Origin of the sequence: Polaribacter sp. BAL334, from assembly GCF_015767435.1 — a bacterium.
Classification (GTDB): domain Bacteria; phylum Bacteroidota; class Bacteroidia; order Flavobacteriales; family Flavobacteriaceae; genus Polaribacter.
Window position 1 is genome coordinate 115343 of sequence record NZ_JADWOV010000271.1, and the last position, 115343, is coordinate 230685.

At 30.9% G+C, this 115343-nt stretch carries 118 protein-coding genes and 1 tRNA gene (2 of these 119 running past the window's edge); 62 read left to right on the plus strand and 57 right to left on the minus strand.

The genetic code is table 11. From position 1 onward, the window contains the following. From IU405_RS06955 to IU405_RS07005, 11 genes are all read left to right on the plus strand, one after another. Nucleotides 1-748, plus strand: partial view of an NAD(P)/FAD-dependent oxidoreductase gene (locus IU405_RS06955; RefSeq protein ID WP_197437886.1) — the 3' portion only. Its footprint begins 380 nt before the window's first position; only the last 748 of its 1128 coding nucleotides appear in the window; its start codon lies beyond the left edge, outside the window; it ends in the stop codon at nt 746-748. Beyond that, nucleotides 745-1878: an NAD(P)/FAD-dependent oxidoreductase gene (locus tag IU405_RS06960; protein ID WP_197437887.1), complete on the plus strand. Its 1134-nt coding sequence runs from the start codon at nt 745-747 to the stop codon at nt 1876-1878. The genes IU405_RS06955 and IU405_RS06960 overlap by 4 nt, the downstream gene beginning before the upstream one ends. A 2-nt stretch (nt 1879-1880) precedes the next feature. Next, nucleotides 1881-2591: a methyltransferase domain-containing protein gene (locus IU405_RS06965; RefSeq protein ID WP_197437888.1), complete on the plus strand. Its 711-nt coding sequence runs from the start codon at nt 1881-1883 to the stop codon at nt 2589-2591. A gap of 1 nt (nt 2592) precedes the next feature. After that, a complete protein-coding gene (locus IU405_RS06970) occupies nt 2593-3645 on the plus strand; it encodes a type III polyketide synthase (protein WP_197437889.1) in 1053 nt (350 codons plus the stop codon). A 53-nt stretch (nt 3646-3698) separates the two neighbouring features. After that, nucleotides 3699-4496, plus strand: coding sequence for an SDR family oxidoreductase (locus IU405_RS06975; RefSeq protein ID WP_197437890.1), 798 nt, complete (start codon nt 3699-3701; stop codon nt 4494-4496). An 83-nt stretch (nt 4497-4579) separates the two neighbouring features. Beyond that, complete coding sequence (locus IU405_RS06980; RefSeq protein ID WP_197437891.1) at nt 4580-5146, plus strand: transposase; 567 nt, start codon at nt 4580-4582, stop codon at nt 5144-5146. Nucleotides 5147-5199: 53 nt separating this feature from the next. Then, a complete protein-coding gene (locus tag IU405_RS06985; RefSeq protein WP_197437892.1) occupies nt 5200-5661 on the plus strand; it encodes a 3-hydroxyacyl-ACP dehydratase FabZ family protein in 462 nt (153 codons plus the stop codon). A 17-nt stretch (nt 5662-5678) separates the two neighbouring features. Then, nucleotides 5679-6959 carry a beta-ketoacyl-[acyl-carrier-protein] synthase family protein gene (locus IU405_RS06990; protein WP_197437893.1) on the plus strand — a complete coding sequence of 427 codons (1281 nt, stop codon included), beginning with the start codon at nt 5679-5681 and terminating at the stop codon, nt 6957-6959. Beyond that, the gene (locus IU405_RS06995; protein WP_197437894.1) at nt 6956-7210 is read left to right on the plus strand and encodes an acyl carrier protein; all 255 of its coding nucleotides are present in this window, start codon (nt 6956-6958) and stop codon (nt 7208-7210) included. The genes IU405_RS06990 and IU405_RS06995 overlap by 4 nt, the downstream gene beginning before the upstream one ends. Then, on the plus strand, nt 7207-7755 hold the full coding sequence (locus tag IU405_RS07000; RefSeq protein ID WP_197437895.1) for a 4'-phosphopantetheinyl transferase superfamily protein: 549 nt from the start codon (nt 7207-7209) through the stop codon (nt 7753-7755). The genes IU405_RS06995 and IU405_RS07000 overlap by 4 nt, the downstream gene beginning before the upstream one ends. Nucleotide 7756: 1 nt before the next feature. Further along, the gene (locus tag IU405_RS07005; RefSeq protein WP_197437896.1) at nt 7757-8209 is read left to right on the plus strand and encodes a 3-oxoacyl-ACP synthase; all 453 of its coding nucleotides are present in this window, start codon (nt 7757-7759) and stop codon (nt 8207-8209) included. On the opposite strand, the gene IU405_RS07010 is transcribed toward IU405_RS07005, so the two are convergent. From IU405_RS07010 to IU405_RS07025, 4 genes are all read right to left on the minus strand, one after another. Further along, the gene (locus tag IU405_RS07010; protein ID WP_197437897.1) at nt 8187-9113 is read right to left on the minus strand and encodes an ABC transporter ATP-binding protein; all 927 of its coding nucleotides are present in this window, start codon (nt 9111-9113) and stop codon (nt 8187-8189) included. The two genes, IU405_RS07005 and IU405_RS07010, sit on opposite strands and share 23 nt — an antisense overlap. Before the next feature lie 4 nt (nt 9114-9117). Next, nucleotides 9118-9600 (minus strand): ABC transporter ATPase, encoded by a 483-nt coding sequence (locus IU405_RS07015; RefSeq protein ID WP_197437898.1) that lies wholly within the window; start codon nt 9598-9600, stop codon nt 9118-9120. Nucleotides 9601-9692: 92 nt separating this feature from the next. Next, entirely contained in the window at nt 9693-10298 is a 606-nt protein-coding gene (locus IU405_RS07020) for a thioredoxin family protein (protein ID WP_197437899.1), read from the minus strand. A gap of 124 nt (nt 10299-10422) precedes the next feature. Then, a complete protein-coding gene (locus IU405_RS07025; protein ID WP_197437900.1) occupies nt 10423-11367 on the minus strand; it encodes an NAD-dependent epimerase/dehydratase family protein in 945 nt (314 codons plus the stop codon). Nucleotides 11368-11498: 131 nt separating this feature from the next. Between IU405_RS07025 and IU405_RS07030 the strand changes: the two genes are divergently transcribed. Then, entirely contained in the window at nt 11499-12149 is a 651-nt protein-coding gene (locus IU405_RS07030; protein ID WP_197437901.1) for a hypothetical protein, read from the plus strand. Then, the gene (locus IU405_RS07035) at nt 12146-12664 is read left to right on the plus strand and encodes a nuclear transport factor 2 family protein (RefSeq protein WP_197437902.1); all 519 of its coding nucleotides are present in this window, start codon (nt 12146-12148) and stop codon (nt 12662-12664) included. The genes IU405_RS07030 and IU405_RS07035 overlap by 4 nt, the downstream gene beginning before the upstream one ends. A 1-nt stretch (nt 12665) precedes the next feature. On the opposite strand, the gene IU405_RS07040 is transcribed toward IU405_RS07035, so the two are convergent. The 5 genes from IU405_RS07040 to IU405_RS07060 all read right to left on the minus strand — a co-directional run bounded on the left by IU405_RS07040 (nt 12666) and on the right by IU405_RS07060 (nt 19957). Then, a complete protein-coding gene (locus IU405_RS07040; protein WP_197437903.1) occupies nt 12666-13139 on the minus strand; it encodes a regulatory protein RecX in 474 nt (157 codons plus the stop codon). 76 nt (nt 13140-13215) lie between these two features. Further along, nucleotides 13216-16707, minus strand: coding sequence for an efflux RND transporter permease subunit (locus IU405_RS07045; RefSeq protein ID WP_197437904.1), 3492 nt, complete (start codon nt 16705-16707; stop codon nt 13216-13218). 68 nt (nt 16708-16775) lie between these two features. Beyond that, nucleotides 16776-17942 carry an efflux RND transporter periplasmic adaptor subunit gene (locus IU405_RS07050; protein ID WP_197437905.1) on the minus strand — a complete coding sequence of 389 codons (1167 nt, stop codon included), beginning with the start codon at nt 17940-17942 and terminating at the stop codon, nt 16776-16778. 10 nt (nt 17943-17952) lie between these two features. Then, nucleotides 17953-19356 (minus strand): TolC family protein, encoded by a 1404-nt coding sequence (locus IU405_RS07055; RefSeq protein WP_197437906.1) that lies wholly within the window; start codon nt 19354-19356, stop codon nt 17953-17955. 1 nt (nt 19357) lies between these two features. Further along, a complete protein-coding gene (locus IU405_RS07060; protein WP_197437907.1) occupies nt 19358-19957 on the minus strand; it encodes a TetR/AcrR family transcriptional regulator in 600 nt (199 codons plus the stop codon). A gap of 127 nt (nt 19958-20084) precedes the next feature. Here IU405_RS07060 and IU405_RS07065 point away from each other — a divergent pair, with 127 nt between their 5' ends. Beyond that, a complete protein-coding gene (locus tag IU405_RS07065) occupies nt 20085-21056 on the plus strand; it encodes a polyprenyl synthetase family protein (protein ID WP_197437908.1) in 972 nt (323 codons plus the stop codon). Nucleotides 21057-21118: 62 nt separating this feature from the next. Continuing rightward, nucleotides 21119-21192, plus strand: a tRNA-Ile gene (locus tag IU405_RS07070). A 766-nt stretch (nt 21193-21958) separates the two neighbouring features. On the opposite strand, the gene IU405_RS07075 is transcribed toward IU405_RS07070, so the two are convergent. The 3 genes from IU405_RS07075 to IU405_RS07085 all read right to left on the minus strand — a co-directional run bounded on the left by IU405_RS07075 (nt 21959) and on the right by IU405_RS07085 (nt 26022). Continuing rightward, a complete protein-coding gene (locus tag IU405_RS07075) occupies nt 21959-22402 on the minus strand; it encodes a GNAT family N-acetyltransferase (RefSeq protein ID WP_197437909.1) in 444 nt (147 codons plus the stop codon). An 8-nt stretch (nt 22403-22410) separates the two neighbouring features. After that, nucleotides 22411-23706: a phosphoribosylamine--glycine ligase gene (locus IU405_RS07080; protein WP_197437910.1), complete on the minus strand. Its 1296-nt coding sequence runs from the start codon at nt 23704-23706 to the stop codon at nt 22411-22413. Nucleotides 23707-23862: 156 nt separating this feature from the next. Further along, complete coding sequence (locus tag IU405_RS07085) at nt 23863-26022, minus strand: prolyl oligopeptidase family serine peptidase (RefSeq protein ID WP_197437911.1); 2160 nt, start codon at nt 26020-26022, stop codon at nt 23863-23865. Between the two features lie 153 nt (nt 26023-26175). Between IU405_RS07085 and trxA the strand changes: the two genes are divergently transcribed. The 19 genes from trxA (at nt 26176) to IU405_RS07175 (ending at nt 42329) form a co-directional block, all read left to right on the plus strand. Then, nucleotides 26176-26541, plus strand: coding sequence for a thioredoxin (trxA, locus tag IU405_RS07090; protein ID WP_197437912.1), 366 nt, complete (start codon nt 26176-26178; stop codon nt 26539-26541). 129 nt (nt 26542-26670) lie between these two features. Next, on the plus strand, nt 26671-27009 hold the full coding sequence (locus IU405_RS07095) for a PadR family transcriptional regulator (RefSeq protein WP_197437913.1): 339 nt from the start codon (nt 26671-26673) through the stop codon (nt 27007-27009). A 10-nt stretch (nt 27010-27019) separates the two neighbouring features. Next, nucleotides 27020-27673, plus strand: a complete 654-nt coding sequence (locus IU405_RS07100) for a hypothetical protein (RefSeq protein ID WP_197437914.1) — start codon at nt 27020-27022, stop codon at nt 27671-27673. A gap of 2 nt (nt 27674-27675) precedes the next feature. After that, nucleotides 27676-28383 carry a hypothetical protein gene (locus tag IU405_RS07105; protein ID WP_197437915.1) on the plus strand — a complete coding sequence of 236 codons (708 nt, stop codon included), beginning with the start codon at nt 27676-27678 and terminating at the stop codon, nt 28381-28383. A gap of 50 nt (nt 28384-28433) precedes the next feature. Continuing rightward, a complete protein-coding gene (locus IU405_RS07110) occupies nt 28434-29900 on the plus strand; it encodes a DUF5687 family protein (protein WP_197437916.1) in 1467 nt (488 codons plus the stop codon). Between the two features lie 6 nt (nt 29901-29906). Continuing rightward, a complete protein-coding gene (locus IU405_RS07115) occupies nt 29907-30602 on the plus strand; it encodes an ABC transporter ATP-binding protein (RefSeq protein ID WP_197437917.1) in 696 nt (231 codons plus the stop codon). 121 nt (nt 30603-30723) lie between these two features. Further along, on the plus strand, nt 30724-32952 hold the full coding sequence (locus IU405_RS07120) for a tetratricopeptide repeat protein (RefSeq protein ID WP_317193353.1): 2229 nt from the start codon (nt 30724-30726) through the stop codon (nt 32950-32952). 28 nt (nt 32953-32980) lie between these two features. Beyond that, nucleotides 32981-33355: a polymer-forming cytoskeletal protein gene (locus IU405_RS07125; RefSeq protein ID WP_197437918.1), complete on the plus strand. Its 375-nt coding sequence runs from the start codon at nt 32981-32983 to the stop codon at nt 33353-33355. After that, entirely contained in the window at nt 33318-33536 is a 219-nt protein-coding gene (locus tag IU405_RS07130; RefSeq protein ID WP_197437919.1) for an AtpZ/AtpI family protein, read from the plus strand. Before IU405_RS07125 ends, IU405_RS07130 begins: the two co-directional genes overlap by 38 nt. After that, a complete protein-coding gene (locus IU405_RS15670; protein ID WP_231749587.1) occupies nt 33529-33918 on the plus strand; it encodes a DUF6168 family protein in 390 nt (129 codons plus the stop codon). The genes IU405_RS07130 and IU405_RS15670 overlap by 8 nt, the downstream gene beginning before the upstream one ends. A 79-nt stretch (nt 33919-33997) precedes the next feature. Next, on the plus strand, nt 33998-35134 hold the full coding sequence (gene atpB, locus IU405_RS07135; protein WP_197437920.1) for a F0F1 ATP synthase subunit A: 1137 nt from the start codon (nt 33998-34000) through the stop codon (nt 35132-35134). Between the two features lie 36 nt (nt 35135-35170). Then, nucleotides 35171-35359, plus strand: a complete 189-nt coding sequence (gene atpE, locus IU405_RS07140; RefSeq protein ID WP_013993139.1) for an ATP synthase F0 subunit C — start codon at nt 35171-35173, stop codon at nt 35357-35359. A 97-nt stretch (nt 35360-35456) separates the two neighbouring features. Next, a complete protein-coding gene (locus tag IU405_RS07145; protein ID WP_197437921.1) occupies nt 35457-35957 on the plus strand; it encodes a F0F1 ATP synthase subunit B in 501 nt (166 codons plus the stop codon). Between the two features lie 7 nt (nt 35958-35964). Beyond that, the gene (gene atpH / locus IU405_RS07150) at nt 35965-36522 is read left to right on the plus strand and encodes an ATP synthase F1 subunit delta (RefSeq protein ID WP_197437922.1); all 558 of its coding nucleotides are present in this window, start codon (nt 35965-35967) and stop codon (nt 36520-36522) included. Between the two features lie 22 nt (nt 36523-36544). Further along, entirely contained in the window at nt 36545-38122 is a 1578-nt protein-coding gene (gene atpA / locus IU405_RS07155) for a F0F1 ATP synthase subunit alpha (RefSeq protein WP_197437923.1), read from the plus strand. 69 nt (nt 38123-38191) lie between these two features. Continuing rightward, on the plus strand, nt 38192-39058 hold the full coding sequence (gene atpG / locus IU405_RS07160) for an ATP synthase F1 subunit gamma (protein ID WP_197437924.1): 867 nt from the start codon (nt 38192-38194) through the stop codon (nt 39056-39058). A 96-nt stretch (nt 39059-39154) separates the two neighbouring features. After that, entirely contained in the window at nt 39155-40087 is a 933-nt protein-coding gene (locus IU405_RS07165; protein ID WP_197437925.1) for a hypothetical protein, read from the plus strand. 175 nt (nt 40088-40262) lie between these two features. Beyond that, nucleotides 40263-41015, plus strand: a complete 753-nt coding sequence (locus IU405_RS07170; RefSeq protein ID WP_197437926.1) for an SDR family NAD(P)-dependent oxidoreductase — start codon at nt 40263-40265, stop codon at nt 41013-41015. Between the two features lie 180 nt (nt 41016-41195). Next, a complete protein-coding gene (locus tag IU405_RS07175; protein ID WP_197437927.1) occupies nt 41196-42329 on the plus strand; it encodes an ATP-binding protein in 1134 nt (377 codons plus the stop codon). Between the two features lie 2 nt (nt 42330-42331). On the opposite strand, the gene IU405_RS07180 is transcribed toward IU405_RS07175, so the two are convergent. From IU405_RS07180 to IU405_RS07190, 3 genes are all read right to left on the minus strand, one after another. After that, entirely contained in the window at nt 42332-43522 is a 1191-nt protein-coding gene (locus IU405_RS07180; protein WP_197437928.1) for a DUF1501 domain-containing protein, read from the minus strand. 96 nt (nt 43523-43618) lie between these two features. After that, nucleotides 43619-44989 carry a DUF1800 family protein gene (locus IU405_RS07185; protein ID WP_197437929.1) on the minus strand — a complete coding sequence of 457 codons (1371 nt, stop codon included), beginning with the start codon at nt 44987-44989 and terminating at the stop codon, nt 43619-43621. An 84-nt stretch (nt 44990-45073) separates the two neighbouring features. Next, nucleotides 45074-46618 (minus strand): aldehyde dehydrogenase family protein, encoded by a 1545-nt coding sequence (locus IU405_RS07190; protein WP_197437930.1) that lies wholly within the window; start codon nt 46616-46618, stop codon nt 45074-45076. 109 nt (nt 46619-46727) lie between these two features. Between IU405_RS07190 and IU405_RS07195 the strand changes: the two genes are divergently transcribed. Continuing rightward, complete coding sequence (locus tag IU405_RS07195; protein WP_197437931.1) at nt 46728-47762, plus strand: isoaspartyl peptidase/L-asparaginase family protein; 1035 nt, start codon at nt 46728-46730, stop codon at nt 47760-47762. Here IU405_RS07195 and IU405_RS07200 read toward each other — a convergent pair. Next, the gene (locus tag IU405_RS07200; protein ID WP_197437932.1) at nt 47750-48094 is read right to left on the minus strand and encodes a hypothetical protein; all 345 of its coding nucleotides are present in this window, start codon (nt 48092-48094) and stop codon (nt 47750-47752) included. The genes IU405_RS07195 and IU405_RS07200 overlap by 13 nt on opposite strands. 265 nt (nt 48095-48359) lie before the next feature. Here IU405_RS07200 and IU405_RS07205 point away from each other — a divergent pair, with 265 nt between their 5' ends. Genes IU405_RS07205 through IU405_RS07215 form a run of 3 tightly spaced genes read left to right on the plus strand, consistent with a single transcriptional unit; the run spans nt 48360 to nt 50279 of the window. Further along, nucleotides 48360-49334, plus strand: a complete 975-nt coding sequence (locus tag IU405_RS07205) for an acyl transferase (RefSeq protein WP_197437933.1) — start codon at nt 48360-48362, stop codon at nt 49332-49334. 41 nt (nt 49335-49375) lie between these two features. Continuing rightward, nucleotides 49376-49831: a YHS domain-containing (seleno)protein gene (locus IU405_RS07210; protein WP_197437934.1), complete on the plus strand. Its 456-nt coding sequence runs from the start codon at nt 49376-49378 to the stop codon at nt 49829-49831. Nucleotide 49832: 1 nt separating this feature from the next. Continuing rightward, nucleotides 49833-50279 carry a YHS domain-containing (seleno)protein gene (locus IU405_RS07215; protein ID WP_197437935.1) on the plus strand — a complete coding sequence of 149 codons (447 nt, stop codon included), beginning with the start codon at nt 49833-49835 and terminating at the stop codon, nt 50277-50279. A gap of 12 nt (nt 50280-50291) precedes the next feature. Here the strand turns inward: IU405_RS07215 and IU405_RS15800 are convergent, their stop codons facing one another. The 4 genes from IU405_RS15800 to tyrS are packed head-to-tail and all read right to left on the minus strand — an operon-like array spanning nt 50292 to nt 52970. Then, entirely contained in the window at nt 50292-51050 is a 759-nt protein-coding gene (locus IU405_RS15800; RefSeq protein ID WP_317193355.1) for a sterol desaturase family protein, read from the minus strand. A 33-nt stretch (nt 51051-51083) separates the two neighbouring features. Next, nucleotides 51084-51389: a hypothetical protein gene (locus tag IU405_RS07225; protein WP_197437936.1), complete on the minus strand. Its 306-nt coding sequence runs from the start codon at nt 51387-51389 to the stop codon at nt 51084-51086. 3 nt (nt 51390-51392) lie between these two features. Beyond that, a complete protein-coding gene (locus IU405_RS07230) occupies nt 51393-51632 on the minus strand; it encodes a hypothetical protein (protein WP_197437937.1) in 240 nt (79 codons plus the stop codon). Between the two features lie 45 nt (nt 51633-51677). Further along, the gene (gene tyrS, locus IU405_RS07235) at nt 51678-52970 is read right to left on the minus strand and encodes a tyrosine--tRNA ligase (RefSeq protein WP_197437938.1); all 1293 of its coding nucleotides are present in this window, start codon (nt 52968-52970) and stop codon (nt 51678-51680) included. A 62-nt stretch (nt 52971-53032) separates the two neighbouring features. Between tyrS and IU405_RS07240 the strand changes: the two genes are divergently transcribed. Next, a complete protein-coding gene (locus IU405_RS07240; RefSeq protein ID WP_197437939.1) occupies nt 53033-54034 on the plus strand; it encodes an NAD-dependent epimerase/dehydratase family protein in 1002 nt (333 codons plus the stop codon). Nucleotides 54035-54037: 3 nt separating this feature from the next. Here the strand turns inward: IU405_RS07240 and IU405_RS07245 are convergent, their stop codons facing one another. Genes IU405_RS07245 through IU405_RS07255 form a run of 3 tightly spaced genes read right to left on the minus strand, consistent with a single transcriptional unit; the run spans nt 54038 to nt 56538 of the window. Next, nucleotides 54038-54517 (minus strand): DUF4296 domain-containing protein, encoded by a 480-nt coding sequence (locus tag IU405_RS07245; RefSeq protein WP_231749591.1) that lies wholly within the window; start codon nt 54515-54517, stop codon nt 54038-54040. Further along, nucleotides 54477-55814 (minus strand): dihydroorotase, encoded by a 1338-nt coding sequence (locus IU405_RS07250; protein WP_197437940.1) that lies wholly within the window; start codon nt 55812-55814, stop codon nt 54477-54479. The genes IU405_RS07245 and IU405_RS07250 overlap by 41 nt, the downstream gene beginning before the upstream one ends. A gap of 4 nt (nt 55815-55818) precedes the next feature. Beyond that, entirely contained in the window at nt 55819-56538 is a 720-nt protein-coding gene (locus IU405_RS07255; protein ID WP_197437941.1) for a polyprenol monophosphomannose synthase, read from the minus strand. A gap of 100 nt (nt 56539-56638) precedes the next feature. On the opposite strand from IU405_RS07255, the gene IU405_RS15910 reads away from it, so the two are divergent. The 3 genes from IU405_RS15910 to IU405_RS07270 all read left to right on the plus strand — a co-directional run bounded on the left by IU405_RS15910 (nt 56639) and on the right by IU405_RS07270 (nt 59087). Then, the gene (locus IU405_RS15910; protein WP_410896744.1) at nt 56639-57262 is read left to right on the plus strand and encodes a DUF4271 domain-containing protein; all 624 of its coding nucleotides are present in this window, start codon (nt 56639-56641) and stop codon (nt 57260-57262) included. A gap of 17 nt (nt 57263-57279) precedes the next feature. Next, nucleotides 57280-58026, plus strand: a complete 747-nt coding sequence (locus IU405_RS07265) for a uroporphyrinogen-III synthase (protein ID WP_197437943.1) — start codon at nt 57280-57282, stop codon at nt 58024-58026. A 107-nt stretch (nt 58027-58133) separates the two neighbouring features. Next, nucleotides 58134-59087: a hypothetical protein gene (locus IU405_RS07270; RefSeq protein ID WP_197437944.1), complete on the plus strand. Its 954-nt coding sequence runs from the start codon at nt 58134-58136 to the stop codon at nt 59085-59087. A 3-nt stretch (nt 59088-59090) separates the two neighbouring features. On the opposite strand, the gene radA is transcribed toward IU405_RS07270, so the two are convergent. The 4 genes from radA to panC form a co-directional block, all read right to left on the minus strand. Next, a complete protein-coding gene (gene radA / locus IU405_RS07275; RefSeq protein ID WP_197437945.1) occupies nt 59091-60452 on the minus strand; it encodes a DNA repair protein RadA in 1362 nt (453 codons plus the stop codon). Between the two features lie 68 nt (nt 60453-60520). After that, nucleotides 60521-61465 carry a YbhN family protein gene (locus IU405_RS07280; RefSeq protein ID WP_197437946.1) on the minus strand — a complete coding sequence of 315 codons (945 nt, stop codon included), beginning with the start codon at nt 61463-61465 and terminating at the stop codon, nt 60521-60523. A gap of 2 nt (nt 61466-61467) precedes the next feature. Further along, nucleotides 61468-61818, minus strand: a complete 351-nt coding sequence (gene panD / locus IU405_RS07285; protein WP_197437947.1) for an aspartate 1-decarboxylase — start codon at nt 61816-61818, stop codon at nt 61468-61470. A 27-nt stretch (nt 61819-61845) separates the two neighbouring features. Continuing rightward, a complete protein-coding gene (panC, locus tag IU405_RS07290; RefSeq protein WP_197437948.1) occupies nt 61846-62694 on the minus strand; it encodes a pantoate--beta-alanine ligase in 849 nt (282 codons plus the stop codon). Nucleotides 62695-62791: 97 nt separating this feature from the next. Between panC and IU405_RS07295 the strand changes: the two genes are divergently transcribed. Genes IU405_RS07295 through glmS form a run of 3 tightly spaced genes read left to right on the plus strand, consistent with a single transcriptional unit; the run spans nt 62792 to nt 67059 of the window. Beyond that, nucleotides 62792-63601: a glycogen/starch synthase gene (locus tag IU405_RS07295; protein WP_197437949.1), complete on the plus strand. Its 810-nt coding sequence runs from the start codon at nt 62792-62794 to the stop codon at nt 63599-63601. A gap of 11 nt (nt 63602-63612) precedes the next feature. Further along, complete coding sequence (locus tag IU405_RS07300; protein ID WP_197437950.1) at nt 63613-65196, plus strand: DUF4270 domain-containing protein; 1584 nt, start codon at nt 63613-63615, stop codon at nt 65194-65196. A gap of 6 nt (nt 65197-65202) precedes the next feature. Next, on the plus strand, nt 65203-67059 hold the full coding sequence (gene glmS, locus IU405_RS07305; RefSeq protein WP_197437951.1) for a glutamine--fructose-6-phosphate transaminase (isomerizing): 1857 nt from the start codon (nt 65203-65205) through the stop codon (nt 67057-67059). A 50-nt stretch (nt 67060-67109) separates the two neighbouring features. On the opposite strand, the gene IU405_RS07310 is transcribed toward glmS, so the two are convergent. The 3 genes from IU405_RS07310 to IU405_RS07320 all read right to left on the minus strand — a co-directional run bounded on the left by IU405_RS07310 (nt 67110) and on the right by IU405_RS07320 (nt 69179). After that, entirely contained in the window at nt 67110-67844 is a 735-nt protein-coding gene (locus IU405_RS07310) for an energy transducer TonB (protein WP_231749595.1), read from the minus strand. 144 nt (nt 67845-67988) lie between these two features. After that, nucleotides 67989-68594: an NAD(P)/FAD-dependent oxidoreductase gene (locus IU405_RS07315; RefSeq protein ID WP_197437952.1), complete on the minus strand. Its 606-nt coding sequence runs from the start codon at nt 68592-68594 to the stop codon at nt 67989-67991. After that, nucleotides 68595-69179: a MarC family protein gene (locus IU405_RS07320; protein ID WP_197437953.1), complete on the minus strand. Its 585-nt coding sequence runs from the start codon at nt 69177-69179 to the stop codon at nt 68595-68597. It lies immediately after the preceding gene. An 88-nt stretch (nt 69180-69267) separates the two neighbouring features. Here IU405_RS07320 and IU405_RS07325 point away from each other — a divergent pair, with 88 nt between their 5' ends. Then, nucleotides 69268-69849, plus strand: coding sequence for a DUF3109 family protein (locus tag IU405_RS07325; RefSeq protein WP_197437954.1), 582 nt, complete (start codon nt 69268-69270; stop codon nt 69847-69849). Here IU405_RS07325 and IU405_RS15805 read toward each other — a convergent pair. Then, complete coding sequence (locus IU405_RS15805; protein WP_317193356.1) at nt 69829-71310, minus strand: histidine kinase; 1482 nt, start codon at nt 71308-71310, stop codon at nt 69829-69831. The genes IU405_RS07325 and IU405_RS15805 overlap by 21 nt on opposite strands. Next, entirely contained in the window at nt 71304-72038 is a 735-nt protein-coding gene (locus IU405_RS07340; RefSeq protein ID WP_197437955.1) for a LytR/AlgR family response regulator transcription factor, read from the minus strand. The genes IU405_RS15805 and IU405_RS07340 overlap by 7 nt, the downstream gene beginning before the upstream one ends. Nucleotides 72039-72277: 239 nt before the next feature. On the opposite strand from IU405_RS07340, the gene IU405_RS07345 reads away from it, so the two are divergent. The 5 genes from IU405_RS07345 (at nt 72278) to IU405_RS07365 (ending at nt 77014) form a co-directional block, all read left to right on the plus strand. After that, complete coding sequence (locus IU405_RS07345) at nt 72278-73066, plus strand: hypothetical protein (protein WP_197437956.1); 789 nt, start codon at nt 72278-72280, stop codon at nt 73064-73066. 18 nt (nt 73067-73084) lie between these two features. Next, nucleotides 73085-74791, plus strand: coding sequence for a T9SS type A sorting domain-containing protein (locus IU405_RS07350; protein WP_197437957.1), 1707 nt, complete (start codon nt 73085-73087; stop codon nt 74789-74791). 104 nt (nt 74792-74895) lie between these two features. Continuing rightward, nucleotides 74896-75639, plus strand: coding sequence for an energy transducer TonB (locus IU405_RS07355; protein WP_197437958.1), 744 nt, complete (start codon nt 74896-74898; stop codon nt 75637-75639). Nucleotides 75640-75693: 54 nt separating this feature from the next. Further along, nucleotides 75694-76443: a deoxyribose-phosphate aldolase gene (gene deoC / locus IU405_RS07360; RefSeq protein ID WP_197437959.1), complete on the plus strand. Its 750-nt coding sequence runs from the start codon at nt 75694-75696 to the stop codon at nt 76441-76443. A gap of 1 nt (nt 76444) precedes the next feature. After that, the gene (locus tag IU405_RS07365) at nt 76445-77014 is read left to right on the plus strand and encodes an acyltransferase (RefSeq protein WP_197437960.1); all 570 of its coding nucleotides are present in this window, start codon (nt 76445-76447) and stop codon (nt 77012-77014) included. Between the two features lie 37 nt (nt 77015-77051). On the opposite strand, the gene IU405_RS07370 is transcribed toward IU405_RS07365, so the two are convergent. Together IU405_RS07370 and IU405_RS07375 are read right to left on the minus strand one after the other, a co-directional pair. Then, nucleotides 77052-78092, minus strand: coding sequence for an NADP(H)-dependent aldo-keto reductase (locus IU405_RS07370; protein WP_197437961.1), 1041 nt, complete (start codon nt 78090-78092; stop codon nt 77052-77054). Nucleotides 78093-78203: 111 nt separating this feature from the next. Continuing rightward, nucleotides 78204-79391, minus strand: a complete 1188-nt coding sequence (locus IU405_RS07375) for a phosphoglycerate kinase (protein WP_197437962.1) — start codon at nt 79389-79391, stop codon at nt 78204-78206. A 104-nt stretch (nt 79392-79495) separates the two neighbouring features. Here IU405_RS07375 and IU405_RS07380 point away from each other — a divergent pair, with 104 nt between their 5' ends. Then, on the plus strand, nt 79496-80638 hold the full coding sequence (locus tag IU405_RS07380) for an ATP-binding protein (RefSeq protein ID WP_197437963.1): 1143 nt from the start codon (nt 79496-79498) through the stop codon (nt 80636-80638). On the opposite strand, the gene IU405_RS07385 is transcribed toward IU405_RS07380, so the two are convergent. Next, on the minus strand, nt 80635-81225 hold the full coding sequence (locus IU405_RS07385; protein WP_197437964.1) for a riboflavin synthase: 591 nt from the start codon (nt 81223-81225) through the stop codon (nt 80635-80637). The genes IU405_RS07380 and IU405_RS07385 overlap by 4 nt on opposite strands. Before the next feature lie 58 nt (nt 81226-81283). On the opposite strand from IU405_RS07385, the gene pdxA reads away from it, so the two are divergent. From pdxA to IU405_RS07420, 7 genes are all read left to right on the plus strand, one after another. Then, a complete protein-coding gene (pdxA, locus tag IU405_RS07390; RefSeq protein WP_197437965.1) occupies nt 81284-82318 on the plus strand; it encodes a 4-hydroxythreonine-4-phosphate dehydrogenase PdxA in 1035 nt (344 codons plus the stop codon). 84 nt (nt 82319-82402) lie between these two features. After that, the gene (locus tag IU405_RS07395; protein WP_197437966.1) at nt 82403-82939 is read left to right on the plus strand and encodes a YceD family protein; all 537 of its coding nucleotides are present in this window, start codon (nt 82403-82405) and stop codon (nt 82937-82939) included. 1 nt (nt 82940) lies between these two features. After that, nucleotides 82941-83135: a 50S ribosomal protein L32 gene (gene rpmF / locus IU405_RS07400; RefSeq protein ID WP_197437967.1), complete on the plus strand. Its 195-nt coding sequence runs from the start codon at nt 82941-82943 to the stop codon at nt 83133-83135. Nucleotides 83136-83291: 156 nt separating this feature from the next. Then, on the plus strand, nt 83292-84287 hold the full coding sequence (locus tag IU405_RS07405) for a beta-ketoacyl-ACP synthase III (RefSeq protein ID WP_197437968.1): 996 nt from the start codon (nt 83292-83294) through the stop codon (nt 84285-84287). A 26-nt stretch (nt 84288-84313) separates the two neighbouring features. Beyond that, entirely contained in the window at nt 84314-84796 is a 483-nt protein-coding gene (gene accB / locus IU405_RS07410) for an acetyl-CoA carboxylase biotin carboxyl carrier protein (protein WP_197437969.1), read from the plus strand. Between the two features lie 83 nt (nt 84797-84879). Then, nucleotides 84880-86217 carry an acetyl-CoA carboxylase biotin carboxylase subunit gene (gene accC, locus IU405_RS07415; protein ID WP_197437970.1) on the plus strand — a complete coding sequence of 446 codons (1338 nt, stop codon included), beginning with the start codon at nt 84880-84882 and terminating at the stop codon, nt 86215-86217. Between the two features lie 85 nt (nt 86218-86302). Continuing rightward, nucleotides 86303-86752 carry an Lrp/AsnC ligand binding domain-containing protein gene (locus IU405_RS07420; RefSeq protein WP_197437971.1) on the plus strand — a complete coding sequence of 150 codons (450 nt, stop codon included), beginning with the start codon at nt 86303-86305 and terminating at the stop codon, nt 86750-86752. 236 nt (nt 86753-86988) lie between these two features. Here IU405_RS07420 and IU405_RS07425 read toward each other — a convergent pair whose 3' ends face one another. From IU405_RS07425 to IU405_RS07530, 22 genes are all read right to left on the minus strand, one after another. Next, nucleotides 86989-87609: an HAD family hydrolase gene (locus IU405_RS07425; RefSeq protein WP_197437972.1), complete on the minus strand. Its 621-nt coding sequence runs from the start codon at nt 87607-87609 to the stop codon at nt 86989-86991. A gap of 153 nt (nt 87610-87762) precedes the next feature. Beyond that, nucleotides 87763-89847, minus strand: a complete 2085-nt coding sequence (locus IU405_RS07430; RefSeq protein ID WP_197437973.1) for an LruC domain-containing protein — start codon at nt 89845-89847, stop codon at nt 87763-87765. A gap of 317 nt (nt 89848-90164) precedes the next feature. Continuing rightward, on the minus strand, nt 90165-91205 hold the full coding sequence (locus IU405_RS07435) for a YncE family protein (RefSeq protein ID WP_197437974.1): 1041 nt from the start codon (nt 91203-91205) through the stop codon (nt 90165-90167). Nucleotides 91206-91261: 56 nt separating this feature from the next. Next, the gene (locus tag IU405_RS07440; RefSeq protein ID WP_197437975.1) at nt 91262-92305 is read right to left on the minus strand and encodes a hypothetical protein; all 1044 of its coding nucleotides are present in this window, start codon (nt 92303-92305) and stop codon (nt 91262-91264) included. Further along, on the minus strand, nt 92302-93987 hold the full coding sequence (locus IU405_RS07445) for a GMC oxidoreductase (protein WP_197437976.1): 1686 nt from the start codon (nt 93985-93987) through the stop codon (nt 92302-92304). The genes IU405_RS07440 and IU405_RS07445 overlap by 4 nt, the downstream gene beginning before the upstream one ends. A 7-nt stretch (nt 93988-93994) precedes the next feature. Next, on the minus strand, nt 93995-94561 hold the full coding sequence (locus IU405_RS07450; protein ID WP_197437977.1) for a gluconate 2-dehydrogenase subunit 3 family protein: 567 nt from the start codon (nt 94559-94561) through the stop codon (nt 93995-93997). 20 nt (nt 94562-94581) lie between these two features. Then, nucleotides 94582-95772 carry a glycosyltransferase family 2 protein gene (locus IU405_RS07455; RefSeq protein ID WP_197437978.1) on the minus strand — a complete coding sequence of 397 codons (1191 nt, stop codon included), beginning with the start codon at nt 95770-95772 and terminating at the stop codon, nt 94582-94584. Nucleotides 95773-95782: 10 nt separating this feature from the next. Continuing rightward, nucleotides 95783-96397 carry an acyltransferase gene (locus IU405_RS07460; RefSeq protein ID WP_197437979.1) on the minus strand — a complete coding sequence of 205 codons (615 nt, stop codon included), beginning with the start codon at nt 96395-96397 and terminating at the stop codon, nt 95783-95785. Continuing rightward, complete coding sequence (locus IU405_RS07465; RefSeq protein WP_197437980.1) at nt 96388-97602, minus strand: glycosyltransferase; 1215 nt, start codon at nt 97600-97602, stop codon at nt 96388-96390. The genes IU405_RS07460 and IU405_RS07465 overlap by 10 nt, the downstream gene beginning before the upstream one ends. Nucleotides 97603-97616: 14 nt before the next feature. Beyond that, the gene (locus IU405_RS07470) at nt 97617-98768 is read right to left on the minus strand and encodes a glycosyltransferase family 4 protein (protein ID WP_197437981.1); all 1152 of its coding nucleotides are present in this window, start codon (nt 98766-98768) and stop codon (nt 97617-97619) included. A gap of 11 nt (nt 98769-98779) precedes the next feature. Continuing rightward, a complete protein-coding gene (locus IU405_RS07475) occupies nt 98780-99853 on the minus strand; it encodes an acyltransferase family protein (protein WP_197437982.1) in 1074 nt (357 codons plus the stop codon). A 30-nt stretch (nt 99854-99883) separates the two neighbouring features. Beyond that, on the minus strand, nt 99884-101083 hold the full coding sequence (locus IU405_RS07480; protein ID WP_197437983.1) for a glycosyltransferase: 1200 nt from the start codon (nt 101081-101083) through the stop codon (nt 99884-99886). Between the two features lie 58 nt (nt 101084-101141). Further along, on the minus strand, nt 101142-102083 hold the full coding sequence (locus IU405_RS07485) for a phosphoribosyltransferase family protein (RefSeq protein ID WP_197437984.1): 942 nt from the start codon (nt 102081-102083) through the stop codon (nt 101142-101144). 67 nt (nt 102084-102150) lie between these two features. Continuing rightward, nucleotides 102151-103629 (minus strand): O-antigen ligase family protein, encoded by a 1479-nt coding sequence (locus IU405_RS07490; RefSeq protein ID WP_197437985.1) that lies wholly within the window; start codon nt 103627-103629, stop codon nt 102151-102153. Beyond that, nucleotides 103626-104993, minus strand: coding sequence for a lipopolysaccharide biosynthesis protein (locus IU405_RS07495; RefSeq protein WP_197437986.1), 1368 nt, complete (start codon nt 104991-104993; stop codon nt 103626-103628). Before IU405_RS07495 ends, IU405_RS07490 begins: the two co-directional genes overlap by 4 nt. Nucleotides 104994-105005: 12 nt before the next feature. Next, nucleotides 105006-107387: an exopolysaccharide transport family protein gene (locus IU405_RS07500; protein WP_197437987.1), complete on the minus strand. Its 2382-nt coding sequence runs from the start codon at nt 107385-107387 to the stop codon at nt 105006-105008. A gap of 4 nt (nt 107388-107391) precedes the next feature. Then, complete coding sequence (locus IU405_RS07505) at nt 107392-108135, minus strand: TolC family protein (protein WP_197437988.1); 744 nt, start codon at nt 108133-108135, stop codon at nt 107392-107394. Between the two features lie 25 nt (nt 108136-108160). Then, a complete protein-coding gene (locus IU405_RS15810; RefSeq protein WP_197437989.1) occupies nt 108161-109366 on the minus strand; it encodes a sugar transferase in 1206 nt (401 codons plus the stop codon). A gap of 40 nt (nt 109367-109406) precedes the next feature. Next, a complete protein-coding gene (locus IU405_RS07515) occupies nt 109407-109793 on the minus strand; it encodes a response regulator (RefSeq protein WP_197437990.1) in 387 nt (128 codons plus the stop codon). 14 nt (nt 109794-109807) lie between these two features. Further along, a complete protein-coding gene (locus tag IU405_RS07520; protein WP_197437991.1) occupies nt 109808-110185 on the minus strand; it encodes an Hpt domain-containing protein in 378 nt (125 codons plus the stop codon). Nucleotides 110186-110245: 60 nt separating this feature from the next. After that, on the minus strand, nt 110246-111184 hold the full coding sequence (locus IU405_RS07525) for a UDP-glucuronic acid decarboxylase family protein (protein WP_197437992.1): 939 nt from the start codon (nt 111182-111184) through the stop codon (nt 110246-110248). Nucleotides 111185-111209: 25 nt separating this feature from the next. Then, complete coding sequence (locus IU405_RS07530; RefSeq protein WP_197437993.1) at nt 111210-112541, minus strand: UDP-glucose dehydrogenase family protein; 1332 nt, start codon at nt 112539-112541, stop codon at nt 111210-111212. Nucleotides 112542-112806: 265 nt separating this feature from the next. On the opposite strand from IU405_RS07530, the gene IU405_RS07535 reads away from it, so the two are divergent. From IU405_RS07535 to IU405_RS07545, 3 genes are all read left to right on the plus strand, one after another. After that, nucleotides 112807-113199, plus strand: a complete 393-nt coding sequence (locus IU405_RS07535) for a response regulator (protein WP_197437994.1) — start codon at nt 112807-112809, stop codon at nt 113197-113199. A 397-nt stretch (nt 113200-113596) separates the two neighbouring features. After that, the gene (locus IU405_RS07540) at nt 113597-114904 is read left to right on the plus strand and encodes a phage integrase SAM-like domain-containing protein (RefSeq protein WP_197437995.1); all 1308 of its coding nucleotides are present in this window, start codon (nt 113597-113599) and stop codon (nt 114902-114904) included. Between the two features lie 291 nt (nt 114905-115195). Next, a protein-coding gene (locus IU405_RS07545; RefSeq protein ID WP_197437996.1) for a hypothetical protein crosses the window boundary here: on the plus strand, nt 115196-115343 show its beginning. It continues 659 nt past the right edge of the window; only the first 148 of its 807 coding nucleotides appear in the window; the start codon lies at nt 115196-115198; its stop codon lies off the right edge, out of view.

Here is a 115343-nt window from a genome sequence, read left to right on the forward strand (position 1 = left end):
ACAAAAAGAAGCAATTAATCAATTATTGCATCCTATTTTTAAAGATGATGTTTTTACAATTTCTGAAAACCAATTTTCTTTCCAAAAAGTGGTTCCAAAGTATATTGTCAATAATTTCGAAGGTCAAATTGACACTGGAAAAATGGCTGCAAAATTGTTGCAAAAAGTGCAACAAAAAGACATTAAAATTATCAATAGTATTGCTGTAGAATCATTTGTAGAAAAAGAGACTACAATACATATAAAAACCAACAAATTAGACTTTTACACTAAAAAATTATTCATTGCAACCAATGGTTTTGCCAATCAATTCATCAATGAAAATGTGCAACCTGCAAGAGCACAAGTGTTGATTACGAAACCGATTAAAAACTTGCATATCAAAGGAACTTTTCATTTGGATAAAGGGTATTTTTATTTTAGAAATATTGATGATCGGATTTTATTTGGTGGTGGTAGAAATCTCGATTTTACTACCGAACAAACTTCGGAATTTGGACAAACTTCCATCATTCAAAATGAATTAGAAAAAATGCTTCAAGAAATTATTTTACCAACGATTCCTTTTGAAATTGAACACAGATGGAGTGGAATTATGGGTTTAGGCTCTAGAAATTTGTCTGGGCAGAAAAAAGCCATTGTAAAACAGGTTTCAAATCACGTTTTTTGCGGAGTTCGTTTGGGTGGAATGGGAGTTGCTATTGGAAGTTTGGTGGGTAAAGAATTGGCAGAATTGACAAAAAAATGAAAACACAAAACACACATTTCGATGTCATTATTGTTGGTGGTGGTTTGGCTGGTTTGTGCAATGCCATTCATTTGTCTAAGTTCAATAAAAAAGTGTTGCTGATTGAAAAAAATGAGTATCCAAAACACAAAGTTTGTGGCGAATATATTTCTAATGAAGTGTTGCCTTATTTGGCTTTTTTAGATTTCAATCCTTTTGATTTTGGCGCCGTAAAAATTGATAAATTTCAGTTGTCAACCACCAATAATCAATTGATTTCTGCAAAATTGCCTTTAGGTGGTTTTGGAATTTCTCGTTACAAATTAGATTTTGAATTGCTTCAAAAAGCCATTCAAAATGGGGTGATTATACTGAAAGATTTGGTTACTAATATTCAGTTTACAAATGATATATTTGAAGTGGAAACCAAAGAAAATCAACACCTTACTTCAAAAATTGTGATTGGTGCATTTGGCAAACGTTCTTTTTTAGATGTTGCTTTGCAACGTGATTTTATCCAGAAAAAATCACCTTATTTGGGGGTAAAAATTCATGTAAAAGGGAATTTTCCACATGATTTAGTGGCACTTCATAATTTTAAAGGTGGTTATTGTGGCGTTTCAAAAGTGGAAAATAACGAGATTAATTTGTGTTATATCACCAATTTTTCATCGTTCAAAAAACATAAAAATATTGAGGATTTTCAGGAAAATGTGGTGTTTAAAAATACCTATTTAAAAGATATATTCAAAAACTCAACATCACTTTTTGATGAGCCTCTGACCATCAGTCAAATTTCATTTGAATCAAAAACGTTGGTCGAAAATCACATCATCATGTGTGGAGATGCAGCAGGAATGATTCATCCTTTGTGTGGAAATGGGATGAGTATGGCAATTCAATCAGCACAAATTGCATCTAAACTCATTCTAAATTACTTAGAAGGGAAAATTTCGACAAGAAAAGCATTAGAAAACGAGTATCTTTCACAATGGAATCGTCAGTTCAAATGGAGATTAAAAGCGGGTCATTTTATTGCGATGTTGTTTAGACAAGATAAAATTGCGAATTTTTTATTGCAAATTTTGGGCAAACTTCCTTTTTTATTGCCTATTATTATCAAACAAACGCATGGAAAACCAATAAAATAGTAATGGACTTTTTTATCAACACAAAATTTAGAACAGACAAAGAAGAATTAATGGACGATTTTTCGATTGGAGGTGATTTGTTAAGAGATACTTTGGATAAACTAGAAAACATAAATCGTTGGTTAGGAGGAAATAAAGTAACTTTGAATGGATTGAAAATCTTGTTGAAAAATCATTCAAAAGAAGATAAAATCACCATTATTGATATTGGTTGTGGTCATGGAGATATTCTGAGAGATGTGGCAAAATTTGGAAGAAAAGCCCAATTTCAGTTCCAATTAATTGGTGTTGACGCAAATCCTGAAGCCATAAAATATGCACAAGAATTGTCTATTGATTTTCCTGAAATTAGTTTTCGAACAGAAGATATTTTTTCGGAAAATTTCAAAAATCAGCATTTTGATATTGTGTTAGCAACCTTGTTTTTACATCATTTTAAAGAAGATTTGTTAATTTCATTTTTAAAAAACACGCTGCAAAACTCGAAAACAGGGATTGTTGTAAACGATTTGCACAGACACAAATTGGCATATTATTTATTTATGATGTTGTCAATTTTCATCAAAAATAATATGATTATTGAAGATGGGTTAACATCTGTTTTAAGAGGATTTAAACAAAAAGATTTAGAAAATATTTCAACTCAAATAAATGTAAAACCATTCATCAAATGGAAATGGGCTTTCCGATATTTGTGGATAATTAAAAAATAAAATGGCAGTAAAAATAACAGCAGTTGCAAAACAATTGCCTCAATATTCTAAAGAAACAAAAGATATTATTCCTTTTGTTGAACTTTGGATGCAAGATCAAGAACCTCGTTTTCAACGAAAAGTCATCAAACTTTTTGAAGGTGCAGGTGTTGACAAACGGTTTTCAATTATGAGTCCTGAAGAGGTTTTCACAGCCACTTCTTTTGAAGATAAAAACAACATTTACAAACGCGAAGTTATCAAATTGGGAGAGCAAGCTTTTATAAAATCTTTGCAAAAAGCAAACCTACAACCTACTGATATTGATTACATCATTACTGTAAGTTGCACAGGAATTATGATTCCCTCTTTGGATGCTTATTTGATCAATTCTTTGCAATTAAAACAAGATATTGTGCGTTTGCCAGTAACAGAAATGGGCTGTGCAGCTGGCGTTTCAGGGATAATTTATGCTAAGAATTTTCTGAAAGCAAATCCCAATAAAAGAGCAGTTGTGATTTCGGTTGAAGCACCAACAGCCACGTTTCAGTTGGATGATTTTTCGATGGCAAATATTGTAAGTGCCGCTATTTTTGGAGATGGTGCAGCAAGCGTTATTTTATCTTCTTATCCAGAAGATGAAGGTCCAGAAATTGTGGACGAAGCAATGTATCATTTTTATGATGCCATTCATATGATGGGTTTTAATTTGGTAAATTCAGGCTTACAAATGATTTTAGACAAAGAAGTTCCTCAAAAAATTTCGGATCATTTTCCTGCAATTATTCATCCGTTTTTAGAAAAAAATCAGTTGAAAATTCAAGATATTGATTTTTTGATTTTTCATCCTGGAGGAAAAAAAATCGTGCAAACTGTGGAAGATTTATTTGGTGTTTTGGGTAAAAATATTGATGATACAAAAGAAGTTTTACGTTTATACGGAAATATGTCAAGCGCCACTGTGCTCTATGTTTTAGAGCGTTTTATGGATCAAAACCCTAAAAAAGGAGACACAGGATTGATGTTGAGCTTTGGTCCTGGATTTTCGGCACAACGAATTTTATTACAATGGTAACAAATTTTTTGTCATGCTGAACTAGTTTCAGCATCTTATAAATAGATAAGAATATGAATAAAGATTTTCAAGGCAAAAATGAATGGGCAATCATTTTAGGAGGTTCTAGTGGTTTGGGTTTGGCAACTGCCAAAAAACTGGCTGAACAAGGCATGAATATCTGTGTGATTCATAGAAATTTACGTTCACAAATGCCTGAAATTGAAGCACATTTTAATGAAATTCAAACTCATAAAACAGCGTTTTTATCCTTTAATTTTGATGCCTTACATCCTGAAAAAAGAAGTCAGATTATTATCGAAATCAACCAAAAATTAGGCGAAAAAGGAAAAATTAAAACGTTAGTGCATTCGATTGCAAAAGGCAATTTAAAACCGATGATTGCTGCTGACAAACCGATTTTGCAAAATGAAGATTTTCAACTCACCATCAATGCTATGGCAATTAGTTTGTATGATTGGTTTCAAGAAGTTTTTCAACAAAAAATGTTTGCAGAAGACGCAAGAATCATCAGTTTTACTAGTGAAGGAAATTCAAAACCGTGGCAAGATTATGGGGCTGTTTCTGCTGCAAAAGTTACGTTAGAAGCCATTACAAGAAATATTGCTTTAGACTTTGCAAAATTCGGAATTAGAGCCAATTGCATTCAAGCTGGGGTTACAGATACGCAATCTTTACAGATGATTTCAAACAGTGATGACATTAAAAATCACACATTGAGAAGAAATCCATTTCAACGATTAACGACTCCAGAAGATATTGCAAATGTGGTTTATTTATTATGCAAAAATGAAGCTTCTTGGATTAATGGAACCATTATCAAGGTTGATGGTGGAGAAAGTTTACAGTGAAAAATATGTCAATGATCAAATATATATTAAATACCCACTTCACAGGTTTTTAAAACCTGTGAAGTGAAAAAAAAAGAAAAATAATGAAATATGAAGTGCTTTTAGAAGATTCTTTTTATCATATCTATAATTGTGGAAACAATAAAGAGAATATTTTTCTTGAAAATGATAATTATATTTATTTTATAGGGTTGGTTAAAAAGCACATAACTCCTGTTTGTGAAATTCTTGCATATTGTCTTTTAAAAAATCATTTTCATTTGTTAGTAAAAACAAAAGAATCGATTGAGTCAAAGAAAATTTCCCAGTCATTTTCTAATTTATTTAACTCATATTCAAAAAGTATTAATAAAAAATATGATAGAACAGGAAGTTTGTTTAAAGATCGATTTTCTAGAATAAAAATTGAGAATGAAGAATATTTAAGAAATCTAGTTGTTTATATCCATTTAAACCCAACTCATCATGAATTTGTTGATGATTTTAAAGTTTACAATTATTCATCCTATAAGTCATATTTTTCTACTAAATCATCAAGTTTGTATAGAGAATATATCATCAATTTGTTTGGTGACATATCAAATTTTAAATATTATCACGAAGAAAAGCAATTAAAAATTTTAGATAAATTAACTTTAGAGTTATCGTAAACACCTCACAGGTTTTTAAAACCTGTGAGGTGTGTAAAACCTATTAAAAATAAATGTTATTAAAACAAATTATATCTCTTTTACCCTACAAAAAACCATTTTTGTTCGTTGATGAATTGACCGAAATTTCAGAAAATGGGGTTACAGGAAGTTATACATTTACTGAAAACGAATTTTTTTATGAAGGACATTTTAAAGAAAATCCAATTACACCAGGCGTGATTTTAACTGAAACAATGGCACAAATTGGCGTTGTTTGTTTGGGAATTTATCTATTAAAAAATGAAATGTCATCAGATAAAAAACCTCAAATTGCATTAACTTCCAGTGAAATAGATTTCTTTTTGCCTGTGTATCCATCAGAAAAAGTAAGCGTTATCTCAGAAAAAATCTATTTTAGATTTCATAAATTGAAATGCCATGTGAAAATGTTTAATGAGAAAAACGAATTGGTTTGCAGAGGAACCATTGCTGGAATGATAAGTCCATTTTTTTCAAAGGAAATAAATCATTGAAAATCAGTGTCTAGAAAATGAAAAATAGAGTCGTTATTACAGGTTTAGGAGTTGTTGCCCCAAATGGTGTTGGATTAGAGAATTTTACAAAAGCAATTCAAACTGGAACATCAGGAATTCAATTTCATCAAGCACTAAAAGACAAAGGATTTTCATGTTGTATTGGAGGAATTCCAACTATTTCTGACGAAAAAATTGCAGCATATTTAACGCCTTTGCAATTGAGAGGTTTTCAAAGTAGTTCTATTTTGTATGGTTGTATGGCTGGAATTGATGCTTGGAAAGACGCAGGATTTTTGGTAGATGAAACATCTGAATTAGACTCAGATTCAGGAATTATTTTTGGAACGGGCAACTCTGGGATTGAAAAATTACGAGAAGCAATTTATAAAATTGATGAAAATCAAGTAAAAAAATTAGGAAGTACTTCAGTAGTTCAAACCATGTCAAGTGGCATTTCTGCGTATTTAGGAGGAATTTTAGGGCTTGGAAATCAAGTTACTACAAATTCTTCTGCATGTACCACAGGCACTGAAGCATTGTTAATGGGTTTTGAACGCATTCAAAATGGCAAAGCAAAACGAATGTTGGTTGGCAGTTCAAGTGACAGCAGTTTATATACTTGGGGCGGATTTGATGCCATGAGAGTGATGACGTACAAACACAATGATTTTCCCGAAAAAGGCTCAAGACCTATGAGCGAATCTGCAGCAGGTTTTGTTCCTGGAAGTGGAGCAGGAGCGTTGGTTTTAGAGTCTTTAGAAAGCGCTCTTGAAAGAAAAGCAACCATTTATGCAGAAGTTTTAGGAGGAAATATAAATGCTGGAGGTCAAAGAAATGGAGGTTCATTAACTGCGCCAAATGCAAGTGCTGTTCAAAAATGTATTGTGGATGCCATGAAAGATGCAGGCATTTCTTCTGAAGAAATTGATGCTATAAATGGACATTTAACAGCAACTTCAAAAGACGATTTAGAAATTGAAAATTGGACAAAAGCACTGCAAAGAAATGGCGCTAATTTTCCATATATCAATTCTTTAAAATCGATGATTGGCCACTGTTTGGCAGCTTCTGGAGCCATTGAAAGTGTAGCTGCAGTTTTGCAAATAAAACACCAATTTTTGTTTCCAAATATCAATTGCGAAGATGTTCATCCTGCCATTTCAGCGATGATTTCAACAAATAAAATTCCGACAAAAATGATTTCCAAAGACATAAATATTGTTGCAAAAGCAAGTTTTGGTTTTGGTGATGTAAATGCTTGTGTTATCTTTAAAAAATATATTGACGAATTATGAAAAATGACGACTTAATTTCAAAATTAAAAACAATTGTAAAACCCTATATTCAGGATGAAATAGCGTTTGCAAATTTAACGGAAGACACTGATTTCATCAAGGATTTGAAAATCAATTCTGCCAATTTGGTTGATGTTATTTTAGACATCGAAGACGAATTTGACATCGAAATTGACAACGATTCTATGGAAAAAATGCTTTCTGTAAAAGCGGCAATTGACATTATTGAAGACAAATTAGCCAACAAATGATAGGCAATGATTTGATTGATTTGCAGTTGGCAAAAAGTCAAAGTAGTTGGCAAAGAAAAGGGTTTTTAGAAAAACAATTTACGGATACTGAAATCGCTGAAATTCTTTCATCAGAAAATCCTTTTTTGCAAGTTTGGCTTTTTTGGAGCATGAAAGAAGCTGCTTATAAATGTTATACCCAAGAGTTTCAAAAGCGATTTTTTGCTCCGAAAAAATTTGTTTGTACAATGATTTCCAAAAACACAGGAATTGTTTCTGTTGAGAATCAACAATATTTTTCAAATTCTGAAAATTCAACTTTTTTTATTCATACAATAGCGAAAAAAGAAGATTCTAAAATCTATGCTTCAGAATTATTTTTGATGGATGAGAATGCCAATCAAACTCAATTCGTTCAACAACAAATCCTTTCAACATTTCTTCAAAAAGTTACGATTCAAAAAAATGAATTTGGGATTCCGTTTTTGTATCAAAATGAAAAAAAATTAGCGCTTTCTATTTCCATTTCTCATCATGGGAAATTTGGGGCATTTGTAGTTTTATAAAATGAAGAATATCAAAAACGAATTGTTAGAAACGTGCAGAAAATTTGTTGAAAATCGATTTAAAACGGTTCAAGAAACCTTGCATTCCTATGAAAATGATTTGCAATCAGAAACCAAAAGTTCAGCTGGGGATAAACACGAAACTGGACGCGCAATGCTGCAATTGGAAATGGAAAAAACAAGTCAGCAATTGATAGGAATCAACCAAATGAATGCAGTTTTAGAGACAATTGATATCTCAAAAAATTCAAAAAAAGTGCATTTAGGAAGTTTGGTTTTTACCCAAAAAGACACTTATTTTTTGAGTATTTCTGCTGGAAAAATAGTTGTAAATAATGAAGTTTTCTATGCCATTTCAACGTCTTCGCCCATTGGAAAATTGTTGTTAGGAAAACAAGAAAATGAACAATTTGTGTTTCTCGGAAACACTGTCAAAATTCAAAAGATAGTGTGATTTCAAGTCCTTTTTCAAGTTCAAATGCATGATTGAAAAAGATTTTTTGATGTTCAAATTCAGCTTCAATCAACCAAAAATTGCCTTTGAAATAGCTACGTAAAACAGTTGCTTTAAACTCAGAATGTTCCACTTTTGTTATTTGATGCGGAAAAAAAAGTGATTTTTTTTGATTAAAATTAATTTCATTTACGTCATCAAACAACGCAGCAATGTATTTTTTTGAAGGATTTTTAAAGATTTCTTTAGGATTATGAAATGCTATCATCTCTTGATTTTGAATCACTAATAAAGAATCTGCAAAAGAAAGCGCGTCATTTTTATCATGAGTAGCCACAATGCAAGCAATGTTTTTTTCTTTTAAATATCGAAATAAATTTCGGCGCAAACTATTTTTTTTGAAATTATCAATTTGCCCAAAAGGTTCATCCAACAACAACAATTCTGGTTCATTGGCAAGCGCTCTAGCAATCGCAACTCGTTGTTTTTGACCTCCACTTAAATTTTTGACTTTGGTGTTTTTGAAATTGGTCATTTCAATTACTTCAAGCAATTCATTGGTGCGTTTTTCACTTTCTTCAGGGTAAAATCGGGATAGAAATTTGCTGATGTTTTCAGCAACAGAAGTATAAGGCATCAAATCAAAATCTTGGGCAACATATTTGAAAAAATCCATTCCAGGAACCAAATGAAAAGCAGGTCCTAAAACTTGTTTTTCATCCCAAAAAATGCTTCCTTCATTGGCATCAAGCAAACCATAAATGAGTTTTAATAAGGTAGATTTTCCACAACCACTTTCACCCATTACACACAAATGTTCTCCTTTTTTCAGTGTGAAATTGAAGTTGTTTAACACCAAATTCTCTTTAGAATATCCAAAAGACAGCTTGTGAACTTGTAGCATAAATTTACAGAAATCGATTGTACCAACTTTCTTCCATCGGAATTTCCCAATAATTTTCGAAGTCGAATTTGTTCGTGATTAAGTTGTCAAAAACGATTGTTTTTTCAGTAACAGCTTTGTTTTTTAATAAGGTTTTTAACTCTTTCAGTTCCTTATATTGCACAAATTCACCTTGTTTAAAACACACGTTCATTTTGTCTAAAAGTGTAACTTCGTAGTCAGATTGAAGTTCCAAAATAAATGAAACCATCACATCAATATCTAGATTTGAAACGGGTGAAAGTTCGTCATCAGCAAAAAAAATGACGAATCTTTTGTATAAAAATTGGTAAGAAACTTTGAAATTTTCGTCCTCAGATTTCCAATTTTCCACAAAATTCTTGATTTTATTTTCAATTTCTTCAATTTCGGTATCATAAAATTTTCGGCTTGAAGGATATATCCAAACTTTAGCATCTTCCGAAATGGAGTCATAATCTACAAACATATCATTGTTCTTGAAATGCAAATATACACAAAGAAAAACCGCAAAAATGATTTCAAATTTGCGGTTTTTAGGATATTTTTTGAAAGAAAATTTTAATTTACAGCAGCAGTTTGCAACAATTCAATCAAATCATTCTGCAGATTTTCTCCTTTGTCTTTGTTATACCAAACTTGCAAATCTTGCTTAAAAGCGGCATCTAAACTGCCGTTTTTTTCCTTATAGTCAATCACCATTTTTGTAGCAATTGAAGGTCTTGGACCCCAAGTATTGATGACATTTAGATCGGAATCAAGGATGATTAATTTTGGAATTGAACGACTATTATTAGTCAAAAATACATCCATCAAAGCTAAATTTTCATCTCTCAACACCAATTTTAATTGGATTTTTTCATTCAATTCAGCCATTTTATGAATCACTGGTAAATTTTGAGCTGCATCTCCACACCAACTTTCAGTAATGACTAACCAAGTTTGAGTTTCTTCTATTTTTTGAATTTCTGAAGCAATTTCGTCCGAAATTTTTATGGTTTTATCCAAACGTTTCATTCTACTTTCGTTCAGCAAACTATAATTTGTCAATTCTTCAGATTGATTTGGTCCCGTTGATTTTCCTTCGGCTAATAATTGCTGCATTAAAAGTCTGTAATCTTGATATGAAATGGAATTTTTAAGAGCGTTTTCGAGAATATTTTTCATGATGTATAATTTTACACAAAGATACTTTTTATAAAAATTGCTGAAAGTAACCCTTGTTACAATTCAACAAAATCAAACAGCATTATAGACGAAATAAATCCTATTTCTTACACGAATTAGCTGACTACTTTTTTTCTAGGTTGTTTAGCATTTCCAAAGTCATTCGCTTCAAATCAAATTCATGTTTCCAATTCCAATCATTTCTAGCTTCAGAATCGTCAATAGATGATGGCCAACTATCAGCAATTTGTTGCCTAGAATCTGGTGCATAATCAATCGTAAAATCGGGAATTTGCTTTCTAATTTCAGCTGCAATTTCTTTTGGAGTAAAATCAATTGCAGCTAAATTATAACTTGTTCTTATTTTAATAGTTGCAGGATTTGCTTCCATTAATTGAATGGTTGCATTCACAGCATCTTCCATATACATCATTGGTAAACGAGTGTTTTCGCTTAAAAAACAGGTGAATATTTTTTCTTCAACCGCTTTAAAATAGACGTCAACAGCATAATCTGTGGTGCCTCCTCCTGGTTTTGTTTTCCAAGAAATAATGCCTGGATAACGCAAACTTCGCACGTCAACACCAAATTTTTCGTGATAATAATTACACCAAAATTCGCCTGCTAATTTGCTGATTCCATACACTGTTGTAGGTTCCATAATGGTTTTTTGAGGCGTATTATTTTTGGGCGTTGTGGGTCCAAAAACAGCGATTGAACTTGGCCAATATACTTGCTGAATGTGTTTTTCTTTTGCCAATTCTAAGACAGCTAACAAAGAATTCATGTTTAAATTCCAAGCTTTTTGTGGAAATTTTTCAGCAGTTGCAGACAACATTGCAGCCAATAAATACACTTGATTTATTTGGTATTTTTTGATTACTGACAAAATAGTTTCCTTATCAGTGGCATCAATAATTTCGAAAGGACCAGCATCCATCATTTCAAAAGTACCCAATTTTATATCTGAAGCAACCACATTTGAGTTGCCATACAATTCTCGTAATTTTTGAGTCAATTCAGTGCCTATTTGACCACTTGCTCCTAAAACCAATATTCGTTTATCCATTGAAATAAAATCAATAATTTGACAAAACAAAGGTACTTAATTTTATTATTCGTAATTATATAGGGCTAAAATAATTATTTACTAATGAAAATTGTTTTATGAATTTTGCCATACAATCACACAATTAAAATATGTATTTTTACAACGTTAATTTGTATTCAGTGAAATATTTCCTTCTTTTTTCAGTTCTATTCCTCATTTCTTGTAAAAAAACACCAGAAAAAAAGGAAATTGATACTTCTGCAATTGCTGAAATGCGCGTTGTTGTGCAACGTCCTGATTTAGAAAATGTTTTACCACTTTTTCAACCTGAAATTGAAAATTGGAATGAATATAAAACGCTTAAAAGTTTTTTAGGACGATTTAAAAAGGCTTCTCCCAAAGAAGTTTTGAGCAATTCAGTGGAGCTCAGAGACCTTGTAAAATCGATGAAAGATAGTGTGAAATTAGAAGTATTGAACAATCCTTCTTTTGAAACGAGAGTTAATATCATGTATAATGAATCGTTAAGATTGGCTGATATGAACACAATTCCTGCTATTACTGCCAAGGAAGTAAACGCTCAAATTGACAAAATTTTAGAAGCTTTTGGGGCAATTAATGCCAAAATTAACACCATTTTTTCTAAGAAAAAATTTGAAGACGAAATTACGATTGATGTAAGTTTGATTGGTTTAGATACCACAAAAATTGATACGATTTCAAAAAATAGTATTTTGAAAAAAATGGATGAAAAAGCGAAAAAATTAGATGAAAAAGCTAAAAAAAAGGACAATAAATGAAAAAAATCATTTCTTTAGTGCTGTTATTCATTCTAATGGTTTCTTGTGAAAAATCAGTTGTAAATTTATCTGATTCAGAAAAAAAGCAACAAAAACAAATCATAGAATCTTTTTTAAATGAGTGGCATTTGGCAGCTTCACAAGCAAATTATGCAAATTATTTTGATAAAATGGCTGAGAATTCTGTTTTTATTGGCACAGATGCATCTGAAATTTGGTCAAAAAAACAATTTGAAAATTACAGTAAACCACATTTTGACAAGGGAAAAGCGTGGGATTTCAAAGCTTTAGAAAGAAATATTTATATAACCGAAACTGGAAATTTTGCTTGGTTTGATGAAAATTTACAAACCAACAGAGGCACTTTTAGAGGTTCAGGAGTTTTGGAGAAAACAGAAAATAATTGGAAATTAAAACATTATGTGTTGTCTGTTCCAATTCCAAATGACGACATGAAAGAAGTGGTAAAAATTACTCGAAAAAACGATTCTATTTTTCAGCTAAAATTCAAATAAGTCAAGATAAAACATCATCAACTGTTTTAAAAATTAAATCAGTTTCAAAACCTTTTCTAAGGAGAAAATCAATCAATTTTTTTTTGCGTTTGTAAGGATTTGATTCTGAAATGACATTATTTCTGTTTTCGGTGATTTTGTAAATGGTGTTTATATATTCTTTATCATCAATTTCTTTCAACGCGGTTTTGATATTGTAAGAAGAAATATCTCTCATTTTCAGTTCGTTTACAATGCGATTTTTTCCCCAATGTTTAATTCGGAATTTTCCTCGAGCAAAACTTTTCGCAAAGCGTTCTTCGTTCAAAAAATTGTCTTTCATCAAATTTAACAAAATCATTTCTCGTGCTTCAGGAATTAAGTTATATGACTTTATTTTTTCTTCAACTTCTTTATGACATCTGTCTTGATAAACGCAATATTGCTCTATTTTTTGTTTGATTTCGTGAACAGTATAACTTTTTTTCGGATTCATTTTTCAAAAGTACAAAAATGAAAAAAGGTTGTGAATTAATTTTCACAACCTTTTTTAAAATTTAGAAATAACTTTTTCAATCTAAAACTTCTACAATTTCACCACTGAATTTTTGGTGTAACCACATTTTAAGTCGGGTAATTAAATAGAACAAAATAGGAACAACAATCAGCGTTAGGAATGTTGCCACAAACAAGCCGTAAATTACAGCCCAAGCCAAAGGTCCCCAAAAAATCACATTATCACCACCCATATAAATATTGGCATCAAACTCACTAAATAATGAGAAAAAGTTGATATTCAAACCAATAGCTAATGGAATTAATCCTAAAATAGTGGTAATTGCGGTTAATAAAACAGGACGTAAACGTGCTTTTCCTGCTTTGATGATGGCATCCAATAACAACTCTTTAGGTAAATATTTTTGATCTTCTAAACCAAATTCTTCTTTTTTACGGTCAATCAGCAGTTGCATATAATCCAGCAAAACCACTCCGTTATTTACCACAATTCCTGCTAAAGCAATGATTCCCATCATAGTCATCATAATTACAAACGAACTTCCTGAAATAACAATTCCGCCAAAAACACCAATAAAACTTAAGAAAATAGCGATCATAATAATGGCTGGTTTTGAAACCGAATTGAATTGGAAAATCAGGATGAAGAAAATCAATGCCAATCCTTTAAAAAATGCTCCAATTAAAAAAGCTTGTTGTTTATTTTGTTCTTCCAATTGCCCAGTATAATCTACTTTTATTGATGGAGGCAAATCAGAAAAACTTTTCATTTCTTCTTTAATTTGGTTTACAACAGCTGCAGCGTCAACATAACCTGGCGCTAATTGTGAATACACAGTTACCACACGTTTGGTGTCTCTGTGCTTGATGGCGCTAAATCCAGAGCTATTGCTTTGTGTTGCAATCGAAGAAACAGGAATGGTTTTTATTTGACCAGAAGCCATATCTCTAAAGGTAATTTTTTGTTCAAAAATGGCACTTTTGTTATATCTAATGTCTTCATTAAAACGAACATTGATATCATAATCATCTCCATCTTCTTTATAAATTCCAGCTTTTGCACCAAAAATAGCACTTCTTAATTGTTGCCCAACTTGACTTGCAGAAACGCCTAATTCTCCTGCTTTTTCTCTGTCTACAATGACCTTCATAGAAGGTTTGTCTTTGTTTACATCAATTTTTATTTCGTCAACTCCAGGAACATTTCTGGTATTGATATATGCACGCATTTTTTCGGCAGTTGCAATCAATTCGTCATAATCATTTCCTTCCAATTCAATGTTGATTGGAGCTCCTGTTGGTGGTCCATTTGCATCTTTTTCCACAGAAATCAACACTCCAGGGTAAATTCCTGTCAATGCTTTTTGCACTTTTTGACGCAATTCCTCACTATCCAAACCTCTTCTATATTTGTATTGACGCATAGAAGCTGTAATTTTTCCTTTGTGAGGCATTTCAGCAGCAGAACCTCCATCTGTTTGAGGATTTCCTGCACCTTCACCCACTTGCGAAACCGAACTTTCTACCATAAAATTAACACCTTCATCCATGTACAAATCTTGATTTAAGACACTGTACACTTTTTGTTCAATTTCTTTGGTAATTTTATTGGTTTCATCAATATCTGTTCCTTGTGGATATTCTATATACACCACAACTTGATTTGGTTTGTTATCAGGAAAGAATTCGATTTTAGTTCTTTGGGAGGCTACTGAAGCTCCAAAACCTCCAAAAGCAATAAATAATAATAAGAAAGTTCCAATAGTTATGGCAACAGGAATCCATCTTTTTAAAGACCTTTTCAAGGTTGTTTCATAAGCGTTTTCTAGCCAAACTAGGGTGTTTTCTTGGAAATAATTTGCCCATTTACGTAACCAAATTCGATATACCCACAGCATAATTGCCGTGAAAACCATCACAGAACCTAAACCTCTATAAGCACCTCCAAAAATCAAAATAATCAATCCAAAACCACCAACTATGGATGTAATTGTGATGATTCTTTTTAGTGGCATATTTTTATCTTCAATGGTCATTAATTGAGAAACCAACACCGAATTGAAGAAAATCGCAACTACTAAAGATGAACCCAACACCACAGAAAGTGTAATTGGAAAATAAATCATAAATTGACCAAACAATCCAGGCCATAAACCTAATGGAACAAAAGCGGCAACTGTTGTTACTGTAGAAATAATGATTGGATAGGCAATTTCTCCAATTCCTTTTTTGGCAGCTTCCACTCTTGATAACCCTTCTTCATCCATCAAACGATATACGTTTTCGACGACAACAATTCCATTATCAACCAACATTCCTAGTCCCATAATCAATCCAAAAAGAATCATGGTGTTCAGTGTATAGCCCATAGCTCCTAAAATCATCAACGACATAAACATCGACATTGGAATTGCAAAACCAACAAAAAGCGCGTTTTTGAATCCTAAAAAGAACATCAAAACTCCCACAACCAAAATAATTCCGAAAATGATATTATTCACCAAATCATCCACTTGTCCAATAGTTTTATCAGACAAATCATTGGTAATACTTACCTCTAAGTTCTTAGGAAAATAATTTTCTTTTGCATTAGCAACAATGATTTTTATTTGCTCAGCTGCACCAATCATATTTTTTCCAGCGCGTTTTTTAACATCTAACATTACTACAGGTTTCCCATCTTTTCTGGCAAATGTTGTTTTGTCTTTTTCTTTGAAACTCACAGTTGCAATATCTCTCAAGTAAATAGAATTTCCTTTTTCTGTTTTGACAACGAAATTTTCTAAATCTTTAGGATTTTCAATTTCACCCAAAATTCGGATAGTTCTTCTTTGTCCAGATGCAATTAAGTTTCCTGCAGACGAAGTTACATTTCCGTTATTGATGGCAGTAATGATATCGTTAAAACTTACTTGAGTTGCCATCATTTTATAAATATCAACCGCAATTTCTACCTCTTTTTCTTGAACTCCTCTGATATCAGCTTGTTTTACTTCGGTTAAATCTTCGATATCATCTTGCAAATATTCTGCAAATTCTTTCAATTTATCCAAAGGATAATCTCCTGATATATTGATGTTTAAAAACGGAATTTCTTCAGACATGCTTAAATCAAACGCATTTGGATCTACTTTTGCGCCATTAAAAGTGGGCCAATCTTCAGAAGCTTTTTCCGAATCGATTTTGTCTTTTACGCGTTGTTTGGCAACTTCCACATTCATATTGTCATCAAATTCAACAATAATCATGGAGTAATCTTCTTGCGAAGTGGAGGTAATTTCTACAACGCCACTCAAGCCTTTCAACTGGTCTTCTAGTGGATCAGTAATCAATTTTTCAATATCTTCTGCAGTATTTCCTGGATATAAAGTGCTGATATAGATTTTCGTTTCTTTAATTTCAGGAAAATCTTCTCTTGGCATATCATAGTAAGCCGTAATTCCTAGGACTAAAATCAAGAAAATTGCCACATACATTGTTGTACTATTGGAAATTGCCCAAGAAGAGAGTTTGAATTCTTTGTCCGTTTTTTTATTATTTGTAGTCATTAGACTTGTGTTTTGAATGATGTTTTCTTTAAATTTTCAACTCAGTACGTAAAATTCAATAGTTTAAATTATTCGCTAATTTTAACCTCTTGTCCATTTTTCACACTTCTAGCACCTGCTTGAATTAGCATGTCTCCTTCAGAAATTCCTTCTAAAATTTCGATAACATCACCCTCTGTTTTTCCTGTTTTAACTACGGTTTGTTTTGCAAAACCTTTGTTGCCGTTTAAATCAGTTATAATATATACATATTGTTGACCTTCAGCATTTTCCGAAATAATACTTTGCGGAATTAACAATGCTTTTTGATTCGTATAATCGTTGATTTTTAACTTTGCAGTAAGATTTGGTTTGATGCTTTTATCCGAATTTGGAACTTCAATTTCTATCATAAAAGTTCTGTTTGCAGGATTGATAAAGTTACCAGTTTCTCTAATTTTTGTATTCAAGGTTTTGCTCAACATTGGTAAAAAAACCTCAACAGCTTTGCCTTTTGTAATAGTACTGATGTATTTTTCTGGAACAGCAGTTTCAATGTACATGTTGTTTAGATTTACAATTCTAAAAATTTCAGAACTCATTCCTGGCGCAACAACAGTTCCTTGATCTTTGATTACTTCATCAATAACACCCGAAAATGGCGCTCTAATACTTGCTTTTCCCAATTGTTTTTTGAGTTGTTCTAAACTATTTTTTTGAGCTTCATAGTTGGTTTTTGTTTGTAAAAACTGAATTTCTGAACCAATTTTTTGACTCCACAAACTTTTTTGACGTTCAAAAGTAGTTTTTGCCAAAGCTGTTGTAGCTTCCAATTGAGCTACTTGTTGTGACATTCCACCATCATCAATAGTAGCTAAAAGTTGACCTTTCACTACATTTTGTCCTCTTGTAACATATACTTTTTCTAATGTTCCGGGCATTTCAGGATAAATCAACACATTTTGTTTGGTTTTTACATCACCTTGCAATTCTACATAATGATTGAAAACTTCGTTTTTTGCTTCTAATGCAGTAACTAAAGGAACTCTTTTTAGCGTGTCTAATTTGTCAATTTCGGTAATCAATAATTTTATTTTTTCAGAAATTTCTTGACTTTGTTTGTCCAATTCTGATTTTTTAGCATGGATTGTAGTCAAATCTTGAGTTGTAATTACTTCGTCTAAAGTAGGTTGTTTTTTTTCTCCACAAGAAATGAAGATAATAGTTGTTACTAATAATGCGTATATAGTTCTCATTTTCAGTTAGTTATTTTAAAGGAATATTTAATGCGTTTTCTAATGCTGCTTTTTTTGCAATTACATCAAGCATAGATTGAATGTAATTTTGTTGTTGTGAGTATAATTGGTTTTGTGCTTGTAACAAATCAAAACTTGAGGAGATTCCTTCAAAAAATTTGATGCGTTGTTTGTTTTCAATTCTTTCTGCCAAACCAACATTTCTTTTGGCTGTTTGATAATTTTCAATGCTAAATTGATAATCATTTTTTGCCTTTTCTGCTTGTAAACTAAGTCTTTGTTTGGTTTCTTCTAATCGTAAATCTGCATTTTCTAAGGCAATTTTAGCTTGAGCTGTTGTAGCATTTTTACCAAAACTACTGAAAATAGGTACGTTTAATCCAACTCCAAATAAGGATTGTTGAAACCAACGTTGATCATTGTTAAAAAAGGTAAAAGAATCAGAAAATGCTTGTGTTCCATAATTGATAAAAGCATTTAAACTTGGTAAATATTTACTTTTTTCAAGTTTTAACATCAATCGTTTTGTTTCACGATCGTTTTCAGCAATTTTAAAATCAATATGTTTGTCAATACTAAATGTTTCTGAAATCAAGGCTAAATTCATATTTGATGTTGCTAATCCATCCAAAGAATCTGTTAAAACTAACTTTGTATCAATAGGAGTTCCTAGTGAAAGATTCAACATTTGATAAGCAATCAATTGCATGTTTTCAACATTTTTCAATTGATTTTTTAAGTTTCCTAAAGTAATTTCCAATTGCTCAACATCTTCCTCTTCATTCAGCCCATTTTCAAAAATCTTTTTGGCATCTTGATAGTTCTTCTCTAAAATCTCAATGTTCTTTTTCAGAATTGCAACACTATTTTCAGTAACCAAAACAGTTCCATAAGCATTGATAACTGCTTCTCTAGTAATGAGTTCTGTTTTTTCTTCTGCTTGGTTAGATATTTTCAGGAAGGTTTTTGCTGCTTGTAATCCAACCAAATACGAACCATCAAAAAGTAACTGAGTGAGCGTTACAGAAGCATTCATATTTTGTTTGGTACCAAAAACAACTGGAATAAAACCATCAGGAGCTGTTGGTCTTCTGTTTGCTTGTAAATCAAAATAATCTTCAACAGTTTCAACAGTTGATGTTGTGTTATCAAAAGCTGATGCAGGCAACAATGATACAGGTTGTTTCAAAAAGTTTTGATAATCAACTTTTGCATTGATTTGCGGTAATCCAATAGTAGTTGTTTCCCAGACTTTTTCTTTGGCAGATTTACTGTCATTTCTGGCAGCTTTTGTGTTATAACTATTTTCTAACGCAAATTTGATTGCCTCATCCAAAGAAAAAGTCATCGTTTTTTCTTGTGCGCTTGCAGCCGTTAGAAAAAGAATACTTACCGCGACTAAAATTCTTTTCATGTTAATTTTCTTTTAATTGTTTTTCTAGTTGAAGAATCCCTTTTGGAGTACAAATTCCTCGCAAATGGTAATCTAAATATTGGTTCATTAACGATTTCATTACATAGTTTTTTAAAGGAAACATATCATTGTCTTTGATGCCAGTTATACCAATGAAATAAATTCTTGAAATAAAATCTACATCAATGTCTTCTCTATAAAGACCTAGTTTTACGCCTCTTTCTAAGTTTTCTAAAACGCATTTCTGCATGATTTGAAACTGTTTTTGTTTGAGTGATAAAAATAACTTTGGATAATATTTTTGCAATTGATATTGAGGAGAAGATTTTTCATCCTTTAAATGTTCCATCACCAATTTTTTAATGGCGAAGATTTCATCAATAGGATTCATGTCAATACCGCAAACATGATCAATTCCACAAGAAATTTTCTCAAACATGGTATTGGTTACAGCAGTTACTAAAGCAGTTTTGTTGCTAAAATATTTATAAAGGGTTTTTTTTGAAACACCTAAAGCATTGGCAATTTCATCCATAGTAACACTCTTAAAACCAAGGTTTAAGAATAATTCGCACGATTTTTCAATGATTGTTTCTCTCATAATTTCGGTGCAAAAATAGTAAAGGAAACTTTAGAAACAAAAAAAGTTTCCAAAGTTTTAATGATTTTTTAACATTGGAAGTTTTTTGAAGGAATTCTTTACCTTATTTTTACAAAAAATTTCAATTTTGGACATTTTACAATATCAACAGGCTTTTTTAGCGTATTTAGATTCGAAAAATTGGGTTCGAGAACCTAAAAATTTATACGAACCCATAGACTATATTTTACAATTAGGAGGCAAAAGAATGCGACCTATTCTCACTTTAATGGCTGCTGATATATTTTCATCAGACTATAAAAAGGCTTTTCCAGCAGCACTTGCAGTAGAGGTTTTTCATAATTTCACCTTGATTCATGATGATATTATGGATGAAGCTCCTTTGCGAAGAGGTAAAAAAACAGTGCATGAAAAGTGGAATCTGAATACAGGAATTCTTTCAGGAGATGCCATGTTGATTTTGGCGTATCAATTTTTTGAGAATTACGAACCAACCATTTTTCATGAATTGGCAAAATTGTTCAGCAAAACTGCTTTAGAAGTTTGTGATGGACAACAATTAGACGTTGATTTTGAAACCAGAAATGATGTAACCATTGAAGAGTATATTGAAATGATTCGTTTAAAAACCTCAGTTTTGGTGGCTGCAGCTTTAAAAATGGGCGCAATCGTTTCTGAAACAAATTCAAAAAATGCCGATTTAATTTATGATTTCGGTTTGAATTTAGGGCTAGCTTTTCAGTTGCAAGATGATTATTTAGACACTTTTGGCGATTCAGAAACCTTTGGAAAACAGATTGCAGGCGATATTATTGAGAACAAAAAAACATATTTATATCTGAAAGCATTACAATTAGCGGACAAAAAAGACCAACAAAAGCTGCAATTTTTTTACAATCAAAAAATGGAAGACAATTCATTTAAAATCAATGAAGTTACCCGAATTTTTGAATTGTATGACATTCCTCTTTTGATTAAAAATGAAATAGAATCTTTTACAGAAAAAGCATTTGAAACATTGCAAGAAATGACCATTTCTGAGGTAGACAAAGAGAAATTGAAAAATTTTGGGTTGTGGTTGATGAACAGAACTGTCTAATAATTATGCTATTTTATTTGTAAATAATTTAAAATAAATAGTACATTTGCACACCAATTCTAGGTCCTATAGCTCAGTTGGTTAGAGCACCTGACTCATAATCAGGTGGTCCCTGGTTCGAGCCCAGGTGGGACCACAACAACAAAGGTTTTATGAAATTTCGTAGAACCTTTTTTATTTTAAAAAAATGCAAGAGATAGGTTGTTATATTATTTTTAGTAAAAAGGTTGATACCTATTATGTTGGAACTTGTCATGAAAACTTATTAAATCCTGTTTTTTGCTTTCAGATGTTGTAAAAAAGCTCAAAATATCACACAAAAAACCTTCACTTATTATATAAAAATAATAAAATTTAACCACTTATTCCTCAAAGCCATACACTTATCTCATTAAAAAATCAACTGCTAAGTGAATCCTGTTTTCTTTTTTAATTACCTGAAAACCTTTTAATTTTACAGTGTAAATAATTCAATACCCCCCAGTTATGAAAACAAATTATATAAAACAGCTCTTAATAGTTTTAATCTGTTCAATAGGTTTAAATGCATCAGGAAAATATTTAGTAGAAATGTCTCACATAGAAACACTATTTGACGGATTAAATGTCATGATTTTCTTTGCTTGTTTTTTCCCTTTTTTAGTTTTGACTACAAGCATCCTAAACAAAATGTTTAGAACCATATATAAATTTGCACATCACTAAATTTAAAAACAAATCGAATTTAAGTAAGTACAATTTTTATTTCTTTACGCGGTGTTTTTACAATAATCTACGTTGAAAACAAATGAACAAAAAAGTTTCACAGAAATGTGAGGCTTTTTTATGCTTTTAAATTTCATTAAATTAGTTCGTTTTACATAGTATTTGCAAAAATTGGAATAGAGAGGAAAAGTAATTAATCAATTCTCGAAAATATAAATCACTTCTTCATGACCATCATTTTGAAGAGATTTCGTTTTTTTAAATCCGTTTTTAACATAAAATCCGTGAAGACTTAGATCTTCAATGGTGAGCCAATATTTTTGATTTGGATGTATTTTTTTAAGATTTTCTAGCCAAAAACTACCCATATTTTGACCTCTTTTTTCGGGAATAACATAAATAAATCCCACATATAAATATCCATTTTGAAACCAAAATTCGGCTACCTTTTCAGCATATTTCATATCAGGAGGGCATGTTGAAAAAACCAAACCTCCAGCAATGATTTGACTATTTTCTTCCAAAATATAGCCATTTGTGGTTGATTTTAAATCATTCCAAAAAGGCAAAATTGCTTCTTTCCAATCATCAGGAAGAATGCTAAAAAATGTTGCAAAATCAGTAGTTTTTTTAAAAATCATAGTTGTTTTTATAACAATTCCCAGGACCACAATTTATCAGAATCTTCTGCCCAGCGATCTCCAATGTCTGTTCTGTAATATCCATTATTAATAATCACATTATTGATTCTATTATACATCATTTTTTGAGCATCTTTCATCGTATTTCCAAAACCCGAAACTAGCACAGCAATTCCTGTATTTCCAGTAATCAACCATTCATCATTTATTTTTTTCAGATGCATAGGATGAACGCCTTCTTTTCCGTTTTTTTTGAAAACAACAACTGCATCTTTTGAAAATAATTCAAACGTTTTTTTGTCATCATAAGGAAATGGTGGAACCACAATGAAAGCGCCCACTTGAAATCCTTTTTTGGTATTAATTTTAAAATTTTCTCCTGAAGCAATTTTGTATAACAAATCGCCAATTGGCTCATTGATTCCTGCTCTTTGAATTAAAATCTGTGGATAACCAAATCTCGATGTAAATTCCAACGGATAAATGCCATTTCCGTTTACAATACAGTTGATATCAATGTGACCTACAAATCCGTGTTTGGCAAGCGTGTTTTGAAACTTTAACAAAGTTGCATTAAAAATAGGAGAATCTTTTGTCCAAAACATACTTGTTCCCATTTCGCCAGTAGAAACGCCCAATTCTTTTGGAAACAATTTTTTATGCTCGAAAGTTATATTGATAGGATATAAAAATTCTTTTCCATTAAAAAACGCAGAAACCGAAATTTCAACTCCTTTTACTTTTCGTTGCAATTGAAAGACGCCAAAATTATTTCCCCATGATTTTTCATAGGCTTTCAAAACTCGAATTACGTCCAAACCTTCATCATCACTACCAACAAACAATAATTGTTTGAGTTCTTGAGTTTCTCCACAAGGTTTTAAAACATACGAATTTGGATGTTGCTCAATATAAATTACAGCGTCTTTAAAAGAAGTAAACTCTTTGGAAGGAATTACTTTTATTTTGTGTTTTTGAAGTTCAGATTGTCCAAAGTTTCTATCCAATTCTAGCAAATCAGTATATGCTGTTCCACCAAAAACAATTTTTCCTTTGGCTCTTAATTCTGATGCAATTTTTCCATAACCTGTATAATCAAACACAATAATATCTGCCCAATCAACATATTTTTCCCAACGAGTTATTTTGTCAACAAAACCAAAACCAATTTCTTTAGAAGATTTGTCTTCGATAAAAAATTTTACTACATGTCCTTCTTGTTTTATAGTGTGAACAATGTCTAAAGTTTCGCCCCAACGAGAAATAAAAAGAAAATTTTTTACTGCGGGAATGATTGTTTTCAATGGTGAAAATGGATTTTTTGATGGTTCAAATTACATTACAAATGTATGTAAATTAGTCTATGTTAACTTCGGATTTTGTATTCAATAAAAAGAAATAACTCGCTATTTTTTTCAATAAAAATAGCGAGTTATAAAGAATTTTATTTTTTAAATAAATTAACTTTTGATTTTACTTTTTGGTGGATTTGGCAATTGTTCAAATCCCATATTGAAGAATGTAAATCCAAAAACGTCAGCATTTTCCTCAATAATTTTCGAAACAGGTTTTCCAGCTCCATGTCCTGCATTGGTTTCAATTCGAATTAACGTTGGGTTATTTCCTGTTTGTTTTTCTTGCAATTCAGCAGCAAATTTAAAACTATGTGCAGGCACTACTCTGTCATCATGATCGCCAGTTGTAATTAAAGTTGCAGGATATTTCACCCCTTTTTTTACATTGTGAACAGGTGAATATCCTTTCAAATAATCCAACATTTCTTTGCTGTCGTCTGCAGTTCCATAATCATAAGCCCATCCTGCACCTGCTGTAAATGTGTGATAACGCAACATGTCTAAAACACCTACAGCTGGCAATGCAACTTTCATTAAATCAGGTCTTTGTGTCATTGTTGCACCTACTAATAATCCACCATTTGAACCACCACTGATGGCTAAATATTCAGAAGAAGTGTACTTGTTTTTAATCAAATATTCAGCAGCTGCAATAAAATCATCAAACACATTTTGCTTTTTCATTTGGGTTCCTGCATCGTGCCATTTTTTTCCATATTCTCCACCACCACGTAAATTTGGAACTGCATAAACACCGCCTTGTTCCATCCAAACTGCATTTACCACACTAAAATAAGGTGTCAAACTCACATTAAATCCTCCGTAACCGTATAAAATGGTTGGGTTTTTTCCGTTCAATTTTGTGCCTTTTTTATAGGTAATCATCATTGGAATTTTTGTACCATCTTTTGAAGTATAAAATACTTGTTTACTTTCATAGTCATTGGCATCAAAATCGATGGCTGGTTTCCAATACAATTCATAGGTTCCAGTTTTGGGATTGAATTTGAATGATGAACTTGGCGTATTGTAATTTGTAAATGAAAAATACAATTCTTTAGCGTCTTTTTTTCCGCCAAAACCTCCTGCAGAACCCACTCCAGGTAGTTTTACTTCTCGAATCATTTTTCCATCAAAATCATATTGTACGATTTTAGTTACAGCATCCACCATATAATCTGCAAATAAATAAACACCTCCAGAAGTACAATTCAATACGTTTTCAGTTTCTGGAATAAAATCTTTCCAGTTTTCTGGAGTTGGATTTGACACATCAACAGTAACAACTTTTTGATTTGGCGCATTTAAATTGGTTTGTAAAAACAAGGTTGTTCCTTTGTTATCAAGTACATAAGTATCACTATTTGTATCGTTTACAATAGCAACTAATTCACTTTTTGGATTTGATAAATCTTTGATAAACAATTTATTACCTGAAGTTGAAACAGCAGCAGTAATCACTAAAAAAGTATTGTCTTCAGTAACATATCCTCCAACATATCTGTGTTTTTCTGATGGTTTTTCGCCAAAAATAACGATGTCTTCTTTTTGAGAAGTTCCTAATTTATGATAAAATAATTTGTGTTGATCTGTTTTTGCAGACAATTCACTCCTTTTAGGTTTGTCATAACTTGAGTAGTAAAATCCTTCATTTTTATAAAAAGAAACTCCCGAAAATTTCACATCAACCAAGGTGTCTTCTTTTACGTTTTTTGATTCAACATCGATAATTATTACCTTTCTCCAATCAGATCCACCTTCAGAAATGGAATATGCAGCCGTTTTTCCATCCTTAGAAAAACTTAAACTACTCAGTGAAGTACTGCCATCTTCAGAAAAAGTGTTTGGGTCTAAAAAAACTTCTGGTTCGCCTTTATCCTTTTGACGGTAAACTACAGACTGATTTTGCAATCCATCATTTTTATAAAAATACGTGTAATCTCCTTCTTTAAAAGGCGTTCCCACTTTTTCGTAATTCCATAATTCTGACAATCGATTTTTAAGTGCTTCTCTATAAGGAATATTTTTTAAATAATCGAAAGTAACTTCATTTTGAGCCTTTACCCAACTTTCAGTTTCTGCACTTTTATCATCTTCTAGCCAACGATAATTGTCGATAATTTGGGTTCCAAAAAGCGTATCAATCACTGCTTTTTTAGTAGTTTCTGGATAATTCACGATGCTATTTTTTTCTTTTTTTGATGGATTACAAGCAACGAAAATAAGGCTTGCTATGAAATGGATGAAAATAAATTTTTTGTTCATGATGAGTTTGTTTGAAGATTGTTTCAAAATTAGTTATTTTTAGATGGGATAAGTTACATAAAACCAATAATTTAACAGTTTTTAACAAATATAAAATTTCCATTTTTTTGGATATAATTTTATAAAACCACTATATTTATTAAAAATTACATCATGACAACACAATTAACCAAAGAAACTTTTTTAGAAAAAGTATTTAATTTTGAGAAATACGAAGAGTGGAAATTTGAAGGTGATAAACCTGCAATTATTGATTTTTATGCAGATTGGTGTGGACCTTGCAAAATGATTGCGCCGATTTTAGAACAACTTTCGGAAGAATATAAAGGTAAAATAGACATTTATAAAATCGACACTGAAGTTGAGCAAGAATTATCAGCAGCTTTCGGAATCAGAAGTATTCCTACAATGCTTTTTTGTCCCATGGAAGATATGCCACAAATGGCAAGTGGCGCTTTGCCAAAAGCCGAATTAGAACGTGTAATTGCGGATGTTTTGAAGGTTGAAAAACCAGTTTAATATCTCTAAACCTTCAATATTTTTAAATTTCTGTAAGGTCTCAAAGACTTTGCAGGAAAATTTTATGCATATGTTTTTTTATGCATAAGAATTTTATGTATATATTTGTTTTCGATAAATCATCCAAAAATGGGAAATCAAAAATTATACAAAGGCTCATTACAAACTATTATTTTGCAATTATTGGCGAGTAATGAAAAAATGTACGGCTATGAAATCACTCAAAAAGTAAAAGAATTGACCAAAGGCGAATTAAACATTACGGAAGGCGCTTTGTATCCTGCTTTGCATAAATTAGAAGCTGATGGTTTGCTAGATGTTGAGGTGGCAAATGTGGGAAACAGACTCAGAAAATACTACAAATTGACTGAAAATGGCAGCAAAGAAACCGCTAATAAAGTTTCGGAAATGCAAGAATTTTTGAGAACAATGCAACACTTAGTAAATCCTAAATTTAGTTTGGAATAAATTTTATGCTATGGAATTGACAAAAGAACAAATAGAAATTGTAGAACACTATTTACAAAATAGAAAAGTTGAATACCTAGATTTAAAAGTCGAAATTTTAGATCACATGATTTTGGATATTGAACAATTTATGAACAAAAATCATTCGTTTGAAAACGCACTAAAAATGACGACCATCAAATGGGAACAACATTTTAAACAACGGTCTAGTTTCTATTTTGGGATGTTTTATGCTGAATCAAAAATTGTGGTTGATAAAGCTGTTAAAGAATTCAGGCCTTTTTATTTTTTGTATTTGGCAGCATATTTATTACCTATGTTTTTTTTAAAAAACAGTGCTATTTCTTTTCAGGAACAAGAAGTAAATTTGATAAATAACCTATTGCTTTCAGCTACTTTTTTAGCATTGATTTACATGATTTACATCATTATAAAAACACAACTTTCTAAACAAAAAAGCACCTATCGTTTTATTTTAAAAACACAATATATAGCTGTTGTTTTTTTAATTATTCCTTTGTTATTAGGAAGTTTTTTAGACCATAAAGGACAACTTAGTTCCATTTTTATGTCGTTTTTGAGTGCAGGATTTATGGTAACATTTATCTGTCATCATTTTTATAAAAAGCATCAAGCAGTTATTGAAAAATATAAGCGTGTTTAATTATGAAACTCACCCAAACTCATATAGAAAATCTCTACGAATTCACTCGCAAGCATTTTGTGTATCATTATGATGTGCAAACAGAATTGGTAGATCATTTGGCCAATGATATTGAAGAAATTTGGTTAGAAAACCCGCATTTATCATTTGAAGACGCAAGAGATAAATCGTTTAAAAAATTTGGGATTTTTGGTTTTATGGATGTTATTGAAGCCAAACAAAAACAAATGAATAAACGTTATTGGAACATTCAATTACGTTTTGTAAAAGAGTGGTTTACAATGCCAAAATTGTTGACAACAATACTTATTTTCTTTGGAATTTATAGTCTATTGCAAATTAAATATTCTGAGTTTTATATTATTGGTGCACTTTTAATAGCAGTGCTTTTTGAAATGATGTATCTATACAAAGACAGAAAAGCACAAAAACAAAAAGCTGAAAAAAAAGAAAAAATCTTTTTATTAGAAGAAATTATTGGGCAAACAAAAGGAGGTGTTGTAAGTATAGGATTTGTAAATATTTTCAATTCGGTTAGATTTACAAAGATCGAGTTTAGTTCTTTAGAAAGTCATTGGCTTATATTAATTGCTTTTTGTACAACTGTTTTGATTATTCTATTTTATGTTACTTCTTACGTTATTCCTAGTAAATCAAAAGAATTACTCCAAGAAACCTATCCAGAATATAAAATGGTAAAAAATGTGTAACAATTTTACCATTTCAACTACTTATCAATCAACTAGCTAAATTTTAAACCATGATTGCACACTTTGTAAATTTAGAATGGAAACAATATTTTCGTTCTTCTTATTGGCAAAAAAGTATTTTTCTAAATATTTTATTGGGCTTTTTTGCACTCTATTTTATGGCAACTTTCTTAATCATCGGAATTGGAGGTTACTTTATTTTAAAAGAGCAATTCCCAACTCAAGATCCTTTGGTTGTTGTGAATAGCTTCTTGTTATACGCGTTTTTGGGCGATTTGATTTTTAGATACATGATGCAAAAATTGCCTGTAATGAACATCAAACCCATGTTGCTATTGCCAATTTCTAAAAATAAAATCGTTCATTTTTTATTGATAAAATCAGCGATTTCTTTTTTTAACACCTTTGCACTTTTTTTCTACATTCCTTTTGCGGTTGTGTTAATTCGAGAAGGGTATGATACTTCAGGCGTTTTAGGTTGGTTATTTAGCATGATTTTACTTACGCAATGTGCTAATTTTTTCAATTTTCTCATCAATAAAAACAATCAAGTTTTTGTAGGTTTAATTGCTTTATTGATTGTTGGTTATTTGATTCATTATTTCGAAATTTTTAATCTATCAGGTTTTGTGGGTCAAGGTTTTGATGGAGTATATGAAAACCCAATTTATGCACTCATTTTTGTGGTTTTATTGGTCTTATTATATCAAACAAACTACAAACAATTGCGCAATGAAGTCTACTTAGATGCCATCATTTCCGAAAAATCAAAAGAAGTTGCTGCTGCAGATTTATCTTTTGCAGATAGATTTGGTGATTTAGCGCCTTTTATCAAAAACGATTTGAGATTGATGATGCGAAACAAACGCACAAAATCATCCATTTGGATGTTGGTTGTTGGATTATTATATGGATTGATTTTTTACACACAACCCATTTATGCTGACATGGAAGTGATTTTTGTATTGGTAGGAATTTTTTCAACAGGTGCTTTTTTGATGAATTTTGGGCAATTTATTCCTGCTTGGGACAGCAGTTATTATAAAATGTTGATGAGCCAAAACATCAAATACGAGCGTTATTTGAAATCAAAATTCATGATTATGACCATTAGTATTGTGCTGCTTTTTGTATTGGGAATTCCTTATGTGTATTTTGGATGGAAAATTTTAGCAGTTCATTTTGCAGCCATGATCTATAACATTGGTGTAAACACACATGTAATTATGTATGGAGGTTCATTCAATAGAAAAAAAATCAATTTGGATGAAAAAGCTGCATTTAATTATCAAGGAACAGGAGCAGTTCAATGGTTGATTGGAATTCCATTAATGCTATTTCCAATGGCACTTTTTGGACTGATCAGTTGGTTGGTCAACTTTGAAACAGCTGTGATTACCTTGCTTATTTTAGGTTTTGCAGGAATCGCTTTTCACAAACAATTAATGCTTTTAATTACTAAAAAATACCAAGAATCAAAATACAAAATGATTCATGCTTTTAATCAAGAAAACTAAAATACAATGATACAAACAACTCAATTATCAAAAAAATACGGCCCAGTAGAAGTGCTTCACATAGACACTCTCGAAATTCCAACAGGACAAAGTTTTGGTTTGGTAGGAAATAATGGCGCAGGAAAAACCACTTTTTTTAACATCCTTTTGGATTTGGTTAGACCCACAACAGGTTCTATTACAAACCACGAAATTCAAGTAAATACCAGTGAAGATTGGAAAAATTTTACAGGATCTTTTATTGACGAATCTTTTTTGATTGGCTATTTAACACCTGAAGAATATTTTGAATTTATTGGTGATTTGCGAGGAATGAACAAAGCAGATGTGGACGCATTTGTAGCAAAATTTGAAGAGTTTTTCAACGGAGAAATTATTGGAAGAAAAAAATATTTGCGCGATTTAAGCAAAGGAAATCAGAAAAAAGTGGGGATTATTGCTGCAATGATGGGAAATCCAAAGTTGATTATTTTGGATGAGCCTTTTGCGAATTTAGACCCAACAACGCAAATTAGATTGAAAAAAATCATCAAAGATTTGGCTGAAAACAGAGAAATTACGGTACTTATTTCTAGTCACGATTTAACACATGTAACTGAAGTTTGTGAACGAATTGTGGTTTTAGAAAAAGGAAATGTTGTGAAAGATATTCAAACTTCTGCAGAAACTTTGCAAGAGTTGGAAAGCTATTTTGCTGTTTAAGCACCAATTTCTCAATTAATTACTATTTTTACACTCTTATTGATACTATTTTCAACAAAAATTAGTTATCAATAAGAGTTTTTAAGTTTAAAAAATAACTGTTTAACGAAGATTTATCTACGTGAAAATCACCAAAAAAATACTTGTTGTAGGATTTCTGATTATGGTTGCAATTGCTTGCGGCACTAAAAAAAATACGTTTATAAGTAGAAATTATCAAGCATTAACCACAAAATACAATGTACTTTTTAACGGTCAAGAAGCCTTAAAAAGTGGCATTGAAGAAATCAACGCAAATTATAAAGACGATTGGTTTCAAAGATTGCCTATTGAACCTATTGAATTTGAAGAAAAACGCGCAGATATGACTGAATTTGGTTTAGGCGCAGGTTTTGATTCTAACGAAAATGATGAAACCAAAAAAACACTCACAACTTTTGACAAAGCCGAAGAAAAAGCGGTAAAAGCCATTCAAGTTCACAAAATGAATATTGATGGTTTAGAGCGAAATAGACAAATTGACGATGCGTATTTATTGCTAGGAAAATCACGTTATTATCAACAACGATTTATTCCTGCTATTGAAGCGTTCAATTACGTAATTGCCAATTATCCAAATGCCAATTTGATTGCCGATACTAAAATTTGGCGCGCAAAATCAGAAATTAGAGTTGATAATGAAGAAATGGCCATTGAAACCTTAAAATTATTATTGATTGTAAGAGACACTTTAGAAGCCAATTTACCTGATGAAACCAAAGAAAATGGATACACAGCTTTAGCAATGGCTTACATAAAAAGCGACAGTATTCAAAAAGCTAAAGAAAGTTTATTGTTGGCAACAAGGACTCTAAAAGACAAAGACCAAGCTGCTAGAAATCTTTTTATTTTAGGACAATTATTTGCTGAAGAAAATAAGAAAGATTCTGCAGCTATGCAATTTAAAAAGCTCATCAATTTTAGCAACGCTCCTGAAAGATATAAAATTCATGCAGAAATTGAATTGGCAAAAAATGCCACCAACGATTCTATTGCTGCAATTTCTTTTGAAAGATTGCAAAAACTCATAAAAAATCGGGATAACAGACCTTATTTAGACGCTTTGTATTATCAAACTGGTGTTTTAAATGAGCAAAAAGATAGTATTCAGTTAGCCATGGTTGATTACAATAAATCGTTAAGAGTTCCAAATGCAAATGAAAAACAACGAACTTTTACGTATGAAAAACTAGGGAATCTTCATTTTAAAAACGCTGAATATCAAATTGCAAGTGCGTATTTTGATAGTGTTTTACAAATTTCAAAAGACAGTTTAGACATTCGAATTAGACGCATCAAAAGAAAGCAAAAAAGCTTGGCTTATTTGATTCAATTTGAAAGTTTGGTCACAAAAAATGATAGCATTTTAAAACTTACAGCATTGTCAAAAGAGGATCAAAAAGCGTTTTTTGAAAAGTATATTGAGAAAATAAAAAAAGCAGATGAAGATGCAGCTCAATTGCGTTTAAATCAATTGGCTTTTGGCAATAACAATACTTCTTTAGCATCAGCAGATAAGGGGAAATGGTATTTTTACAATCCTCAATCTTTGAGTTTTGGAGCTACTGAATTTAAGAAAATTTGGGGAAATAGAAGATTGGAAGACAATTGGAGATGGGCTGAAAAAGCAAAAAATTCGATTCAGGAAAAAGAAATTTCTGAGGTAAATCAAAAAAACGAACGCTATGATTTGGAATCATACATCAGTAAAATTCCTTCTGATAAAGTTGTGATTGATAGTTTGCATTTTCAACGAAATCAAGCATTATATGAATTAGGATTGATTTATAAAGAGCAATTCAATAATCCAAATTTGGCAAAAAAACGATTGGAAAGAGTTGCTTCTTTACAGCCAAATGAAGAATTAATTTTACCTATAAACTGGCATTTATATCAATTGGAAACCAAACTTGGAAACAACGAAAAGGCAACCGTTTATAAAAATGTCATCGTAAATGAGTATCCAGATACAAAATTTGCACAACTCATTTTAAATCCAACTGAAAAAACAATTGAAGAAGAAGTTGCAGAAACGGACATAGAAAAACAATATAAAGAGTTGTATTATTTGTACAAAGAAAGCAAATACGAAGAAGTTATTGTACAAATTGACACCATTTTACCAAGTATTTCTGCTTCAGAATTGGCGCCAAAATTCGAGCTGTTAAAAGCCTATGCCATTGGCAAATCAAAAGATAGAAATACCTATAAAATTGCGATGGAATATGTTGCTGTAAATTTTGGCAATACTGATGAAGGCAAAAAAGCAAAAGAGATTGTACTTCAATTAGAAAAACTTTCGAAAGAATAATAAACAAGGAAAACAGACTTTACACATCATGGAAAGAAATGTGATATCAAAAAACACTACCATTATTGGCGATATAAAAGCTGAAGGAGATTTTAGAATTGACGGCGTTTTAGAAGGTTCTTTGAAAACAAAAGGAAGAGTAATTATTGCTGCAGAGGCTGTTGTAAAAGGAGATGTTGAGGCATCAAATGCAGATATTGAAGGCGAATTTTCGGGAAATTTAAAGGTTGAAAAAATTTTAACGGTCAAAACCATTGCAAAAATTTCGGGAGATGTTGTTGTGGGAAAATTATCAATTGAACCTGGCGCAACTTTCAATGCATCTTGTATTATGACTGGCACTGCAAAAGTTCAAAAAAAGGAGAATGAAAAATCAAAATTATTCAAAAAAACCTTTAAATAAAGCATTACAACTTTCAGGAGCTGGACTTCAAATGGGATTGACCATTTATCTAGGTTTTTTGTTAGGAAAATGGTTGGATGCTAAATTTCAACTCACTTTTTTAACAGAAACCATTACACTTTTAGCGATTTTTTTAGCCATGTTTTCACTTATCAAACAAGCAAATAAACTCAATGACTAAGCAACTTATTTTTCAGTTTTTGGTCTTTTTTGCACTCTTTTTTACAGCATTTCATTTGCATGAATTTATTTTAAAAAATGCGACCATTGAAACGGTTTTTTCGCTCAAAAAAGTGTACCTATTTCACTTCGGATTTTCCTGGTTGATTTGTGCTCATTTTACCTTTTTTTCCACTGTTGATAAAATCTTTCCACAATTGGGTTTTATCTACTTGATTTCTATTTTTTTAAAAATTGTTATTTTTTGTATTGTCTTCTACAATCCTTTATTTACCTCAGAAAATTTACCATTTTCATCAAGAGTTTCACTCTTCATTCCAATGATTCTTTTTTTATTAACAGAGGCTTTTTTTATCGCAAAAATCTTGAAGAAAAAAGTATAGGCAATAAAACTAAAAAAAAGATTTGTTTTTTTGATTTATTACTTACCTTTGCGCCGAATTTAGAAAGCGTATTTTTACAATGAAGATTGCACAAAAATCAATCAAATTTATCTTAATAGTTGCAGTAGCCCTTTTTACATCTGTAAATTTTGCAGCTATTTCAGAAAAAAACCAAGACGATCAAAATGACGGAGGTCGTGTAAATACGAAAGAAGAAGTAGAAGCTTATATTTTACATCACATAAAAGATTCGCACGATTTTTCTTTATTTTCTTACACTTCTGATGAAGGTGAAAGAAAACACGTTGGTTTTCCTTTGCCAATTATTTTATGGACAAGTGAAGGTTTAGTTACCTTTATGTCTTCGGAATTTCATCACAATGATGATGGTCATGAAATTGTTGAAAAAGGCGGTTTTAAATTTGCTAAAATTCACTCAAAAATTTACGAATTAGACAAAGGTGCTTCAGAGGTAACTTTTGATGAAACGCATCATGCAACAAATGCTCACAAAGTATTGGATTTTTCAATTACGAAAAGTGTAGTTGGTGTTTTATTGATTGGACTTTTACTATTATTTTGGTTTTCACGTTTGGCAAGACAGTACAAAACTCAAAAAATCCCTACAGGTTTTGCAAGAGTTTTAGAGCCTTTGGTCATTTATGTTCGTGATGAAATTGCTAGACCAAATATTGGTGAAAAACATTATAGAAGATTTACAGGGTATTTATTAACTGTTTTCTTTTTCATTTGGTTGTTAAATTTAGCAGGTTTGACTCCATTAGGATTCAACGTAACAGGGCAATTAGCAGTAACAGCATGTTTGGCGATTTTTACATTGGTCATTTATTCTGTAAGTGGTACAAAAGGCTATTGGATGCACATGATTTGGATGCCTGGAGTGCCTGTATTAATTCGTCCAGTATTGGCAATTATTGAATTGGCAGGAGCTTTATTAATCAAACCATTTTCATTATTAGTGCGTTTATTCGCAAACATTTCAGCAGGTCACATTGTGGTAATGAGCTTAATCGCAATTATGTTTACACTAAAACAATCATTAGGGATTGTTGGTGCAACAGGATTGTCATTGGTATTATCATTTTTTATAACATTAATTGAGGTTTTAGTTGCTTTTTTACAAGCGTATATCTTTACAATGCTTTCAGCATTATTTATTGGTATGGCAGTAGAAGATCATGCTGAGCATCATTAATACAAATTTGTTTAATTTTTTATAAATACATTTATTATGTACAATTTAATTGGAGCAGGATTAATCGTAATCGGAGCAGGTATTGGATTAGGTCAAATTGGTGGTAAAGCAATGGAAGGTATTGCTCGTCAACCAGAAGCAACTGGAAAAATCCAAACAGCGATGATTATTATTGCTGCATTATTAGAAGGGTTAGCATTTGGTGCATTATTCTTAGGAAAATAATCCAAATCAAAACAAAAAATAGCGTTCTGTAACGGTTGGTTACAGAACCTATTTTAAAAAAATCAAACATTAAAAAATAAAATAATTCATTCATAAAATGGAAACTTTATTAAACGATTTTTCTCCAGGGTTATTTGCAGTAGTAACTATTTTGTTATTGGCATTAATCGCTTTGATGGTAAAATTTGCATGGAAACCAATTTTAAATTCTTTGGAAGAAAGAGAATCTGGAATTGAAAATGCTTTAGCAGCTGCTGAAAATGCACGTAAAGAAATGCAAAATTTGCAAGCTGATAATGAAAAATTAATCAAAGAAGCAAGAGCAGAAAGAGATGCAATGATGAAAGAAGCAAGAGAAATCAGAGATAAAATGATTGCTGATGCAAAAGAAGATGCCAAAGAAGTTACTGCAAGTTTGATTGAAAAAGCACAAGCATCTATTGAACACGAAAAACAATCTGCTTTGGCTGAAATCAAAAAGAATGTTGCTGAATTGTCAATAGGAATTGCAGAATCTGTGATTAAAAAAGAATTGTCTTCTAAAAAAGATCAATTAGAATTGGTTGAAGGTTTATTAAAAGACGTTACTTTAAATTAATTCAAGGATGAAAGATTCAAGAGCAGCATTGCGCTATGCAAAAGCAATTTTAGATTTAGCAAAAGATTCAAAAATTGAAACTAAAGTTAATGAAGATATGCAATTGGTTGCTTCCACAATTTCAGAAAATCATGATTTAAACGTCATGTTGAGAAGCCCAATCATCAAAGCAGCTGCAAAACAAAAAGTTTTAAATACGTTGTTTGAAAACAAAGTGAATGAATTGACGCTAGGTGTTTTTCATTTATTGTTAGAAAATAAGCGTTTGGATATTTTATATCCTGTAGCAAAACAATATACAATCATTTACGATTATTTAAAAAGTATTGAAATTGCAAAAGTAACCACTGCAGTTCCCATTACTAAAGAATTAGAAGACCAAGTGTTGGCTAAGATTTTGAAACTTACAGGACATGATGCTTCAATAGAAAATATTGTAAATCCTGCTATTTTAGGAGGATTTATATTACGAGTTGGAGATTTGCAATATGATGCAAGCATTTCCAACCATTTGAATAAATTGAAAAAAGAGTTTGACAACAGTCATTACATTCCAAAAATTTAATTATTACATCAAATCATAAAAGATGGCAAGTATTAAACCAGCTGAAGTATCAGCAATTTTAAAAGAACAACTTACTAACTTTAAAGTGCAAGCTTCTTTAAACGAAGTTGGGTCAGTTTTACAAGTAGGTGATGGAATTGCACGTGTTTACGGGCTTTCAAATGTGCAATATGGAGAACTTGTTGAGTTCGAAAACGGTTTGGAAGGAATCGTTTTAAACCTTGAAGAAGACAATGCTGGGGTGGTTTTATTAGGAGCTTCCACATCAATCAAAGAGGGTTCTATCGTAAAACGTACTGAAAGAATTGCAGCTCTAAAAGTAGGAGAAGGTATTGTAGGAAGAGTTGTTGACACTTTAGGAAATCCTATTGATGGTAAAGGACCAATTTCAGGAAAAACCTATGAAATGCCTTTAGAAAGAAGAGCACCTGGAGTTATTTTTAGAGAGCCAGTAACAGAACCTTTACAAACTGGTATCAAATCTATTGACGCAATGATTCCTGTAGGAAGAGGTCAACGTGAGTTGATTATTGGAGACCGTCAAACTGGAAAATCAACAGTTGCTATTGATACTATTTTAAATCAAAAAGAATTTTTTGATGCTGGAAAACCAGTATATTGTATTTATGTTGCCATTGGTCAAAAAGCGTCAACTGTTGCTGCAATCGCAAACATGTTAGAAGAAAAAGGAGCGTTGGCATACACTACAATTGTAGCTGCAAATGCTTCAGATCCTGCAGCAATGCAAGTATATGCGCCTTTTGCTGGTGCAGCAATTGGAGAATATTTTAGAGATTCTGGAAGACCAGCTTTGATTATTTATGATGATTTATCAAAACAAGCTGTAGCTTACCGTGAAATTTCATTATTATTGAGAAGACCACCAGGACGTGAGGCATATCCAGGGGACGTTTTTTACTTACACTCAAGATTGTTAGAGCGTGCTGCAAAAATCATCAACGATGATAAAATTGCGAGTGAAATGAATGATTTGCCAGATTCTTTGAAAGAAATTGTAAAAGGTGGAGGTTCATTAACTGCATTGCCAATCATTGAAACACAAGCAGGTGACGTTTCTGCATACATCCCAACAAACGTAATTTCGATTACTGATGGACAAATTTTCTTAGACGGAGATTTATTCAACTCAGGTGTTCGTCCTGCAATTAACGTAGGTATTTCTGTATCACGTGTTGGAGGAAATGCGCAGATTAAATCGATGAAAAAAGTATCAGGAACATTAAAATTAGACCAAGCACAATACCGTGAATTAGAAGCGTTTGCAAAGTTTGGATCTGATTTAGATGCTGCTACAATGAGCGTAATTTCTAAAGGACAACGTAATGTGGAAATTTTGAAACAAGCTCAAAATGATCCGTATGCTGTTGAAGATCAAATTGCAATTATCTATGCAGGTTCAAAAAACTTGTTGAGAGATGTGCCTGTAAATAAAGTAAAAAAGTTTGAAAGAGATTATATCGATTATTTGAATGCAAAACACAGAGATGTGTTAGACGTTTTAAAATCAGGAAATTTATCAAACGAAGCAATCGCTGTTTTAGAAGCAGCTGCAGCTGAAATTTCAAAACATTTTGCATAAAATAGACGTTAGTTTTAGCTTTTAGACATTAGCTCTAGAAGCTAAAAACTAATAACTAACAACTCAGAAATGGCAAATTTAAAAGAAATACGTAACAGAATTACCTCTATCAAATCTACAATGCAGATTACTTCTGCAATGAAGATGGTTTCTGCTGCAAAACTTAAAAAAGCGCAAGATGCAATTATTGCGATGAGACCTTACTCATCAAAATTAACGGAATTGTTGCAAAATTTAAGTGCAACTTTAGATGGAGATTCTGGAGGAGCTTTTGCATCTCAAAGAGAAGTTTCAAAAGTGCTTTTAGTAGTAATTACTTCCAATAGAGGTTTGTGTGGAGGTTTTAATTCATCCATCACTAAAGAAACGATTAGAACTATCAAAGAAAAATACAAAAATGTTTCTGTTGATTTGTTTACAATCGGTAAAAAAGGGGGAGATGTTTTAGGAAAGACATACAATATCATTGAAAAAAGGAATGATATTTTTGATGATTTAACGTTCAATAATGTTTCGGTTATTGCAGAAAAATTGATGGAAATGTACGTTGATGGAAGCTATGATAAAATTGAATTGGTGTATAATCAATTCAAAAACGCAGCTACTCAAATTGCTCAAGTTGAACAATATTTGCCGATAAAGCCAGTAGAAGTTTCAGCAACTTCAACGACCAATTCTGATTATATTTTTGAACCTTCTAAAGAGGAAATCGTAGAAGCGTTGATTCCAAAAGCATTGAAAACGCAATTATACAAAGCGTTGAGAGATAGTTTTGCCTCTGAACATGGAGCAAGAATGACAGCAATGCACAAAGCCACTGACAATGCAAAAGATTTAAGAGACGAATTATTGTTAACCTATAACAAAGCTAGACAAGCTTCTATTACCAACGAAATATTAGAAATAGTTGGAGGTGCAGAAGCATTGAAAAGTTAATTAAAAAATAGCTACATATAAGCGAACCAATTTGGTTCGCTTTTTTTTTGGCATACAATTTGAAATGTCTTTTTCATAACCTAAAATGATTGGCTTATGAGAACTTTAAAACTACTTTTTATACTATTAAGTACAAGTTTCATTTTCAATGCTTGTACAACGTTTTATGACGATTCTTTTGATAATTATCAGCCAAGTTTAGAGGAAGTTGTTTCTAACTATGATGTTTGGTATGTAGATATTCATAGAACCACTGGAAATGGCGATATTCCTTTTGTTTCTATAGCTTTTACACTGTCTTTTTTAAACGGAACAATGTATGCCAATAATAATATTGTAAATATTGGCAGAACAGGAAATGGTTTAGGAATCAGAGTAGGGAATTATAACACTTACAATGGATTTTTAGAAACTGTTCACACCATTGATGGCTATAATGATTTTGAAGTTTTTGTTCGCTCAAATAATGAAATTCAATTATACAATCGCAGACAAAATGTTACGTATTTTTTGATTGGATATTTGATCAATAATTTTGATTATGATCAATTATTTTACGAAAACATCGAATATTTTTTACAAGAATATAAAGCTTGGGAAAAAATAAATACAACAGGAGGAACACCAAATGCTTTTGATAATGAAAATTATTTACAATTTACTCCACAAAATATAACAACATTTTATAGTTCTCAGGATTCATTTGGCACAAATATTGACAATGTATTATGGGATTTTGAAGGAAGTTATCAAGTTTTTGATGTTGCAGGTTTTCAAAATTTAAAGATTTTAACATTAAATTATGGTGGTGGAGATATTGAAGAGTTTGAATTAACCGTTACAAATGATAGTAACATTCGTCTTTTCCACATAGATTCAAATACCAGATACGATTTTAAAGGCAGAGGATTTACACCATATTTAAAAAGTGAAAAATCTGTTAAAGATGCTCCTGAAACCGTAAGGAATGATGACAGAAAACGTACAATTATTAAAAGAGAAATTAAAGAGAGAAAATTTTTAAAATAAAGTTTGGTTAGTTGATTTTTGGTTGGCTATTTCTCAATAGCCAATTGAAAGAGAAACCGTTCAGCAATGGACGGTTTTTTCTTTGTTAATAATTGGTGTAAAATTTACCCCTGAAAAATCCATAAAAATGAGAAGTTTTACTAATTTTAAATAAACAAAAAATCCATAAACATTCATGAAAACGGCACTCATCACAGGAGCAACATCAGGCATTGGAAAAGCAACAGCAGAGTTATTTGCGAAAAATAAAATTCGATTAATTCTTTGCGGAAGAAGAGGAAAAAGATTGGATAAACTCAAAGTATTTTTAAGCGATTTTACAGAAGTAACAACTTTAAAATTCGATGTTTCCAAGAGAAAACAAGTTGCTGAAGCCATAGCATCATTGCCAGAAAGTTTCAAAAAAATTGATATTCTCATCAATAATGCAGGAAATGCTCATGGATTATCAACCATACAAGATGGAAATATATATGATTGGGATGCCATGCTTGATATCAATGTAAAAGGATTGTTATATGTTACCAAAGCAATTATTCCACAGATGATTGCTCAAAATGATGGTTTTATTGTCAATATTGGTTCCACAGCTGGAAAAGATGTTTATAAAAATGGAAATGTATATTGTGCCTCTAAATTTGCTGTAAATGCGCTGAATAAATCCATGAGATTGGATTTGAATGATTATAACATTCGCGTTTCTGCAATTCATCCAGGAATGGTTGAAACCGAGTTTTCAGAAGTTCGTTTTAAGGGCGATAAAGAAAAAGCAAAATCCGTTTATGCTGGATTTAAACCTTTACAAGCGGCTGATGTTGCTGATATTATTTACTTTGTGGTTTCAAGACCTTATCATGTAAATATTGAAGATTTAGTGGTGTATCCAACAGCGCAAGCAAGTGCAGGAGTTATAAAAAAGAATAATTAATTATTGATATTGATTACATATTTCAAAAGAACTTTTTATGAAGCTAGATTTAGATGCAAATAATTTGATAGACCAATTGTCCAAATTTATCAATTATCTAAAAACTTCTGAAAAAAAAGGATCAAAATATGATTAACGAACCCCAATAAAAAATAGTAATAAACAATAATCAATTCCAAAGTGATTAACAAGCGACTTTTGATTAAAAACCTAATTTCTCACAATGATGAGAATAGTTTTTATGACAAAAAGCGTAAAATTGAAATCGGTGAAAAAGAAGGAAAAGCCAAGTTTTTAAAACACATTTGCGCACTTTCTAATAGCAATCCTAAGAACAATTCTTACATCGTAATTGGAGTTGAGGATGAAGATAATTCGATTGTTGGTGTTGATTTTTTTGATGACAGCAAAATCCAAAATTTGATAAATGCCTATTTGACAAATCCTCCAATTGTTCAATACGAAAATATTCCTTTTCCGCATTTGAATGAAGATAAAGTAGTTGGTTTGGTAACCATTAGGCCTAATGAAGGCTTGACATCACTCAAAAAAAACATTTGGAAATATTATGGTGGTTCTGTATTTTTTAGAGATGGAAGCATTAGTATGCCCAAAGTTTTTGATATCAAAATAAAAGATGTCAATTCAGCAATTGTTGCAGCTATTGAAAATAATTCTCAAAACAACATTCAACTTACCTTGGATGGTGTATTTGATTTTATGCGAAAACGAAAGGATTATAATCCTCAATATAAGGTGTTTAAGGAATATTTTGTTTTGTGTTGGTCAGGACAGAAAAAGGTAGTAAAACAAGAAACTTTTTATTCGAGAGTGGATATAGAATTGATCAATGAGCAAGTACGTTTGTTCTTTTCAAAGCTCGATGAAGTTTCTATTGAAATCACAGAACATCAGTTTAAAATTATTGAATATGTGCATTTAGGGCTTCAAAATTCCTTTAAATATTACCAATTAGAAGAAACAATTATCGATTTTAGCAACAATACCAATTATACTATAGATTCAAAATTATTATTTGAACCGCCACAATTTGACAAGAAAGTGTTGCATCATATTTACAATGCGAACAATACCATTTTAGAAAAACTAAAAAAAGGGTTAACACTTACAAAAACGGAAGAATTGGACTTGAAAAATTTACCTGCAACGTATTTAATTTGCTATTTGAACTTATTTCACGAAGCGATTGACAAACTCAATGAGGCCAAAATATTTTTGAAAAATCATAGTGAAGAAATCTACGAAATTTACAAAGATACCTTACGAATTCTTAGAAAAGTGAAGTATAGTTAGATTTATAAAAAATCCAAAGAATCAAATTTTTGTTGTAAAATTCGTTCATCATTCACTTCCAGCCATGATTTTAAAATACTTGCATAAATGGTCCTAAAATCCACAGTATATTTCAAATCTCCATTAGAATCTAAATCAGATAAACTTGCCAATTCATTGTAAAAACCTTGTTTTTTTAGCTGATTTCCGATGATAAAAACGTTGCTTGCAGCTCCATGATCTGTTCCATTTCCAGCATTTTCTTTTACTCGTCTTCCAAATTCGGAGAAAGTAACAATCAATGTGTCATTAAATGTTCCTTGCTTTTTTAAGTCATTCACAAATGCTTCAATACTTGTTGCATAAATTTCGAGCAATCTTTTTTGCGAATTCAATTGATTTGCATGCGTATCAAAACCGCCCAAAGAAGAGAAAAACACTTTGGTCTCCAAGCCAGAATTGATCAATTTTGCAGTTGTTTTTAATTGATTTGCGAATTGATTATTTGGGTATTCTGCGTTATTTGAAGCAATTTTATTTTTCTCAAAAATGTATTTTGAGGATGATTTTGCATCAATCATTGTTTTGTATAAATATCCTAAATTGTGCTCACTCAAATGCTCATCATTATAGTGATTTAGGACATTTTTAAAATACGGATCTTGTGATAATTTGAATAAATTTGTAGGGTTTTGAGTGGCAATTCCGTTGATATTTTCTCCTTTCATCAGCAATGACAAACTATCATCAATTTCGATGGCATTGTAAGCATTTGAGCCATGTGCATCTAAATATCTTCCAACCCAACCAGTTTGCCAATATTGATTAGAATTACTGGCAGTTTGCCAAATATCTGTGGCTCTAAAATGCGAACGATCAGGATTTGGATACCCAACATTGTTGATGACCGTTAAATTTCCTTGATCATATAAGTTTTTCAAAGGCAATAAACTTGCATGAAATCCTAACGAATCTGAAACAGGAATCACATCATTTTTTGCTAAGGCAATTTTTGGTCTGCTTCTATAATAATCGTCATTTGTAAATGGAACAATCGTATTCAAACCATCATTTCCTCCTGCTAATTGAATCATTACCAAACGCTTATAACCAAAGCTTTTTGGTGAAATATTTTCAAAAGCTTTTAAAAATCCTGGAATAAAAAATAAGCCACTTGCTAGTGTAGATTGTCTTAAAAAGTCTCTTCTTTTCATATGTGCAAATTATATTTTTTATCGGTCACATATGAAATCGACTTTTTATTCAATGGTGTTTGTTTACGCAAACTTTTTTTTATTGTCGATTTCATATTAACAAATTTGATATTCAGGTAATGACATTAATTGTATGCAAAATTCTTTTTTTGAACTTTTTGAAAGATGATCTAAATACGTTTCTGTGCCTTCATTGGGAGCTGTGATTAAAAAGAGTGATTTCATCTGATCAAAGGAAATATTTTTAAAACTATCCTCAAAAAAATCCCAATCAACAGTTACTTTCGCAAAGTCTTTTTGATTTTTATTTGACGCGTGATATTTGTCAAACGAATCCTCAAATTCTCCTTTTTCTTTGATTGAAATTTCAGCATTTGACAATAAAATAGAAGGCAATTTCAATCGTAAAATGATGGTATTGCTGTCAATCCAATTTCTGCCACCTTTCCAGCCTGCAACATTTGGAGGATCTAAAAGTACTTGACCTAATAAGCGTTGAATTTTTTGAACATCTTTGGTATTCTGAAACGAAAAAGGAACCATTTTTTGCATACCTACCAATAGTTCAATGGGTGATTTAATTTTAGTTCCGATATTTTCTGCATCATAAAACCAATCTTTCAAAAACAAGAATTTCATCAGTTTTTCGATATTGTAATCTTTGTAAAAAACGGCTGTTAATTCATCCAAATGCTTTTCGTTTACTTTATCATTTACGAAATATCGATATATTTTTTCGCAGATAAAACGAGCACATTGTTGTTGTTTTAAAATAATATCAATGATGTCATCACCTGAAAAATTACCTGTTTCTCCGAAGAAAGTTTTTAAACCTTCATCATGATGATATTTTCCAATTACAAATTCGCCATTAAAATTATGGTTATAACCCGTAAAAGCTCGTGCACTTTCTTTGACATCATTTTCAGAATAATTTCCAACGCCCAATGTAAAAAGTTCCATGAGTTCTCTTGCGAAATTTTCATTGGGTTGTTTTTTTCTGTTTTGTCTTGAGTTCAAATAGTTCAACATAGCAGGTTCTTTAGAAATTTCTTTTACAAAATCTCCAAAATTTCCCAATGCATTTTTTCTCAATGTATTATTATATTGCTGAACAAAATAGATATTCTGATTTTTGCACACAAAATGATTTGCCCAAAACAAGGTCATTTTTTCTCTTAAAAGCGTATCAGAATTTGCTAGTCGTTCAATCCAAATTTTATTGTACTCTCTAATTTTCTCATTACTTTTTCGCTGAAATTCCATCGAAAAAGTTTTGTTTTTTTGATATTCTTGAGTGTAAATAGAAAGTTCAGAAAGATCGATTTCTAGCGGTTGAAATGTGGTAGTAGAGAATAAAAAATCAACAACTTTTTTTTTATTTTTTTTTGACAAATCATTGACAAGTTGAGGGGTAATTCCAAACCCCGCTCTTAAAAATAAATGTTGAAGTTGTTTTGTTTTCATGATGCTTAGACTGTAAAAATTGTAAAACGTTTAAATCATCCATAAAAGTATGGATGATTTCATTTTTTACAGTAAACAAAGCATTTACAAATCAAATTTAATTCCTTGTGCCAAAGGCAATTCAGTAGTATAATTGATGGTATTTGTCTGTCTTCGCATATACACTTTCCAAGCATCAGAGCCAGATTCTCGTCCACCACCAGTTTCTTTTTCGCCTCCAAAAGCACCACCAATTTCAGCCCCTGAAGTGCCAATATTTACATTTGCAATACCACAATCTGAACCATTTACAGATAAAAAGGCTTCTGCTTCACGCAAATTATTGGTCATAATTGCAGATGACAAACCTTGTGCAACTCCGTTTTGAATGTCAATAGCATTCATCACATCACCTGAATATTTTATCAAATATAAGATAGGCGCAAAAGTTTCGTGTTGCACAATTTCAAAGGAATTTTCAGCTGCGGCAATGGCAGGTTTTACATAACAGCCACTTTCAAACCCTTCTCCACATAAAACTCCACCTTCCACAAGAATTTTTCCTCCTTCAGCAACTACTTTTAATAGCGCATTTTCGTACATTTTTACAGCAGCAATATCAATCAAAGGACCTACATGATTTTTTTCATCTAAAGGATTTCCAATTTTTAATTGTCCATACGCTTTCACAACAGCATCTTTTACTTTGTCATAAATTGATTCATGAATAATCAATCTTCTAGTGGATGTGCAACGTTGTCCTGCTGTCCCAACTGCACCAAAAACAGCCCCAATTACGGTCATTTTTATATCAGCATCTGGCGTTACAATGATGGCGTTGTTTCCTCCTAATTCTAACAAAGATTTTCCTAAACGTCCTGCAACTTCTTTAGCAACAATTTTTCCCATTCTAGTGCTTCCTGTTGCAGAAATCAACGGAATTCGAATGTCTTTTGTCATGAATTCACCAACTTTATAATCGCCATTTATCAAACAAGAAATTCCTTCAGGTAAATTATTTTCGGCTAAAACTTCTGCAATAATTTGTTGACAAGCAATGCCACACAAAGGTGTTTTTTCACTTGGTTTCCAAACGCAAACATCTCCACAAATCCAAGCCAAAGCTGTATTCCAAGCCCAAACAGCCACAGGAAAATTAAAAGCTGAAATAATTCCAACAATTCCTAAGGGATGATATTGTTCATACATTCTGTGTCCTGGACGCTCAGAATGCATGGTGAAACCATGCAATTGGCGTGACAAACCTACTGCAAAATCACAGATATCAATCATTTCTTGCACTTCGCCCAAACCTTCTTGATACGATTTTCCCATTTCATAGGATACCAATTTCCCTAAAACTTCTTTTTTCAATCGTAATTTTTGTCCAAATTGACGCACAATTTCACCTCTAAATGGAGCCGGTTTTTTTCTCCAATATATAAATGCTTCAGAAGCTGAAATCATTACTTTTTCATAATCTTCTTTGCTGGTAAAGCTTACTTTTCCAATCAATAAACCATCTACTGGTGAATAACTTTCAATGGTTTCATTGCTTGAAGAAAAAGAATTTTTTCCTGTTGAAGTTCCTTGGTTTATGGATTTTAAGCCAAGCTCTTGTAGCATTTCTGTCTTGTCAAAATTTGTCATTTTGTGATTCAATTTATGTTGTTTACTTTTAAGTCCGAAATTACAAAATCTTTTACACATAAATAAATTTAACAAAAACAATATAAATTGTTTAAAATCTAACATAAAAATGAAAAATTCCTTTCTTTTAGTTTTTTTAAGTCTTTTTTTAATCAGTTGTGAAACTACTTCCAAAGAAGAAAAAATCAATGATTTTGCAATTATCATTCATGGTGGAGCAGGTACTATTTTGAAAAAAAACATGACTGATGAAAAAGAAGCAGCTTACAAAGCCAAGTTGGAAGAAGCTATAAAAGTAGGCTATACTATTTTAAAAAACGGAGGAACATCAACAGAAGCTGTGCTAAAAACGATACAAGTGATGGAAGAGTCACCACTTTTTAATGCAGGAAAAGGAGCCGTTTTTACCAACGCTGGAACCAATGAATTGGATGCTTCTTTTATGGATGGAAAAACGTTAAATGCAGGTGCAGTTGCTGGTGTAAAAGATGTAAAAAGTCCCATTGAATTGGCAATCAAAATCATGACAGATTCTGAACATGTAATGCTTTCAGGAGAAGGAGCATCCACTTTTGCGAAAGAGAAAGGCTTGGAAATGGTGGATCCAAGTTATTTTTATACTGAAAATCGTTTTCAATCCTTACAAAAAATCATCGAACAAGAAAAAACACAATTAGATCACGATGATAAAAAAGCCAATTTTTACGATCCAAATATCAAGGACAGCAAATATGGAACTGTAGGTTGTGTTGCGCTAGATAAAAACGGAAATATTGCAGCTGGAACTTCCACTGGAGGAATGACTAATAAACGTTGGGGAAGAATTGGAGATGCTCCAATAATTGGTTCAGGAACCTATGCAAATAACAATACTTGCGGAGTTTCTTCAACAGGTTGGGGCGAATATTTCATCAGAAGTCAAGTGGCGTATGACATTTCAGCGCAAATGGAATATCAGAAAAAATCGCTGAAAGAAGCCACCAAAGATGTCATCCAAAACAAGCTCACCAAATTGGGTGGAACAGGAGGCGTTGTTGCATTAGACAAAAATGGGAATATGTCATTTGAGTTCAATACAGAAGGAATGTATAGAGCTTCTATGGATGAAAAAGGCGAGTTGATTATTAAGATTTATAAGGAATAATCCAACCAATTTTCTGGTAAATAAGCTAACTCGATATCAACAATTTCAGATTTTATTTTTTTGTGAATTCCAAATCTAGAAATTTTTGGAATAGACAATTGAACATTATTCCTTTTATTTATCAATTCTAAAACATCAGGAATAGTTCTTTTTGCACATAAAACCAAGCTATTCATCATTGAGTTTGATTCTACTGTTAAATCATACAAATCAACAAAAAATGCAGGTTCATTATGTTGATAAATGATGAATTGTGATTCCTTTTTATCCATAATTTCAAACACTTTTTTCTCTCCGCTTAAAGTTCTGTATGTATTTAAATAAAGTTTCAAATTTTTCAATTTTTTAAAGTTAAAATACTGTTTGTTTTAACTATGTACGTAATTTTTGATGAAATGTTTTTTAATTGATGATCTATTTTATGGTTTCAATCTACTTTTAAAATTTAAATATTAAAGATATGATAATTATATGCATAAGAATTATCAAAAATACAATATATTAATGATATTTTATGAATATGATAAAAAATTAAATTTTATAGAATTTAAAGATTATGAAAAAGCTTCATTATTTAATACTTATTTTTGTAACATAATGAGTAAATTTTTGTTTGACATAAAGTCTGATGAGCAATTCAAAAAAGTTGCATTTGAAGTTTTTAAACATCAGTTTGAAAATAATAAAACCTATCGTTCATTTTGCGATTTGTTAAATGTTCATCCATCAGATATAAATTCACTAGAACAAATCCCGTTTTTACCCATTCAGTTTTTTAAAAGCAGAAAAGTGCTTTCCTCTAAAGACGAAATTCAAGAAATATTTTCCAGTTCAGGAACTACAGGAAGTGTTACTAGTCAACATTATATTACTGATATTGAACTATATAAAGAAAGTTATTCAAAAGGATTTGCACATTTTTATGGCGATATCAAAGACTATATTGTATTGGCATTATTGCCCAATTATTTAGAAAGAAATGGCTCTTCCTTGGTTTTTATGGTGGATGATTTGATTCGAAAAACGCACAATTCTGAAAGTGGATTTTACCTTCACAATTTAGATGAATTGACTCAAAAACTCATTGAATTAGACAAAAATGGACAAAAAATCTTATTAATTGGTGTTTCATTTGCTTTGTTAGATTTGATTGAAAAACATCAATTTTCTTTGAAAAATACGATTGTGATTGAAACTGGAGGCATGAAAGGCAAAAGAAAAGAATTGGTAAGAGAGGAACTTCATTTACTATTAAAAAAAGGATTTGGAGTTGCTGAAATTCACTCAGAATATGGAATGACAGAACTGTTAAGTCAAGCATATTCTAAAGGGAATGGCATTTTCAAAACACCACCTTGGATGAAAATTCTAATCAGAGATACTGAGGATGCTTTGACAATTTTGCCAAGAGAAAAAACGGGAGGAATCAATGTGATAGACCTTGCAAATTACAATTCGTGTTCATTTATTGCCACACAAGATTTGGGGAAAATTCATCAAAATGGCACTTTCGAAATTATTGGTCGTTTTGACAATTCAGACATTAGAGGTTGTAATTTGATGGTGTTGTAATTTTTTTTAAAAGTTTCGACTACACTAAAAAACAAATTCATATGAAACTTTTATCAACTATTTTTTTAATTGTAATATCAATTTCAGTCAAAGCTCAATCAACAGAATTTAACACCAAAAAAGGCTATGTAGCTGAGGGTTATGATGTGGTTTCTTATTTTAATGAAAAAACTCCAATAGTTGGGAATAAAAAATATCAAACTACTTTTGAAAAGGCTACTTTCAAATTTGCGTCTGCAAAAAATTTAGAAATATTCAAAGCTAATCCACTAAAATATATACCACAATATGGAGGATTTTGTGCTTATGCTGTAGCTGCTAAAAATACTAAAATGGATATTGATGCTGATTCTTATGAGATTAGAGATGGTAAATTATATTTATTTTACAGCTCTTGGTTTGGCAATAAATTAGAAGATTGGCAAAAAGAGGACACCAAAAAATTGCAACAACTGGGAGATAAAAATTGGGAATTTTTAAAACAAAAAAACAACTAAAATGAAAAAATATTTCTCTTTTTTAGTTCTTTTAATTTCATCAAATTTATTCTCTCAAAATACAGAATATAATTTAAAAAATGGCTATGTTGCTGAAGGTTATGATGTTGTATCGTATTTTCAACAACAAGTTACAAAAGGGAATAAACAATTTACGGCCAATTTTGATGGTGTGAAATTTCAATTTTCGTCACAAGAAAACCTTACTCTTTTTAATTTAAATCCCCAAAAATACATACCACAATATGGAGGATTTTGTGCGTATGCAATTGGCAAAAACGGAGAAAAAGTAAGCATTCATCCAAAAACATTTGAAATTAGAGAGGGAAAATTATACCTGTTTTACAATTCTTGGGGAACCAATACTTTAGAGCTTTGGCAAAAAGAAGGAGCAGAAAAATTGCAACAAAAAGCAGATGAAAATTGGAAGAAAATCGTAAAAAATTAGTTTTTAAAAAGATTATTTTTCGAATTCCGTTTTCATCAATCTGTCCCAAAAAGTAAAATACAATCCGTAATTATAATTGAATTTTCGATGGTGAAAATCATGATGAGTGGCTCCAATAAACCATTTTTGAAACCATTTTCCAAATCTTCCTGAAGGATAAATTTCTACTCCAGCATGATTGATAGTTGCCGAAATTGTCATGATTAAAAGCACAAAAAGGAGCGCATACATGTGTAATGGCAAAATAAGAATCACAATAGGTAAAAACGCCGCTTGAAAAATGGTTTCTAACGGATGAAATGAAAACGAAGTCAACACAGAAGTATAAACACTTTTATGATGAATTAAATGCAAATATTTATACACTTTTGGCAAATGCATCCATCTGTGAAACCAATAATAATAAGCGTCTTGTAAAACCAGAAAGATAAAAATGCTCAATGGAAAATAAAAAAAAGAGGTAGTTGAAAACTCAGTATAAATCGCAGTAAATCCATTTACATATAAAAAATAGATTAACAAGCCTGTGGCAGCAAAAATAAGTCCGCTAATAAAAGACCAAAATATTTCTTTTTGTAATTGTGATTTCTTCAGGGTTTTTTTATGCAAAAATCGATGTTGAAAAGCGTTTTTTAGAAACTCAAAAAATACCAAATGATACAATCCAGAGACAACCAAATAGCGCACAAAAATGATTACTGTAAGTGTTACAAAAAGGGAACTTACTGTGTAAAAATTTGTGAAATCGATATTTGGTAATTGGTTTTTCACTATTCAAAATATTTTTTAAAAAATGACTCACTCTTAATTTAATAATTTTTGTAGTGTTCTAGGATTCATCCTGTTATTAAAAAAAGTAAGTACATAAATCTTATTATTTTCTCTATCAATTTTATAATACAATGAAACGTTTCTGTGGAGAACAGCTTTCCTTATTTCTAATCTTTTGATAATTATAGAATGACTAATTTTTTCATTTTTGATATTTTCTAACATAGAATCTGTTAGATTTCTGAATTCTTTCATTTCTTTTTTAGTCCATCTAAAATCAAGATTTTCAAAAATTTCAGTAAAGGTATTATTTGCTAATCTTGTCCAGATAATCTCCATGAATTAAAGATTATATCTTTCTTTAATTCCTTTCATAACTTGTTCATGAGAAATTAAATTTCCAGCCTCAATATCTTTCAAACCTTTTTCAATCAATATTTTTTCTGTTTCAGAAATTGAAATTTCCCAATTATCAGTATCAGAAAAATTACTTTTGATATTTTTCAAAGTGTTAATAATTGATTCGTCATTGACGCTTGTCAACCATTCTATCAATTTATATTTTTCTAATTGGATGTCCATGAAAATTTATTTTCAGTAAATATAAGGATTTTTTTGTGCGCTTTTTTATTCAAATCGGATCAAAAAATAACTCTTTTTACCTCTTTGCAATAACACATATTTTTCAGCGATTAAATCGTTCTTTGTGATGATAAAATCTTCAGAAACTTTTTCTTTGTTAACAGCAATTCCATTCTCTTTCAAAGCTCTTTTTGCTTCTCCGTTTGAACTTAAAAAATTCGTTTTCCCAGCCAAAGCATCTACCATTGAAATACCTTCACTTAACAATACTGAAGAAATTAAAGCTTGTGGAATTCCGTCAAAAACATCTAAAAATGTTTGTTCATCCAATGATTTTAAAGCGCTTGAAGTGGAGTTTCCAAATAAAATTTCGGAAGCTGCAATGGCATTTTCATACGCTTCTTTTCCATGAACTAATAGTGTCACTTCTTCGCCCAAACGTTTTTGTAGAATTCTAGTATGAGGTGCTTTTGCGTGTTCAATTACCAAATTTTGAATGGTTTCTTGGTCCAAAAACGTAAAAATTTTGATGTATTTTTCAGCATCATCATCAGAAGTATTCAACCAATATTGGTAAAATTTGTAAGCAGAAGTTCTTTTTGAATCCAACCAAACATTGCCACCTTCCGATTTTCCAAATTTCGAACCATCAGATTTTGTGATTAAAGGACAAGTAATTGCATAGCCTTTTCCACCTCCAATTCTGCGAATCAATTCAGTTCCTGTAGTGATATTTCCCCATTGATCAGAGCCGCCCATTTGCAAAGTAGTTGCTTGATTTTTATACAAATGCAAAAAGTCATAACCCTGCACTAATTGATAGGTAAATTCTGTAAACGACATCCCTTCTTTTGATTCAGAACTGATTCTATTTTTCACAGAATCTTTTGACATCATATAATTTACGGTGATGTGTTTTCCTACATCGCGAATAAATTCTAAGAAGGAAAAATCTTTCATCCAGTCGTAATTATTCACTAAAATTGCTGCGTTTTTTGCATCACTTGTAAAATCTAAAAAGTGTGATAATTGTGCTTTTACACATTCTTGATTGTGTCTCAATGTTTTTTCATCCAACAAATTTCGTTCAGAAGATTTCCCTGAAGGATCTCCAATCATACCTGTTGCACCACCAACCAAAGCAATTGGTCTGTGTCCACATCGTTGATAATGAGCTAGTAACATAATTGGAACTAAATTTCCAATATGCAAAGAATCCGCAGTTGGGTCAAATCCCACATAGGCACTTCTCATTTCTTCTAACAAATGTTCTTCCGTTCCAGGCATGCTATCATGCAACATTCCTCTCCATTGCAATTCCTCAATAAAATTCTTCATTGTATTCAATTTATCAAGTGGCAAATATAAGTTTATCAGCTAAAATATGCTAAATTCGTACTATGATTTTAGTCACAGGAGGCACAGGTTTGGTTGGTTCGCATTTGTTGGTTCATTTGTGTTTGAAAAACGAACGCATAAGAGCAATTTATAGAACAGAATCGTCATTAGAAAAGGTAAAAAAAGTCTTTTTTTCCTATGCTGATGTTACCACTTTATTTGATAAAATTGAATGGTTTCAAGCAGATATTACTGATGTTCCTGCTATGATTCCTGCTTTTTTTGGGGTAAAACAGGTGTATCATTGTGCGGCTTTTATTTCCTTTAATCCGAGAGATTATCGAGAAATGCGAAAGGTAAATATTCATGGAACAGCGATTGTTGTGAATCTTGCCATTGATGCAAAAGTGGAGAAATTTTGCTATGTAAGTTCAATTGCAGCTGTTGGTGAATCCCTAACAAATGATGTGATTACCGAAGAAAATGAGTGGAACAAAGAGTTGGACAATAGTGGTTATTCTATCACAAAATTTGGTGCAGAAATGGAAGTTTGGCGCGCAAGTCAAGAAGGAATTCCAGTAATAGTAGTAAATCCTGGAGTGATTTTAGGAAGTGGATTTTGGGACACAGGTTCAGGAAAATTATTCAGTCAAGTATATCAGGGTTTTCCCTTTTTTACGGAAGGAATTACAGGATTTGTTTCAGTAAAAGACGTTGTAAACGCAATGATTTTATTGATGAATGGTACAACAGCAAATGAACGTTTTATTTTAGTGTCAGAAAATAAAAGTTTTAAAGAAGTTTTATTTGCAATTGCGGATGCTTTTGGGAAAAATCGACCGTCAAAAAAAATCAATGTTTGGCAAACAGCCATTTTTTGGAGATTTTCATGGATTGTTTCTAAAATTACTGGCAAAGAGCATTTACTGAGCAAATATTCAGCAAAATCTGCGCATACTATTTCCAAGTATTCATCAGAAAAATTAGTAAAAACAGTAGATTTTCAGTTTGAAAAAATAGAAAATGCTATTCAAGAAATTGTGAAAACATTTCCAAAAAAGTGAACCTTATTGAAGTGGTTTTAATTCTAATTTTTTAACACTATCCAACAATTTCGAATCGGTTTTTATTTTTTTGATAGAGTCTTTTCTGATAGAATCTAATCTTGTTTTTTGCTTTGCAAATAGTTCTTTTTTAGCCTCTAAACTGTTTGTGGCAGTTTCTAAAATTTTTTGATACTCATCAATTTTAGACATGTAATAGAGGTTGCTATTTTGAAATCGAACACTATCAATTTTAAATTTTTCGTAAACCAAAGCCATGTAGTTTACATCATTTTCTTGGAACTTATTTTTGATAAATTTTGAAGAAGAAGCAATCATCATTTCTTCCATCAATATACTCATAGAATCTTTTGGAATCAAGTCTTTTGGTTTTTCTAAAATGGTGTTACTCGTGCAAGAAAATAAAAAAAGCACACCAAAAAAACAGCAAATATTTTTCATTTTATCGATTAAAAGTGAGTCGTTTTCCTCGGATATTTTCATTAATTTTTCCGTTTTCATATACTAAATTTCCGTTTACAAAAGTATGCGTAATAGTATGTGAAAATGTAGTTCCTTCAAACGGAGACCAACCACATTTGTATAAAAGGGTATCTTTTGTAACAGTTTGCGGTGAATTTGGGTCAATCAAAACCAAATCAGCAAAATACCCTTCTTTGATAAAACCGCGTTTTTCAATTTGGAATAATTTTGCAGGATTGTGACTCATTTTTTCCACTGCTTTTTCCATAGGAATAACACCTTCTTTTACTTTTTCTAAAATGGCAAGAACTGCATGTTGCACTAAAGGACCTCCACTTGGCGCATTTTTATAGTTGTTGCTTTTTTCATCCAACGTATGTGGAGCATGGTCTGTAGCCAAAACGTCAATTCTGTCATCCAACAAAGCTTTCCACAAACCCAATCTGTCTTTTTCGGTTTTTACTGCTGGATTCCATTTAATAAGCGTTCCTTTTTCATCATAATCGGTGTCATTAAACCACAAATGATGAATACAAACTTCAGCTGTAATTTGCTTTTCTTCTAATGGAATATCGTTTCTAAACAAATGCGTTTCTTTCTCTGTTGACACATGAAAAATATGCAAACGTGCGCCTGTTTTTTTAGCTAGTTCAATTGCTTTTGAGGAAGAAATAAAGCAAGATTCTTCACTTCTGATGATTGGATGGTATTTTACAGGAATATCTTCACCGTAAATTTCAGTAAATTTTGCTGTATTTTTTCTGATAGTAGCCTCATCTTCACAATGCACAGAAATAATCATTTTTGTGGATGAGAAAATTTTTTCTAAAACTTCCACGTCATCAACCAACATATTTCCTGTTGAAGACCCTAAAAACAACTTAATTCCTGCTACTTTTTTTGGATCTGTTTTCAACAATTCTTCTAAATTGTCATTGGTGCCACCAAACATAAACGAATAATTGACAAACGAGGTTTTGGAAGCAATTTCAAATTTGTCTTCTAGTAATTTTTGAGTAGTTGCATTGGGAACCGTGTTTGGTTGTTCAATAAAACTCGTAATTCCTCCAGCTGCAGCAGCTTTACTCTCAGTAGCAATGGTTGCTTTATGAGTAAGTCCTGGCTCTCTAAAATGCACTTGATCATCAATAAAACCAGGAATTAAATAGCATCCTTTAGCATCAATAATTTGAGTTGTTTCATCACTTTTGATGTCAGCAGTAACTTGCTTTATGAATTCATTTTCAATTAAAACATCACCTAAAAAAGTGTTGTTTTCATTAATAATTGTAGCGTTTTTAATTAAAATTCGGTTCATTTTTTTATTTTGGTAATCCTCTTAATCTCATTTTTAATACTCCAAACAATGCTTCATAAACGATATTCCCACTCATTTTTGAAGCCCCTAAAGTTCTATCTGTAAAAATAACGGAAACTTCTTTGATAGAAAAACCAAGTTTCCAAGCCATGAATTTCATTTCTATTTGAAATGCGTATCCAATGAATTTTATTTTGTTTAATTGTATGGTTTCTAACACATTTCTTCTCCAACAAACAAATCCTGCTGTGGTATCGTGAATTGGAATTCCTGTGATGAATCGCACATATTTTGAAGCTAAATAGGACAATAAAACACGTTTCATGGGCCAATTTACCACATTTACGCCTTGCGAATATCTTGAGCCAATGGCAACATCTGCTCCATTTTTAGAACACATTTTGTACAATCTATTGAGGTCTTTTGGGTCATGAGAAAAATCAGCATCCATCTCAATAATATAATCATATTTTCTTTCTATTGCCCATTTGAATCCATGAATGTATGCAGTTCCTAAACCGTTTTTTTTCAAGCGTATTTCTAAAAAAAGTTGGTTTGGAAATTCATTCATCAAATTTTTTACAATTTCAGCAGTTCCATCAGGAGAATTGTCATCCACAATCAGTATATCAAAAGCTTTTGGCTGCATGAAAACAGCCCTGATAATTGCTTCAATATTCTCTTTTTCGTTGAAAGTAGGAATGATTACAAGGGCGTCAGACATAAATTAATTTTCACATGAAAAGAAAACAAATATACATTATTTAATTACTAATTTTGTCTTAAAATCATTAAAACAAATCCACTTGCAAGCAATAGAAAGAATGTCCTTATCAAACGATTGGTTGACCTTGGTTTTATTGTTCTCGTTCATATCGTTATTTCTATTAAGGATTATTGATGTTGCCAGATTTCAAGAGGTAGTTTCGAAACTTTTTAAAGTTAGTTTTTTGGAAACAAGAATTGATGAAAGCTACAGTGTTTTTAGCGGTTTTCACATCCTATTTACACTTTTTTCAGTTTCAGTAATTTCGCTCTTACTTTTTGATTTAAAAGTGTTTTATTACAAAGTAGATTTTTTCAGTTTTCAAGAGTTTTCAGGAGTCTTTTCCATGGTTTTCATTTATTCTTTACTAAAAAATATCATTGAAAATGTATTGATTTATTTGTTTATGTTAAGAAAATCATTGGTGTATTTTGTGGTTTCAAAAGCCAACTATTTCTTTGCTATTTCATGCTACCTTTTTATTCTTATTTTATTAAAACAGTATGCAAATTTGCATTCGGTATTCATTTATTACATCGCTGCATTTTTATTTTTCATAAGTTTTATTTTTCATTTTCTGAATAACAAAAACCTGATAATAAATCACTTGTTTTATTTTATTTTGTACATTTGCACGTTCGAAATAGCACCGCTATTGATACTGTTTAAATTGATGTTTTAAAGATAAATTAGACGCATATGAAAGTGAAAACGATTTTAGTATCACAACCTGATCCAAAAGGCGACGCATCACCGTATTTTGAGCTTACCGAAAAACATAAAGTAAAGGTAGATTTCAGGCCTTTTATTCATGTGGAAGGCATTTCTGTAAAAGATGTTCGCGCTCAAAAAATCGATTTAAAAAACTTCACAGCTATTATTTTAACAAGCAGAAATGCTGTTGATCATTTGTTTAGAATTGCTGAAGAAATGCGTTTTAAAATGCCAGATGACATGAAATATTTTTGTCAATCTGAAGCTGTGGCCTACTATTTACAGAAATACGTAATTTATAGAAAACGAAAAATTTACGTTGGCACAAAAGACTTTCCGGAAATGATAAAATTGATCAAGAAACATAAAAATGAAAAATTTTTATTGCCTTCATCAGACAAATTAAAACCAAGCATTCCAATAGATTTAAACAATTCAGGAGTGAATTGGACAAGAGCAGATTTGTATAAAACGGTTACAAGCGATTTGTCCGATTTAGAAAATGTGTTTTATGATATTTTGGTGTTTTTTAGTCCATCAGGAATTGAATCATTATTTCAAAATTTTCCAAATTTCAAACAAAATGACACACGAATTGCAGCGTTTGGAAAAACAACTGTTGATGCTGTAAAAGAAGCTGGATTGGTTTGTAATATTGAAGCACCTACTAAAGAAACACCTTCCATGACAATGGCTTTGGAAAAATATATCAAAGAAGTAAATAAAAAATAATTAGTGCAATAGTTAGCGAAAACCGAACAGCAATGTTCGGTTTTTTTATTTCAATAATATCTGTACATTCGTTTTGAATTGATTTTAAAAACCGTAATAAAACTCTCATGAAAAAATTCGTAATAACGGCTATATTTTTATTTGTTTGTTCAACTTCATTTAGTCAAATAGATAGCACCAAAGTTTCATTTGTTTCGTATTGGTCAATTGGAGATAGCTATAATTTTAAAGTTTCTAAAATTAAGCAACAATGGAAAAAAGATGAATTAACAAAAGATGAAAATCAGCAATATATTGCCAATTTTACTGTAATTGACTCAACAGAAACCTCTTATACAGTAAAATGGAGCTATGAAAATAATTTGGAAAACAGTTTTAAAATTCCACAAAAACTTTTAGATAAATTTGAAAAATACAAACTTACGGAGATAGAATATAAAACATCTGAAGTTGGAGATTTTATTGAAATTTTGAATTGGCAAAAAGTCAGTGATATAATGTTGAATATGATTGATGATGTTGTTGAGGTATTGAGCGAAGATGATGAAAGTAAAAAATCGGCACTAAAAGATGCTATGATTCCTTTTAAAACTATATACAGCTCAAAAGAAGGAATTGAAAACATTGTTTTAAAAGAACTAAAGTATTTTCATTTTCCTATGGGAGTTGAGTTTGACATTTCTGAACCGTTACTTTATGAAGACGAATTACCAAATATGTTTGGCGGCAATCCAATTAAAGCTGATGGTAAAATTTATTTTGATAATGTTGATTTTGAAGAAGGATTTTGTATCATGTATCAGGAGCTAACTTTAAATCCTGATGATACAATGCAACTATTAAAAGACTTTTTTATTCAATCTAAAATTGATGGAGAAGCATTGGAAAAAGCTTTGAAAACGGCAGAAATAAAAATAAATGATAAAAATACCTATGAATATTATTTTGATCCGGGAGTTCCCCATAAAATAGAAACTTTTAGAGAATCTATCATAAATATCAATAACGAAAAGTCAAAAAGTATTGAAAAAACGATCATTGAATTGATTTATAATGAATAATTATCAAGCAAACAAAGTAGCAAAAGCTTCCTCAATTTTACCTACTAAAATCAATTTGATACCGTGATTTTTTGAAGTAATTTTATTGTATTTTGAAGCCACAAAGGTTTTGTAACCCAGTTTTTCAGCTTCAGAAATTCGTTGATCAATTTTTGAAACGGGTCGTATTTCGCCTGCCAAACCCACTTCTGCAGCAAAACACACATTTGGATTGATAGCAATATCTTGATTTGAAGATAAAATTGCAGCAACCACAGCCAAATCAATAGCAGGATCATCCACATTGATACCTCCTGTAATGTTCAAAAAAACATCTTTTGCGCCCAATTTAAATCCAGCTCTTTTTTCTAAAACTGCCAAAATCATGTGCAATCTTTTGAGATTATAACCGGTTGTAGAACGCTGTGGAGTTCCATAAACGGCTGTTGAAACCAAGGCTTGAATTTCAATCATCAAAGGACGAATTCCTTCTAATGTTGAGGCAATTGCAGTGCCACTCAAATCAGCATCTTTCTTGGAAATTAAAATTTCTGATGGATTAGAAATTTCGCGCAAACCATCTGAAAGCATTTCGTAAATTCCCAATTCAGAAGTGGAACCAAACCTGTTTTTCTGAGAACGTAATATTCTATAAGTATGATTTCTATCGCCTTCAAATTGCAAAACTACATCCACCATGTGTTCTAAAATTTTGGGTCCTGCAATATTTCCCTCTTTGTTTATATGACCAATTAGCAAAACAGGAGTTGCTGTTTCTTTTGCAAATTTTATCAATTCTGCAGCAGTTTCTCTGATTTGAGAAATACTTCCAGGAGACGCATCAATAGAGTTTGTATGCAACGTTTGAATAGAATCAATCACCAAAACTTCTGGCTCAGTTTCTTCAATATTTTTGAAAATTTGTTGCGTGTTGGTTTCTGTCAAAATCAAACAATTGGAGTTGATGGCTTCCAATCTTTCAGCTCTCATTTTTATTTGCGATTGACTTTCTTCGCCAGAAACATACAATACTTTTTGAGAAATATTCAATGCAATTTGTAATAACAATGTTGATTTTCCAATGCCAGGTTCACCACCTAATAAAATCACAGAACCTTTTACTAATCCACCTCCTAAAACGGTATCTAATTCTGTATTATTGGTTACAATTCTTTCTTCAGGATTTAGAATAATTTCAGCAATTCTTAGCGGTTTATTGATGTTTTGTTTTGCAGTGGTGGATTGTTTCCATTCGCGTTTTTCCTCCTTTTGAATCACTTCTTCAACAATGGTATTCCATTCTTTACAAGCGCCACATTGTCCCACCCATTTTGCATGTTGTGTTCCGCAATTTTGACAGAAAAAAGAAGTTTTTAGTTTAGACATTTTGACGATTCAAAATTCAGTGTTTAAGATTCAAAGTTAAAAAACAAATCTAGTAGATTTTACTGAATTTATTTCACTTTATTGTAAATTGGCAATAACAAAAAAGACAATCCTCCAAAAATAACAATCATGGCTGTTTGTGCAGTCCACATAATCCATCCAAAAGCGTTTCCTGTAACTTCATCTACTCCAAACAAAGCCAATGCACTTGCCACAGCAATAGGATACAAACCTATTCCACCATTGGTTGCTGCAATTGAAAATCCACCTGCAATGAAGCCAATTAAAACACCGCCAAAAGGGATTTCAAGTCCATCAACAGCAGGAATTGTTGCCCAAAACATAGCAATATACATCAGCCAAATAAAAAATGTGTGAAAAATAAATGCCCCTTTTTTTTGCATTTTAAAAATGCTTGTGAGTCCTTCTTTCAATCCAAAAAGGAAAGACTTTATCTTAAAAGCGAAAGTTGAACTACTTTTTTTGATAATTCTGTAACCAATAAAAACCCCAATAATTAATAATAAAACTGTGCCAACTGTTTTTAAAGGATTGAAATCTTTGATGAGTAAATTCCAGATAAAATCAAACTGAATAAAAAGCGCTACTAAAATCACTAAAAAAAGCATCAAAAGGTCAGCCAATCTCTCTGCAACTATGGTTCCAAAACCTTTCTCAAAAGGTATTTTTTCATAGTTTGCCATTACTGCAGCTCTCGAAACTTCACCTGCTCTTGGCAAAAATAGGTTTACTAAATACCCTACCAAAACAGCTAAAAAAGAATTGAAAAATTTGGGTTTAAAACCCATTGGCTCCAATAAAAATTTCCACCTGTAAGCTCTAGAGATGTGACTTAAAATCCCAAAAATTAATCCTAAAAAAACCCATGGATAATTGGCTTTTTTAAAATAAGAAAGTAATTTTTCTGGAGAGACAATGGTCAGTGAATACCAAACTAAAAAACCACCCAAAGCAAGAGGTAGTATTATTTTTAAAATTTTTTTCAGTTTCAAAATTAGGTAAGCGTATTGTCTTTTTCGTTTGGAAAAACGAGTGAAGGTTTGAATTTTTTTGCTTCTTCCAATTCCATGAATGCATATACTATTAAAATAAGTACATCTCCCACAGCAACCAATCTTGATGCAGCTCCATTTAATGTAATTTCTCCACTTCCTCTTGGACCAGGAATTGCATACGTTTCCAAACGATTTCCATTGTTATTATTTACAATCTGAACACGTTCACCTTCAATAATATTTGCAGCATCCATCAAATCTTCATCAATGGTGATGCTTCCTATATAATTCAAATCAGCACCTGTAACTTTTACACGATGGATTTTAGATTTTACTACTTGTACTAACATGCAGCAAAAATAGTATTTTTTTGGTTATTAATTTTTTAATTGAATGTTATCAATCAATCGAATATTTCCTGCAAAAACTGCAATAAAAGCACGATATTTGGTATCAATTTCTTTGATATTTATCGATTTTAATGATTTTTCATTAGCAATTGTAAAATATTCTAATTGTAAAATAGGATGATTTTTGAACTGATTTTCAACCCATTCAGCAATTTCTACAACATTTTCTTCTTGGAATTTCTTTTTTACTATTTTTAAAATCTTGTAAATAAAAGGAGCAACATTTCTTTGTTCAGTAGTCAATCGTGCATTTCTTGAGCTCATAGCTAATCCATCTTTTTCTCTAAAAATAGCACAGCCTTTTATTGAAATAGGCAATTGATTTTTAGCCACTAATTTCTTGATAATTAGCAACTGTTGAAAATCTTTTTCGCCAAAATAAGCATTTTTTGGAGACACAATTTCGAAAAGTGTTTTTACAATTGTGCCAACTCCATCAAAATGACCAGGTCTAAATTTTCCTTCCATTTGATGCTCTAATCCATCAAAATCAAATTTTTCAGAGACAATATTTTCATGATAAATTTCTGAAACTGTTGGCGCAAAAAGCACATCACAAAAAACACTTTCTAATAATTCAATATCTTTATCTAATGTTTTTGGATAATTATCCAAATCCTCTTGGTTGTTGAATTGTGTTGGATTTACAAAAATACTGGCTACAACTATGTCATTTTTTTTCTTTGCTTGTTCAATTAAAAATAAATGACCTTTGTGCAAAGCACCCATTGTTGGTACAAAACCAATTGTTTTCCTGTTTTTTTTAGATTCTTCTAAAAACGATTTCAATTGGTCTCGTTTTTTAAATATTTTCATGCCAAAATTGTGCTAAATGTGTGCAAACTTAGCATTTTAACACGATATTTGAAGATAAATTTGTAATTTTGCCAATCTCATAAAAGAGTTTGATTTAATGAAGGACAAGAGAATATTGTTTGTATCATCAGAAGTTGTTCCGTATTTACCAGAAACAGAGCTTTCTTCAACCTCATTTAATGCAGCAAAAAACGCCCATTCTAAAGGCGTTCAAACCCGAATTTTTATGCCAAGATTCGGAGTTATCAACGAAAGAAGACACCAATTGCACGAAGTAATTCGCTTATCAGGAATGAATCTTGTGGTGAATGATGTTGATATGCCTTTGATTATTAAAGTTGCTTCTATTCCAAAAGAAAGAATGCAAGTTTATTTTATTGATAACGAGGAATATTTTAAAAGAAAAGCAGTTTTTACTGATGAAGATGATCAGCTTTTTCCTGATAATGACGAAAGAGCTATATTTTTTGCAAAAGGTGTTGTTGAAACCGTAAAGAAACTCAACTGGGCACCAGATATTATTCACGTTCATGGTTGGATGGCTTCTATGTTGCCCATTTATTTAAAAGAATATTACAAAGAAGAGCCACTTTTTACGGAAAGTAAAATAGTAACTTCACTTTATAACGGAGGTTTTGATGGTAATTTATGTGAAGATTTTGCAAAAAAAGTTTTTTTTGACATCAAAGACAAAAAAAAGGTTGCACATTTGGAGACACCAAATTACGTGAATATTTTAAAATGCGCCATTGAAAATTCAGATGCTGTTGTTCATGGTAGTGAAACAATCCCAACAGAATTGTCCGAGTTTTTAAAAACTCAAAAGGTTCCTGTTTTGGGATATGAACTTGAAAACCAAAGAGACGCGTATTTAAAGTTTTATACTGATTTAGTGTCAGGAAGTTAATTATTTTGAAAGTGAAGAAAATTATAATAAGAGTTAGTTACATTGCTATTTTAGTTGGTTTTATTAGTGTAATCATTTCATGTGAAAAAGATTTTACAGATATTGGTTCAAATGTAATTACCAACACAAAATTTGATACAGATGGAATTTTTGTTGATATCGAAGTTGAAAATAGTCCTTTAGAAAAAGTTCAATCAGATAATATCTCCAGACAATTAAGTCAATATTTATTGGGAGTTTATGCAAATCCAAATTACGAAAAATTAGAAGCATCAATTATTGCTCAAATTTCTATAGCGAATGATTTGACTGTTATCAATGAAACTTTTGGTGCTGACACTACTGTGGTTACTACAATTGACACGGTTTTTATCAAATTACCATACCAAGTTCGTTTGGCAAATGCAACAGATAAAAGTTATCAATTAGATTCAGTTTTTGGTGATGCATCAAAATCATTTAGTTTGAATGTGTATAGATCAAATACCTATATCAATACTTTTAATCCTATTGATCCAACAAAAATCAATAGTTATTTTTCTAATGCTACTTTTCAAAAAACGGGATCAGAGTTAAATGCTCAGATAAACTTCCCCTTTAAGCCTTCAAAAGCTGACACGGTTTTAGTAATTAATAGAAGACTTTCAAACAACGCTATTTATAGAAAAGATACGTTAAAATTTTCAATATCAACGGCTAATACTATTCCCATCCCTTTTGCAAGAATACCATTAAAGAAAGATGTTTTCAAAACACTTTTTTTAGATAAATATGGTTCTGGAGAATTTGCTTCTCAACAAGCTTTTAACGATTATTTTAGAGGAATTATTTTAGAAGCAACAGGAAATGAAGGGTCTTTAACATCTTTCAATTTTGATAATGCAAACACCAATTTAAGACCCTCAATTGAAGTTTATTATACAAATACGATTTTAAAATCAGGAACAACGATTGTTGATACCATCTCAAAAAACGATAGTTTTTCTATGAATGGTTTTAAAATCAATAAATTCAAAATGGAGGATAGAATATATCCATCAAATAATGAAATTAAAATTCAAGGAACTGCAGGAAGTGAAGCAACAATCAATCTTTTTGGGGCTGACTTAGATAACAATGGAATTGCTGACAAAATAGAAGAATTACGCGCAAATAATTGGTTGATTAATGATGCAACTTTGACTTTTTATATCAACCAATCTATAGATACTTCATTTGTTCCAGACAGATTGTATTTGTATAAAAGTGACAAATCCTCAGGTACAGAAGTTACTAGTCAAATAAAGGACGCAATTTCTGAAGCTTCTTTTGGAGGAATTAGCGGATTTATAGTAAGAGATTCTAATGGTAGAAAAGAAAAATATCAATTCAAAATCACAGATTATATTTCTGATTTGGTGAATGGAAGAAGTAATTATTCACCAACATTAAAAATAAAAACACACAATCCAACTGATACTCCAAATTCTGAATCAGATTCAATTTTTAGAAATTTTAGTTGGAATCCAAAAGCGGTGACGCTTTTTAATCACTCCCCCATAAATGGCGCTAAAAAAGCCACATTGAAAATATCATATTCAGAAAGAAAAAATTAACCAAATATGTGTGGAATTTCAGCTTACATAGGCTACAGAGAAGCTTATCCAATTGTGATTAATGGTTTAAAAAGATTAGAATATCGAGGTTATGATAGTGCAGGTGTGATGATTTATGATGGAGAGAAAATGCAACTTTCAAAAACAAAAGGAAAAGTTTCTGATTTAGAAGCAATCATCGATAAAGACCCAAAAAGAAAAGTAGGTAAAATTGGAATGGGTCACACACGTTGGGCAACTCACGGGATTCCAAATGATGTAAACTCTCATCCACATCTTTCTCAATCTGGAGATTTAGTGTTGGTTCACAATGGAATTATAGAAAATTATGATACCATTAAAAAAGAACTTATAAGAAGAGGATACACTTTTAAAAGCGATACTGATACTGAAGTTTTAGTAAACCTTATTGAAGAAGTTAAGAAAAATGAAGATTGTAAGTTAGGAAAAGCAGTGCAACTTGCTTTAACAAATGTTGTTGGGGCCTATGCTATCGCTGTTTTTGATAAAGACAAACCTAACGAATTAATTGTTGCAAGATTAGGAAGTCCTATTGCTATTGGTGTTGGAGAGGATAATAATGAATTTTTTGTTGCATCAGACGCATCTCCGTTTTTAGAATATACTAAAAATGCCATTTATTTAGAAGACGAAGAAATGGCAATCATCAGACTAGGAAGACCAGCAAAAGTTCATAAAATTTTTGATGATACTTTAGTTGATCCAATCATTCAAGAGTTGCAGTTGAGCTTAGAGCAAATTGAAAAAGGGGGTTATGAACACTTTATGCTCAAAGAAATTCATGAACAACCGAAAGCAATTACAGATACCTTTAGAGGAAGAATGTTGGCTGATGAAAATATCATCAAAATGTCAAGTGTTCAAGACAATTTAGATAAATTTTTAAACGCTAATAGAATCATTATTGTTGGTTGTGGAACTTCATGGCATGCAGGTTTGGTGGGAGAATATTTGTTTGAAGATTTAGCAAGAATTCCTGTAGAAGTAGAATACGCATCAGAATTTAGATATAGAAATCCTATCATTACAGATAAAGACGTGGTCATTGCCATTTCTCAATCTGGAGAAACTGCAGATACGTTAGCAGCAATTAAATTGGCAAAATCCAAAGGTGCTTTTGTATATGGTGTTTGTAACGTTGTTGGTTCTTCAATCGCAAGAGAAACTCATGCAGGTGCTTATACGCATGCAGGACCTGAAATTGGGGTTGCTTCAACAAAAGCTTTTACGACTCAAATTACAGTTTTAACGTTGATTGCCTTAAAATTAGGTGAAGCTAATAAATCGCTTTCAGAAGAAAGATTCAAAAACTACATTCAAAAAATGCAGTTGATTCCATCTCAAATTCAAAATTTATTGAACATTGATAGCAAAGTAAAAGAAATTGCAGCTATTTATAAAGACGCAAAAAACTGTTTGTATTTAGGAAGAGGATTCAATTTTCCAGTAGCTTTAGAAGGCGCTTTAAAGCTAAAAGAGATTTCGTATATTCATGCAGAGGGATATCCAGCAGCAGAAATGAAACACGGTCCAATTGCATTGATTGATGAAAATATGCCCATTTTTGTAATTGCAACTAACAAAGGTCATTATGACAAAGTAGTGAGTAATATTCAAGAAATTAAATCTAGAGCAGGTAAAATCATTGCTGTAGTTACTGAAGGAGATGTTACTGTAAAAGAAATTGCAGATCATGTTATCGAAATTCCCGATACAGAAGAAGCGTTAACTCCTTTATTAACCACAATTCCTTTCCAATTATTGTCATATCACATTGCAGTGATGTTAGGTAAAAATGTGGATCAACCAAGAAATTTAGCGAAATCAGTTACAGTAGAATAATTGTTTTTTACGATATATAAAAAATCCAGCTAAAAGCTGGATTTTTTTGATTATTCTTCAACCATTATCGAAATTGGTAAACTATATGTTACTGTTACAGGCATTCCTCTCTGTCTTCCAGGTTTCATTTCTGGTAAAGAAGTAATAATTCTAACAACTTCTTTTTCCAATAATGGATGTGGAGCTCTTGCATTAACAGTCCCAATTTTTCCTTTATTATTGATTTTAAAAACCACATAAATTTTCTTTTTTCCAGGTGACAAACCCAATTCTTGAGTCAAAGCAGGATCAAAGTTTTTTCCAAAAAAAGCAGTTACTTTATCAGAAAAACATTTTTTAAGTTCAGCATTGTTTCCTTTACATCCAGGAAAAACTGGCACATCTTCAATCAATACAAAGGGAATATCTTCAATGATTTCTTCTGTTTCTCGTACTTCTACAATTTCAGTATTTGATTTAAAAACCGCTGTTTTTTCATCAGTTTCAGTTGATTCAATTATTGACTCTTCTATCTTTAAATCATCTTCAACAACTTTTATTTGCTCCATAATTACTGGTGCAGTTGGTGGAGGAGGAGGTAACTCTTGTTGTAATACAATTGGAATTTCTTCTTTCATTTCCTCGGTCATATTAACCATGCCTAATCCATTCGTATTATCTAAATCATAAGACTTAAATTCCATCATAAAATTGATAATTGCCAAAGCTAATACCAATCCAATTAGAAAGAAAATTTTGCTGTAATTTTCTATGACAACTCTAGGTTTTTTTTTAACATCAATCATGACTAATTTTATTTTAAGTTTTTAAAAGCTAGCAATTTTTTTAATTACTATTTCTTATTACAAATCATTATTTCTTAGAAAACAACCCTTGTAATAAACTAGGATAAAATTAGATTGATTTAATGGCTTAAAATATGACTTTCATCATATCTTATCGTGAATTTTGATATGATTTCCATCATTCCAAGATGTCAAAATTTCTAAAGCTACAGAAGCTCCACTTCCAGCAGCTATGGCAAATTGACTTGGAAAACCTGCAATTGTACCACAACAATACAACCCTTTTTTGATGAGATGATTCTCGTTTTTTAGTTGAATTCTGTCTTTTTCAAGAGATGATTTTTGATGTGGAATTATAAACCCTTCCAAACCTTCAATGGTAAATGGTTTTGCATAGTTTAAAGCAACCACCACAAGTAAAGATTGATAATCGTTTTTGTTGGTTTTAATGAAATAAGTTTCACCAATTTGTTCAATTGAAATCACTTTTTCATTCTCAATTTGCATCACATCAGGATATAAATTTTTTAACTGTTCTTTGCCTTGAATTAGGATGTCTTTTCCAAGAGAATTTGGTTGTAATCCCAATACATTATTGAAAAGCGCATTTTCTAGATGAGACGCTCTTTGATGCATAACAATTCCAATTTTCTTATTCAATGCAAAAGGTTTGCTTTTTGCTGCGCCTAAAAGTAAGGCACATTGCATTCCAGAAACGCCTCCACCAATTATTAATGCATCAAAAATCATTTAAATAAACAGCGCTTTGATATTATGAGCAAATAATTTTACAGCAATAGCCAAAAGGACTACACCAAATATTTTTCGAATAATTTGAATTCCAGATGGACCAATAATTCGTTCAATTTTGTATGAAGTTTTCAAGACAATATAAATGACAATAACATTTAGAAAAACAGCAACTATGATGTTTTCAAGTTCAAATTCAGCTCTTAACGAAAGCAACGTAGTTAAACTTCCTGGACCTGCAATTAATGGAAAAGCCAAAGGAAAAACAGTCGCTGTTAGGTTTTGAGAACTTCCATCATCTTTGTATAAAGTGATTCCTAAAATCATTTCAAGTGCAATAAAAAATAAAATAAATGATCCTGCAACTGCAAAAGAATTGACATCAATACCAATTAATTTCAACAAACTTTGACCTAAAAACAAAAAGAAAATCATGATGAAAGCAGCAATCACAGATGCTTTTCCTGATTGAATATGACCTGCTTTTTTGCGTAAATCAATCACAATAGGAATGTTTCCAACAATATCAATAACCGCAAACAAAACCATGAATGCTGTAAAAATTTCTTTAAAGTTAAAGTTCATAACGAATTGTTTAAAATCGTTGCAAAATTAGACAACTAAGTTTAGCAAAGTGTAAAAAAATTGAAAAAAATAGGCTTATTTTTGCAGTATGTTTCAATTAGGAAAAACAATCGTTTCTGAGGAGATTTTTGAAAAAGACTTTGTTTGCAATCTTGCTGCTTGCAAAGGTGCTTGTTGTATTGATGGTGAAGCAGGTGCTCCTTTAGAAGAAGAAGAAACTAAAATTTTAATGGAGATTTATCCAAAAGTGAAACCTTTTTTACGGAAAAAAGGGATAGAAGCCATTGAAAAAAAAGGAACTTTTGTCATGAATGAATCTGGAGAATTTGAAACACCCTTGATTGATAATGCTGATTGTGCGTATGTAATTTTTGATAAAAAAGGGACAGCACTTTGCGCCATTGAAGAAGCCTATAACCAAGGAGAAGTAACTTGGAAAAAGCCAGTTTCTTGTCATTTATACCCCATAAGAGTGAAAGATTATAGCGAATTTGCAGCTGTAAATTATCATAAATGGGAAATTTGCGATGATGCTTGTACTTTAGGAAAAGAATTGCAAGTGCCTGTTTATAAGTTTGTGAAACAAGCTTTGGTTCGTAAATTCGGTCAAAATTGGTATGATGAATTGGAGAAAGTTGCGGAGAAACACTTAAAAAACCGGGATTTTTAAAACTACTCTTGTTCCTAATGAATTTTTAAAATCATCTTCTAAATCTTTGTAAATTATTGTATAATCATTTTTATATGATTTTACAAAATTACTAAGCCTATTCTTTGTTAGGTGTATTCCAATTGACTTTCGTTTTATAGACTTTTCTAATTTTATTTTTTCAGCAGCTTTTCTACCTATTCCATTATCTTCAATAGAAATAACTATATGTTTATTGTCTTTTTTATCAATAGAAATAAATATTTTTTTATCTTTTTGTTTTGTTGATAAACCATGCCAAATAGCATTTTCTAAGAAAGGTTGTAAAATTAAAGGAGGAATTTTTATGGTGTTCAATTTAATCTTTTCATTAATGATTATTTGAAAATCTATTTCGTTAGAAAATCGAATGTTTTCAATTGATATATATAGTTCAATAGTTTCTAATTCTTCTTGTAAAGTGATTTCTTTACTATTGGAAGCTTCTAGAATTTTTCGAATTAGTTTTGAAAATTTTGTTAAATAATGAGCCGCATTTTTTGTTTCATTATTAATTATATAGTGTTTTATTGAGTTTAAAGCATTAAAAATAAAATGAGGATTCATTTGAGAACGTAGAGAAATCAGTGCTAACTCATCAATTTTGTTTTTTAGTTTTATTTGTTCTTTTAATGATGAAATTTGTTTTTGCATTTCTATATTTACCTGATGTTTTAATTCTTCGTTTTCAGACATTTTTTTTACTAAAACAGTATTAGCCTTATCTAGTTCTTTATTTACAAGTTGTTGTTTGTAGCCAATTGCAAGTGTAAAAAAGATGTTTTCTAAAATAGCTCCAAAATAAAACAGGTAAAAATATTTATTAGAATCTTCAACAGATATATTAATAGATTTATAAAATAATATTGAGGTTAATAAATTTAAAGAAATAATGCCCAATATAATATGAAATTTAATACCAGTTTTTGTTCTTAATATTAAAGGGATGCTTAATAGAGTTAAGATACTAAAAACAGGAAAAACTAATGTTAGGTAAATAAATCTCATCAGTCCTTGATATAGGAACTCATCTATAAAAATAGCTGAGCAAATAGCCACAGATGTTATGATAATTATCCATTTATTTATGATATAAAAAGAATAAAATTCTTTTTTAAAATTTAAAATTGATAATACAAATAATGAATAAAATATTATTGAAAATGTTTGAAAAGGAAAATGTAATACTTTAAATAAATAGGCATTATTTATAAAAAAATCTTCAAAAAAAACATTATCTATTCTTCTTAACGTTGGTAAAAAACAAAACAAAGCAAATAAACTGTAATACAAATAATATGGTATTTTATTTTGAAAATAAAGTACTAAATGATAAATGCTTAAATAGCCTAAAATACCTATAAAAAGTATTCCTATTCCGTTTTCATTACTATTTTCTAAAATGGTTTTAATGATGTTATTTTTTAATAATGGGATTATAATTTATCTAAAAAGTCTGTTTTTCTTTGTCTTGAAACAGGAATTTTTATGTTGTTTTCTAAAATTACATAGCCATCTGTTTTTAAAAATTCTTTGATTTTATGAAGATTTACTATATATGAATTATGAATTCTAAAAAAAGAATCTTGGGGTAATAGTTCGTTAATTTCTTTAAGTTTTTTAGTAACAACAATTTTCTTTTGATTGTCTAAAAAGAACGTAGAATAATTTCCATCAGAAATAACGTAATAAATATCATCTGGTTTTAAAAAAATTAATTTTCCATCTGAGGTTATGGTTATTTTTTTATTGAAAAGTTTGTTGTTAAATTTTATTAAAATATTCTCAATTTTTTCAGCATTAAAATCTTTAAATAATTGGTTTTTTATTTTAGTAATTGTTTCTTTTAAATCATCAGAATCTATTGGTTTTAGTAAATAATCAATAGCATCTTTTTTTAATGCTTTAATAGCATACTCATTATAAGCAGTTGTAATTACTACAAAAAAATTTCTTTTATTAATTTTATCTAACAATTGAAAGCCATCCATACTAGGCATTTCAATATCTAAAAAAAGGCAATCAAAAGTATTGTCATTTATATAAGACAATGCTTTTTCTGGCTCCGAAAATGTAGCAACAATTTTAACTTCACTTTCAAAATTATTAAGTTCCCAAGCTAAACTTTGTATTGCTTTTGGCTCATCATCAATAATAACTGCTTTTATCATAAAACTTAATTTCATCAAATTTAAAAATTATTTATAGAAACTTCTTTTAAAGTTGTGCAAACTGCAATTTTTTAAACATAAAAAGATATAATTGATACATCAATAACAATTCTGAATTTACAAATAGATTATTTACCAATTGTACAAAATTTATAACCAACCATACAAATCAGCTTTTATTTTTGATCCTCATTAAACAAATTTGTTTAAAAAAAATTATTAACTCTAAAAATTACTCTATGAAATTTTCAAAAGTTTTAATTTTAAGCTGCCTTACAATAGGAGTTTCAAATTCTATAAATGCTCAATTATTAAAAAGATTAAAGGAAAAAGTAGAACAAAAAATTGATAACAAAATAGACAAAGAAACAGACAAAGTAATTGACAAAGCTTTAGATGAGAAAAAACAAAACTCTGAAACTTCAGAAAAAGTAAATCTTCCTTTAGTAATTACTTTCACTAACAGCATACATATAGAAATTTCTAATTCAGCAGATAACCAGGTTATTGAAATGATAGTCCTTACAAGCGATGATCCAGAAATTTATGGAGTAATTGCAACTAGCCAAGAGCAGAATAATGAGGCAAATGTTATAACAGTAGTTTCAAAAAAAACAACCACCACTTTTATTGAAACTGCAGGCATGAAAATGAAACAATCCTCTTCTTCTATTCAAATGCCAACAGATTTTTCTATGAACGATAAATTACTTAAAGACACAAATTTTGAATACAAAAAAACAGGTAATACCAAAATAATTTTAGGCTATGTGTGTGAAGAGTATGCAGTAAAATATACGATTGATAATGAAAATTCATCTAGTAGTTTTTGGGTAGCCAACAATTTTCCTTTAAAAAACAAAACAATTCCTTTTTTGGGTATGTATGCAAATAATCCTCATATAAAAGGATTTGTGTTAGAGTTTAACACCAAAACCCAAAACCAAAACACCACTGCTAGAGTAACAAAAATAGAAGATAAAACCACAAAAATTAATACAAACGAGTACAAATCAATTGGAATGTAATCCTTAAAAACTACAACTATGAAAACAAAGTTTACAATTTTAATGTCATTAATGTTTTGGAATCTAATTATTGCACAGTACCAGTTTACACTAGTTGATGATATTAATCCTGAATCAGGAAACAGCTTTCCTAAGTTTCCAATTGAGACTAATGGATCATTATATTTTAATGCTACAAATAATAATCAAGAAAAATTATACAGAACTACCAATGGAACTAATGCTGAACTCGTTTCGGATATAAATGGTACAAGCGGCTATGATCCCATTCCTTTTGCCGCAATCAACAATAAACTATTGTTTTTTGCAACAACATCTGCTGCAGGAACAGAACTTTTTGTTACAGACGGTACTAACTCAGGAACTTCAATTTTAAAGGATATTTATCCTGGTGATACTGGAATATTATCAAATTTTATAAGAGATCAATTTGCTGTTCTTAACAGTGAATTATATTTTTGGACAAAAGGACAAGATAATAAATATTTCCTCTGGAAAACTGATGGTACTACCACAGGTACATTACAGATTACTCCAGATAACGACGGTTTCTTTTATCCGTCTGATGTTATGATTGTATATAATAACATGATTTATTTTGATGCTCGAAAAAATTCGTTTGACAATTATAATAAGTTATTTCGAACAGATGGCACAGCCTCAGGAACAGTTTTATTTCAAGATATCCCAATAACAATTAATACAGAATCTAATCCTACAGATTTCATTGTTTACAATAACTTATTGTATTATAGTGCAGGTAATGACAATGGGGCATTTGGCAAAGAATTATGGCGTACGAACGGAACAGTGGATGGTACAGAATTGGTCGCTGATATTTTTCCTAACAATATCACAAATACTAGTAAAAGTAGTAGCCCAGCTCATTTTATCATTTTTAATGATGAGCTTTATTTTAGAGCAAAAGGATTTAGTACAGAGGGCAATCAATCTATTGGTAATGAGCTTTTTAAATACAATCCTAATGATGGTGTCGTTTTAGTAAAAGAATTTTATCCTGGAACACTAAGTGGAATAGCGACAGGAAAACCATTTTTTATCATGGATAATATTCTCTATGTAATAGCAAGAGACGGAAGCACAGGAGTATTTGAAGAATTGTGGAAATCGACTGATGGAACAACATCAGGGGTTTCAAAAGCTATAACTTTGAGCAGTCTAGGCGTTGGAAGTGGAGGTTTTAGTGAAGTTCTTCAATTTGATAATGGCATTGTACTGAACGACAAGTTTTATTTTGTAAATGTTTCCTCATTATGGGTAACAAAAGGTGATAATGCATCAACAGAAAAATTAACTAATCCAATTAATATCTTCGATTTTTCTATTCCAAACTTAAGTGATTTTAGAAATAGTAATATAATTTTTAATAATGAACTTTATTTTGCAGGTAGCAATAACCTAGGAGTTGAACTATGGAAACTAACTGATAATAGTTTATCTACAAACGAGCATAATAATAGTATTACTCAAAAACTAAACATTTTCCCAAACCCAGCATCTAACATAGTTATTATAAAAATGGATGATGAAATAGAAATTGAAAATGTAGAAATTTATAATTTATTAGGTAAAAAAGTTTACACTCATAAAACTAGTAATCAACAAAATACAGAAATAAATATTTCAAACCTTTCTAAAGGAATGTATTTAGTGAAAGTAAAAGTGAATAATTTTATTATTTCAAAAAAATTAGTAGTACACTAACTGAAATAGAAAAATATTTTTCATGTAAGCATCCATTTTATGGATGCTTTTTTTATGGCATATTATTTGGTTTAACAAAGTTTTAACATTTTAAACCTTTACTTATGAAAAACCTAAAAAAATCACCTAGAAAACAATTAGAAAAATTTTCAACTATTTTCACACAATTAGGACTTGTTATAGTCTTGTTTGTGGTGTATGTAACTTTAGAGTATCAAGCTGAACAAAAATCGGTAGCGAGCAAACCTGAAAAAGACTTTCAATATGTTGTTTTACAGCCAGAACAAGAAATTATGTATCAAATAGAAAAGAAAATAGTTCAAAAAACAGCACCAATTAAGCATCAAAAATTGATTCTTGATCAAGAATTTAAAAAAGTGGATGATAAAACAGATGAGACGATTACTGTTTTACCAAAAAACCCAGAACCTAACTCATTTGATATAAACAACATAGTTACTGTTGATGAACCAATTGATGATGAACCAGAAATGGTTGATTATGTAATAATCGAAAATGCTCCAATTTTTAAAGGTTGTGAAGGCTTATCAAAAGTGGAAAATAAAAAGTGTTTTGATAAAAAAATGAATCAATTTGTTCAAAGAAATTTTGATTCGCAACTGGCAACTGATATTGGCTTGAGATCAGGAAAATATAAAATTTATACACAATTTGTAATCGATAATAAAGGCAATGTTGTTGATATTCAAATTAGAACTCCTCATCCAAAGCTTACCAAAGAAACTCAGGAATTGATCGAAAAACTTCCCAAATTTACTCCAGGAAAGCAAAGAGAAAAACCTGTAAAAGTGAGATATACTTTGCCAATTTCTTTTCAAGTAGATTAAAAAATAAACCCAACTTTTAAGTTGGGTTTTTTAAAATTCCGTACTTTTGATATTATGAAAATCAATCAATATCTTGACGCAACTTATTTAAAAACACCACTTCAAGCAGGAATTTCTGAGGAGGAAAATCTTATAAACGTAACAATTCTTTTAAAAGAAGCTGTTCAGTTTGACTATAAATTGGTGATGATTCGTTCAAAATACGTTCTATTTGCAAAACAGTTTTTGAAAAACAATCTTTCCAAAACCTTGGTTGGCACTGTCATTGGTTTTCACGAAGGAACGTATTCGTTAGCAACAAAATTAGAAGAAGCGAAAAGCGCTATAGATTTTGATGTTGATGAGTTGGATTTTGTCATCAATTATGAAGCTTTTAAAAATGGCGAAATCAATTTGGTAAAAGAAGAAGTTTTGCAGGGCACTAAATTGTGTTTAGAAAACCAAAAAGTAGTAAAATGGATTATTGAAGTTGCCGCTTTAAAAGAGGATGAAATAGCAGCTATTTCAAAACTCATTAAAGAAATTGTTTTAGAAAATTTTGGCTTGGAAGCTGCCCAAAAAGTATTTGTAAAATCATCTACAGGATTTTATAAAACCGAAAACAATCTTCCAAATGGAGCTACTTTTGAAACCATGAAAGTCATCATTGAAAATGCAAAACCGCTACAAATAAAAGCTGCAGGTGGTGTTCGTGATTATGGAACTGCTGTGAAAATGATTGAAATTGGCGTTGATAGAATTGGTACTTCATCCTCTAAAGAAATTTGTACAAACGAGTCATCCTCAAAAAATTCAAACTATTAATATGGATTATTTTGCACACGAAACAGCTGTGATTGATGCTGATTGTATCATCGGAAAAGGCACAAAAATTTGGCATTTTAGTCATATTATGAGTCATTCAACAATTGACGAAAACTGCAATATTGGTCAAAATGTGGTTGTTTCATCAGAAGTGATTCTAGGAAAAAATGTAAAAGTGCAAAATAACGTTTCCATATACACAGGCGTGATTTGTGAAGATGATGTTTTTTTGGGACCTTCCATGGTTTTTACGAACGTCATCAACCCAAGAAGTGCCATTAATCGGAAAAATGAATACCAAAAAACGGTAGTAAAAAAAGGTGCTACAATTGGCGCAAATGCCACTATTGTTTGTGGAAATAACATTGGTGAATTTGCTTTTATTGGTGCTGGTGCAGTTGTTACGAAAGAAGTGTTGCCTTATGCTTTGGTGGTTGGAAATCCGTCAAAGCAAATTGGTTGGGTGAGTGAATTTGGACATACGTTGCAATTTAATGAAGATGGATTTGCTGTTTGCAAAGAAAGTGGTGAAAAATATCAGTTGAAAAATGGACGTGTTTTTAAAATGTAAAAAGCCGAGAATTTCTCGGCTCTTATTTTTATAATTATTATGGAGCAGGATTAGGAATCAAAACATGAACTGCATTAATTTCTTCCAAAATTTCTTCTGATAAATCAATATAAATCGAGTTTATATTTTCCTTTAATTGATCCATTTTTGTTGCGCCAATAATATTACTAGTCACAAAAGGCAACTGATTGATAAATGCCAAAGACAATTCAGAAAGCGTTAAACCGTGTTTTTTTGCGATTTCTAAATACAAAGCTACTGCTTTTTCAGAACCTTCATTTCTGTATCTAGCAATAAATCTTGGAAATAAAGTACCTCTTGCGCCTTCTGGCAAATTTCCGTCTAAATATTTTCCTGATAAAACGCCTTGAGCCAAAGGAGAATAGGCCAATAAACCCACATTTTCTCTCATAGAAACTTCACTCAAACCGATTTCATATCCTCTGTGAATCAGCGAATAAGAATTCTGAATGGTTACTGGTCTTGGCAAATTGTGTTGCTCAGCTGTTTGCACATATTTCATGGTTCCCCAAGGAGTTTCGTTAGATAATCCAAATTGTCTGATTTTTCCTTGTTTAATAAAATCGTGCAACGTTTCTATGATTTCCAAATGATTTTCAGCTTCTTTCGTAGATGTTTTATATGGATAATCTCTTACCCCAAAACAGTTCACACCTCTTGATGGCCAATGCAATTGATACAAATCAATATACTCTGTTTGCAATCTTTTCAAACTATTTTCAATGGCATCAGCAATGTTTTTTTTAATAAAACCACCAGTTCTAATATGCGCTGTATAATCTCCACCACCTGCAATTTTACTTGCCAAAACCACTTTCTCTCTGTTTCCTGTTTTTTGAAACCAAGAACCAATAATTTTTTCTGTATGACCATAGGTTTGCGCATTTGCAGGAACAGGATACAATTCAGCCGCATCAAAAAAATTCACCCCTTTTTCGAGAGCATAATCCATTTGTTCATGAGCTTCAGCTTCCGTGTTTTGGTTTCCCCAAGTCATGGTTCCTAAACATATTTTTGAAACTTTGATATCCGTATTTGGTAAGGTTGTGTATTTCATTTTTTTGAAATTTTTTTAGCGATGCAAAAATAAGGCTAATTTTATAACGATTAAAGCCACAAAAAAAAGTTCCCTAAAAGAGAACTTTTTTAACAGTTATTTTAAGAAAAATTAATTCAGAATTGCATCAATTCCTGGCAATGATTTTCCTTCTAACATTTCTAACATGGCGCCACCACCAGTGGAAACGTAACTTACTTTATCTTCAAATCCAAATTGTTTTACAGCAGCCACAGAATCACCACCACCAACTAATGAAAACGCACCGTTTTTCGTTGCTTTTTCAATTGAATGCCCTAAAGCAATTGTTCCTGCAGCGAATTTTTCCATTTCAAAAACTCCCAAAGGTCCGTTCCATAAAATGGTTTTGCATTTGTTTACAACTTCGTCAAAAAGTGCAATCGATTTTGGGCCAGCATCAACGCCTTCCCAACCATCAGGAATATTATTGATATCACAAATTTGAGTATTTGCATCATTACTGAATTTGTCAGCTGCAACAACATCCACAGGAATGTGCACAGTAACACCTTTTTCTCTGGCCTGTTTTAATATATCCAATGCCAATTCCATTTTGTCATCTTCGCAAATCGAATTTCCGATTTTTCCACCATGAGCTTTGATGAATGTAAAACTCATTCCACCACCCAAAATCAAATGATCCACTTTATCTAAAATATTTTCAATAACAGTGATTTTTGAAGAAACTTTTGCGCCTCCTAAAATTGCCAAAACAGGTTTTTCTGAGTTATTCAATACTTTATCAATACTTTCAATTTCTCTTGCTAATAAATCTCCGAAACATTTTTTTCCTTCAAAAAATTGCGCAATAATGGTCGTTGAAGCATGTGCTCTGTGAGCAGTACCAAAAGCATCATTCACATAAATATCTCCTAATTTTGATAATTTTTCAGCAAAATCAATAGCTCCTTTTTCTTCTTCTGCATAAAAACGAAGATTTTCTAGCAATAAAATTTCTCCATTTTTCAAATCAGCTACTGCTTTTTCAGCTTTTTCTCCAATACAATCTTCCACAAATTTAACGTTGCAACCCATAATATCTGAAATAACTTTCACGATATGACGCAATGAAAATTCATCTTGAAAACCTTTTGGCCTTCCTAAATGTGACATTAAAACGCAACTTCCACCATCTTCTAAAATTTTTACGAGGGTTGATTTTGCAGCTTCAATTCTTGTGGCATCAGTTACTTCAAATTTGTCGTTCAATGGCACATTGAAATCAACTCGAATAATGGCTTTTTTATCTTTAAAATTAAAATCTTGTAATGTTTTCATAATGAATGTATTTTCAACAAAAATACTTATTTCTTTACGTTTTATGAAATGCATTTCTTAAAAATTAAGATAACGTTTGCGTAAATTATCTCTTATATTTGTGCATGCTTTTCAATCAGATTATTGGTCAAGACCACATCAAAAAACATTTACAAGTTTCTGCGGAACAAGGCAGAATTCCTCATGCGCAACTTTTTATAGGAAAAGAAGGCTGTGGAACGTTGCCAATGGCATTGGCTTACGCACAATTTTTGCTGTCGCATTTTTCTGATAACCCTGAAATTAGTGCTATAAAATGTGAAAAATTACAGCATCCTGATTTGCATTTTGCCTTTCCAGTAACGACAACCGAAACTGTAAAAAGTCATCCTGTAAGTGATTTATTTTTAGATGATTGGCGTCAATTTATTTCTACACAATCTTATGGAAGTTTGTTCAATTGGTTGCAACATATAGGTGTGGAAAACAAACAAGGATTGATCAATGTTGAAGAAGCTGAAGAAATTGTAAAAAAATTACAATTAAAATCCTATGAAGGAGGATTTAAAGTAATGATTATTTGGATGGCAGAGAAAATGAATGCTGCTGCCTCCAATAAATTACTAAAGTTGATAGAAGAACCTCCTCAAAAAACAGTTTTTATTTTGGTTACTGAAGATGAAGAGCAGTTGTTAAATACGATTACTTCTCGTTGTCAGGCATTGCATTTTCCATTATTGAGCGAACAAGATATTGCCAATTCATTAGTCGTAAATTATCAATTGACCGAAAATGAAGCTTCAAAAATTGCACATCAATCAGAAGGAAATTATAACAAAGCGTTGGAATTATTGAATAACGATGCTAGTGATTTGGTTTTTGAAGAATGGTTTGTTGCTTGGGTTCGAACTGCATTTCGTGCGAAAGGAAATGTAGCTGTTGTGCAGCAATTAATTGCTTGGTCTGACACGATTTCAAAAACCGGACGTGAAACTCAAAAACGGTTTTTAGAATATTGTTTGCAGTTTTTTAGACAAGCGTTATTGTTCAATTACAAATCAGAGCAATTGGTTTTCATAGAGACAAAAACAGATTTTACCTTGTCAAAATTTGCACCTTTTGTGCATTCTTCTAATATTTTGGATATTGAAAAGGAAATTTCAGATGCCATGTATCACATTGAAAGAAATGGAAATCCGAAAATTATTTTGCTTGATTTATCCATAAAACTGACGCGTTTTTTACATAAAAAAGAACCAAAAGTTTAGTTTGTAAAAGCCGTTAATCTGGCAACATATTTTCCAATTACGTCAAACTCTAAATTCACAACATCATTCAATTTCAGTGTTTTAAAGGTAGTTTGCTCTTTGGTATAAGGAATAATGGCGACACTAAATTCATTTTCTTTTGAATTAATGACTGTCAAACTAACACCATTCACAGTAATGGAACCTTTTTCAATCGTTACGTTATTTTTGTTTTTTGGATATTGAAAAGTAAACCAAGTACTTCCGTTTTCATCAGAAATTTTAGTACAGATTCCTGTTCCGTCCACATGACCTTGCACAATATGTCCATCCAATCTAGCACCCAATTTCATAGCGCGTTCTAAGTTTACAAAATCGTTTTTTTTCAGATGTCCAATGCTTGTCTTGTCAAGAGTTTCTTTGATGGCAGTTACAGTGTATTCATCATCTATAATGTCAATAACCGTCAAACAAACACCATTATGAGCCACACTTTGGTCTACTTTTAGTTCATTAGTAATGTCACTTTTTATGGTTAAGTGCAGATTTCCTTGCTCTTTTACGCAGTTTGTAACAACTCCCATCGTTTCAATAATTCCTGTAAACATATCCGTAAATTTTGGTTACTTTTGTAGTCGCAAAAATAGCAATATTACAAGAGTTACTATGGATAAATCTGATAAAATAATTGTAGGAATTTCAATAGGAGATTTGAACGGAATTGGCATTGAAGTGATTTTAAAAACCTTTGATGATAAACGAATGTTAGAATTTTGTACTCCCATTATTTTTGGAGCAACCAAAGTAATTTCGTATCATAAAAAAGCATTGGAAAATGAAATTCAAGTGCATGGAATTACAGATGTCAATCAAGCGAATCCTACAAAAATCAATGTGCTGAATATTTGGAAAGAAGAAGTGGAAATTGAATTGGGAAAACCTACAAAAATTTCAGGTGAATACGCCTTAAAATCGTTAGAAAGTGCTGTGAACCATTTGAAAGAAAACAAGATTGATGTCTTAATCACAGCGCCAATTAATAAAGAAAATATTCAATCAGATGATTTTCATTTTCCTGGACATACAGAGTTTTTAGAAGAAAAATTAGACGGAAAAAGCTTGATGATTTTAATGACAGATGCTTTGAGAATTGGCTTAATCACAGGTCATATTCCCATTTCAAAAGTGGCTGAAACCATCACTCCAGCATTGATTACATCAAAAGTGGAGACTATGCATACCTCCTTGATTCAGGATTTTGGCATTAGTAAACCAAAAATTGCGGTGTTAGCATTGAATCCACATTGTGGTGACAAAGGCGTTATTGGGAAAGAAGATGACGAAATTATCAGACCTACAATTGCTGCAATTCAAGAAACTGGAAAGCTAGTTTTTGGACCTTATGCAGCAGATGGTTTCTTTGGAAACGAAACTTACAAACAATTTGATGGTGTTTTAGCAACCTATCACGATCAAGGTTTGGCGCCTTTCAAAGCGCTCTCTTTTGGAAAAGGAGTGAACTTTACAGCAGGATTGAGTCATATAAGAACCTCTCCAGATCATGGCACAGGCTATGATATTGCTGGAAAAAATCAAGCAAAATCATCTTCTTTTGAAGAGGCATTGTTCACTGCAATTCAGCTTTTTAGAAATCGAGAAGAATACAAAGAATTGACAAAAAATCAATTAAAGATTAAATAATCAACAAATGATTTCTTTTTTTAATATAAAAACTTGTAGAATTACATTTTTTTGTATCTTTGCACGCTCAATTGATGATTGATAATGAAAGACTTGAAACAATTCAACATTCCTTTTGTAGGATTAAGCGAAGGAAATCATGATTTCAATTATAAAATTGAGAATGAGTTCTTTGAATATTTTAATTTTGATGAGTTCGAAAGTGCAAACATTAATGTTTCATTGAGTTTTTTTAAAAAAACAACACTTTTAGAATTGGTTTTCAAAGCAAAAGGTACTGTTGAAGTTCCTTGCGATGTAACCACAGAAATGTATCATCAAAAAATTAAAGCAACATTGCCATTAGTAGTAAAATTTGGTCCTGAGTTTAATGACGATAATGAAGAAATTTTAATACTATCTTATGATGCATATCAACTAAATGTAGCACAATACATTTATGAAATGATTATTTTGGCGGTTCCAAACAAAAAAGTACATCCAAAAGTTTTAGATGGCACTATGGAATCAGAAACGTTGAAAAAATTAAAAGAATTAGAAATAAAAGAAGAAAATACTGCTGAAGAAGCAGACCCAAGGTGGGATAAATTAAAGAATTTACTAACAGAAAAAAAGAGATAAAATGGCACATCCTAAAAGAAAGATTTCTAAAACTAGAAGAGATAAAAGGAGAACACATTATAAAGCAGCAAATCAACAAATTGCAACTGATCCAACAACTGGAGAATCGCATTTGTATCACAGAGCTCACTGGCATGAAGGAAAACTTTATTACAGAGGTCAAGTTGTTTTAGAAACTGCAACTGCAGAAGCTTAAAAGCTTTTAATAATATATGTCAAAACCCTCATTTTTGAGGGTTTTTTTGCGTTTTTTACTTAAAAACAACTCAAAATTGGTTCATTTTAACCCAAAAGTGTGATATTTTTCATTACTTTTGACTTTCTAAATCAATAGTTCAATATTTTAATAACTATGAGTAAAATCACTGCAGCAATCACAGCAGTAGGAAAATATGTCCCTGACTATGTATTGACAAACAAAGAATTGGAAACTTTTGTTGATACAAATGACGAATGGATTACTACAAGAACAGGCATTAAAGAGCGAAGAATTTTAAAAGGTGAAGGTCTTGGAACTTCGTTCATGGCAATTAAAGCTGCACAAGATTTATTGCAAAAATCAAAAACAAATCCCGAAGAAATTGATTTGGTGATTGTGGCAACAGCAACACCAGATTTACTAGTAGCATCAACAGCTGTTTACACAGCCACTGAAATTGGTGCAATCAATGCCTTTGCCTATGATTTGCAAGCGGCATGTTCTAGTTTTTTATATGGAATGTCTACAGCTGCTAGTTACATAGAATCAGGAAGATACAAGAAAGTATTGGTTATTGGAGCAGATAAAATGTCATCCATCATTGATTATACTGATAGAGCAACATGTATTATTTTTGGAGATGGAGCAGGAGCAGCTTTGTTCGAGCCAAATTCAGAAGGATTTGGATTAAAAGATGAATATTTGCGAAGTGATGGAATAGGAAGAGATTTTTTAAAGATTGATGCAGGAGGTTCTATTTTGCCACCATCAGAAGAAACTGTAAAAAATGGACAACATTTTGTGCATCAAGAAGGAAAAACAGTTTTCAAGTATGCAGTTTCAAATATGGCTGAGGTTTCTGAAAAGATGTTGACAAGAAATAATCTTACAAAAGAAGACATTCAGTGGTTGGTACCTCATCAAGCGAATAAAAGAATCATTGAAGCAACTGCCAATAGAGTGGGTGTTGAAGCGGATAAAGTGATGGTAAACATTCATAAATACGGAAATACCACTTCTGCAACATTACCTTTATTATTAGCAGATTACGAAAGTCAATTAAAAAAAGGAGATAATTTAATTTTTGCAGCCTTTGGAGGTGGTTTCACTTGGGGAGCTATTTACTTAACTTGGGCGTATAATTCATAAAACAAAACAACTAAATAATCATAATTATGGATATCAAAGAAATTCAAAATCTGATAAAATTTGTAGCAAAATCTGGCGCAAGTGAGGTAAAGTTAGAAATGGAGGATATTAAAATTACTATTAAAACAGGAAGTGGTTTTACAGAAACTACCTATGTTCAATCAGCTCCTGTGCAGCAAAGTGCCCCACAAGTTGTGGTTACTCCAACAGCACAACCTGCTTCAGAAACTCCAGCTCCTGTTGTAAAAGCAGCTGAAAATGCCGGAAATTACATCACCATAAAATCTCCAATTATTGGTACTTTCTACAGAAAACCATCTCCAGATAAATCAAACTTTGTGGAAGTTGGTTCAGAAATTAGTGCAGGTGATGTAGTTTGTGTGATTGAAGCAATGAAATTATTCAATGAAATTGAATCTGAAATTTCTGGTAAAGTAGTAAAAATCCTAGTTGATAATGCATCTCCAGTAGAATATGATCAACCGTTATTTTTGGTTGACCCATCCTAATTGAAGTTAGAATTGCAGATGTAAAAGAAATTTTCGAAACATCATTCAGCTAAAAAGTTTACTTAATCTAATCTCAAAATAAGATGTTCAAAAAAATATTAGTTGCCAACAGAGGAGAAATTGCTTTACGAGTTATTAGAACTTGTAAAGAAATGGGAATCAAAACTGTAGCTGTCTATTCAACAGCAGATGCAGAAAGTTTACACGTTCGTTTTGCAGACGAAGCAGTATGTATAGGGCCACCAGCAAGTAGTGAATCCTATTTGAAAATGTCAAATATTATTGCGGCTGCAGAAATCACCAATGCTGATGCCATTCATCCTGGATATGGGTTTTTATCAGAAAATGCAAAATTCTCTAATTTGTGTGAAGAGCATAAAATAAAATTCATTGGAGCAACTGGCAGAATGATTGATCAAATGGGAGATAAAGCGAATGCCAAAGCGACTATGAAAGCAGCTGGAGTGCCTTGTGTGCCTGGTTCTGAAGGAATTATTGCCGATTTTGAACAATGTAAAAAAGTAGCTCTAGAAACAGGATATCCAGTAATGTTAAAAGCTTCTGCAGGTGGTGGAGGTAAAGGAATGCGTGCTGTTTGGAAACCTGAAGATTTAAAAAATGCGTGGGATTCTGCAAGACAAGAAAGTAAAGCTGCTTTTGGAAATGATGATATGTATATGGAAAAACTCATTGAAGAACCAAGACATATTGAAATTCAAATTGTAGGTGATGCTTACGGAAAAGCATGCCATTTATCAGAAAGAGATTGTTCTGTGCAAAGACGTCATCAAAAATTGACTGAAGAAACTCCTTCTCCATTCATGACAGATGAGTTGAGAGATGCTATGGGAAAAGCAGCTGTAAAAGCAGCTGAATACATCAGTTATGAAGGTGCAGGAACTATAGAATTTTTGGTTGATAAACACCGAAATTTCTATTTCATGGAGATGAATACTCGTATCCAAGTAGAGCATCCAATTACGGAAGAAGTTATCAATTATGATTTGATTAGAGAACAAATTTTAGTGGCTGCAGGTGTCCCAATTTCAGGAAAAAATTATTATCCTCAAATGCATTCTATAGAATGTAGAATCAATGCTGAAGACCCTTACAACGGATTTAGACCTGCACCAGGAAGAGTCACTACTTTTCATGCGCCAGGAGGTCATGGAGTTAGAATGGATACACACGTTTATGCAGGGTATATGATTCCGCCAAACTACGATTCTATGATTGCAAAGTTGATTGTAACTGCACAAACAAGAGAAGAAGCTATCAATAAAATGAAAAGAGCATTGGATGAATTTGTCATTGAAGGCATCAAAACAACCATTCCTTTTCACAGACAATTGATGGATCATCCTGATTATGTTGCAGGAAATTATACTACAAAATTTATGGAAGGTTTCGAAATGAAATAGTGAAATTGAATACTAGAAATACAATAAAGAGAATACTTCAAAAAAGTGTTCTCTTTTTTTTATCTTTAAACTTTAATTATTAATCATGAAAATAGACGGAATTGATAAAATTATTATCAAAAGTTTGGTAAATGATGCACGAACGCCTATTCTGAGCATTGCTAGAGAAGTTGGCATTTCTGGAGCAGCCATTCATCAACGATTGCGAAAATTAGAAAAATCTAATTTGATTGAAGGCTATAAAATGGTGATTAATCCGAAAGCTTTAGGATACACAACCACTGCTTTTGTAGGGGTTTTTTTAGATGCGTCTAATCTATATTCTTCTGCAATAAAAAGATTGAAAGAGATTCCTGAAATTGTTGAAAGTCATTATACAACAGGAAATTATGCTATTTTTATCAAAATTATGTGTAAAAATAATGAAGACTTAATGCATTTGTTGAATAAAGATATTCAGAATATCAAAGGAGTTTCAAGAACAGAAACATTCATTTCTTTAGATCAACAAATTGATAGGCAAATTGCGATTTAGGTCTCAAACTAAACAAACATTTCATGAAAATATTCAATTCGTCGAAACTAAATTACATTTGGACGATTGTAGATTGCAATTTGTCGATAATTGAAATCAAAGTTTCAAATAGAAATTATCTTTGTGTCCTATTGTAATAGAAATATTAAATATATTTATTGGGGGATTTATATATTTAAACATTAAAGAGCTTAGAAATAAGCTCTTTTTTTATTGGGATATTTTTCCTCTTCTTTTTATTGATTCAATACCTTCAAAATATTTATTGTATCATAATGCTGCACATGATATGTTTTTATGCCAACTTTTTTAGCACCTTCAATATTACTTATAGCATCATCAACAAAAAGAGTTTCTGCGGCTATTAAGTTACTGTCCTCTAAAATAAAATTAAAAATGGCTTCATCTGGTTTTCTAATTCCAATTTCATGAGAATAGTAAGCTTTTTTAAAAATGTCGTTGAATGAGCTATTATAACTATTTTTAAAAGTATCTAGATATTCTTTTTGGTGAATACTATTCGTGTTGCTTAATAGAAAAAGAGTGTAATTTTTTCCTAGGTCAGTTAAAAAATCAATACGTTCTTTTGGCATATCTAATATCATAGCATTCCAAGCTTGAATAATTTCTTGATGACTAGGAGATTTTTCAGATAAATTTAAAAGAGAATCCAAAAAATATTTTTCTGAAATTTTACCAATTTCAAAGTCATAAAAAAAAGAATATTGATAATGATGTCCAGTTTCATTCACAATATTTTGAATACCTAATTTTTTAAAAGCTTCAATTGTTTTAGGAACATCTAAATTCATGATTACACCTCCTAAGTCAAAAACTATATTTTTTATCGTACTCATTTTTAAAGTATTTATTGATAATAAATTCCTTTAAAATTACTGAAATAATTTGTAAAAGGAATATTTTTTATTGAAAAGTATAGATTTATGCAAAAAAAAGAGGTCACTTAAAAAGTGACCTCTTTGAACAAAATTTATTAAAAAAATGAACTGTTATTTGTTATAAATATTGGAACTATTTCTAAATCCAGGTTCGTTTTTATACCAATTTTTATAATCTAATCCATTGCTTAAAACCCAATTAATAAAATTTAAGTGACTAACATCTATACTTGCTTTTTCAATAGGATATTCAAAACGACTTGGGAAATTAATTGCCCAAGGTAAGTTGTCTTTTGTTTTATAATATTTTCCTGTTGCTGATTGAGTATCGTCAAACGAAGTTCCAAAATAAGATAAATCAGCTAAACTTGTTGGAGCATAATTTGGCAAGTGAACTTCTTTACCTCTTTCTTTATTTACAATGATAAATGGATTGAAAGGAGCCATTCCGAATGTATTGATATCAATAGGATTTACCAAATCTATAGTGACAGTTATTGTATCAGAGACAACAAAAGGCTGATCTGGTCTTGTATTTCCATAACCTTGTTTCCAAGCATTGTCGAACACAATTATGGTTGCATCTTTTTGTCCTGATTCTGTTCCATTACCATTTGTTTTAATATAACTTTCAGTATATTTTGTTCCTTTTACAGATGCAATACGTGATGGATCTAAACCAGGAATTGAGAAACCAAAACCATTTTGGAAACTTGCTCCAATAGCTCTTACAATGAATTTTCCTTCTAAACTAACTACTTTATTTTCAGCATTTGAAATTCTGTTAAAATGATAATCAACTACCAAATCATTAAAATCATAATCACCTTTAGATGGCCATAAATCTTCAAAAGCAAGAGTTCCAAACATATTTTTACCAGGATAAAAATTATTGAACGCTAATTTTGGATCTTCAGGATAATTGTCAAAACTATCATTAACTCCGTCTTTATCAGTATCAATAGGATCTGGATCTATTTTTGCTACGTTATCTATTTCAACATTTTCTATTGGATTTGCAGTTGCATAAAAAACAGCATCGTTAAAGTCATTATCACCCCCTGGACGAATTAAATCTTCGAAACCAATTAAGAATAAATCTCTTTTTTCATCGAAAAGCATCACTGTGTGTTGACGATCCTTGATATCTGCTTCTGGATTTAATTCTAAATTAGAGTATAATAAACCCAAACCTTCTGTTGATTTTTTTGTTTTATCATCCCAACCATCACGCATTAACATCCAACCAACTACTGTGTTTTTTTCGAAAACACCTAACGAAACTTTATCACCAGAGTATAAACCTCCTCCTGAACCTGCAAATGATGCATTTGGAAAAATCACAAAACATTCTTTAATATCTGATGGACTTTTTGGTGGGAAATCTCTATCATAAGTATAGTATGCTAATACATTTCTATAACCAGCACCTTCAGATACAAAGGTAATCCATACTTCTGCTTTATCTAAAATTACTAAATTGTGCTGATTGTTTCCTAAGAGATATTCAGGATGATATTTAGGCACAGGCATGTTTTCTGGCAAAGAATTATTTACATCTTTTAAAAAATCTTTGGTTATTTTATCAGGTTTATCCTCTAAATAATTAGGAACTCCATTGCCATCATAACTTCCTATATAGTTAATTTTAATGTTAGAATTCAATTTACTTTTAAGAGTATTTTCTAGCTTTGAATAGTAGGATTTGTTGCTGTAATTTTGACTTTTTTGGGTGTTTTTTGTGCCTCCAAAAGTAAAATTAACGTTCCCATTTTCTATGGGTACTTTTGTTTCTGGAATAAAACCTATAAAATCTGTTTTTAAAACAACTTCTTCCATGTCAGCTTCAAAAGTATAATTCACTACAAATTCTCCTTGTAGATTTGTTACACCATTGATGATTTCTGAACCATTTTCTTCTTCAAAATTAGTCCAAACACTTACTTTAACATTTGAAACTGCATTTCCTTCATTATCTTTTGTTCTAATTGTTACCTTAGTTTCTTTGGTATTTTTCCAATTAAAGTTTGGGGAAGCTTTTAAATTATCAATAGTAACTTCTCCAGAATCTTCAGGAAGTTCTGTAAAATCTTTACTACAAGAACTTAGGAAAATAATTGTTAACAAAAATAATTTCATAAGTAATGAATAATTATTCAAACTAACTTTTTTAATGGAGGGGGTGTGATTTTTCATAAAATGGATTTTTAAAGATGAAGACTAAAGTTAATGCTTATAAAGTGCTGAAAATATGACTTTTATCATGAAAGTAGTCTTCGGTTTAATTGATTTAGGGTTTAAAGATTTACTAAGTTTTTTTGGGTTTATATTTGAATTTATGTAAAACAATTAATTTTCAAATTAAATTCAATATTCTTGATACAAAGGTAATTTTTAAATAAAGTGAAAAATCTATCAATTAGCTGATTTATAATTTGCTATCGATAAATGGAATATTTCTAAAGACGAAATACATCAAAATAAAAAGAGAAAAGGATAATTGTTTGAATAGCCTAATGAATAAAAACCATAGCATCAGGAACTCTTCCAGTACCAATAGTGCTAATGATTTTAAATGTTTTCATGTCAATTACTTCAATTTTATCCGCATTAGAATTGGCAACAAAAGCATACAACCCATTTGGATGCATTAAAATATTTACAGGACGAGGTGTGTGATATAGTAATTTTTCAAGAAGTGTAGTTTTTCCATGAAGATAAATGGTTTTTATATCCTTCTTAGTTTGTTGATTGAATACCGAAACAGTTCCATCTGTTGCATTGGCAACCAAACAATATTTGCCATCAATAGAAAAACTCAGTTTTAAAGACTCATTTCCTGAGGTTAATGTATTGGTAATAGTATAATTTGTAGTATCAATAACTTTTATTGAATTTTCATTGATGTTTGTAACCCAAATTTCAGAGCCATCAGGAGTAATGTCAATTCCTTTTCTGCCCAAACCGCAAGCTATAATTTTAATCACTTTGTTTTGAGTAAGATCTATGACACTTACTGAACCAGAATTGATATTTGTTACGTAAGCAATTGGTTTTTTTGGATGCAAAACAGCCAAATGACTTTTGTCTTGCTCTGTTGATAATTGTTTTTCAATACGATTATTTTCAATATCAAGAACAACTAAGCTATTCAAAACATAATCGATTATTGCAACTTTTTGTGAATCAGGCAAAGCAATTATGCCATTTCCATAAATTTTTTGATTGAATATTTTTTCTTTTTCTAAAGTATTCGTTTTTGCATTTATAGTTTTAATGATATTTTTATCTGAATCACCAAAATTTGTGAGTACAATTTTATTTTCATTGGATGTTTTTACAGCTTCGTGAGACAACATATCAATAGAAATTTCGGCAATTTCCTTTCCTGAAAATAAATCAAAAACGAGAACATTTTCACTTACTTTGTTTACAACATATAGTTTTCCATTCGTTTTTATGTCATAAGATGGTAATCTTACAATAAAAACTGAAATGCGAAAAAGCAAAAAAAGACCTCCCAGAAAAAGCAATACAAATTTTAAACGCTTCATAAAACTTAAAAAAACAACTCAATTATTCGTGATGAATGATTAAAAAAAGGATATTTTTAATTGACAAATGCAAGACCATCAGGCATGTCACCAACCTTAATACTACTCACGATGGCAAAAGTACGCAAATCAATTATTTCAACTCTACTTGCTGTAAAATTTGATATAAAAGCATATTTTCCATTAGGATGCATTAAAATTCCTACAGGACGAGGTGTGTGATAAAGTATCTTTTCGAGAATATTTTTTTTGCCGGGAATTGAAATCGTTGCGATTTGTTTTTTTGTTTTGCTATTATAAACTGATAATGTTCCTTCACTTGAATTTGAAACTAAACAATATTTTCCATCATTAGAAAACTTTAATCTCAAAGGCTCTTTTCCAGTTTTAATTCGTTCAGTAATTTCATAAGTAGTAGAATTGATTACGGAAATAACATTTTCTTCTATGTTGGTTACCCAAAGTTCAGCACCATCTTTTGTAATATCAATTCCTTCAGATTTCTTCCCAATAGGAATAATTTTGATAACTGAATCTAGTTTTACATCTATAACACTTACTGATCCTGATGCAATATTCGCAACATAAATCAAAGGTTTAAAAGGATGATGAACTAATAAATGACTGAGGTTTTGCTGAGTAGAGATTTGTTTTTCTAAAACACCTGTTTTTACATTCACTATGGATAAATGATTTCCAATATCAGTAACAACACCTACTTTATCTGCTTCTGGCAATGAAATAATTCCATGAGGACGTAAACTTTCGCCAATTGAAACAGTTTTTTCTATGGTATTTCTTTTTGCATTTATCACAGTAATACTTTTTCCACCAATATCTGGAGTACCGTAATTGGTTACAATAACTCGATTTGGATTGGTTAGTGCTGTTGCTTCATGAGGTTCAATTTCCATAGGCAATTCTTTAATTTGCTTACCTTTTAGTAAATCAAAAATCACAACACTTTTACTCACTTTATTTACAACATACAAAGTGCCTTCTGTTTTAATTGAATAAGCAGGTTGTTTGATAAAATAATACACTATGAATGATGAGATAATGAGTCCCAAAATCAGGATTGGTATTCTAAATTTTCTCATAATTGGTTTGATTTAAATTGTTGAATTGCATATTTACAAGCTCTTGCAGTAAGTGCCATATACGTTAAAGATGGATTTTGACAACCTGAAGAAGTCATACAACTTCCATCAGTTATAAAAACATTTTTAACATCGTGCATTTGATTGTATTTATTAAGCACAGAAGTTTTAGGATCATCTCCCATTCTTGCGGTTCCCATTTCGTGAACTGCAGAACCTGGAGGAGGACTATTTCTATAACTTCCAACATTTTTAAAGCCAGCTTTTATCAAGATTTCTTCGCTAGATTTTGTCATATGTTCCATCATCGCTAATTCATTTTCGCCATATTCAAAATGAACTTTTACTAATGGTAATCCCCATTGATCAAGATTTTGACGATCTAAAGAAATTTTATTTTCATAATAAGGCAATACTTCTCCACGGCCACCCAATGAAATAATCCATTTTCCTGGTTTTTGAAGTTGAGCTTTTAAAGCAACACCAAAACCAGTTGTTGGTTTTGAATCCCAATGTTGTCTTTCTCCTTTACCTTGAATTCCATATCCTCTTATAAAATGGGTATTTGTGTTTTTAGAATCTAAATTTTGGAAACGTGGAATGTAAATCGTTCCAGGAGATCTGCCTTCGTAATATTTATCTAGCAAACCATCAAAAGTGCCATATGTACCTTCATTCACAACATGATCCATTAAATTATGTCCAACTTGCAAACTTGAATTTCCTAATCCATTTGGAAATGATTTAGAAACAGAATTTAATAAAATTGATGCTGTTGCAATTGCTGAAGCATTCAAGAAAATAATTTTTGCATAAAAAGTGGTTTCATTTTTCGAAATTGCATCAATTATTGTAACACCAATAGCTTTTTTAGTTTCCTCATCGTAAACAACTTCTTTTACAATCGAGTTTTCTCTAAGTGTTAGATTTCCGCTATTGTAGGCGTCTAAAAGTGTGGATGAATTGCTACTAAAATAACCTGCAAAAGGGCATCCTCTACTGCACAAATTGCGATACATGCATTTGCCTCTTCCTTCTTTGTATTCTGTTAAATTTGCTACTCTTCCATTTATTATTCGACGATCAGAATAATGCTTATTTACGCTTTCTTTTAAATGTTTTTCAACAGCATTCATTGGAATTGGAGGTAAAAAAATACCATCAGGTAAATGAGGTAATGATTCAGAACTTCCGCTAATTCCAACATATTCTTCAACATAATCATACCATTCTTTTAAATCATCATATCTGATAGGCCAATCAATTCCATATCCATCTTTTTTATTTGCTTCAAAATCTAAATCAGAAAGACGATAACTTTGACGTCCCCAAGTTAATGATCTACCTCCAACTTGATAACCTCTAATCCATTTAAAAGGTTTTTCTTGAATATAAGGATGCTCACTATCTTTAACATAGAAATGCATGTCACCAGCATTGCAGTGACTACTTTGAACAGGTCTTTCTTCTATTTCTTTTGATGTTAAATGCATTCTATTAGGAAACTCCCAAGGTTCTTTAAGAGCTGTAATATAGTCTGTTAAGTGTTCTACATTTCTTCCTCTTTCGAGCACGAGTGTTTTTAATCCTCCTTCACTAAGTTCTTTAGCTGCCCAACCTCCACTAATGCCAGATCCAACAACTATGGCATCAAAAGTATTTATATCTGTTTGGTTTTTCATCGTAAATTTATCTTGTTGCCCAAGCTTTTTGATTGGGCGTTATTGTAGTAATTGCAGCATAGTTAGCAGGCACAGGAACGTAGGATAACAATTCTGTAGCACCAAGTTCTGAGGAACAATACCCTTCTATTGTTAATGTTTTTAGAATATTAAAAAAAGAGCGTCCTCTAATTTTGGTATCAATTTTAGTAAGAAAGCTATTAGAATCTTGATTGTTATCAAGGTTATTGAGCACTTCTATTTTTTGCTCATTTGTACATTTCTCAAAAACACGATCATAGTCACTCAAGCAAGTATTTTGAATATCATTTAAACCATTAAAAAATGTATTAAATTCTTTATTTGATGAGCATGATTCCATAAAATTGATAATAAAATCATGGACATTAGCTTCTTTCGCGCCAGGAGTATCTGAAGGAGGTATGATTACATCTGCTAATTCTGCAATAAGATCTTTATAATTTTTAAGTTTCCCTCTGTTTGATGTTCCATAAAAAAAATTGAAACCAGTAAAGGAAGCAATACTAATTCCAGTGAAGGCTAAAATTCCTCCAATTGCTTTTCGTCTATTCATGATACAATTATTTTAAAAGATTAATTTGCTCTTTTTGAACGTTCCCAATTGACAGATTGTGTGTTGTTTATATATCGAAAAAACCCTAAAACTACTGACAAATTCATAATGAAAAAGTAGTAAGGAATGAAGAGTATTTTAATTCTAGTTTCTCTGTTTTCTAAAAACCAACCCAATAATGCAGCTGCATAAAATAGGATTTGTAACCAAAAAAATAAAGTGTAAATTGATAAGGAAAATAGCCCTTCTTGCAGAGCAAGGATTGTTAAAACGGGAATCATCAATACTAAGCATAAAGGAGTCAAACTCCAACGTAAAACTCGATGTGAAATGTATTGAAATGATAATGTTCCGTATTTAAAAATATTGAGCAATGATTTTAATCTCACAATAGATTGAATACCTCCTGCTGAAATTCTAATTTTACGTTTTAATTCTTCCTTTACATTTGCAGAGGCTGTTTCAATGGCATATGCTTCAGGATCATATTGAATTGTATAACCATCTTGAGCAACTCGTAATGAAATGATAAAATCATCTAAAATGGTGTCTTTTTCCACATGACGATATAATGCTGTTCTAATGGCAAATAATTCGCCTGCTGCACCTACAACCGAATACAATTCTGCATCCCATTTTTTTAAGGTAGATTCATATTTCCAATACAAACCTTCGCCTGCACCAGAAGCCACATCACTTTCTTTATCGATAATTCTTTTTTCACCAGAAACACAGCCAACTTTTGGATTGCTAAATAATTGAACAATTCTTTTGATAGACTCTTTTCCAAGGTTGGTATTAGCATCACTAAAAATAACAATAGGTGTTTTTACAAATTCCATTCCTCTATTCATGGCACCAATTTTTCCATTTCTTTCATCTAAATGATGCACAGTTGTATTTGGGTATTCTTTTAACAAATCTGGAGTGCCATCATTAGACCCGTCAGTAACCCAAATAATATGTAATTTATCTTTAGGATAATCAAGTGACAATGTATTTTTCATTTTTGCTGCCACATACTCTTTTTCATTGTAAGCAGCAATAAATAAAGTGACTTCTGGTTGATATGAATCATCTATTATTGTCTTTTTTCCAATTTTGAAAAATCTCCTAATTTTAATGATTGCAAATAATAAAATACCATAACCAACATAGGTATAAACGATGATAAATATCAATATCCAGCAAGTAATTTTTAATAAATCCATGATATAATTTTTAAACTTTTTCCCAAATCTTTGTCTCGTGATTGTATTTTTTTAGCACTTTGGCTGGATTTCCAACAGCTACAGAATATGATGGAATATTTTTGGTTACAACACTTCCAGCCGCAATTACACAGTTTTTTCCAATGGTTACACCAGCCAAAACAACAACGTTTGCGCCAATCCAAGTACCATCTTCTATGGTAATAGGAGATGTAGAAACACCTTGCTCGTGAATTGGACGATTTACATCTTCATAATTATGATTTAATCCAGATAGTGTAATGTTTTGTGCCAAACGAATATCATTGCCAATCAAGACTGGTCCAATAATCGTATTGCTTAGTCCTATTTTGGTTCTGTCTCCAATAATTACATTTCCTACACCATTGTTTATTGCCGAAAAATCTTCTATGGTAGAATCTTCTCCTAAATCAAATTTATTCCATGGAACTACATCCATTCTTGTTCTTGGTCTTACAATAGCACCTTTTCCTTTTTTATGATAAAACGGATTCACAAACCATTTTATCCATAATCTTGGTCGAGTTTGTTTTGGAATTAGAATAGACCAATGCACAAGTTTTTTTAAACTTTCATTTGATTTAATTTTTTCTTTTAGTCCCATTTTATGCTATGTTTGGTTGATTTTATGATGGCTTCATAAATAGCTTTCACATTGTTTTCCCAGGTATGACTTTTTGCATATTCAATTCTGTTTTTGATACGTTCGCTCGTATTTTCTGATAAAGCTTTGTCTATCAAGGAAACATAATCTTCTTTACTATCTGCTAAATACACATGTTCTTTAAACATTTGCATTGTTTTTGTAGTTGTAGCAACAACAGGTTTTCCCATGGCTAAATACTCATCAATTTTTCTTGGATAATTGCCAATAGTTAAATTGTTTTTAAGTTGTGGATTGGTGGTAACATCAAAACCTTTTACATAATTTGGGAGGTCTAAAGCATCTTTACTACCTAAAAAATACACATTTGACATGGTGTGCAATTTTGATTTTTTAAAATCTTCATCCTCAGGACCTACTAAAACAATACTCCAATCTTTCTTTTGCGATGCAATAAACTCTAGCAATTCAATATCCAATCGCAAGCTAGTTAATGAACCAACATAACCAAAAATAGGAGAGGGTATGTTTTTAAACTCATCAGCAATTTTGATGGAATTGTCTTCGTCATTAAACAATGACACATCACAACCTTGACCAACCATATAACTATGTTGATTGTATTGTTTGCAAAAATCTTCGAAAAACTCGGAATTTGTTAAAACGACATCCGCCTTTTTAATAAGTTGAGGTTCAATTCTTTCGCCATGTTTTTGCCAATAAGGCACTTTTACTAAATAATCGCGCATGTAATACGCATACACTTTTGGTTTAAGCAAGTCTTTTAAATGCAATCCTAAAAACATAGAGCTATCGTTAAAAAGGATTACATCTTTAAACCCTAATCTTGAAATTGCTTTTTGAATATCTTTCGCAAATACAGTACTATTTCTTTTATTTAAGCTATTAAAAATGAAATTTATAGGAATAGAATTTATAGATTCCACAAGAGATTTTGGGTATAAATTCCATAAGTTTGATTCAATTTCAACTAAATCATCTTCTTCTCCATTTTTAATTCGAATTCTTTTTTGAATATTGATTTTATCTTTTTGAGAGCGCATAACAGCTCTTGTCATTGGCGGATTTACGTATAAAACACGATTGTGTTTTGCAAATTCTAGCGCAATATTTTTGCAATTGCTGCCAATTTCTATATCCCAAGCTTGGATGCCAACTACGATGATGTCTTTACCTGTTATCATGATTTTTATTTTGTTTAGATATTTCCATGAATTAATTCATATTGCTTCAAATAGTCTTTTGCCATGTTTTTCCATGAAAATTGTTTGCTTCTTTCTAAACCTTTTTCACAAAGAGACTTCCTATAATCATCATCATTTAAAATTTTAATAATACCAGCTGTAATTTCTTCGGATTGAAAAGGGTCAATTATATGAGCTGCATCTGCTGCAACTTCTGGCATTGATGAGGTGTTTGATGTGATTACTGGAACATTACAAGACATGGCTTCTAGCATTGGAATACCAAAACTTTCTCGCAAAGATGGATATAGAAAAACAGCGCATTGTGAATAGATTGCTGGTAAATCTGTGTTCACAACATATCCTGTTAAAACTATTTGATTGATGAGATTCACATCATTAATTTCTATCAAAAGTTTATTAAGCTCAATTTTATCATAATCAAGCATTACCAATTTATAATCAGAATTTGATTGTTTTAAAAAATCGGAAAAGGCTTTTAAAGTTCCTTTGGTATTCTTTTTTGGGTCAGTGTTTCCTAAAAAAAAGAAAAATTTATCCGGTAAATGATATGTGTTTTTAACCCTTAAAAGTTCCTCTTTGTTTGAAACTGGTTTAAAATGTTCACTAACGCCATTATAAATTGCATCTAGTTTTTTATCTCCTTTAATACCAAAAAATTCTCCAATTCTATTTTTCTCAAAATGAGATACTGTGATTACTTTTTTGCTTTTTTTTACAACACGAGGTACAACAAGTTTTCGATAAATATTGCCAAATTTTTGATAAGCACTAGCGCTACTTTTAAGGATTTTCAGGTAACTACTTTCCATATAAATGATATCATGAAGAATTGTAATCAGTGGAATATCAGTAAAAAAAGGAGCTGTATTACTCGTGCAATGCAAAATATCGCAATGGTATTTTTTTGCGGCTTTTGGCAATGCTATTTGTTCCCAAGTTGGATAAGGACCGCCTTTCAATTCAATAATTTTAAAGTTTGCAGTTTCTTTTAAAATTGCATTGTCTTCATCAGGTTTTACAAAAATATAATAGTCATTTACTTTGTCTATAATCTGAAGATTTTTGATAAGCTCCAAAGCAACCATGTCCATGCCATGTTTCTTTTTTCGAAAAATCCTTTGCGCTTCAATACCTATTCTCATAATGCAGTGTTTTAAACATTGATTAATAAATAACTCTTTAGTTTTTTTCTAATTTGACCATATATAACCACCTCAATTATATATGAAAACAAAAACATAAAAAGAATATAAAGTGTATTTTTTAGGATTACATTATTGATGAAATCCAGATAAGTTGCCTCAATAACTAAATAATGATGCGAAATATAAATGCCATAAGAAAAAGGAGCTAAATACTTAAAAACTCCAAATATTTCATGAAATCCAAACCAATTCAAACGATTCCAAATAATGCCTGCAAACAGTGCAATAAATGCGAAAACAAAATGCCGCAATTCAATAAATGGATAGGCTACTAAAGGATATTCATATATTTTTGTATATCCAAAGTTGATGTATAAATTGATGCTTAAAAGAGCGATTATCACAATTAAAACATAACTGTAATTTTTCATTGATGTAAACGTGTAATTTTCTCCATTTAAATAAATTTCTGCGAATCGAACTCCAATCCACCAAATAGCAAAATACATCAAAACTCGATTGATGAAAAATGGATAAAATACATAAGATATTGCAGCTATAATTGTAAGAATAGAAACCCAAATATGAAGTTTAGAAGGTGCAATTTTTTTAGATAAAAATAAAAAAATCATATAAAACCACCATTCGTATGACAATGACCAAAGCACACCATTTGCCATATAAACAGGAGAAATTACATTTGGTTTCAATGAAATCACATCTTGAAGCATCAAAAGATTTCCTAAAAGAGTTTTCCATTCAGGATCTGCCAAACTGCCTTCTGCATAACATTTTAAAATATATGCTACCAAGAAAATACAAATCAAGGGAATATAAATTCTTAAAAATCGGCGTAAAAAGTATTTTTTAAAAGATTTATCTGGTGATTTTTCCCAAGAATATTTAATCACAAAACCACTTAAAATAAAAAACATAATTACAGCCTCTGAACCAAAACGAAATAGAAATCCCACATTGATTCCGAAAAGAAATATTTTTTGTGGTAGCAAATGAAAAAGCACTACATAAAATGCAGCGAATCCACGAATGGCTTCTAATTTTTCAATTTTTTTATTTTTCATTTGTTTGATAAAAGTCTAATTATGAATCATTTAGTTTTTTATGTCTTTTGAATTTGAAGTATGTTGAGTATGAATAAATGTTTTATTTGCTCCTTTTATTTTTAGCAATGACAATAACATTGTAAACATTCCTTTAGGCAAACTAGCCAAAGCGCCCAGAGTTTTTGAATTGTAAAATGAAATTGGAACAGAAAAAACAAATGATAAAATACAAGTTACCACCAGAGCAATCCAGAGTTTTGTATAAATAATTTGGTTTTTTAAAAAGTAATTGATGGTTAAAAATCCAACACTAAAAAAGATCACAGCGCCTAATAATAAAATCCTTGGTGGTTGAATGAATTGAATCGCTTTGTCAAAATAATCTACATTTCCTTTTAAAATCAAGTCTTTTGATGCATTCAAAATGTCTTTTCTAAAATAATGAAATTGAGCAGACAACCAACGTCTGCGTTGATTGCCAAATACTTCCGCTTTTTGAATTTTTTCATCATATACAATAGCATCATTTAGATATACGATTTTACGTCCTTCTTTGAGCATTTTCAATTCAATTTCTTTATCAAAACCGCCAATTGCAGTAACTGTAGCCATTAAAGATTTAAAATATTGATATCTAAAAGCCATTCCAGATCCAATAATTGCTGATGATAAACCTAAAACCCTGTGCCCTTTTCTGAAAATATTATTGTTTATTTCTTCGCTAATAGCATCAAGAATAGCCCAAGAATTATTGGTGTTTTTTGCTGTACGATGTCCTTGAACAGCAATAAAATCATACTCAAAAGCAGCATTTATTTTTTTCAGAAAATCAGGAGCCATTACATTATCTGCATCCAAAACAACAGCAATGTCATATAAATTTTTTAGAGTTTCCATTGCTTTATTTAAAGCTTTGGATTTTGTGCTTTTTTCAAAACTTACTTCAATTAATTTGATAGGTAATGTTTTTAAAACTGCTAAGGTTTCTTCTTTGAAAGAATCAGCAATAATCACCACATCAAAAAGATTTTTTGGATATTCTTGTTCTAGCGCTAATTTGGCAACTTCAATAATAACAGCATCTTCTTTATAACCTGGAATAAGGACAGCTATGCTTTTCATGTTTCCATTATCATTGTAGGTTTTTTGCTTATAAAAAAGACTCGCAATTGAAAATATAAAAATATAAAGTGTTGCTAAACCCAATAGAATCAGCAAAATAAGTTGAATGATATTAAATAGGAACATAATAAAAAATTATAATTGAAAAACTAGTTGAATGATTTTTAGAGATTTTCTAATAGTATCATTTGAGTAGTTTTCTTAATTTATTTCTAACTTTTAATCCAAATTCTCTTAAAAATGGCAAATGTTTTCCGCTTTTTAAATTGTATAAAAATGATTCTGACTCAAAAATCATTTCAAAATTTGCGGTACATAAAACTGGTTTTTTTGAGATTCTGTTAATTTCTATAGCTTGATTTAATTCGCTTTCAATAAAAAGCACATAAGGTTTTGCCATATACGCTTTTGCTTTATGATCTCCATGATTATTAGCTTTTTGACGCGCTTCCATATTTGGCAAATCTAACATCACCAAATCATTGTATTTTATGTTGTTTGCAGCCAACCAAGTTTCTGTTTCTTTTCGGTATTTTTCTAGTCTTGAAGTGACAATTGTGCCAATTTTACTTCCAGGAATAAACAATGGTGGTGCATTTAGGATAAAGTCTATATATTTTTCCCCATCATCATTTTGCTCAGGTAAAGGATCTGCACATAAAACGCCATCAATATCAAAACAAGCTTTTTCTAAAGTGGTATGATTCAGAATATTCCATTGAAAATAACGTGGTAAAGGAACAATTTCAAAGAAATAATCAACCATTTTTTCTTTACCAGCAATGATATAAACAGCACAATATTTGATATCAAATTTCTCTTCTAGATGTTTTAGCTTTTCTCTCACTTCCACCATTGCAGAACCAGAAGCGATACTATCATCAACTACCAATACTTTTTTATATGCTCCCGATTCAAAAAACTGACTTCTTGCGCCTGCTTTATAAATATGTCCGTTTAAAAAAGAGTCAATATCAGTATAAGGTTTATTGAGATAAAGTGATAATAAATTTGCAGGCAACATGCCACTTCTTGGAACGCCTACTATTAAATCAAAATCACGTGGAATTATACTTAGTTTTTGAAGTATAATATTATTTAAGTCCTTGATATTTCTGTAATTCATAATTTTAGAGTTAAGAGGTTGTTGATTTTTTTTCTATTGTAAGGACTTTTAGAGTCTCTTTTTTTGTTTATACTTGGATTAATTTTGTTTCTAATTCTTTTGGATTTTGTTCAAAAATTTCTGGATTTGACATGATTGCCATTGAAGCATAGATTAACAATGCAGTTGGCATTCCACCCAATATTGCGTTTCCATAAGAAGCCAACATTATCCCAGCCATTCCAGCAATAAGTGCACTCATTTTAATTTTGGTTATTGGGTCTCTAATTTTAAACATTACTTTATAACTTGCAGTTCCAATCACAAAAAATAGAATAAATAAATGAAATGTTAACCCAACAATCCCCAATTCTGCCCAAATTAAAACATACCAACTATCAGTAGCAACATTTGAAAGAAAAGCATGAGGCAGAAAACGCTGAGCTTTGTCTCCTGCATGACCTATGCCACCACCAAAAGGTCTAGAAGCCAAATATCCTTTTAAAATTTTTTGATTATCAAGCCTTACTTTTAGTGAAGGTTCATTTGGATCAAAAGCACTTCTCATTCTTCTTATTTGGTCATTTCCATTTGCGATTGTTGTATACTTAAAAAAAACAAAAATGAGTGCAATAAACAGTACCCCAAAACTGAGAACTCTGATATTTTTTCGAAGTACAAAAAATGTCATTAAACCAGCTAATGGAACCGCAATTGAACCTCTTGTTCCAGAAATCATCATTCCATAAAAACCAAGAATTCCAACAGTTAGAAAGAAAATTTTTGAAAATCCTTTTTTAGCCATTGAATAAATTATAAAAACCACTCCAGCATATGCTTGATTTCCACCAAATTGACCTGCATCACTAAAAAATGAAAAAACTCTAAGTTTACCAAATAACACATGAGTTTCTGCACCTCCATTGTCTAACCAAGCTTGTTCTGCATAATCAACTCCAAAAAGCATTTGAATTGTTCCTTTTAGTGTGGCAAGTAGTGAAAATACTCCCCAAACATATAAAAAGGTGTCCAATTTTTTATTGGTATCAATGAGCATAAATGTCAGAATTATAAAGAAAAAGAAATAGAAACCAATTCCTCTTCCTGCAATCCATGGTTCAATCATTCTGGCTTCAGGATTTACAAGTTGAAATATGCAATACAACATCCAAATACCTGCTAAAATAGTAATGGTTTTATTTGCTGGAGACCAATCAACCCTTTCTCTAAATCTTGAAAAGATGATGGCTAAAAAAGTAAATACCATGATTCCATCAATTGCGAAACCCAAAGGCAATCCTTGAATATATCTTCCAATTCCTAGAATGACAAAATTTAATCCAATAGCTGTGTAAAAACCAATTATAGGATTTTTAAATAAAAAATAGAAATAGAAGCCACCAAAAAAAAGCGCAAATAATAGTCCTATTCCAACAACTTTTAGTTTTGCAAGAAGTAATGCAATACACAATACTCCACCAAACAACAATAATATTCCTTTCGGGCTTACTAAATTAGCAGAGCCTGATACTTTATCGAAAGGATTTATTTGGTCGTTTGAAATCAAAATTTGGTTGAATAGCGGTTATTAGTTATTTTGTGAAATATGTTTTTGTAGAAGGTGATTCCACTTGAAAAAATTTCTTTGTAGGATAAAGACAATTCTTTATCTAAAAAATACATTCCCATCCAAATTCCAATTATTGTAAAAAGAATGGATGCAACAGCAACAAGAATCAGAGATTTGAAAATAAATATAGCAATAAAATCTCCAATCACATTTGCGGCAACCATTACAAATACTTTTATGGCATTTATATTTGGTTTGTTTATGCTATCTAATCCAATTCCAGTCATCCTATCTATGGGTAATAAAAGTCCGTAAATAGAAAAAACACGAACGATATCAACAACATTAAAACCAGTTACAGGATCTACTTTTAAATACTGCTCTCCTGATAATAGAAAAACTAAAAATTCAGCAAAAACAAATGTGAACAAACTCATAAATACAAATAAATATGTGAGTGCACCTGAATAGCTATAAAATAATTCTCGAACTTCAGTAATTTTTCCTTGAACACTGGCTTTAGACATTTTTGGAAAAGCAGTTGCAACAAAACTTCGCAAAGGAATTTGTTGTAATTCAGTCAATTTTAATGGGATGCTGTAAAGAGCAACAGCTGCATTTCCCATAGGACTTAGACTGATAATTAAAGTGTCAGCACTTCTCAATAAATTGGTGCCAATCAGAGTAAAGGTGGTATATTTTCCGAAATCTAATAAGGTTTTATTGGTTTCTGAGGTTGCTTTAGCAATTAATTTTGTGCCATCCCAACCTAAAATAATTGTAAGTAATGATGTAAATCCGTTGATAATAAGCAAAGCAATTACTAGTTGATTTAAATCCATTTTGAAAAAAAAGAAATTGACCAAAATCACTAAAAAGAAAAGTCCACTATTGATGGATTTTACAATTAAAATTTTATCATATCTCCTATCTGCTTGCAATACAACTAATGCATTATTCCAAGGGAGATTTAGAAAAGCTAATAAAGGATACCATTTAAAGAATAGATGATACCCAGAATTGCTTATGGAGTCATTAAAAACAGTATTAAAAAACACTAATAGAACTGCAATTAAAATGGTTGCACCCAAACCAATCAAAGCATTTGACCCTATTAGTTTTGCTCTTGACATTTCATCTGCACCAGATAAAAATCGGATTAATCCTGTGTTTGTGATTCCAAAACGAAACATTTCTACAAAAGAACCTCCTGTTATGAACAAAACCCATTCACCAAATACCTCTAATGATAAACTTCTAGTAAGCAATGCAAAACCACTGATGCCTAAAAATGCAATAACTAGGTTTCCTGTTAATGACAAGAAATTATCCTCTTTTGCTATTTTTTTTAGCATTTTCATCAGCGTGAATATTTAAATTTGATTTTTTGATAAAAACTGAAATTTGAATATTGATTTTAATTTTCTTCTAATTTTTGTTCGCTTTTTTGGCAAGTCTCCTAAAACAGATTCAATTTCATTTATGTGAACGCCGTTTACGATTATATTTATTTTGGATGCACAAGTTTCTACTAAATTCTTAGTTGCAGTGATATCAGCATCTGCCCAAATTCTATTTGAACGACAAACAAGGAGGTTTAAATCAGCATTTTTAATTAACTCTGGTGGATATTTATAATAGATTATTGCAGGCAATTCAATGATTACAAAATCGGGCGTATTGTTAATTTCAATATTATTTGATTTTAGAAGATCACTATAATTTTTTGCATCAAAAAAAGCACTGTTCATTTCATAAAAACCATGTTCATAATCAGCAAGATATGTAGAAACATCTGCTAAAAAAGGATTGTCAAAATCGATTCTAGGATCTTGGTATCCTAAAAATTTGTTTAGGATAGGAGATTTTCGATATTTTTTAATGTGATTTTGTTTTTCTTGATGGTTCAAAACAAACACTTTTTTACCTTCTTTTTTTAGTGTTTTAGCAATATTTCCAGATACAACTGTTTTGCCCTCCATTCTTTGGGTACTAAAAACAACAATTGTTTTGGGTTTGTGAGTTAAGTTTTGGGCCGTAAAATATTGAAATATATTTTGTGTAATGGTTTCTATCAATCTATTTTGAATAAATGGCAAATTGATATTTCCTGGTTTGAGCAATATTTTTGGAATCATTCCTAAAGAAGTAAGACCAATATTTTTTGTTGCAATGGTTGTGTTTCTTAAAGTATCATCAAAATACTCCATTATAAATACAATCGCTAATGTTAAAATTCCTCCTAAAAATGCTGCTGCAATTATTAAGATGGCTCTTTTGGTTGGATTGGGAGTTAAAGGGAAAAAAGGAGAATCAATGGTTTTTAAATTTGAAGACATTTCACTGTCTTGTAATTTAAGCTTGGCTAAATTTAATCCGTGAAGAATTTCTAAATAACCTTGTTCTGCAACAGAAATTTCACGTTCAAGTCTTTTCATATTTGCACCTGCAGGAGCATATTCTGCATACACTTCTTGAAAATCATTATTTTGATTATTTATAACTTTTATTTCAGCTTTTAATTTTTCCGATTCAACTACGTTGTTTATCCAATCAGGAAGTACTTTTGAAATTGGTAAACCATCAATAGAATTTTGATATGAATACAATTCATCAACCCCTTTTTTGATGTCATTAATCAACACTTCAGCTTGAACTTTTAGTTTGTCTAGTTTTAAGATATCTTGCTGTTTGTTGCTAGATTCAATTTCAGATTGTGTGAGCGCAATTTTAAAATTTAGATCTCCTAAATCTTTCTTCTTTTTTAAAATAATATTACTCTTTTCTTGAATAATTTCTTGAATTTTTAATTTTTCTTCTAACTTTTTGGTGCCAGCTTCAACCCCCGCTAACTGTGCTGTAATTTTTTTATAATTAACATCCATATCTTCTTTTACTACGGCAACAGCTTTACTTTGTTCGTAGTAATTGATGATATTTGAGCTTTTATTGAATTCAAGAAGTTTTTCCTCTGCGTCTTTTAAAAATCCTCTTGCTTTTTCAAGTTCATTTTCAAAATATTTTACTACAGCATCTGATCTATTTTCTTTGATACTTTTATAATTTATAATACAAACTTGATTGTAAATAGAAAGTGTTTGCTGGCAAATTCCTGGGTCATTAACAGTATAACTTAACTTCATTAAATCACTACTATTAATTCTTTGCGCTTTTATTTCAGAAATTGCTTTTAATGAATAATGCTTATCTTCACCATAATTCAGCAGTTCATAAACAAAATTATCACTGCCACTTTTCATTAAAGCTTTTAAATTTGAAACAGTTTTTTCATAATTTTTTCGATTTATTTCTCTTGGGAATGGCTCGTAATGATATTTGTTAATTTCAATAGAATCGATGTCAGTAACATTTCCTTTGGCAACATAGTTATAGAGGTCTTTTGGGATTTTTTTTTGAAATTCAATAAAATGTTCTTGAGAAATATATTTTGGATTTGCTTCTGGTAACATTAAATGTTGTGCCAATAATCTGATGCCAACTTCTTCTTGAGTTTCTCTTGAATTGATAATGTTTATTAAATTATCAAAAGCGGTATTTGTTGCTTGATAATTGAAAGCTTTGTCCATTTCAATTGAGGAACCACTAGCAAGACCTGTGTATAATAACGTTTCCGAAGAATATTTAAATGATGGATTTGTGGTTAGTAAAATTACCAAACAGCCCAATAAAATAGGAACAACTATCAATAACACTAAGTGTTTTAAAATTAATCTTACAAAATCAATTATAGTCATGTTCTTATTTTTTTAATTCAAATACAAATCCAGCCATATCTTCTAACAATTGTTTAGCGGTTATGAACTCGGATTTTGCGGTTTCATAATCTGCTTCTAAATTTGCACTCATTCCTGTGATTCTTACATATTCTGATATCGGTACGATTCCATTTCTAAATTCTTTTTCTACCATTTCCATATTTACTCTTCCATCACCTAAACTTCTTGAGCGTATTTGAAGTAATTTTTGCTTTAAAATTAAATCCTGATAAAGTCTAATTACAGTTTGTCTTATTTCTTCTTTTGTGAATTCTGCCATGTTTTTTGCTTCTTCAACCTCTAAAGTTGCTAGCTTAATTTGATTTTTTCTATTTAAAACATCAAAAACAGGAAATTTCAAATATACTCCCACACTATAGTTAAATTGTCGAGCAATAGTCAAGGCAGCAGTATTCGTTGCGCCATCATCGTTCATAGCAAAATTGCTTAAATTTCCATATCTAGAATCTGCTTGAATACCCAAATTTCTAGTCCAATAAATACGTTCTGATGCTAATGTAGATTCAGTAACTCCTATATGGTTTTTTCTAAAGGCAAGCATTGCGCTTTTTTTTAAGGCAGAGTCAATAACAACTTCTAGAGGTGGAAATTTAAATTCTGTTCCTTTTAATGAAATATCATCTGATTCTTTATTTTGAGCAATTACCGTGTTAAAAGAAACAACAAAAAGACAAAAAGCGCAAAGTAAATTAAAAGATTTGTTCATTTTTTTTTGAAATAATTTTTTAAAATTATACAGTATCAGATTGAAATAATGCAGGAATTGTTCTTAAAATCAATTTTATGTCATACCAAAAAGAATAATTATCACCTACAAACTGGTCTGCATATTCATTATCTAAACGCATTCTTTCTTCTTCCGACATTTTTCCGCCTTTTCCTCTCAGTTCCACTTGCCATAAACCTGTAATTCCTGGAGGTGCTAAAAAACGTTTTGACAAGTCATCTCCTGTCAACATTTCTGCTTCATAAACTGGCAATGGTCTATTGCCAACAATAGACATGTCACCTTTCAATACATTGATTAGTTGAGGAAGTTCATCAATACTTGTATTTCTTATAAACTTACCAACTTTTGTAATTCTTGGATCATCAACAATTTTCACAAAAGTTGAATTGCTTTTTGCGGCTTCACGTTTTTGAATATTGAACCAATAATCACAAATTTGATGTGTATCAATATACATAATTGGAGAACATGTTTCGCCTTCTGGCAAAGCACTACATTTTGGACAAGGAATTTCTAATAGATTATCTTCTGATTTTACTTCTTCTTTTTTGTATTGATTTTTTTCAGCAGCCAATTTTTTTAATAATTCGTCTGATCCAGTTCGCATGGATCTAAGTTTGTAAAAATCGAATGTTTTTCGTCCAACTCGTTTTGAGATGTAGTAAACTTTTCCTTTTGATTCAAGTCTAATGGCAATAATTATCAATAATAAGAATGGAGAAGCTATTAACAATACTGTTGATGCAACTACGATATCAAAAATGCGTTTTGAAAGTGGCATTTTATAATCTTCGTCTTTGACCTTCACTTTTAGAGGAGGAGATTTGCTGACAGGTTTTTTATGTGCACAAAGATAATTTACCCTTTCCAAAATATCTTTAGGGTTTGATACAGAAGTAACATAAAAATCATCTATTTGTTTATTGAATGCTAATTTATAAAGATCAACACTAAATTCTTTTGACAACAATATAAACGAAATTGCATCGAAATCACTTTGAGCTCTAATCCAATCATACAAGAAAATCCCGGTATTTCCAGGTAAATTATAGTCGCAAATAATGGCGTCTATTTTTTGTTGAGATTGCAGATATTTAGTTGCTTTAATACTGTTTTCTTGATTTGTGATTTCCCAGTTTTCATTAATTTCTGAGGTAAAATAGCCAACATTATTGCCAATATATAAAATGTTACGTTTTGAGCTCATGGGGTGGTCCTTATTTTAGTTGCAATTTTGCGTTTTGTGGTTACCATTCTATTGCATAATGAATTGGATACAGATTTTTCTTAACCAATTCTTCAAGTTCTTCAGGATTAAATGGTTTTGTAAGATAATCTTGAGCACCTAGCCTATAACATTTGATACGTTCTTTGCTCTCTGATTTTCCAGAAAGCATTATAAAAGGAGTATGTTTGGTAAAACCTCTTTGACGAACTTTTACTAAAAAATCATAACCATCCATATTGGACATTTGAATATCACTAATTACTAAATCAGGAATATTGCCATCAAGCCATTCAAGTGCTTCAGAGGCTTCATGTAATGTAACTACATCATAATCTTGAGAAAGAAAATTCTGCAATAACAAACAAATACTTATTTCGTCATCAACGACTAATATTTTTTTCTTCATAATTATATCATCAATTAAGTTAATTTAAAATCATCTTTTAATTCAGTTACCACTTCATTTGCCATCAATTGAAGACGTTTGATTTTTTGTTCCAATTCGGTTGAAATAATTTCTTTTGAAATTAAAAGTTCTGTCTCTATAAATTCTTTTTCTAGTTTAGCAGTTCCAAAATATGTTAAAGTAGGTTTAGTTTTATGGGCTAAATTTTTAATTTTTAAAAAATCATTTTCAACATATGCTTTTTCAATTTCATCAATTGATTTTGAAATTTGTTCAATAAATACGGAGACCATATTTAAAATTTGTGGTTCATTTCCACGACACATCATTTCAATCATATTGAGATTATAGGACTTTGGATTTGAATGATCTAAATTTGGGGGTAAATTCATAGGGGGTGATAATTTAATTTTAATATTTATTTTTAAAGCATCTTAAAAACAATTTCATAGTTAAACAATTTTCTTAAAAAATGCTATTGTTTTTATCAATCCTTCTTCTAATTGTATTTTTGGCTCCCAATCTAACTCTTTTTTGGCAAGAGAAATATCTGGTTGTCTTTGCATAGGATCATCTGAAGGTAATGGTTTGTATATAATTTTTGATTTAGATCCTGTAAGTTCTATTACTTTTTGGGCCAATTCTAAAATTGTAAATTCATTGGGATTACCCACGTTCACAGGCCCAGTAAATCCATCTCTTGAATTCATAAGTCGAATCATTCCTTCAACTAAATCATCCACATACTGAAAACTTCGAGTTTGATTTCCTTTTCCATAAACAGTAATATCATGATTTTGGAGTGCTTGCACAATAAAATTCGAAACAACTCTACCATCATTGGGATGCATTTTAGGACCGTAAGTATTAAAAATTCGTATGATTTTTATATTTACGTTGTTTTGCTTGTGATAATTTACAAACAATGTTTCTGCTGAACGTTTGCCTTCGTCATAACATGCACGATCTCCAATTGGATTTACATGTCCCCAATACGTTTCTTTTTGAGGATGAACCAAAGGATCACCATATACTTCACTTGTTGAAGCCTGAAGTATTTTAGCTCCAACACGTTTAGCCAATCCTAACATATTTACTGCACCCATAACAGATGTTTTCATCGTTTTTATAGGATTGTATTGATAATGAACAGGTGAGGCAGGACACGCTAAATTATAAATTTCATCAGTTTCAATAAAAAAAGGAGCAGTAACATCGTGACGAATTAACTCAAAAAAAGGATTGTCTAAAAGATGAACTACATTTTGTTTTTGACCCGTAAAAAAATTATCTAAACAATAAACTTCGTTACCTTCATTTAATAAACGTTCACATAAGTGCGAACCAACAAAACCAGCTCCACCAGTTACTAGGATTTTTTTTCTAACCATGACAGTATTTTATATTTAAAATAGATTATTTTTCTTCTGAAGTGTTAACACCAATACAGAAATATTCAAAACCATTTGTTTTAATCTGTTCTCTATCATAAATATTTCTACCATCAAAAATTACAGGTTGGCTTAATAGTTTTTTTATGATTTTGAAACTTGGAAATTTAAACTCTGGCCATTCTGTAAGAATTGCTAAACAATCAGCATCAATTAAAGCTTCATATTGGTCTTCAAAATAGGTAATACTATCGCCAAAATGATGTTTTGCTTCTTCATTAGCCACAGGATCATACGCTTTTACAACTGCGCCAGCTTCTACAAGACTCTTTATTATGTATAATGACGGAGCTTCACGCATATCATCTGTTTGTGGTTTAAAAGAAAGACCCCAAATACCAATAGTTTTTCCTTTTAAATCTCCATTAAAGTAGGCACTTATTTTGTTAAATAACACAAGTTTTTGAGCCTGATTAACAGATTCAACTGCTTTTAATACTTGCAAGCTATAGTTATTTTCACCTGCGGTTTTAATAAGTGCTTGAACATCTTTTGGAAAACAAGAACCTCCATACCCAATTCCTGGATAAATAAATTTAGGACCAATTCTAGAATCTGAACCAATTCCTTTTCTCACTTTATTGATATCTGCACCAACAATTTCACACAAGTTAGCAATGTCATTGATAAAGCTAATTTTAGTGGCTAGCATTGCATTTGCTGCGTATTTTGTCATTTCAGCAGATACAATATCCATAAAGATTATTGGGTGACCATTGAGAGTAAAAGGGTTATATAGACTTCTCATTAAATCTTCAGCTCTTTTGCTGTCAAGACCAACTACAATTCTATCAGGCTTTAAAAAATCGTTTATGGCAGCACCTTCCTTTAAAAATTCAGGGTTTGATGCAACATCAAATTCAATAGAAACGTTCCGTTTATCTAACTCTTCTTGTAGCGCTTTTTTAACTTTTTTTGAAGTTCCTACAGGAACTGTACTTTTAGTAACAACAAGCATATAATCATTCATATGCTTTCCGCAATCTCTTGCAACAGCAAGAACATATTTAAGGTCTGCACTACCATCTTCATCTGGTGGTGTTCCAACCGAAATAAATAAAACTTCAGAATCTTCTAATGCCTCAGCAATATTGGTTGTAAAGTTAAGTCGTCCTTTTTTCATATTTCTGGCAATCATTTCTTCAAGACCAGGCTCATAAATTGGGATGATTCCGTTATTAAGATTTTCGATTTTCTTTTGGTCAATGTCTACACAAGTAACATCAATACCAACTTCAGAAAAACAAGCGCCAGTAACTAGACCAACGTATCCGCTTCCAACAATTGTAACTTTCATGTAATTTGATTTTAGGTGGGTTATTTTATACTATAAAGATAAAGAATTATGTTAAAATAATTTTAAAAAAACAAAAAAAAATTAAACGGTTGATTCCTTTGACAACTTTTATGATATTAAGAATGAGTTTATTTTGATTTTTTTAAAATCAAATTTCAAATTTTTAATCTGTAAAATCAAAAAGAGTGCTAATTTTCCGAAAATCAAAAAAGCAATCTCGTATTCATTATATTTGTAAATGATTAATTAAAATAGAATTTTTTGTATGGATATTGATGGAAAGAAAATACTACTTGTTGATGATGATATGCTCAATAGAATAATGGCAACAATTATTTTAAAGAAACATCAAGTTCTTATTTCAGAGGCAGTAAATGGAGAGGAGGCAATACAGTATTTGCAAAATAATTTATGCGATTTAGTTCTAATGGATTTGCAAATGCCAATAAAAGACGGGTACCAAGCAACAGAAATAATAAGGAAACAATTAAAATTAAACTTACCAATAATTGCATTGACTGCAAGTAATTCAGAAGAAGATTTGGAAAAGTGTTACAAGGCAGGAATGAATGATTATTTGTTTAAACCAATCAATGAAGCCCACTTTATTCAAATCATTTCAAAATGGATACATAAAAACGAAGATGAAATTTTTTAATTTACAATCTTTAAAAAGTCCTTTACTAAATTAGATTTTTGTATTTTTTGATTCATAAATTTTATGGCAAAATTTTAATAATTAGAAATAATCGTAAGGAATTTAAAAATATATTTTAAGAACATTTTTTTTAAAAAGAATCACTAAAACAAAAAAACCTTAACATTACTGTTAAGGTTTTTGTACTCAAGGTGGAAACACAACCTACTTAATTACTTTAAAATATTTTTTATTGATTTTTCTGTAAAATACCTTTTAATTAAAGGGTTTTAGATAGTTTTTAAAATACATAGTAATTCGTTTAGATTTGGAATAGTTAGTATAAAAAAGATAATTTTCGGGACTGTTTTCGGGACTACTTATTTTTTTTATATATTTGAGTGTTTAAATGTTACTTATGGCTTCAATTATTTTTAGGGTAAAAGGGAAAACCAAACCCAGTCCAATACATATAAGATTTACCCACGGGCGAAATATTGATTTTTGGCGTTCTACATCACTACAAATTAACCCTGAATACTGGGGTAACGGAAAAGTTAAGAATTTGTCTAAAAATTCCGAGAAGATAAACCTACAAAACAAATTAAACGAATTAGAAAAAACGATAATAGATAGTTTTAACGAGGTTTTTTATAAAGGCGGTATAATTAATGCCGAATGGTTAGAAAAAGTTATTAAAAAGACTTTAAACCAAGATACAAATAATGATTTTAATTATTTCGTTGACTATGCTAATTATTTTTATGAAACTCTAGGAAATAAACTTTTAAAAAACGGTAAAACTGGAGCTTCAGAAAACTCAAAAAAAAGATATAAAACAATTATCAATAAAATTAAAGAGTTTGAAACCTACAAAAAAAAGAAATTACAATTAATAGATGTTAATTTAAAATTTCATACAGATTTTATTTATTTCCTACATAACGTACAAAAGTTAAACTACAATACTACTGGTAAATATTTAATGCTTGTTAAAACAATTTGTCTAGGAGCTAAAAAATATGGTATAAAAATAAACCCCGAAATTGAAAACCCCGATTTTAAACCAGTAAAAGAAAAAGTTAGTTTTATAACACTTTCAGAAACTGAAATAAATAAGATACATGAAACAAATTTCGATAAAACACCATATTTACAAAATGCAAAAAATTGGTTAATTATTGGCGTTTGGACTGGCGCACGGGTTAGTGATTTATTAAATTTTACAAAGGTTAACATTAAAAACGGATTTATTGAATACACCGCACAAAAAACAAATCAAAAAATTATTTTACCCTTACATCAACAAGTAAGAGAAATACTAGAAAGTAATGATGGCGAATTTCCTCATAAAATTTCTAGTCAAAAGTTTAATGATTATATAAAAACAGTTTGCGAACAAGTGGGAATTAATGAAGAAGTTGAGGGATCAAAATCGATTGAAGTAAAAAAAGGAGTTTGGCGAAAAATAAAAGGAACTTACAAAAAATTTGATTTGGTAAGTACGCATATTTGTAGACGTTCTTTTGCTACTAATCATTATGGGCGAACACCTACACCCGTTTTAATGGCGGTTACTGGGCACACTACTGAAAAAATGTTTTTAAACTACATAGGTAAAATATCAAAAGATAACGCCGAAGTTTTAAAAAAATACTGGCAAGACCAGGAGCTCAAAAAAGAGCAAAAACCAAAACTAGAAATAATCAAAAACGGAACAAATTAAATTTTAATATTATGATAACAATTAATTTTACTGGGGCAACTCCTCAAACACTAGACAACGTTAACTACAAACTTTTAACAGTTAAAAAAGAACTAAAAAATGAAAACGGATTTTTAGAAAGTTATTACTCAATATTACCATATTTTAAAAGTCAAGAAAGTGCATTTTTGTACGTTAATATTCTACATTTTAAAAAATACAATTCTTTTAAATTTCGTTCGTTTAAAGAGTTCGGAAAGTTTAAAAACCAATAACAATAAAACACTTTATTAACGGGCAAAAGTTGTTTAAATGAGGGCAAATGTAAATTATAAGACTAAAAAAATAGAGATTGAAGTCTCCAGTATTGAACTGGAGCAACTAGATGACTTTAAAAAAGAAAAAACAAAATACTTAAATGATTTAATCAAAAGTTATGAAATAGAAATAGACCTTTTAA

Excerpts from the sequence above, each read along its gene's own strand:
- IU405_RS07430 (WP_197437973.1), bottom strand. The coding sequence starts at position 89,847 with ATGAAAAATCACACCCCCTCCATTAAAAAAGTTAGTTTGAATAATTAT.
- IU405_RS06980 (WP_197437891.1), top strand. The coding sequence starts at position 4,580 with ATGAAATATGAAGTGCTTTTAGAAGATTCTTTTTATCATATCTATAAT.
- IU405_RS06960 (WP_197437887.1), top strand. The coding sequence starts at position 745 with ATGAAAACACAAAACACACATTTCGATGTCATTATTGTTGGTGGTGGT.
- IU405_RS07535 (WP_197437994.1), top strand. The coding sequence starts at position 112,807 with ATGGATATTGATGGAAAGAAAATACTACTTGTTGATGATGATATGCTC.
- IU405_RS07405 (WP_197437968.1), top strand. The coding sequence starts at position 83,292 with ATGAGTAAAATCACTGCAGCAATCACAGCAGTAGGAAAATATGTCCCT.
- IU405_RS07425 (WP_197437972.1), bottom strand. The coding sequence starts at position 87,609 with ATGAGTACGATAAAAAATATAGTTTTTGACTTAGGAGGTGTAATCATG.
- IU405_RS07370 (WP_197437961.1), bottom strand. The coding sequence starts at position 78,092 with ATGAAATACACAACCTTACCAAATACGGATATCAAAGTTTCAAAAATA.
- IU405_RS15670 (WP_231749587.1), top strand. The coding sequence starts at position 33,529 with ATGACTAAGCAACTTATTTTTCAGTTTTTGGTCTTTTTTGCACTCTTT.
- IU405_RS07205 (WP_197437933.1), top strand. The coding sequence starts at position 48,360 with ATGAGTAAATTTTTGTTTGACATAAAGTCTGATGAGCAATTCAAAAAA.
- IU405_RS07255 (WP_197437941.1), bottom strand. The coding sequence starts at position 56,538 with ATGTCTGACGCCCTTGTAATCATTCCTACTTTCAACGAAAAAGAGAAT.
- tyrS (WP_197437938.1), bottom strand. The coding sequence starts at position 52,970 with ATGAAGAATTTTATTGAGGAATTGCAATGGAGAGGAATGTTGCATGAT.
- IU405_RS07110 (WP_197437916.1), top strand. The coding sequence starts at position 28,434 with ATGATTGCACACTTTGTAAATTTAGAATGGAAACAATATTTTCGTTCT.
- IU405_RS07515 (WP_197437990.1), bottom strand. The coding sequence starts at position 109,793 with ATGAAGAAAAAAATATTAGTCGTTGATGACGAAATAAGTATTTGTTTG.
- IU405_RS15910 (WP_410896744.1), top strand. The coding sequence starts at position 56,639 with ATGTCCTTATCAAACGATTGGTTGACCTTGGTTTTATTGTTCTCGTTC.
- IU405_RS06965 (WP_197437888.1), top strand. The coding sequence starts at position 1,881 with ATGGACTTTTTTATCAACACAAAATTTAGAACAGACAAAGAAGAATTA.
- panC (WP_197437948.1), bottom strand. The coding sequence starts at position 62,694 with ATGAAAATATTTAAAAAACGAGACCAATTGAAATCGTTTTTAGAAGAA.
- IU405_RS07030 (WP_197437901.1), top strand. The coding sequence starts at position 11,499 with ATGTATTTTTACAACGTTAATTTGTATTCAGTGAAATATTTCCTTCTT.
- IU405_RS07180 (WP_197437928.1), bottom strand. The coding sequence starts at position 43,522 with ATGAAAAGAAGAGACTTTTTAAGACAATCTACACTAGCAAGTGGCTTA.
- IU405_RS07115 (WP_197437917.1), top strand. The coding sequence starts at position 29,907 with ATGATACAAACAACTCAATTATCAAAAAAATACGGCCCAGTAGAAGTG.
- IU405_RS07040 (WP_197437903.1), bottom strand. The coding sequence starts at position 13,139 with ATGAATCCGAAAAAAAGTTATACTGTTCACGAAATCAAACAAAAAATA.
- IU405_RS07320 (WP_197437953.1), bottom strand. The coding sequence starts at position 69,179 with ATGAACTTTAACTTTAAAGAAATTTTTACAGCATTCATGGTTTTGTTT.
- IU405_RS07420 (WP_197437971.1), top strand. The coding sequence starts at position 86,303 with ATGAAAATAGACGGAATTGATAAAATTATTATCAAAAGTTTGGTAAAT.
- radA (WP_197437945.1), bottom strand. The coding sequence starts at position 60,452 with ATGTCTAAACTAAAAACTTCTTTTTTCTGTCAAAATTGCGGAACACAA.
- IU405_RS07530 (WP_197437993.1), bottom strand. The coding sequence starts at position 112,541 with ATGAAAGTTACAATTGTTGGAAGCGGATACGTTGGTCTAGTTACTGGC.
- pdxA (WP_197437965.1), top strand. The coding sequence starts at position 81,284 with ATGGATAAATCTGATAAAATAATTGTAGGAATTTCAATAGGAGATTTG.
- IU405_RS07095 (WP_197437913.1), top strand. The coding sequence starts at position 26,671 with ATGGGAAATCAAAAATTATACAAAGGCTCATTACAAACTATTATTTTG.
- IU405_RS06970 (WP_197437889.1), top strand. The coding sequence starts at position 2,593 with ATGGCAGTAAAAATAACAGCAGTTGCAAAACAATTGCCTCAATATTCT.
- IU405_RS07520 (WP_197437991.1), bottom strand. The coding sequence starts at position 110,185 with ATGAATTTACCCCCAAATTTAGATCATTCAAATCCAAAGTCCTATAAT.
- IU405_RS07165 (WP_197437925.1), top strand. The coding sequence starts at position 39,155 with ATGAGAACTTTAAAACTACTTTTTATACTATTAAGTACAAGTTTCATT.
- IU405_RS07380 (WP_197437963.1), top strand. The coding sequence starts at position 79,496 with ATGCTTTTCAATCAGATTATTGGTCAAGACCACATCAAAAAACATTTA.
- IU405_RS07485 (WP_197437984.1), bottom strand. The coding sequence starts at position 102,083 with ATGAATTACAGAAATATCAAGGACTTAAATAATATTATACTTCAAAAA.
- IU405_RS07365 (WP_197437960.1), top strand. The coding sequence starts at position 76,445 with ATGGATTATTTTGCACACGAAACAGCTGTGATTGATGCTGATTGTATC.
- atpB (WP_197437920.1), top strand. The coding sequence starts at position 33,998 with ATGAAGATTGCACAAAAATCAATCAAATTTATCTTAATAGTTGCAGTA.
- deoC (WP_197437959.1), top strand. The coding sequence starts at position 75,694 with ATGAAAATCAATCAATATCTTGACGCAACTTATTTAAAAACACCACTT.
- IU405_RS07125 (WP_197437918.1), top strand. The coding sequence starts at position 32,981 with ATGGAAAGAAATGTGATATCAAAAAACACTACCATTATTGGCGATATA.
- IU405_RS07100 (WP_197437914.1), top strand. The coding sequence starts at position 27,020 with ATGGAATTGACAAAAGAACAAATAGAAATTGTAGAACACTATTTACAA.
- IU405_RS07470 (WP_197437981.1), bottom strand. The coding sequence starts at position 98,768 with ATGAGAATAGGTATTGAAGCGCAAAGGATTTTTCGAAAAAAGAAACAT.
- IU405_RS07185 (WP_197437929.1), bottom strand. The coding sequence starts at position 44,989 with ATGAAAACAAAACAACTTCAACATTTATTTTTAAGAGCGGGGTTTGGA.
- atpE (WP_013993139.1), top strand. The coding sequence starts at position 35,171 with ATGTACAATTTAATTGGAGCAGGATTAATCGTAATCGGAGCAGGTATT.
- IU405_RS06995 (WP_197437894.1), top strand. The coding sequence starts at position 6,956 with ATGAAAAATGACGACTTAATTTCAAAATTAAAAACAATTGTAAAACCC.
- IU405_RS07195 (WP_197437931.1), top strand. The coding sequence starts at position 46,728 with ATGAAAAATTCCTTTCTTTTAGTTTTTTTAAGTCTTTTTTTAATCAGT.
- IU405_RS07495 (WP_197437986.1), bottom strand. The coding sequence starts at position 104,993 with ATGAAAATGCTAAAAAAAATAGCAAAAGAGGATAATTTCTTGTCATTA.
- panD (WP_197437947.1), bottom strand. The coding sequence starts at position 61,818 with ATGTTAGTACAAGTAGTAAAATCTAAAATCCATCGTGTAAAAGTTACA.
- IU405_RS07020 (WP_197437899.1), bottom strand. The coding sequence starts at position 10,298 with ATGAAAAATATTCTCGAAAACGCTCTTAAAAATTCCATTTCATATCAA.
- IU405_RS06985 (WP_197437892.1), top strand. The coding sequence starts at position 5,200 with ATGTTATTAAAACAAATTATATCTCTTTTACCCTACAAAAAACCATTT.
- IU405_RS07075 (WP_197437909.1), bottom strand. The coding sequence starts at position 22,402 with ATGATTTTTAAAAAAACTACTGATTTTGCAACATTTTTTAGCATTCTT.
- IU405_RS07480 (WP_197437983.1), bottom strand. The coding sequence starts at position 101,083 with ATGTTCCTATTTAATATCATTCAACTTATTTTGCTGATTCTATTGGGT.
- IU405_RS07105 (WP_197437915.1), top strand. The coding sequence starts at position 27,676 with ATGAAACTCACCCAAACTCATATAGAAAATCTCTACGAATTCACTCGC.
- IU405_RS07435 (WP_197437974.1), bottom strand. The coding sequence starts at position 91,205 with ATGAAGCGTTTAAAATTTGTATTGCTTTTTCTGGGAGGTCTTTTTTTG.
- IU405_RS07005 (WP_197437896.1), top strand. The coding sequence starts at position 7,757 with ATGAAGAATATCAAAAACGAATTGTTAGAAACGTGCAGAAAATTTGTT.
- IU405_RS15810 (WP_197437989.1), bottom strand. The coding sequence starts at position 109,366 with ATGAGCTCAAAACGTAACATTTTATATATTGGCAATAATGTTGGCTAT.
- IU405_RS07395 (WP_197437966.1), top strand. The coding sequence starts at position 82,403 with ATGAAAGACTTGAAACAATTCAACATTCCTTTTGTAGGATTAAGCGAA.
- IU405_RS07475 (WP_197437982.1), bottom strand. The coding sequence starts at position 99,853 with ATGAAAAATAAAAAAATTGAAAAATTAGAAGCCATTCGTGGATTCGCT.
- IU405_RS07465 (WP_197437980.1), bottom strand. The coding sequence starts at position 97,602 with ATGATAACAGGTAAAGACATCATCGTAGTTGGCATCCAAGCTTGGGAT.
- glmS (WP_197437951.1), top strand. The coding sequence starts at position 65,203 with ATGTGTGGAATTTCAGCTTACATAGGCTACAGAGAAGCTTATCCAATT.
- IU405_RS07240 (WP_197437939.1), top strand. The coding sequence starts at position 53,033 with ATGATTTTAGTCACAGGAGGCACAGGTTTGGTTGGTTCGCATTTGTTG.
- IU405_RS07505 (WP_197437988.1), bottom strand. The coding sequence starts at position 108,135 with ATGAACAAATCTTTTAATTTACTTTGCGCTTTTTGTCTTTTTGTTGTT.
- IU405_RS07225 (WP_197437936.1), bottom strand. The coding sequence starts at position 51,389 with ATGGAGATTATCTGGACAAGATTAGCAAATAATACCTTTACTGAAATT.
- IU405_RS07145 (WP_197437921.1), top strand. The coding sequence starts at position 35,457 with ATGGAAACTTTATTAAACGATTTTTCTCCAGGGTTATTTGCAGTAGTA.
- IU405_RS07375 (WP_197437962.1), bottom strand. The coding sequence starts at position 79,391 with ATGAAAACATTACAAGATTTTAATTTTAAAGATAAAAAAGCCATTATT.
- IU405_RS07215 (WP_197437935.1), top strand. The coding sequence starts at position 49,833 with ATGAAAAAATATTTCTCTTTTTTAGTTCTTTTAATTTCATCAAATTTA.
- IU405_RS07315 (WP_197437952.1), bottom strand. The coding sequence starts at position 68,594 with ATGATTTTTGATGCATTAATAATTGGTGGAGGCGTTTCTGGAATGCAA.
- IU405_RS06990 (WP_197437893.1), top strand. The coding sequence starts at position 5,679 with ATGAAAAATAGAGTCGTTATTACAGGTTTAGGAGTTGTTGCCCCAAAT.
- atpG (WP_197437924.1), top strand. The coding sequence starts at position 38,192 with ATGGCAAATTTAAAAGAAATACGTAACAGAATTACCTCTATCAAATCT.
- IU405_RS07455 (WP_197437978.1), bottom strand. The coding sequence starts at position 95,772 with ATGGATTTATTAAAAATTACTTGCTGGATATTGATATTTATCATCGTT.
- IU405_RS07265 (WP_197437943.1), top strand. The coding sequence starts at position 57,280 with ATGAAAGTGAAAACGATTTTAGTATCACAACCTGATCCAAAAGGCGAC.
- IU405_RS07230 (WP_197437937.1), bottom strand. The coding sequence starts at position 51,632 with ATGGACATCCAATTAGAAAAATATAAATTGATAGAATGGTTGACAAGC.
- IU405_RS07035 (WP_197437902.1), top strand. The coding sequence starts at position 12,146 with ATGAAAAAAATCATTTCTTTAGTGCTGTTATTCATTCTAATGGTTTCT.
- IU405_RS07060 (WP_197437907.1), bottom strand. The coding sequence starts at position 19,957 with ATGAGAGAAACAATCATTGAAAAATCGTGCGAATTATTCTTAAACCTT.
- IU405_RS07000 (WP_197437895.1), top strand. The coding sequence starts at position 7,207 with ATGATAGGCAATGATTTGATTGATTTGCAGTTGGCAAAAAGTCAAAGT.
- IU405_RS07355 (WP_197437958.1), top strand. The coding sequence starts at position 74,896 with ATGAAAAACCTAAAAAAATCACCTAGAAAACAATTAGAAAAATTTTCA.
- IU405_RS07170 (WP_197437926.1), top strand. The coding sequence starts at position 40,263 with ATGAAAACGGCACTCATCACAGGAGCAACATCAGGCATTGGAAAAGCA.
- IU405_RS07210 (WP_197437934.1), top strand. The coding sequence starts at position 49,376 with ATGAAACTTTTATCAACTATTTTTTTAATTGTAATATCAATTTCAGTC.
- IU405_RS06975 (WP_197437890.1), top strand. The coding sequence starts at position 3,699 with ATGAATAAAGATTTTCAAGGCAAAAATGAATGGGCAATCATTTTAGGA.
- IU405_RS07270 (WP_197437944.1), top strand. The coding sequence starts at position 58,134 with ATGAAAAAATTCGTAATAACGGCTATATTTTTATTTGTTTGTTCAACT.
- IU405_RS07460 (WP_197437979.1), bottom strand. The coding sequence starts at position 96,397 with ATGGGACTAAAAGAAAAAATTAAATCAAATGAAAGTTTAAAAAAACTT.
- IU405_RS07025 (WP_197437900.1), bottom strand. The coding sequence starts at position 11,367 with ATGGATAAACGAATATTGGTTTTAGGAGCAAGTGGTCAAATAGGCACT.
- IU405_RS07245 (WP_231749591.1), bottom strand. The coding sequence starts at position 54,517 with ATGAAAATATCCGAGGAAAACGACTCACTTTTAATCGATAAAATGAAA.
- atpH (WP_197437922.1), top strand. The coding sequence starts at position 35,965 with ATGAAAGATTCAAGAGCAGCATTGCGCTATGCAAAAGCAATTTTAGAT.
- IU405_RS07310 (WP_231749595.1), bottom strand. The coding sequence starts at position 67,844 with ATGATTGATGTTAAAAAAAAACCTAGAGTTGTCATAGAAAATTACAGC.
- IU405_RS07450 (WP_197437977.1), bottom strand. The coding sequence starts at position 94,561 with ATGAATAGACGAAAAGCAATTGGAGGAATTTTAGCCTTCACTGGAATT.
- rpmF (WP_197437967.1), top strand. The coding sequence starts at position 82,941 with ATGGCACATCCTAAAAGAAAGATTTCTAAAACTAGAAGAGATAAAAGG.
- atpA (WP_197437923.1), top strand. The coding sequence starts at position 36,545 with ATGGCAAGTATTAAACCAGCTGAAGTATCAGCAATTTTAAAAGAACAA.
- accC (WP_197437970.1), top strand. The coding sequence starts at position 84,880 with ATGTTCAAAAAAATATTAGTTGCCAACAGAGGAGAAATTGCTTTACGA.
- IU405_RS07340 (WP_197437955.1), bottom strand. The coding sequence starts at position 72,038 with ATGATAAAAGCAGTTATTATTGATGATGAGCCAAAAGCAATACAAAGT.
- IU405_RS07500 (WP_197437987.1), bottom strand. The coding sequence starts at position 107,387 with ATGACTATAATTGATTTTGTAAGATTAATTTTAAAACACTTAGTGTTA.
- IU405_RS07055 (WP_197437906.1), bottom strand. The coding sequence starts at position 19,356 with ATGAAAAGAATTTTAGTCGCGGTAAGTATTCTTTTTCTAACGGCTGCA.
- IU405_RS07540 (WP_197437995.1), top strand. The coding sequence starts at position 113,597 with ATGGCTTCAATTATTTTTAGGGTAAAAGGGAAAACCAAACCCAGTCCA.
- IU405_RS07295 (WP_197437949.1), top strand. The coding sequence starts at position 62,792 with ATGAAGGACAAGAGAATATTGTTTGTATCATCAGAAGTTGTTCCGTAT.
- IU405_RS07010 (WP_197437897.1), bottom strand. The coding sequence starts at position 9,113 with ATGCTACAAGTTCACAAGCTGTCTTTTGGATATTCTAAAGAGAATTTG.
- IU405_RS07130 (WP_197437919.1), top strand. The coding sequence starts at position 33,318 with ATGAAAAATCAAAATTATTCAAAAAAACCTTTAAATAAAGCATTACAA.
- IU405_RS07015 (WP_197437898.1), bottom strand. The coding sequence starts at position 9,600 with ATGTTTGTAGATTATGACTCCATTTCGGAAGATGCTAAAGTTTGGATA.
- IU405_RS07445 (WP_197437976.1), bottom strand. The coding sequence starts at position 93,987 with ATGAAAAACCAAACAGATATAAATACTTTTGATGCCATAGTTGTTGGA.
- IU405_RS07385 (WP_197437964.1), bottom strand. The coding sequence starts at position 81,225 with ATGTTTACAGGAATTATTGAAACGATGGGAGTTGTTACAAACTGCGTA.
- accB (WP_197437969.1), top strand. The coding sequence starts at position 84,314 with ATGGATATCAAAGAAATTCAAAATCTGATAAAATTTGTAGCAAAATCT.
- IU405_RS07050 (WP_197437905.1), bottom strand. The coding sequence starts at position 17,942 with ATGAGAACTATATACGCATTATTAGTAACAACTATTATCTTCATTTCT.
- IU405_RS07440 (WP_197437975.1), bottom strand. The coding sequence starts at position 92,305 with ATGAGAAAATTTAGAATACCAATCCTGATTTTGGGACTCATTATCTCA.
- trxA (WP_197437912.1), top strand. The coding sequence starts at position 26,176 with ATGACAACACAATTAACCAAAGAAACTTTTTTAGAAAAAGTATTTAAT.
- IU405_RS07350 (WP_197437957.1), top strand. The coding sequence starts at position 73,085 with ATGAAAACAAAGTTTACAATTTTAATGTCATTAATGTTTTGGAATCTA.
- IU405_RS07345 (WP_197437956.1), top strand. The coding sequence starts at position 72,278 with ATGAAATTTTCAAAAGTTTTAATTTTAAGCTGCCTTACAATAGGAGTT.
- IU405_RS07525 (WP_197437992.1), bottom strand. The coding sequence starts at position 111,184 with ATGGTTAGAAAAAAAATCCTAGTAACTGGTGGAGCTGGTTTTGTTGGT.
- IU405_RS07085 (WP_197437911.1), bottom strand. The coding sequence starts at position 26,022 with ATGAACAAAAAATTTATTTTCATCCATTTCATAGCAAGCCTTATTTTC.
- IU405_RS07190 (WP_197437930.1), bottom strand. The coding sequence starts at position 46,618 with ATGACAAATTTTGACAAGACAGAAATGCTACAAGAGCTTGGCTTAAAA.
- IU405_RS07250 (WP_197437940.1), bottom strand. The coding sequence starts at position 55,814 with ATGAACCGAATTTTAATTAAAAACGCTACAATTATTAATGAAAACAAC.
- IU405_RS07045 (WP_197437904.1), bottom strand. The coding sequence starts at position 16,707 with ATGACTACAAATAATAAAAAAACGGACAAAGAATTCAAACTCTCTTCT.
- IU405_RS07325 (WP_197437954.1), top strand. The coding sequence starts at position 69,268 with ATGTTTCAATTAGGAAAAACAATCGTTTCTGAGGAGATTTTTGAAAAA.